This is a genomic window from Erythrobacter aureus, from assembly GCF_003355455.1.
In the GTDB taxonomy this organism is placed as follows: Bacteria; Pseudomonadota; Alphaproteobacteria; order Sphingomonadales; family Sphingomonadaceae; genus Qipengyuania; species Qipengyuania aurea.
In genome coordinates, this window is the sequence record NZ_CP031357.1 from 2,862,672 (window position 1) to 2,964,154 (window position 101,483).

The 101,483-nt window shown below is 61.4% G+C and carries 96 protein-coding genes, 4 tRNA genes and 2 pseudogenes (1 of these 102 only partly in view); 48 read left to right on the plus strand and 54 right to left on the minus strand.

All coding sequences use genetic code 11. From position 1 onward, the window contains the following. The 3 genes in view from DVR09_RS14080 to DVR09_RS14090 are tightly spaced (at most 41 nt apart) and all read left to right on the plus strand, a layout consistent with a single transcriptional unit that may run on beyond the window. Nucleotides 1-1,358: the 3' portion of a flavin monoamine oxidase family protein gene (locus DVR09_RS14080; RefSeq protein ID WP_115417602.1), read on the plus strand. 103 nt of this gene lie to the left of the window's left edge; 1,358 of the gene's 1,461 nt are visible here — the last part of the coding sequence; the start codon falls outside the window, past its left edge; its stop codon occupies nt 1,356-1,358. After that, entirely contained in the window at nt 1,355-1,990 is a 636-nt protein-coding gene (locus DVR09_RS14085) for a c-type cytochrome (RefSeq protein ID WP_115417604.1), read from the plus strand. The genes DVR09_RS14080 and DVR09_RS14085 overlap by 4 nt, the downstream gene beginning before the upstream one ends. A gap of 41 nt (nt 1,991-2,031) precedes the next feature. Beyond that, nucleotides 2,032-2,520 carry a cupin domain-containing protein gene (locus DVR09_RS14090; RefSeq protein ID WP_162814983.1) on the plus strand — a complete coding sequence of 163 codons (489 nt, stop codon included), beginning with the start codon at nt 2,032-2,034 and terminating at the stop codon, nt 2,518-2,520. Between the two features lie 153 nt (nt 2,521-2,673). On the opposite strand, the gene DVR09_RS18050 is transcribed toward DVR09_RS14090, so the two are convergent. Continuing rightward, a complete protein-coding gene (locus tag DVR09_RS18050) occupies nt 2,674-2,814 on the minus strand; it encodes a hypothetical protein (protein WP_435867798.1) in 141 nt (46 codons plus the stop codon). A gap of 606 nt (nt 2,815-3,420) precedes the next feature. Here DVR09_RS18050 and DVR09_RS14100 point away from each other — a divergent pair. Then, a complete protein-coding gene (locus DVR09_RS14100) occupies nt 3,421-4,647 on the plus strand; it encodes a tyrosine-type recombinase/integrase (RefSeq protein ID WP_435867819.1) in 1,227 nt (408 codons plus the stop codon). Between the two features lie 244 nt (nt 4,648-4,891). On the opposite strand, the gene DVR09_RS14110 is transcribed toward DVR09_RS14100, so the two are convergent. From DVR09_RS14110 to DVR09_RS14140, 7 genes are all read right to left on the minus strand, one after another. Then, nucleotides 4,892-5,890, minus strand: a complete 999-nt coding sequence (locus tag DVR09_RS14110) for a glucokinase (RefSeq protein ID WP_115417609.1) — start codon at nt 5,888-5,890, stop codon at nt 4,892-4,894. Nucleotides 5,891-5,892: 2 nt separating this feature from the next. Beyond that, the gene (gene nagA, locus DVR09_RS14115; protein ID WP_115417610.1) at nt 5,893-7,059 is read right to left on the minus strand and encodes an N-acetylglucosamine-6-phosphate deacetylase; all 1,167 of its coding nucleotides are present in this window, start codon (nt 7,057-7,059) and stop codon (nt 5,893-5,895) included. After that, complete coding sequence (locus DVR09_RS14120; RefSeq protein ID WP_115417611.1) at nt 7,059-8,084, minus strand: SIS domain-containing protein; 1,026 nt, start codon at nt 8,082-8,084, stop codon at nt 7,059-7,061. The genes nagA and DVR09_RS14120 overlap by 1 nt, the downstream gene beginning before the upstream one ends. Next, the gene (locus DVR09_RS14125) at nt 8,081-9,889 is read right to left on the minus strand and encodes a sodium:solute symporter family protein (protein ID WP_115417612.1); all 1,809 of its coding nucleotides are present in this window, start codon (nt 9,887-9,889) and stop codon (nt 8,081-8,083) included. The genes DVR09_RS14120 and DVR09_RS14125 overlap by 4 nt, the downstream gene beginning before the upstream one ends. Beyond that, nucleotides 9,886-11,028, minus strand: coding sequence for a glycerophosphodiester phosphodiesterase family protein (locus tag DVR09_RS14130; RefSeq protein ID WP_162814984.1), 1,143 nt, complete (start codon nt 11,026-11,028; stop codon nt 9,886-9,888). The genes DVR09_RS14125 and DVR09_RS14130 overlap by 4 nt, the downstream gene beginning before the upstream one ends. 60 nt (nt 11,029-11,088) lie before the next feature. After that, a complete protein-coding gene (locus tag DVR09_RS14135) occupies nt 11,089-13,812 on the minus strand; it encodes a TonB-dependent receptor (RefSeq protein ID WP_115417614.1) in 2,724 nt (907 codons plus the stop codon). Nucleotides 13,813-14,159: 347 nt separating this feature from the next. Then, complete coding sequence (locus DVR09_RS14140; protein ID WP_115417615.1) at nt 14,160-15,269, minus strand: ROK family transcriptional regulator; 1,110 nt, start codon at nt 15,267-15,269, stop codon at nt 14,160-14,162. 151 nt (nt 15,270-15,420) lie between these two features. On the opposite strand from DVR09_RS14140, the pseudogene DVR09_RS17970 reads away from it, so the two are divergent. From DVR09_RS17970 to DVR09_RS14150, 3 genes and pseudogenes are all read left to right on the plus strand, one after another. Continuing rightward, nucleotides 15,421-16,245: pseudogene (locus DVR09_RS17970) on the plus strand (MFS transporter); the annotation flags it as partial. A gap of 214 nt (nt 16,246-16,459) precedes the next feature. Continuing rightward, nucleotides 16,460-16,720: a hypothetical protein gene (locus DVR09_RS17695; RefSeq protein ID WP_234041477.1), complete on the plus strand. Its 261-nt coding sequence runs from the start codon at nt 16,460-16,462 to the stop codon at nt 16,718-16,720. Between the two features lie 147 nt (nt 16,721-16,867). After that, nucleotides 16,868-18,133: an MFS transporter gene (locus tag DVR09_RS14150; protein WP_115417617.1), complete on the plus strand. Its 1,266-nt coding sequence runs from the start codon at nt 16,868-16,870 to the stop codon at nt 18,131-18,133. On the opposite strand, the gene DVR09_RS14155 is transcribed toward DVR09_RS14150, so the two are convergent. Both DVR09_RS14155 and manD read right to left on the minus strand, forming a co-directional pair. Continuing rightward, nucleotides 18,124-19,038: a sugar kinase gene (locus tag DVR09_RS14155; protein ID WP_435867820.1), complete on the minus strand. Its 915-nt coding sequence runs from the start codon at nt 19,036-19,038 to the stop codon at nt 18,124-18,126. The genes DVR09_RS14150 and DVR09_RS14155 overlap by 10 nt on opposite strands. Continuing rightward, complete coding sequence (manD, locus tag DVR09_RS14160) at nt 19,032-20,240, minus strand: D-mannonate dehydratase ManD (protein WP_115417618.1); 1,209 nt, start codon at nt 20,238-20,240, stop codon at nt 19,032-19,034. The genes DVR09_RS14155 and manD overlap by 7 nt, the downstream gene beginning before the upstream one ends. A 115-nt stretch (nt 20,241-20,355) precedes the next feature. Here manD and DVR09_RS14165 point away from each other — a divergent pair, with 115 nt between their 5' ends. From DVR09_RS14165 to DVR09_RS14185, 5 genes are read left to right on the plus strand one after another with little or no spacing between them, the layout of a single operon-like run. After that, nucleotides 20,356-21,138, plus strand: coding sequence for a FadR/GntR family transcriptional regulator (locus DVR09_RS14165; RefSeq protein ID WP_115417619.1), 783 nt, complete (start codon nt 20,356-20,358; stop codon nt 21,136-21,138). 5 nt (nt 21,139-21,143) lie between these two features. Then, nucleotides 21,144-22,544, plus strand: coding sequence for a glucuronate isomerase (uxaC, locus tag DVR09_RS14170; protein ID WP_115417620.1), 1,401 nt, complete (start codon nt 21,144-21,146; stop codon nt 22,542-22,544). A gap of 26 nt (nt 22,545-22,570) precedes the next feature. Further along, on the plus strand, nt 22,571-23,917 hold the full coding sequence (locus DVR09_RS14175) for a mannitol dehydrogenase family protein (RefSeq protein WP_115417621.1): 1,347 nt from the start codon (nt 22,571-22,573) through the stop codon (nt 23,915-23,917). After that, the gene (locus tag DVR09_RS14180; RefSeq protein ID WP_115417622.1) at nt 23,914-25,356 is read left to right on the plus strand and encodes an alkaline phosphatase; all 1,443 of its coding nucleotides are present in this window, start codon (nt 23,914-23,916) and stop codon (nt 25,354-25,356) included. The genes DVR09_RS14175 and DVR09_RS14180 overlap by 4 nt, the downstream gene beginning before the upstream one ends. Before the next feature lie 7 nt (nt 25,357-25,363). After that, the gene (locus DVR09_RS14185) at nt 25,364-26,272 is read left to right on the plus strand and encodes a LysR family transcriptional regulator (protein WP_115417623.1); all 909 of its coding nucleotides are present in this window, start codon (nt 25,364-25,366) and stop codon (nt 26,270-26,272) included. Here the strand turns inward: DVR09_RS14185 and DVR09_RS14190 are convergent. The 4 genes and pseudogenes from DVR09_RS14190 to DVR09_RS14205 all read right to left on the minus strand — a co-directional run bounded on the left by DVR09_RS14190 (nt 26,248) and on the right by DVR09_RS14205 (nt 27,504). Further along, on the minus strand, nt 26,248-26,487 hold the full coding sequence (locus DVR09_RS14190) for a DUF2274 domain-containing protein (protein WP_115417624.1): 240 nt from the start codon (nt 26,485-26,487) through the stop codon (nt 26,248-26,250). The two genes, DVR09_RS14185 and DVR09_RS14190, sit on opposite strands and share 25 nt — an antisense overlap. Further along, nucleotides 26,484-26,786 (minus strand): annotated as a pseudogene (locus DVR09_RS14195) (TraB/TrbI/VirB10 family type IV secretion system protein); the annotation flags it as partial. The gene DVR09_RS14190 and the pseudogene DVR09_RS14195, both read right to left, overlap by 4 nt. A 534-nt stretch (nt 26,787-27,320) precedes the next feature. Further along, nucleotides 27,321-27,396: transfer RNA gene (locus DVR09_RS14200), tRNA-Thr, on the minus strand. A 34-nt stretch (nt 27,397-27,430) separates the two neighbouring features. Further along, nucleotides 27,431-27,504, minus strand: a tRNA-Cys gene (locus DVR09_RS14205). Between the two features lie 126 nt (nt 27,505-27,630). On the opposite strand from DVR09_RS14205, the gene DVR09_RS14210 reads away from it, so the two are divergent. Next, a complete protein-coding gene (locus DVR09_RS14210) occupies nt 27,631-28,410 on the plus strand; it encodes an acyl-CoA thioesterase (RefSeq protein WP_115417625.1) in 780 nt (259 codons plus the stop codon). A 37-nt stretch (nt 28,411-28,447) separates the two neighbouring features. On the opposite strand, the gene DVR09_RS14215 is transcribed toward DVR09_RS14210, so the two are convergent. Continuing rightward, nucleotides 28,448-28,675: a hypothetical protein gene (locus DVR09_RS14215; protein ID WP_234041478.1), complete on the minus strand. Its 228-nt coding sequence runs from the start codon at nt 28,673-28,675 to the stop codon at nt 28,448-28,450. Between the two features lie 336 nt (nt 28,676-29,011). Then, nucleotides 29,012-29,572 (minus strand): hypothetical protein, encoded by a 561-nt coding sequence (locus DVR09_RS14220; RefSeq protein ID WP_115417627.1) that lies wholly within the window; start codon nt 29,570-29,572, stop codon nt 29,012-29,014. A 405-nt stretch (nt 29,573-29,977) separates the two neighbouring features. Between DVR09_RS14220 and rsgA the strand changes: the two genes are divergently transcribed. Both rsgA and DVR09_RS14230 read left to right on the plus strand, forming a co-directional pair. Further along, complete coding sequence (gene rsgA / locus DVR09_RS14225; RefSeq protein ID WP_115417628.1) at nt 29,978-31,069, plus strand: ribosome small subunit-dependent GTPase A; 1,092 nt, start codon at nt 29,978-29,980, stop codon at nt 31,067-31,069. Further along, nucleotides 31,066-31,821 (plus strand): VOC family protein, encoded by a 756-nt coding sequence (locus DVR09_RS14230; protein ID WP_115417629.1) that lies wholly within the window; start codon nt 31,066-31,068, stop codon nt 31,819-31,821. Before rsgA ends, DVR09_RS14230 begins: the two co-directional genes overlap by 4 nt. A gap of 61 nt (nt 31,822-31,882) precedes the next feature. Here DVR09_RS14230 and DVR09_RS14235 read toward each other — a convergent pair whose 3' ends face one another. The 3 genes from DVR09_RS14235 to DVR09_RS14245 all read right to left on the minus strand — a co-directional run bounded on the left by DVR09_RS14235 (nt 31,883) and on the right by DVR09_RS14245 (nt 34,727). Continuing rightward, entirely contained in the window at nt 31,883-32,677 is a 795-nt protein-coding gene (locus DVR09_RS14235; protein WP_115417630.1) for a crotonase/enoyl-CoA hydratase family protein, read from the minus strand. A gap of 79 nt (nt 32,678-32,756) precedes the next feature. Then, the gene (locus tag DVR09_RS17700) at nt 32,757-33,437 is read right to left on the minus strand and encodes a winged helix-turn-helix domain-containing protein (RefSeq protein ID WP_234041479.1); all 681 of its coding nucleotides are present in this window, start codon (nt 33,435-33,437) and stop codon (nt 32,757-32,759) included. Between the two features lie 102 nt (nt 33,438-33,539). Continuing rightward, entirely contained in the window at nt 33,540-34,727 is a 1,188-nt protein-coding gene (locus DVR09_RS14245; RefSeq protein ID WP_115417631.1) for an LL-diaminopimelate aminotransferase, read from the minus strand. A 135-nt stretch (nt 34,728-34,862) separates the two neighbouring features. Here DVR09_RS14245 and DVR09_RS14250 point away from each other — a divergent pair, with 135 nt between their 5' ends. From DVR09_RS14250 to clpS, 3 genes are all read left to right on the plus strand, one after another. Beyond that, complete coding sequence (locus DVR09_RS14250; RefSeq protein WP_115417632.1) at nt 34,863-36,728, plus strand: PHA/PHB synthase family protein; 1,866 nt, start codon at nt 34,863-34,865, stop codon at nt 36,726-36,728. A gap of 107 nt (nt 36,729-36,835) precedes the next feature. Continuing rightward, nucleotides 36,836-37,642, plus strand: a complete 807-nt coding sequence (locus tag DVR09_RS14255) for a phasin family protein (protein ID WP_115417633.1) — start codon at nt 36,836-36,838, stop codon at nt 37,640-37,642. 208 nt (nt 37,643-37,850) lie between these two features. Further along, complete coding sequence (gene clpS / locus DVR09_RS14260) at nt 37,851-38,213, plus strand: ATP-dependent Clp protease adapter ClpS (protein WP_174223761.1); 363 nt, start codon at nt 37,851-37,853, stop codon at nt 38,211-38,213. 4 nt (nt 38,214-38,217) lie between these two features. Here clpS and DVR09_RS14265 read toward each other — a convergent pair whose 3' ends face one another. After that, entirely contained in the window at nt 38,218-39,489 is a 1,272-nt protein-coding gene (locus DVR09_RS14265) for a hypothetical protein (RefSeq protein ID WP_162814987.1), read from the minus strand. Between the two features lie 199 nt (nt 39,490-39,688). On the opposite strand from DVR09_RS14265, the gene DVR09_RS14270 reads away from it, so the two are divergent. The 4 genes from DVR09_RS14270 to DVR09_RS14285 are packed head-to-tail and all read left to right on the plus strand — an operon-like array spanning nt 39,689 to nt 42,791. Beyond that, nucleotides 39,689-40,855 (plus strand): LptF/LptG family permease, encoded by a 1,167-nt coding sequence (locus tag DVR09_RS14270; RefSeq protein WP_435867821.1) that lies wholly within the window; start codon nt 39,689-39,691, stop codon nt 40,853-40,855. Between the two features lie 8 nt (nt 40,856-40,863). Next, complete coding sequence (gene lptG, locus DVR09_RS14275) at nt 40,864-41,961, plus strand: LPS export ABC transporter permease LptG (RefSeq protein WP_115417635.1); 1,098 nt, start codon at nt 40,864-40,866, stop codon at nt 41,959-41,961. Next, the gene (locus DVR09_RS14280; RefSeq protein ID WP_115417636.1) at nt 41,958-42,476 is read left to right on the plus strand and encodes a GNAT family N-acetyltransferase; all 519 of its coding nucleotides are present in this window, start codon (nt 41,958-41,960) and stop codon (nt 42,474-42,476) included. The genes lptG and DVR09_RS14280 overlap by 4 nt, the downstream gene beginning before the upstream one ends. Before the next feature lie 60 nt (nt 42,477-42,536). Further along, entirely contained in the window at nt 42,537-42,791 is a 255-nt protein-coding gene (locus DVR09_RS14285; protein WP_115417637.1) for a hypothetical protein, read from the plus strand. A gap of 339 nt (nt 42,792-43,130) precedes the next feature. On the opposite strand, the gene DVR09_RS14290 is transcribed toward DVR09_RS14285, so the two are convergent. Then, nucleotides 43,131-44,219 carry a fatty acid desaturase family protein gene (locus DVR09_RS14290; protein ID WP_115417638.1) on the minus strand — a complete coding sequence of 363 codons (1,089 nt, stop codon included), beginning with the start codon at nt 44,217-44,219 and terminating at the stop codon, nt 43,131-43,133. Nucleotides 44,220-44,368: 149 nt separating this feature from the next. Here DVR09_RS14290 and DVR09_RS14295 point away from each other — a divergent pair, with 149 nt between their 5' ends. Further along, nucleotides 44,369-45,532, plus strand: a complete 1,164-nt coding sequence (locus DVR09_RS14295; protein WP_115417639.1) for an N-acetyltransferase — start codon at nt 44,369-44,371, stop codon at nt 45,530-45,532. Nucleotides 45,533-45,660: 128 nt separating this feature from the next. Beyond that, nucleotides 45,661-46,092: a response regulator gene (locus DVR09_RS14300; RefSeq protein WP_115417640.1), complete on the plus strand. Its 432-nt coding sequence runs from the start codon at nt 45,661-45,663 to the stop codon at nt 46,090-46,092. A gap of 269 nt (nt 46,093-46,361) precedes the next feature. On the opposite strand, the gene DVR09_RS14305 is transcribed toward DVR09_RS14300, so the two are convergent. After that, the gene (locus DVR09_RS14305; protein WP_162814988.1) at nt 46,362-47,108 is read right to left on the minus strand and encodes a Crp/Fnr family transcriptional regulator; all 747 of its coding nucleotides are present in this window, start codon (nt 47,106-47,108) and stop codon (nt 46,362-46,364) included. A 145-nt stretch (nt 47,109-47,253) separates the two neighbouring features. Here DVR09_RS14305 and DVR09_RS14310 point away from each other — a divergent pair, with 145 nt between their 5' ends. Then, complete coding sequence (locus DVR09_RS14310) at nt 47,254-48,045, plus strand: response regulator (RefSeq protein WP_115417642.1); 792 nt, start codon at nt 47,254-47,256, stop codon at nt 48,043-48,045. Nucleotides 48,046-48,089: 44 nt separating this feature from the next. On the opposite strand, the gene DVR09_RS14315 is transcribed toward DVR09_RS14310, so the two are convergent. Beyond that, nucleotides 48,090-49,748: a CHASE domain-containing protein gene (locus tag DVR09_RS14315; RefSeq protein ID WP_234041480.1), complete on the minus strand. Its 1,659-nt coding sequence runs from the start codon at nt 49,746-49,748 to the stop codon at nt 48,090-48,092. 242 nt (nt 49,749-49,990) lie between these two features. Here DVR09_RS14315 and DVR09_RS14320 point away from each other — a divergent pair, with 242 nt between their 5' ends. Genes DVR09_RS14320 through DVR09_RS14330 form a run of 3 tightly spaced genes read left to right on the plus strand, consistent with a single transcriptional unit; the run spans nt 49,991 to nt 52,024 of the window. Then, nucleotides 49,991-50,182 (plus strand): NepR family anti-sigma factor, encoded by a 192-nt coding sequence (locus tag DVR09_RS14320; RefSeq protein WP_115417643.1) that lies wholly within the window; start codon nt 49,991-49,993, stop codon nt 50,180-50,182. Next, nucleotides 50,182-50,787, plus strand: coding sequence for a sigma-70 family RNA polymerase sigma factor (locus DVR09_RS14325; RefSeq protein ID WP_115417644.1), 606 nt, complete (start codon nt 50,182-50,184; stop codon nt 50,785-50,787). Before DVR09_RS14320 ends, DVR09_RS14325 begins: the two co-directional genes overlap by 1 nt. 58 nt (nt 50,788-50,845) lie before the next feature. Then, a complete protein-coding gene (locus DVR09_RS14330; RefSeq protein ID WP_115417645.1) occupies nt 50,846-52,024 on the plus strand; it encodes an AI-2E family transporter in 1,179 nt (392 codons plus the stop codon). A gap of 55 nt (nt 52,025-52,079) precedes the next feature. Here the strand turns inward: DVR09_RS14330 and DVR09_RS14335 are convergent, their stop codons facing one another. Next, the gene (locus tag DVR09_RS14335) at nt 52,080-52,691 is read right to left on the minus strand and encodes a superoxide dismutase (protein WP_115417646.1); all 612 of its coding nucleotides are present in this window, start codon (nt 52,689-52,691) and stop codon (nt 52,080-52,082) included. 175 nt (nt 52,692-52,866) lie between these two features. On the opposite strand from DVR09_RS14335, the gene glmM reads away from it, so the two are divergent. The 3 genes from glmM to thiD are packed head-to-tail and all read left to right on the plus strand — an operon-like array spanning nt 52,867 to nt 55,231. Continuing rightward, nucleotides 52,867-54,204: a phosphoglucosamine mutase gene (gene glmM / locus DVR09_RS14340; RefSeq protein WP_115417647.1), complete on the plus strand. Its 1,338-nt coding sequence runs from the start codon at nt 52,867-52,869 to the stop codon at nt 54,202-54,204. Next, entirely contained in the window at nt 54,204-54,428 is a 225-nt protein-coding gene (locus DVR09_RS14345) for a DUF1272 domain-containing protein (RefSeq protein ID WP_115417648.1), read from the plus strand. Before glmM ends, DVR09_RS14345 begins: the two co-directional genes overlap by 1 nt. Continuing rightward, nucleotides 54,425-55,231 (plus strand): bifunctional hydroxymethylpyrimidine kinase/phosphomethylpyrimidine kinase, encoded by an 807-nt coding sequence (gene thiD, locus DVR09_RS14350; RefSeq protein WP_115417649.1) that lies wholly within the window; start codon nt 54,425-54,427, stop codon nt 55,229-55,231. Before DVR09_RS14345 ends, thiD begins: the two co-directional genes overlap by 4 nt. Nucleotides 55,232-55,235: 4 nt before the next feature. Here the strand turns inward: thiD and DVR09_RS14355 are convergent, their stop codons facing one another. Both DVR09_RS14355 and DVR09_RS14360 read right to left on the minus strand, forming a co-directional pair. Further along, entirely contained in the window at nt 55,236-56,126 is an 891-nt protein-coding gene (locus tag DVR09_RS14355; protein ID WP_115417650.1) for an LOG family protein, read from the minus strand. Nucleotides 56,127-56,175: 49 nt separating this feature from the next. Further along, nucleotides 56,176-56,251 (minus strand) — tRNA-Trp (locus tag DVR09_RS14360). An 85-nt stretch (nt 56,252-56,336) separates the two neighbouring features. Here DVR09_RS14360 and aat point away from each other — a divergent pair. Continuing rightward, nucleotides 56,337-57,020 carry a leucyl/phenylalanyl-tRNA--protein transferase gene (gene aat, locus DVR09_RS14365; RefSeq protein ID WP_115417651.1) on the plus strand — a complete coding sequence of 228 codons (684 nt, stop codon included), beginning with the start codon at nt 56,337-56,339 and terminating at the stop codon, nt 57,018-57,020. Here aat and DVR09_RS14370 read toward each other — a convergent pair. From DVR09_RS14370 to DVR09_RS14385, 4 genes are read right to left on the minus strand one after another with little or no spacing between them, the layout of a single operon-like run. Continuing rightward, a complete protein-coding gene (locus DVR09_RS14370; RefSeq protein WP_115417652.1) occupies nt 56,969-57,457 on the minus strand; it encodes a DUF2155 domain-containing protein in 489 nt (162 codons plus the stop codon). The two genes, aat and DVR09_RS14370, sit on opposite strands and share 52 nt — an antisense overlap. Before the next feature lie 2 nt (nt 57,458-57,459). Continuing rightward, nucleotides 57,460-57,858 carry an NADH:ubiquinone oxidoreductase subunit NDUFA12 gene (locus DVR09_RS14375; RefSeq protein WP_115417653.1) on the minus strand — a complete coding sequence of 133 codons (399 nt, stop codon included), beginning with the start codon at nt 57,856-57,858 and terminating at the stop codon, nt 57,460-57,462. A 49-nt stretch (nt 57,859-57,907) separates the two neighbouring features. After that, on the minus strand, nt 57,908-58,408 hold the full coding sequence (locus DVR09_RS14380; protein WP_234041481.1) for a DUF192 domain-containing protein: 501 nt from the start codon (nt 58,406-58,408) through the stop codon (nt 57,908-57,910). Beyond that, a complete protein-coding gene (locus tag DVR09_RS14385) occupies nt 58,405-58,989 on the minus strand; it encodes a regulatory protein RecX (RefSeq protein WP_115417655.1) in 585 nt (194 codons plus the stop codon). The genes DVR09_RS14380 and DVR09_RS14385 overlap by 4 nt, the downstream gene beginning before the upstream one ends. 132 nt (nt 58,990-59,121) lie before the next feature. On the opposite strand from DVR09_RS14385, the gene DVR09_RS14390 reads away from it, so the two are divergent. Then, nucleotides 59,122-60,855, plus strand: a complete 1,734-nt coding sequence (locus DVR09_RS14390; protein ID WP_115417656.1) for a fatty acyl-AMP ligase — start codon at nt 59,122-59,124, stop codon at nt 60,853-60,855. Between the two features lie 158 nt (nt 60,856-61,013). Next, nucleotides 61,014-61,391 (plus strand): response regulator, encoded by a 378-nt coding sequence (locus DVR09_RS14395; RefSeq protein WP_115417657.1) that lies wholly within the window; start codon nt 61,014-61,016, stop codon nt 61,389-61,391. Here the strand turns inward: DVR09_RS14395 and DVR09_RS14400 are convergent. Further along, complete coding sequence (locus DVR09_RS14400) at nt 61,388-62,404, minus strand: sensor histidine kinase (protein ID WP_115417658.1); 1,017 nt, start codon at nt 62,402-62,404, stop codon at nt 61,388-61,390. The two genes, DVR09_RS14395 and DVR09_RS14400, sit on opposite strands and share 4 nt — an antisense overlap. A 220-nt stretch (nt 62,405-62,624) precedes the next feature. On the opposite strand from DVR09_RS14400, the gene DVR09_RS14405 reads away from it, so the two are divergent. The 5 genes from DVR09_RS14405 (at nt 62,625) to DVR09_RS14425 (ending at nt 68,171) form a co-directional block, all read left to right on the plus strand. Continuing rightward, nucleotides 62,625-63,833 (plus strand): toxic anion resistance protein, encoded by a 1,209-nt coding sequence (locus DVR09_RS14405; protein WP_115417659.1) that lies wholly within the window; start codon nt 62,625-62,627, stop codon nt 63,831-63,833. A gap of 13 nt (nt 63,834-63,846) precedes the next feature. After that, complete coding sequence (locus DVR09_RS14410; RefSeq protein WP_115417660.1) at nt 63,847-64,605, plus strand: hypothetical protein; 759 nt, start codon at nt 63,847-63,849, stop codon at nt 64,603-64,605. Further along, a complete protein-coding gene (locus DVR09_RS14415; RefSeq protein WP_115417661.1) occupies nt 64,605-64,907 on the plus strand; it encodes a polyhydroxyalkanoic acid system family protein in 303 nt (100 codons plus the stop codon). Before DVR09_RS14410 ends, DVR09_RS14415 begins: the two co-directional genes overlap by 1 nt. A gap of 172 nt (nt 64,908-65,079) precedes the next feature. Further along, nucleotides 65,080-65,625, plus strand: a complete 546-nt coding sequence (locus tag DVR09_RS14420) for a biliverdin-producing heme oxygenase (protein WP_162814989.1) — start codon at nt 65,080-65,082, stop codon at nt 65,623-65,625. Continuing rightward, complete coding sequence (locus DVR09_RS14425; protein ID WP_115417663.1) at nt 65,622-68,171, plus strand: HWE histidine kinase domain-containing protein; 2,550 nt, start codon at nt 65,622-65,624, stop codon at nt 68,169-68,171. The genes DVR09_RS14420 and DVR09_RS14425 overlap by 4 nt, the downstream gene beginning before the upstream one ends. An 18-nt stretch (nt 68,172-68,189) precedes the next feature. Here the strand turns inward: DVR09_RS14425 and DVR09_RS14430 are convergent, their stop codons facing one another. From DVR09_RS14430 to DVR09_RS14445, 4 genes are all read right to left on the minus strand, one after another. Next, nucleotides 68,190-68,915, minus strand: coding sequence for a TonB family protein (locus tag DVR09_RS14430; protein ID WP_115417664.1), 726 nt, complete (start codon nt 68,913-68,915; stop codon nt 68,190-68,192). Nucleotides 68,916-69,043: 128 nt separating this feature from the next. Further along, the gene (locus DVR09_RS14435) at nt 69,044-71,620 is read right to left on the minus strand and encodes a TonB-dependent receptor (RefSeq protein WP_115417665.1); all 2,577 of its coding nucleotides are present in this window, start codon (nt 71,618-71,620) and stop codon (nt 69,044-69,046) included. 257 nt (nt 71,621-71,877) lie between these two features. After that, nucleotides 71,878-72,819, minus strand: a complete 942-nt coding sequence (locus tag DVR09_RS14440; protein ID WP_115417666.1) for an isopenicillin N synthase family dioxygenase — start codon at nt 72,817-72,819, stop codon at nt 71,878-71,880. A 14-nt stretch (nt 72,820-72,833) separates the two neighbouring features. Then, nucleotides 72,834-74,180 (minus strand): NupC/NupG family nucleoside CNT transporter, encoded by a 1,347-nt coding sequence (locus DVR09_RS14445; protein WP_115417995.1) that lies wholly within the window; start codon nt 74,178-74,180, stop codon nt 72,834-72,836. A 126-nt stretch (nt 74,181-74,306) separates the two neighbouring features. On the opposite strand from DVR09_RS14445, the gene DVR09_RS14450 reads away from it, so the two are divergent. Next, nucleotides 74,307-74,990, plus strand: a complete 684-nt coding sequence (locus DVR09_RS14450) for a queuosine precursor transporter (RefSeq protein ID WP_115417667.1) — start codon at nt 74,307-74,309, stop codon at nt 74,988-74,990. On the opposite strand, the gene DVR09_RS14455 is transcribed toward DVR09_RS14450, so the two are convergent. From DVR09_RS14455 to folK, 7 genes are all read right to left on the minus strand, one after another. Then, nucleotides 74,987-75,502, minus strand: coding sequence for a DUF421 domain-containing protein (locus tag DVR09_RS14455; RefSeq protein WP_115417668.1), 516 nt, complete (start codon nt 75,500-75,502; stop codon nt 74,987-74,989). The two genes, DVR09_RS14450 and DVR09_RS14455, sit on opposite strands and share 4 nt — an antisense overlap. Before the next feature lie 50 nt (nt 75,503-75,552). Beyond that, on the minus strand, nt 75,553-76,395 hold the full coding sequence (fghA, locus tag DVR09_RS14460) for an S-formylglutathione hydrolase (protein ID WP_115417669.1): 843 nt from the start codon (nt 76,393-76,395) through the stop codon (nt 75,553-75,555). 3 nt (nt 76,396-76,398) lie between these two features. After that, complete coding sequence (locus DVR09_RS14465) at nt 76,399-77,040, minus strand: CoA transferase subunit B (protein ID WP_115417670.1); 642 nt, start codon at nt 77,038-77,040, stop codon at nt 76,399-76,401. Then, nucleotides 77,040-77,750, minus strand: a complete 711-nt coding sequence (locus DVR09_RS14470) for a CoA transferase subunit A (protein ID WP_115417671.1) — start codon at nt 77,748-77,750, stop codon at nt 77,040-77,042. The genes DVR09_RS14465 and DVR09_RS14470 overlap by 1 nt, the downstream gene beginning before the upstream one ends. Beyond that, complete coding sequence (locus tag DVR09_RS14475; protein ID WP_115417672.1) at nt 77,750-78,862, minus strand: S-(hydroxymethyl)glutathione dehydrogenase/class III alcohol dehydrogenase; 1,113 nt, start codon at nt 78,860-78,862, stop codon at nt 77,750-77,752. Before DVR09_RS14475 ends, DVR09_RS14470 begins: the two co-directional genes overlap by 1 nt. Nucleotides 78,863-78,917: 55 nt before the next feature. Further along, a tRNA-Lys gene (locus tag DVR09_RS14480) sits at nt 78,918-78,993 on the minus strand. Between the two features lie 54 nt (nt 78,994-79,047). After that, on the minus strand, nt 79,048-79,551 hold the full coding sequence (gene folK, locus DVR09_RS14485; RefSeq protein WP_115417673.1) for a 2-amino-4-hydroxy-6-hydroxymethyldihydropteridine diphosphokinase: 504 nt from the start codon (nt 79,549-79,551) through the stop codon (nt 79,048-79,050). Between the two features lie 51 nt (nt 79,552-79,602). Here folK and DVR09_RS14490 point away from each other — a divergent pair, with 51 nt between their 5' ends. Further along, nucleotides 79,603-81,024 (plus strand): M20/M25/M40 family metallo-hydrolase, encoded by a 1,422-nt coding sequence (locus DVR09_RS14490; protein WP_115417674.1) that lies wholly within the window; start codon nt 79,603-79,605, stop codon nt 81,022-81,024. On the opposite strand, the gene DVR09_RS14495 is transcribed toward DVR09_RS14490, so the two are convergent. The 4 genes from DVR09_RS14495 to DVR09_RS14510 all read right to left on the minus strand — a co-directional run bounded on the left by DVR09_RS14495 (nt 81,021) and on the right by DVR09_RS14510 (nt 84,074). Further along, a complete protein-coding gene (locus tag DVR09_RS14495) occupies nt 81,021-81,440 on the minus strand; it encodes a hypothetical protein (RefSeq protein ID WP_115417675.1) in 420 nt (139 codons plus the stop codon). The two genes, DVR09_RS14490 and DVR09_RS14495, sit on opposite strands and share 4 nt — an antisense overlap. A gap of 2 nt (nt 81,441-81,442) precedes the next feature. Then, on the minus strand, nt 81,443-82,306 hold the full coding sequence (gene aguB, locus DVR09_RS14500; protein WP_115417676.1) for an N-carbamoylputrescine amidase: 864 nt from the start codon (nt 82,304-82,306) through the stop codon (nt 81,443-81,445). A gap of 10 nt (nt 82,307-82,316) precedes the next feature. Beyond that, nucleotides 82,317-83,078, minus strand: a complete 762-nt coding sequence (locus DVR09_RS14505; protein ID WP_115417677.1) for an SIMPL domain-containing protein — start codon at nt 83,076-83,078, stop codon at nt 82,317-82,319. Between the two features lie 72 nt (nt 83,079-83,150). After that, on the minus strand, nt 83,151-84,074 hold the full coding sequence (locus DVR09_RS14510; RefSeq protein WP_234041482.1) for a class I SAM-dependent methyltransferase: 924 nt from the start codon (nt 84,072-84,074) through the stop codon (nt 83,151-83,153). Between the two features lie 103 nt (nt 84,075-84,177). On the opposite strand from DVR09_RS14510, the gene msrA reads away from it, so the two are divergent. Beyond that, nucleotides 84,178-84,714, plus strand: coding sequence for a peptide-methionine (S)-S-oxide reductase MsrA (msrA, locus tag DVR09_RS14515; RefSeq protein ID WP_115417997.1), 537 nt, complete (start codon nt 84,178-84,180; stop codon nt 84,712-84,714). A gap of 5 nt (nt 84,715-84,719) precedes the next feature. On the opposite strand, the gene DVR09_RS14520 is transcribed toward msrA, so the two are convergent. Continuing rightward, nucleotides 84,720-85,364: a TetR/AcrR family transcriptional regulator gene (locus DVR09_RS14520; RefSeq protein WP_115417678.1), complete on the minus strand. Its 645-nt coding sequence runs from the start codon at nt 85,362-85,364 to the stop codon at nt 84,720-84,722. A 101-nt stretch (nt 85,365-85,465) separates the two neighbouring features. On the opposite strand from DVR09_RS14520, the gene DVR09_RS14525 reads away from it, so the two are divergent. Further along, complete coding sequence (locus DVR09_RS14525) at nt 85,466-86,779, plus strand: flavin monoamine oxidase family protein (RefSeq protein ID WP_162814990.1); 1,314 nt, start codon at nt 85,466-85,468, stop codon at nt 86,777-86,779. Between the two features lie 48 nt (nt 86,780-86,827). Here the strand turns inward: DVR09_RS14525 and DVR09_RS14530 are convergent, their stop codons facing one another. After that, nucleotides 86,828-88,069 (minus strand): RsmB/NOP family class I SAM-dependent RNA methyltransferase, encoded by a 1,242-nt coding sequence (locus DVR09_RS14530; protein WP_115417680.1) that lies wholly within the window; start codon nt 88,067-88,069, stop codon nt 86,828-86,830. 57 nt (nt 88,070-88,126) lie between these two features. Between DVR09_RS14530 and DVR09_RS14535 the strand changes: the two genes are divergently transcribed. Next, on the plus strand, nt 88,127-88,285 hold the full coding sequence (locus DVR09_RS14535) for a DUF1674 domain-containing protein (protein WP_115417681.1): 159 nt from the start codon (nt 88,127-88,129) through the stop codon (nt 88,283-88,285). A gap of 79 nt (nt 88,286-88,364) precedes the next feature. Here the strand turns inward: DVR09_RS14535 and DVR09_RS14540 are convergent, their stop codons facing one another. Genes DVR09_RS14540 through DVR09_RS14555 form a run of 4 tightly spaced genes read right to left on the minus strand, consistent with a single transcriptional unit; the run spans nt 88,365 to nt 94,079 of the window. Further along, a complete protein-coding gene (locus DVR09_RS14540) occupies nt 88,365-89,777 on the minus strand; it encodes a cytochrome P450 (RefSeq protein WP_115417682.1) in 1,413 nt (470 codons plus the stop codon). A 38-nt stretch (nt 89,778-89,815) separates the two neighbouring features. Then, a complete protein-coding gene (gene hemH, locus DVR09_RS14545; protein ID WP_115417683.1) occupies nt 89,816-90,844 on the minus strand; it encodes a ferrochelatase in 1,029 nt (342 codons plus the stop codon). Continuing rightward, nucleotides 90,841-93,138 (minus strand): xanthine dehydrogenase family protein molybdopterin-binding subunit, encoded by a 2,298-nt coding sequence (locus DVR09_RS14550; RefSeq protein ID WP_115417684.1) that lies wholly within the window; start codon nt 93,136-93,138, stop codon nt 90,841-90,843. Before DVR09_RS14550 ends, hemH begins: the two co-directional genes overlap by 4 nt. Then, on the minus strand, nt 93,117-94,079 hold the full coding sequence (locus tag DVR09_RS14555) for an Mrp/NBP35 family ATP-binding protein (protein WP_115417998.1): 963 nt from the start codon (nt 94,077-94,079) through the stop codon (nt 93,117-93,119). Before DVR09_RS14555 ends, DVR09_RS14550 begins: the two co-directional genes overlap by 22 nt. A 118-nt stretch (nt 94,080-94,197) precedes the next feature. On the opposite strand from DVR09_RS14555, the gene hflK reads away from it, so the two are divergent. From hflK to DVR09_RS14570, 3 genes are all read left to right on the plus strand, one after another. Continuing rightward, nucleotides 94,198-95,304, plus strand: coding sequence for a protease modulator HflK (gene hflK / locus DVR09_RS14560; protein WP_234041483.1), 1,107 nt, complete (start codon nt 94,198-94,200; stop codon nt 95,302-95,304). Nucleotide 95,305: 1 nt separating this feature from the next. Continuing rightward, complete coding sequence (gene hflC, locus DVR09_RS14565; protein ID WP_115417686.1) at nt 95,306-96,139, plus strand: protease modulator HflC; 834 nt, start codon at nt 95,306-95,308, stop codon at nt 96,137-96,139. A 111-nt stretch (nt 96,140-96,250) separates the two neighbouring features. After that, nucleotides 96,251-97,822 carry a Do family serine endopeptidase gene (locus tag DVR09_RS14570; protein WP_115417687.1) on the plus strand — a complete coding sequence of 524 codons (1,572 nt, stop codon included), beginning with the start codon at nt 96,251-96,253 and terminating at the stop codon, nt 97,820-97,822. 126 nt (nt 97,823-97,948) lie between these two features. Here DVR09_RS14570 and DVR09_RS14575 read toward each other — a convergent pair whose 3' ends face one another. After that, nucleotides 97,949-100,063, minus strand: coding sequence for a transglycosylase domain-containing protein (locus tag DVR09_RS14575; RefSeq protein ID WP_115417688.1), 2,115 nt, complete (start codon nt 100,061-100,063; stop codon nt 97,949-97,951). Between the two features lie 103 nt (nt 100,064-100,166). Beyond that, complete coding sequence (gene msrB, locus DVR09_RS14580; protein WP_115417689.1) at nt 100,167-100,568, minus strand: peptide-methionine (R)-S-oxide reductase MsrB; 402 nt, start codon at nt 100,566-100,568, stop codon at nt 100,167-100,169. A gap of 212 nt (nt 100,569-100,780) precedes the next feature. On the opposite strand from msrB, the gene rpsT reads away from it, so the two are divergent. Continuing rightward, nucleotides 100,781-101,041 carry a 30S ribosomal protein S20 gene (rpsT, locus tag DVR09_RS14585; protein ID WP_115417690.1) on the plus strand — a complete coding sequence of 87 codons (261 nt, stop codon included), beginning with the start codon at nt 100,781-100,783 and terminating at the stop codon, nt 101,039-101,041. The last annotated feature ends 442 nt before the right edge of the window (nt 101,042-101,483 follow it).

A 101,483-nucleotide genomic window follows, 5' to 3' on the forward strand; every position in this document is an offset into this window, starting at 1 on the left:
CGGTCGCCCAAGGTGACCCGGAAATTCTCGACGTGATCATCGTGGGTGCGGGGCTCGCAGGCCTGACCGCGGCCCGCGACCTCGACCGGGCAGGGAACAACTCCTTCGCGGTGCTCGAAGCACGGGACAGGGTGGGCGGCCGCGTCCTCAATCACAGGCTGGCCGGTGGGCATTTCAGCGAGGCCGGGGGGCAATGGATCGGCCCTGGCCAAACGGCCATTGCCGACCTGGCCCGCGAGCTGGAAGTCGAGACTTTCGACTCGATTTACGACGGGCGTATGGTCTTCCGCTGGGGCTCCGATCGCGTCGCTTTCGAATCCGACGGTTCGATTGAAATCGAAGCGGGCTTGATGAAGCGACTGGACGCTCTTGCGGCGCAAGTGCCGCATGACCGGCCGTGGACGGCGCCCAACGCGCGCGAACTGGACCGCATGAGTATTGCGCAGTGGCTCGCGCGCCAGAACGTCGGTGGTCTCGATCTGCTCACGATGAAAATCGCCTCCGTGCTGACGGTCGGCAGCGGCATCGGGAATTGCTCGATGCTCTATTATCTCTCGATGCTGAACTTTGCCGGGGGCTTCCAGCGCCTCGAAGCACAGAAGGGCGGTGCACAGCAGACACGGTTCGTCGGCGGTTCGCAGGTCCTGGCCGACAAGATGGCGGACGAACTCGGGGCCAAGGTGCAGCTCGGAACCGCGGTGAAAGCGATCAGGAACTGGGACCGGGACATCGTCGAATTGGAAACGACGAAGGGGCGGCTGCGCGCCCGCCGCATCATCATGGCGCTGTCCCCGCCACTCTGCCGCAAGATCGCATTCGCCCCTGCGCTGCCCGATGCGCGCCGGGCCTTGCAGGATCGCTGGCCGGCGCATGCGCCCATGTGCAAGTCCGCGATGGCGTACAAACGCCCGTTCTGGTTCGACGAAGGCTATAACGGCCAAATCCTCTCCGCCGATGGGCCGCTGATCTGGGCCTACGACAATTCGCCTCCGCAGCAGGAGATCGGAGTCATCAACGCCTTCCTTCGCGTCGGGGAGGTCAGTCCGGATCACGAGACCGCCAAGCGGCAACTGACTAGGCTCTTTGCGGAGTCGCTGGACGACGACAGGTTCCTCGTGCCGACGGAGTTCCACCTGCACGACTGGGGGCAGGAGGAATGGAGCGTGAGTTGTGTGTCGCCCATGCCCCCGGGACTTCTGACCAGCCCTCTCATGGCGGCGCTCGACGAGCCGTGCGGCCGGCTGTGCTGGTCGGGCACCGAGACCGGCGGCATCTGGAACGGCTATATGGACGGCGCCGTGCGGTCCGGCAGGAAAGCCGCGCTGGAAACGCTTCAGGCATTGAGGGCCGAGGCATGAAGCGCCGCACGGTCCTGATCGGAGCAGCCCTTGCCCTCGGTGTCGGCTATTTCGCCTATCCTCTGGTCGATACCTATCTCGCTGCCAATGCCATCGAACAGCGCATGGCAAGCGAGGCTCAAGCGATCGAGCGGCAGCCGATCCTGCAAGTCGCCGAAGGCTGCTTCGGCTGCCACGGCGATGGCGGGAAGAGTAAATCCGACATCTACCCCTCGATTGCCGGGCACCCGAAAAACTATGTCGCCGAACAACTGCGCGCCTACGCAGATGGCTCGAGAAGCTCCGCCATCATGCAGCCCCTGTCGCTTTCTTTGAGCGATGCGGAAATCGACAGCCTCTCTCGCTGGTTCGCCGCTCAAGACGGGCCTGCCACGAAACTACAGTCGGTCCCCCAAGCGCTGGCCACCTGCACGGCATGCCATGGCGCGGGACTCGAAGGCTCGGCCGATCCCGGCAATCCCGCACCGAGGCTCGCCGGCCAGGGCGCGGACTATGTCCGGGCGCAGCTTCTGCTTTTCAGAAGCGGTGAGCGCGCGGACCCCACAGGAGCAATGAATACCATCGCCGCGGTCATGGCCGAGAGCGACATAGACGAGGCGGCCAATGCTCTCGCGACCGCTAATCGGCGATGAAAACCGCCGAACCAGTCCCGTTTCAAGAAGAGGAGAATGCAATGAGCAGCAATGCAATCAAGGTGATCAGAAAAGCCGATGGCGACTGGCTCGACCTGACGGGCAAAGTCCCGGGCGCGGAAGGAGTCAGTATCCGGATGCACGATGTCGACCAGGATACCGGGCGAGTGGTCATGTCGGTTCGCTTCGAGCCCGACGCCAAGATGCCACGCCATTCGCATCACTGCACCGCCCTCGCCTACACCCTGTCCGGTCGCTGGGCCTATGACGATGGCAGCTATAGCGAGGGCGACCTCGTTCTCGAATCGGTGGGCAACAACCATCTGCCCTGGAGCGATATCGGAACCGAGATGCTGCTGGTCTTCGAATCGCCGAATGGGCAGTACCTGGACAACCAGCTGGAAGATGGCACGTGCTTCCATCTGGGAATGCCGTTTTTCAGCGCTGTCGCAGAGATGTCGGCCAGCGAGTGGGAGACGGCCGAAGTCCTCGGCCTGGTCGAAATGATCCCGGAAATGCGCGCGGCCTGAGCCAACATGCACCCTGGGCCTTCGTAGCAGCCATCAGTTCTTCGTATCTCGAAGGCCTCAAACCCGCGTCGGTCCAGGGTGCACAACTCAAGGCAAGCGCGCCGACAGCCGACGCGATCGCCAGAATACTCTTCGGAAGTCGCTTATCCGACTTCACTGCGAAGGTGCAGGTTCCGCAGGCGAGTCCCGGGATATGCGGCGGTACGGCAAAGCCGTCCCCGATCCCGCATTGACCGCACAACGAACATCATCATGCCGCTCCCGTGCGTCGGCGAGCCGTGCTTCTGGAAACAAACCGAGTGAAAGGCGCTTCTCGGAGCCGAGGAACCGATATTTGTAGTACCTGGACCTGGGTTCGAACCGCTCGGTCGGACTCCGCGGTGCATGCTTTGGCCGTCGGACTACCCATAGTGCCGCTGGGAGGGCTTGAACGCCGGTATCTTTGCGGCCTTCGGGGATATCGGGGCATCGCCTTCTTTCCGGTCGCTATGCGCCCAACCATTGCGCCCAAAGCCGCCAGATTTGGGGGCACTTCATGGAACAAGCGAGATACCGGCTTCGGCCAATATGGCTGGAAACCCGCAGAAAATCACCGATTTGAGACGTTTGAGAAAAGGCAGTGGTGCCGCTTACAGGACTCGAACCTGTGACCCCATCATTACGAATTTCGTCCAAAGGACTTTGCGGAAAACCGCCAATCTACGCTGCGGCACGATATCCACCTGATATTGCTATAGATAATTGAAACCTGCCTACGCAGGAATCTGCCTTTCCGACGCCAGAGTTTCTCTTCGTTTGCTTACAATGTGCTTACATTGCCAACCGGAATCGCTTGTGTAAGCAAATTGCCGAGAAAGGCAGGACAGCATGAGCAAACTCACCAAGCGCAGTGTCGACAGCATGGCCATTCCCGCGAAGGGGCAGATATTTCTGTGGGATGAAGAGCTTCGTGGGTTCGGTGTCAGGGCCATGCCCTCGGGCCTCAAGGTCTTCGTGCTCCAGTACCGCAATGAAGAAGGGCGCAGTCGGCGGATCGTGCTTGCTCGTTATGGCGTCCTGACGGTCGAGCAGGCACGCAAGCAAGCCATTATGAAACTGGGTTCAGTCGCCAGTGGTGCCGACCCGGCAGAAGAGCGTGCGCAGTCGCGGGCAGCGATTACCATTGGCGAGGTTTGCAATTGGTATCTCGAGAATGCCGAGTCAGGGAAACTGCTGGGCCGCAAGCACAGGCCGATCAAGGCTTCATCGCTGGCGATGGATCGCAGCTGCATCGAGACACATATCAAACCGTTGGTCGGTAACCGCCAAGTCCGCCATCTGCGCACTGCGGACATTGAGAAGATGCAATCAGATATTGCAGTTGGACGGACAGCCAAGCTGAGGCGTGCAAGAGGTCGCAGCGGCCGGACCACCGGAGGCCCTGGTGTTGCAGGTCGAGCCGTAGCCACCCTGCGAAGCATCCTTGCCCATGCCCTGCGCTATGACCTGGTCGAGAACAATCCGGCGGCAGGTGTTCGCAAGATCGCCGCAAAGCCGCGCACGCGGCGACTGAGCGCCGAAGAAATCCGGGAACTCGGCAAAGCCTTCCCGATAGCTGAGCGCAATGGCGAAAACCCGACCGGCCTTGCCGCGATACGAGTCCTGCTCCTGACAGGCTATCGGATCTCCGAAGTGATCGGCATGGAGCGCGGCTGGCTTCATGCCGATAAAGGTTTCGTGCACTTTCCCGATACCAAGACCGATGGCCAGATCAGACCGATCGGCGAGTCTGCGATCTCGGTCCTGACTTCGGTTCCACAAAAGCGTGGCCTGCCGCTTTTCTTTCCCTCCGATCTTGTCGACCGCCCCTTCTCCGCTGTTCCACAAGTTCTACGCACACTCTGTGCGATTGCAGGCATCGAAGGTGTTTCGCCACACATTTTACGCCATACTTTTGGCAGCGTGGCAGGGGACTTGGGCTTCTCGGAACTGACCATTGCCGGACTGCTCGGGCATGGTGCACGCGGTTCAACCCAGACCTACGTCCACCTTGATGAGGCCTTGCGCTTGGCTGCCAATCGCGTTTCGGAGAAGATCGCCAACTTGCTCGATGGACGCGACATCGCAATTCTCGATATCGCCGCTTAGCCGTTCAATGCTCAATCCCCGGTCGGCTGATAGGCCAAGGCTGGCTGAACATTTGTCAGCGCCGAACTGATCCGCCGAAGGCTGTTCTGGGCCGACTTGCCAAGCATAAGCCCATTCGATTTCTCCGCCGGATCTACATATCCAACAAACTCGAACCGGCTATCGTTGCGAACGAAGGTTCGCGCGACGTGGCTGATCCTTTCGCCAAAGCCGCAAATCCCTACCCTGATTTTCCCAAGTACTGTCATTCGGTGATCGCCCCTGTCGTTCGGAGCCGCATCCAATGTGCTGCTCCCAAGATTCCAATATCATCGCGGCGAACCATCATGATCGGAACATCACTGATCCGCCCCGCCATCGGCTCATTGGCATTAAGTCCTGCGTAAAAGGCCGGTGAGCGCAAAAAGCTCTCGATCCGCGGGGTTACGCCACCGGAGATGTAGATGCCTCCGCGCGGACTGAGCATGACCGCCAGATTGCCCAACAGATTGGCCAGAACGCTCACGACAAGCTGAACCGCGGCGTAAGCGCTTTCCTCGCCATCGACTGCCTGACTGACCACTTCAGAGGGAGCCAGTTCGTTGTCTTCGAGTCCGAGAACGCGCCTTACAGCTGAGTAGGTCGCGGCAATGCCAGGGCCTGAAAGAATGCGCTCGACCCGGACAAAGCCATTACTTTCAGCAAGCAGGCCAAGAACTTCAAACTCAAGACCTCGATGGGCGCCTAGGCGCGTCTGACCCAGTTCGGTTGGGAACACCTGCAGGGATGGCCCGAAACCGGATCTGATCGCGGCGCCCAGCCCTGTCCCAACCCCCATTGCAATTGCCAAACCATCTGTTTGCGGATCGCCTTCAGTGAGCTGCAGTACTTCGTTTGGCGAAAGGTGCTGCGTGCCAATTGCGACCGCATGGTAATCATTCAATGGGAATACTTCGATCCCGGGGAATCGATCGGGCAGTTGATCGAAACCGTAGTCCCACGGGACATTGGTCGCGAGCACCTTGCCCTCCGATACCGCCCCGGCTACCGCCGCGCTGAACCGTACCGGCGCGTCGCAACCGGTCTCGTTGCAATAGAGCTCCAAGATATCGGACAGGCCGGAAAATTCGGCGCAACGGTATTTGCGAAAGCCGGAAAGGACTGCAGCCCCACCTTCCCAATCGACATGTGCGATGCGAGCATGCGTCCCGCCAATGTCGGCAGCCAATTCAGGGCCTCGTACAACTTCCGGGGAGGCGCTCATGATCAGCCCCGCCCCTGATCGAACGAATGCGCTTGCAGGTCTCCTGCAACCATTGTGTGCGTGACCTGCAGTTGCTCATCGAAAACTGTGAGATCGGCGCGCCTGCCGACCTGAAGCGTACCAAGTGCACCCTCCAAGCCCAGAAGCTCAGCCGGACTTCGAGTTGCCATGGCAATCACTTCTTCGGGAAGGAGATCAAGCATCGAGACGGCATTACGAACCGCTTCGGCCATCGAAAGGGCTGAACCTGCGAGCGTGCCCTCGGCTGTTGCCAGGCGCCCGTCGGAATAGTGAACCTCGGTATTCCCCAACTTGAAGTCGCACAGGTCAGCGCCGACGTTGGACATGGCGTCGGTGACCAGAATGGTGCGAGGGACTCCGTTTGCCCGCACGGCGAAACGCATCGATGCAGGATCGACATGATGCCCATCCACTATCAGGCCGCAGTAGACATTCCGGTCCAGCGCTGCTGCGGCAACCGGGCCTGGTGCACGCCCGAGCATAGGTGGCATGGCATTGAATAGGTGGGTGGCGCAGGTCGCCCCGGCGGCAAACGCGGCCTGCGCCTGTTCAAATGTGCAATCCGTGTGCCCGATCGATACGATCACGCCGTGAGACACTAACTCGGAAATCATGTCCACACCGACCTGCTCGGGTGCCAGAGTAACGAGCGTTTTGCCTCCCTGTATCGAAGTGAGGATGTCGAACACCTCTTTCTCCGGGCGGAGGAAAAGCGTATGATCGTGTACGCCTTTACGAGCCGGGTTTAGCAACGGCCCCTCAAAATGAACGCCCAGAATACCGGGCATGTCCGATTGCAACGCTTCGTTCACAGCTTCGGCGGTTCGACGCATGATATCGAGATCCGACGTGATCAGCGTCGGCAACATCGCTGTTGTCCCATAGGGACGATGTGCGCGAACCATCTTTTCGAGTGTCGATAATTCTGGGGCGTCACACAGCATGACACCGCCACCGCCATTGACCTGAACGTCGATAAGGCCGGGAGTAATCAGCGCACCCGATAGATCGACCACCCTGTCGTCCGATTCCGCAAAGCTCTCGATCGGAGCAATCGCATCGATTGCTCCTCCAGCCACCCGCAGTGCCAATCCATCACGGATCCCCTCTGGCGTTGCGAGGCGCGCATTGGTGAGCAAGGCCGCCATCAATGCGTCTCGGTTACTTTTTTCAGGAGAGGTGGCTGATCCGGGTTATTTCCGCGCACGGCCGCGAGTTGTGCGGCCATGAGATAGAAGGTCTGGATCATCCCGATCGCGGACGAAATGTGCGATTGTCCTTCCACAATGGAGAGGTCAGGATCGAAACGGTCAGGCGCAGCCAGAAAGACTTTTGCACCTTCGTTTGCAAAGCGATGAGCAAGCGCGACCTGCTCTTCCTCAGTTCGATCCCCGTGCACCAGAAAAAGTACAGGAACGCCTTGCGCAAGGAGGGCCATTGGGCCGTGCTGGACCTCGGCGGCACTGATCGCTTCAGCATGAATGCCACAGGTCTCTTTGAGTTTGAGCGCCGCCTCCTGGGCGATCGCGAAACCAAGCCCTCGCCCGACAATGAAACAGCTCTTCTCCTCGGAAAGGAAACGAACCATCGCATCCGCATCAAGGGAAGTTGCACGTTCGAGCACTTCAGGCAGTTCTTTCAGTACGACATCGAGATCACGCGTAGGCGCAAGTGCCGAGGCTAGTTGCACAAGCGCAGCGAGGGTGCAGATGTAGCTCTTGGTTGCCGCCACACTTTTCTCGGTTCCTGCACCAAGCGGCACTGTCCAATCTGCCGACTCCGTCAACGGCGAGCCTGGAGTGTTGACGATTGCCAACGTGCGCGAACCAGCTGCGCGAGCCATTTCGGCGTAGGCAACAATATCGGGACTCTTGCCGGACTGCGAGATCGAGACAGTCAATGCACGCGAAAGCCGCTGGTCAGCATCATAGACTGACACAAGTGAAGGCGATGCCGACGTAACAGGCAGCCCCAGAAGTGGTTCGAGAAGGTACTTGCCGAAGAGTGCCGCGTGGTCGGAACTTCCCCTGGCGCAAGTTACTATGAGATCGAGATCCTGCGCCATTATCTCATCGGCGATCTCACCGACGACCCGTTCTACTTGAAATATCTGACGTCGCACGCAGTCAGCGCTTTCTCTCGCCTCTTGCTCCATCAAACTAGGCTTGGTCATCCCTTTTCCTTGCCAGAAAATTCATGGAGTAACGCTTCCGGTTCAAATAGACCCGGCCAGAGGCGCCAGATGACGAAGCCACCGATAGCGGCGACAGCAAAATAGATGAGAGCTGCGCCCACTTGCCCGAACAGCAGTGCGCCTATGCCGAACAGGCTGGCATAGATCAGCGCGAGGGCGGCAGGGACACAGGCGAGGCCGCGCGCAAGGAAGCGATTGGGAGAGGTAGGGAGATCGACCCCCTCACGCACGGCACTCTCACGGATCTTGCGCCAGCCAGGGCCGGGCGGATCGATGCGCTTGACAAAGTCGTAGAGCACTTGATTGTCCGTCGGCTTAGTCAGGAAAGTTACGGCCAGCCAGCCGACAGTGGTAATTGCAACCGAAGCGACAAGGCGGAAGCTATCCGACCAATCGTCCGGAGCCAGGAAGGCCATCATCACGGCAACGCCAAAGCTGATAATCATGGCCGCCAGTTCCGCTTGCGCGTTGATCCGCCACCAAAACCAACGCAGCAGGAACAGCAGGCCGGTGCCAGCACCGACCGCGAGTAGGATCTGAAATGCCTGAAGCGCATTCGACAGGAACAGCGCGAGCACTCCTGCCATGACCATCAGTGCGACGGTGGCGAAACGTCCGACGCGCACCTGTTCGGCATCCGAGGCTTCGGGATTGACGTGCCGCACCCAGAAGTCGTTGACGACATAGGATGCGCCCCAGTTCAGCTGGGTGGCGATGGTCGACATATAGGCAGCGGCGAGCGAAGCTACGACCAGCCCGAGAATACCGCTCGGCAAATGCGTAAGCATGGCGGAATAGGCGAGATCGTGCCCGATCACCGATGGTGCGACATCGGGGAACGCCCGCTCGATCGAGTCGAGGTCGGGATAGAGGATCAGCGAAGCCAAGGCGACGATGATCCACGGCCAGGGGCGCACTGCATAGTGAGCGAACTGGAAGAACAGCACCGCACCGACCGAATGCTTTTCGTCCTTCGCAGCCAGCATGCGTTGCGCGACATACCCTCCGCCGCCCGGTTCCGAACCGGGATACCAGACGCTCCACCACTGCACTGCCAGCGGCACGATGAAGATCGCCACGGCCACTTCCCAATCCGCAAAGTCAGGCAGGATCGAGAGGTTCGGGGCCACCGCCGGATGGCTGGCCAACCCCGCCAATCCGCCGATTTGCGGCATGTCGAGCACGAACCAGGCCGCAGCAATCGCGCCGCCCATGGCAACAACAAAGAGGACAAGGTCGGCAACAACTACACCAAGAAAGCCGCCTGCGGTGGAAAAAAGCATGGTCGCCACGCCCATGGTCAGGATCACCTGCCAAGGCTCAGCACCCACCATAACGGCACCGATCTTGATCGCCGCCAAAGTGACAGCAGCCATAGTCAATACGTTAAACAAAACCCCAAGATACAGCGCCCTGAACGTCCGCAATATACCCCCCATCTTAGGCGAGTAGCGTAAGGTATAGAACTCCAGATCAGTCAGGATCCGCGACCGTCGCCAAAGCTTGGCATAGACAAATGCGGTGAGGACACCGGAAGGCAGGAAAGCCCACCACAGCCAGTTCTTGGAAACACCTCCAGTTCGAACCATCTCAGTGACCAGGTTGGGTGTATCTGCGGCAAAGGTCGTTGCGACTAGTGAAGCTCCAAGCAACCACCACGGCATGTTACGGCCGGATAGGAAGTAACTCTCACTCGACTCTCCGGCTCGCTTGCTAACAAGCAGGCCAATTAGCAATGAGAGAGCGGGGAATAGGCAAACGAGCAGCCAATCAATCTGCTTCACTTCACGTCCCCCGGCATGATGGGAGAAGAGGAGCCGCAGACACCAATGCAGTTTTCGCTGATCCCCACTCCTGCGCCAGACCCAGTTGCAGCAAGAAAGCTAGGACAACCAGCTCGAAGACCAGTACGCCGATCATCGCCCTGCAAAACCCTCGGCGAGCGCGCACAGGCGAATTGTGTACCACTCAAGTGTTGCGGGCGTCCCGATATGGAAATCAGCCGATTTGAACTCAAGAATTCCAGCAAGACCCGAGGGTGGTCGGTCTGAATAATCGATGCGCCTAGCGTGATTAAGTGTCCCCAGTGCCCATCAGGATCTCTCAACGCGAGTGCATCAGTATGGCCAGCCGACTTCTCCGGCGATTCCGAAAGTGTATTGACCCAAATACGTGTGCCCATCTCAGCAAGATCAACCGCGCCCTCACGAATAAAGCTTTCCGACGAAAACTTGAGCTCAACCGCAACGGGCCGAAACCGCTCTATGGCCAACGCAAAATCGCTCAGGCTTTGATCACCTTCGGTGAACTTCGGCATGAAGATCACATCATCGAAGAGCCTCGATTCATAGAACGACGAGACGTTGCTGAGATCGACCTCGGCCTTCAAGATGGCATGATCCAATAGATCCAAAGATCGTAGCTCTCGAATGATATCGTCGTAGATCTCGGCCTTGGCATCAATATTGATGAGAACGCGCCCGCTCGCTCTGAGCAGGATCTCTTCGAGTTTGGGTACTCTTTGGTCGGTACTCGTGGATAGCGATCCGCCCGCCCCTTCCTTCAGGTGAAACAGCGCAATCTCACCGTAGCGAAGCTCCGAAACTCGGCCCGAGCCTGTTGTAGTGCGATCGATGCTTTCATCGTGCATTGCAACCAATACCCCGTCAGCGGTGCGCCGCACATCAACCTCTACAACGGGAACTCCCAGCTCGATGCAATCATCGAGCGCCTTGATCGAGTTCTCAGGAGCATTCTCCCAACAGCCTCTATGAGCCACAACAAGGACCTCGCCACGCGGATCAAAGAGCTTGTCCCTGAGGATTTGAACTTGCTGAATTTCTTCAGGTGGCGACGTCAAGGATGCGCAGCCGCCCAATGCGAACGCAAGCAAGGCCAAGCAAAATTTGCCGCGTGAAATCATGCGAACCTCTTTGTAATCGGCGGAGGACACGCTTGGTCTCCCCCCGCCGTTCTCAATGCTTCAGAAGTTCGCTCGAAGGCCGAAGAAGAACTGGCGACCTGCAGTGATGTACCGGTTGAACAATTCCGGACGACCGGTGAATGTATACTCGTTGGTGTTAAGCAGGTTGATGCCCTCGAACGTCACAGCAACATTGTCAGTAACATTCACCGAAGCAGACAAATCCAGGAAGCCCGCACCCTCTCTGGTCCGAAGTAGCCCAGTGCGATCACGAATAAAGGTCGATTCTACAAAATCGTCACGGTAGTTGTAGCTAACACGCAACGAGTAGGCGTCAGTCTCGTAATAACCAGTCAGGTTATAGCTATGCTTCGACAAACCCGGCAAAGTGGTGTTGATTGTCACCACCCCACTCAGCGCCTCAACCGATGAATCGACATAGGTGTAATTGGCGATGAACCCAAGTCCATCGAGCAGCTGATCGAGCGGCTGCTGATAGGCGATCTCGATCCCCTTCACCTCGGTTGGATCCGAGCTGTTCACTGGCCTCGAAATCGTAAAGAGAGTGTCCAAAGTCACACCCTCGAAACCCTGCGGGTCCAGTGAGCTTAGCGGAATACCCAGATCTCTGAGGCTCACTTCCTCCGCTTCATTGACGATGAATCCGTCAATTGACTTGTAAAAGCCCGCGATTGCAAGGACCGCCCCGCTATCGAAATAGTATTCGGCACCAAGATCGATTTGGCGGGAACGGAATGGCTGCAAGGTTGGGTTACCACCCGATCCCGTGTTCCCAATTCGCACGCTGGTATTCGGGCGTAGGGCCTGGAGGGAGGGGCGCGTCATACTTTGCCCGAACGCGGCCCGCAGCACCAAATTGTCAGTTACGTCGAGCTTGAGGTTCGCCGAGGGAAGTATGTCAAAGTAGCTATTGTCAATCGACACAGCCTCACCATTGGAGAAGCCATCAGAAGTCTGATCCGTTTGGACTACGCGGACGCCAACATTGACGCTCAAAGGCATTCCAGCCAGTTCGGTAACGGCATTCCCGGCGAGGTAGCCGCCATAGGTCTGCTCTTCGATTGCAAAAGTATCAGCCTCCCGGACCGGCGCCGCTGCATACAGGTCGGCCGTGGTCACCATGTCGCCTCCGGCATTGAACTGGACCGAGTTACCTAACGCAGGGTCTGCAATCAGGTATTGCGCGGGAAACTGGCCATTGTTGCCCAGGTCTCCGGCAAAGTTGTCAGCGGGTAGAAGTTGGGAAATCGTCGAATAACCGGGACCGGAAATCGCACGGTCATTCCTGATGAAAACCAACGATTTCTCATAAATGTTCAGGAAGCCGCCGAATTGCAGATTAGCGTCGTCATCTCCCCACTCAAGATCAAACTTGCTCGTAAAGACCTCGTCCTGCCCGTTGAGCCCTCTGATGCGAAGGGCTGCTGGCGAGTAATTTGCGGGATCGGTCAGATCGACATTCGATGTGATGCCAGGCAACCTCGGATCCTCGGTGAAATCGAGCATGACCTCGGAGTCGACGACCTGATAAAGCCATGTCGTGCGAACCGGATTGTCATACTCGGATTCAGAGTAGCCGACCAAGCCTGACAGAACCAAATTGTCCGCCAGCCTATGTTCGCCGCTTAAGGCAACCTGCCAGATGTCAGTGTCTTCGATTAGCTGCCTTGTTTCCGCTCGCCGCTCGACATTCCGGAATGTACCGGTTGCAATGGCTCCATCAGACACTGTCGCATCCACGACTTCGATGTCACCCTGACTCCTGAACACGGCGTCGAGATTGCTGCGCAATGTATTGCGGCTCAATGTCGCATACACAAGATCCAATGATAGCGACGTGTCGTCGGTCGGTCGGAATTCAAGCGCGCCCGCTAGCCCCAACCGCTCCCGTTCGGTCAACTGAAACTCGGTACGGGGAAGTCGCGGAAAGAGAGTATCCTGAAGCTCCGCCTGGAGTGCAGGCGCAACATTCGTATCCGCGGGAAAACTGATGTCAAAACTTCCACCAAGGTTTGGAGTAGTCCAGTCAACGGAGCTCGCGCCATCGACGCGAACAGTCCGTTCCGAATACGCCGCCTGAAGGGTTACACCCCAGCTGTCCCCGCGATGAGAGACCAAGACATGCCCCCGGGGGTCGAACTCGTCCGGCAAATCACTATAACCCAGCTGAGCAGAAGCCGTAACCGTTGTGCCGTAATCAAAGTCGAACGGTCGGGCCGTCCGCAAACTGATGTTTCCTGAGATGCCGCCTTCTTCGAGATCCGCAGTAGGCGATTTCGCTACATCGATCCGATTGAACAATTCCGAGGGAAAAAGATCAAAATCGAATTCGCGTCCAAGCGCATTCTGGTCGGTTCCCCCGATGCTGGCGGATGAAACTGACATTCCGTTTAATTGTACGCGAGTAAATTCCGGACCCAAACCGCGCAATGAAATTTGCTGACCTTCGCCATTGTCACGAGTGATCGTAATGCCAGTGGTCCGCTGAAGCGCTTCAGCGAGGTTCAGGTCTGGAAATTTACCAATATCTTCCGCAACGATAGCCTCTGATACAGCGACATTGTTGCGCTTGATCGCATTTGCGCTGTCAAGACTAGCCCGAAAGCCGGTTACGATAATAACATCCCCTTCAGCTTCGCTTGCCCCTTGAGCATCGGCCTCTTGAACATCGGTCTCTTGAGCATTCACCGGGCCAGAAATGGCTAGGGAAACTGCGGCGATCGCACATCCACAAGACAGCGTGCGCTTCAACTTGGTGCTCATATTTTCCTCCTCAAACGTCAGAACACCGCACGACAGCGGCAACTGCTGCGAATTGGTATGACCAGATGGCAGGAAGGTTGTCAAGTTAAAGTTACGCTGTCAGTTTAAGCTGGCTGATCGGGTGCGTTTGAGCTTGCGTGTATGAAATTAAGCACCGCAGCCATCTGGATCGGATGAGAGTATCCGGAGCCGGGATCAGCATCCGTAGACCTTCGACCTTCGTGGCACGAACCAGCGGTCGAACCTGCTGGTGGCTGCTGGCTGGTATAACGAGGGGTAAGTGGCCCGAGGCTCGATGGATTCGAATCGCCTCGCTCGGCTGGGTTCGCCAATGACCGCTTATGAAATCAAGCCACGGGAGATGGAGAACATTTGTGATGGATCGGCAGGAAGGCAGCGCCAACAGCTGCAACCCGCTGCCCCGCCCAGGCCGCGCGGATCGACAGCGGCGGCATGTCATCCTTGATACAACTAATCTTGTGAACCAGTTTCTCGGCAAATTTGGCGATGAACTGATCACCGAATGGTCCACCGACAACGAACTCGTCGGGTGCGAACCAGTATTTCGCTACTTTAGCCAGCTCGGCTACCTGGTCTGACGCTCTATCCATCCAATCCTGCGCTACTGGATTATTCAATTGCAGCAAGAAGTCGATTTCGGCGAGGGTTTCGTAGCCTTTGCCGCTTGTGTTTACCGTTTCAAGGAAATCGAGCGCGGAGGGCCGCGGTTCGCTCAATGGAAAGAACATCCCCACCTCACCGGCATTACCTCCGCACCCGCGATAGAGCCTTCCCCCAACGATCAATCCGGCCCCCACGCCATATCCGATATGCAGGAAGATAATGTTCCGAGGGCCTTGCGATGATTGACGATACAACTCGGCCAAGGCCCCGGCGGACGCAATGTTTTCGACCCAGACATCCAGACCTGTCGCCTGCGAAACAAGTTGCCGCATGTCAGAACCACGCCAGGACGCTAAGGCTTCGACTGTGTGCAGTCCTGATTTGTCGCTGGTGGGATATCCGGGAACCGCAATACCAAGACCAAAGCATCGCTCAGAATCGACGCTCGGACGACCAAGAAACTGTCTGACCGCATGGCCGATGAAATCAGCAGTCTGCGCTGGTGGCGCATCATCGAATGGATGAGTTACCTCACGCAAGACCTTGCCCGAAAAGTCGATCTTCACCAGATCCATCTGTCGAGGATAGAATGCCACTCCGACCGAGAAACCACCATCAGAACTAATCAAAAGCGGCTGCTTGGGTTGGCCGCGCCCGGTAGCGACAACCTCTCCAATCTCGATCAGTCCGCGATAAAGAAGTTCTCGCGTGAGCCGGACAAGCGCACCGCTCGTCAACCCGCTCAACCCGCATAGCTCAGCCCGCGAAACCGGCTGATGACGTCTGATTAACTCAAGCACGGAGCGCTGATTGAGGCTAAGATCCAGTTCCAATTATCCGCCTTTCAATGAAATCGAACTGCGCTATCAAGCTAACCATGCCCAAAAGATCAAGCTGTCAGCGAAAGTTTAACTCGGCCACGAGTGTGATCACGGTGAAAATGTTCGAAACGGCAACTCTCGCAAAATAGGGGCAAGGCGAAAAGTGGCAGAAACGCGCAAGAACGGCACAACAGCCCTGACGGTAACCTATGGGCTTGCGCATTTCGGGAAAAGCCTCCTGTGGGTCACAAGTTCCTTGGCGTTCGCCTTTTTCCTGACCGAGATTGTCGGCGTTGCGCCAAGTCAGATGGGCTGGGCAATCGGCCTATCACTGCTAGTCAACGCAGCGCTGGACTTGATGATTGGTAGAGGCCTGCAATCTCGCGTCCGCTCCATCTACGCAGCCAGCGTCTCTCAGCTAGTAGGATCCTGGTGCGCGGCAGTAGCTTTTGTCGCATTCGCATGTTCTGGGCTCATGCCCGACGCAGCGAAATTGCCATATTCGATCGTCACACTACTGCTCTTTCGAATCGGCTACTCGCTTTACGATGTGCCACAAAATGCATTTATGGCATTTGCCGCGAAGACTGACGCGGTGCGAACACGCCTCGCGGCGACTAGATATGTGGTGGCCGGCGCCGCAGCGCTAGTTGTCGCTGGAGCGATAACTCCCATAATTCGCGCCGGCAACGCACCCGCATCTGCGCTGAGTTTCGCTATGCTATGCGCTGCCGTTTCGGGGGTTTCGATATTATGTGCAGGCAGTCTTTACGGATTTGTCCGCTTCACCGGTACTATGCGACAGACACGTCCGGAAGGTTCATTTTCCGTATCGGAGCCGATCCCACAGCAATCGCGCGAACCAAAGACCATGACCTTCCTATTTTTCGCGGCCCTTGCGTCCATATTCCTGCTCAATCTGACGTCAGCAATCTTCGCCAATCTCGAATCATTTTTCGTCGCTTACATTCTACGCGAAAAGGCGGTGGCGGCTTATTTCTTGCTAGCCATATCCCTCGGCCAAATCTTGTTCCAACCTGCTTGGGGTGGCTCGGGGCGCGTATTGAAATGGTGCGGATCCTGTTGGTGTCATCAGTGGTTTACGGATTATCGGGATTTGCTTTTTGGAACTTCGGGCACCTCGGTGGCGTTCCGACCTTGGTCGCGGCATTCTGTTACGGGGCGGATTTGGCGGAGTCGCGATGACCATCTGGAGTATGCTGGCCAAGGCGAACGCCAACGCGCCCGAAAGCACTACCAGCAGATATGGCCTGTTTACATGTGTCTCCAAGATTTCTCAGGCCATCGCTGTGGTCATCGTTGGACTTGCGCTGAATTCAATCAGCTATCGCGATGGCGGGATCGGTTCAGTGCAACTGCGCGCATTCATGAGCCTTGCGCCCATCGTTGGGTCAATTACCTTGATATTCCTTGTCAGCAGGGTCTGGAAGCACCCGCAATAGATAGCGCAAATCCGCGCCTCGATTGTCCATTACCTCCCCCTGACACATCTCCCGAACCGGCCTCGATACAAGAGAGGTAAGAACACCTACGCTTGACTGGCCAGTCCAATATCAATATTGGACTGGCCAACATGAGAGGTAGTACGTATGCGGCTCAGACTCAAAGGCAACATCCGGTGGTGGATCATCGGGCTGGTTACGCTTGGCACTGTCCTCAACTATCTCGCTCGCGCGACGCTTTCGGTTGCGGCACCGACGCTCACCGAAGAATTTGACCTCTCTACCGAACAGTACAGTTACATCGTCATGGCCTTTCAGGCCGCCTATACGATCATGCAGACCGTGGCTGGCGCGGTACTCGATGCGTTGGGCACGCGCCTTGGTTTCTTCATCTTCGCAGTGGGTTGGGCGCTAGCGAACATGGCGCACGGTTTGGCAACCGGGTGGCAGGGGCTGGCCTTCTTTCGCGGTCTGCTTGGTGCCACGGAAGCGGCAGCGATACCGGCGGGCACAAAGACCGTCGCGACCTGGTTTCCGCCCCGTGAGCGCCCCTTGGCCACCAGCGCCTTCCAGATCGGCACCAGCTTCGGATCGATCCTGGCACCTCCAATCGTGGTTTTCTGCATCTGGACGTGGGGCTGGCAGTCCGCATTTCTCGTAACAGGCGCATTGAGTCTTGTTTGGGCCGTCATGTGGTGGATCGGCTACCGCGATCCGCAGGATCACGCCAGGCTGACGGATGCCGAACGCGCGCATATCGAAGGTGGACGCGATGTGGAGGACGGGCAATCCAAGCCCGCTACCCGTAGCGAAGTCATCAAATCGCGCGGCTTCTGGGCTATCGCGATTCCGCGCTTCCTGGCCGAGCCGGCATGGCAGACCTTCAACTTCTTCATACCGCTATATCTTGTCGCGGTCTGGGATGTGGATCTCGCCGGGATCGCAGCCATGGCTTGGCTGCCCTTCGTCGCGGCCGACCTCGGATCTTTGGCGGCAGGTGTCTTGCCTCCCGTGCTAATGAAACGCGGTACGTCCCTTATCGCTTCGCGGAAAATCACGATGACCATTGGAGCGCTGTGCATGGGCGCGTTGGCCTTTATCGGACTGGCCGGTTCCCCTGAAGTTGCGATCGCTTTATTCTGCCTTGGCGGTTTTGCCCACCAGATGCTCAATGGCGCATTGCTGACATTGTGCTCCGACGTGTTCGACGCGCGAGCTGTGGGCACGGCGAGCGGTATGGCTGGCACCTTCGCATGGATTGGCGGCCTCGGCTTTACCTTCCTCATCGGGCAAAGCGCGGATTCCTATGGATATGATCCGTTGTTCGTGGCGCTCGCCGCGCTCGACCTCGCCGGTGCTATAGTGTTATGGAGTCTGCTGTGGAGCAAACGTGGTGAGCGTTCTCAGGCGTAAGGCGCATGGGCATCACGGGGCGGGATGGCGCCACGGCGCATGATGGTCCAGCCGGCCAGAGCATGACCCTGTTGCGCCGCATCGACACCAGAGCAGCCGCGAAGTCGCGCCGCGAGATAGCCAGCGTTAAACGCATCGCCTGCCCCGCTCGTATCGACCGGATCGAGAGCGATCCCCGGGGTGACAATTGAACCATCGGGCATACGGCATCCCGCCTTACCCAGCTTGACGATCACTTCCCTGCAACCAAGGGCAAGCCAATGGCTTGCTACGCTCTCTGCGGTAACGCCAGACGAGAGTGCGATTTCATCTTCGAGCGTCGGCAGCCCGATGGTTGCAGTCGCAATGGCCGCATCGCGCACGGACAAGGCTTCCGTAGGGGATTGCCACAAGCGAGGGCGATAGTTGCCATCGAAAGCAACCATTCCGCCGAGCTCACGTACCTCGTGAGCCAAGGCGATCAAGGCATCCCGTCCCCGACGCGGCAGGATTGCCAGCGATATAAGCGAGAAGACGAGTAAATCGGATTGCACCGCGCACTCGATGATCTTCCGGGAATCCGGGAGGGCGAACATTTGCCGTGCAGCACTGTTGCTCCGCCAGTAGGTAAAGCTGCGTTCGCCCGCCTCGTCGACGGAAATGGCATAAAGTCCGGTGCTACGCGATGGATCGCAAAGCACCATTGACAGGTCCAACCCCTCCTCCGTCCACGCTTTCCGCAGCCCGTCGCTGAAAGCGTCTCCACCCAACGCACTGGCAAAAGCGACGTTGAGGCCCATCCGCGCCATATGCAGCGCGGTGTTGAGCGTATCGCCGCCATGCCCCAACTCCCATCCGCCGGCCGGGCGCACGGCAAGCTCGAACATGCCCTCGCCGATGAAGGTGACCCGTTTCCCGCTCACCAGTTCCACATCGTACCATCTTCGAGGCGGGCGACCGGAAGACATGCCTGGCTATAGGGATACTTCGCTGCCAACTTCTCATCGATGTCCACGCCGTGGCCAGGTGTTTCACCACACATCAAATGGCCTTCCTCGAAGCTGTAATCATGCGGGAAGATCTCGTCGGTTTCCGGCGTATGGCGCATATATTCCTGTATCCCGAAGTTGGGGACCCAGGTATCGAAATGTAGCGCCGTACCCATTGTGACCGGCGAAAGATCGGTCGCCCCGTGGCAGCCGGTGCGGACTTGGTAAAGGCTCGCGAAGTCGGCGATCCGGCGCAGATGTGTCACACCGCCAGCGCCGACGATAGTGGCGCGGATGTAATCGATAAGCTGGTTCTGGATCAGATCCTTGCAGTCCCAGATCGTGTTGAAAATCTCACCTACGGCCAACGGCGTGGTAGTATGCTGGCGCACCAGTTTGAATGCTTCCTGATTCTCGGCCGGGGTACAGTCCTCGAGCCAAAACAGTTGGTAGGGCTCAAGCATCTTACCAAGATTGGCTGCTTCCTGTGGCGTGTAGCGGTGATGCCCATCGTGCAGCAGGTGATAGTCGAAGCCAAAGGTTTCGCGCAGCTTCTCGAACATCTTGGGCACATAATTCAGCGCCTTGCGCGTATCCCACCCAGTTACGCTGGGCAGCCGCGCATCGGCTGGCTCATAATAGAGATCGCCGCGGCCAACACCATATGCATCCTTGATGCCCGGAACGCCGGTCTGTACACGAATGGCCTTATAACCAAGATCGACATAACGACCCACTGCATCGACCGTCTCGGCGAACTCCCTGCCATTGGCATGGCCGTAGACCATCACGCGATCCCGGCTTCGCCCGCCAAGCAATTGGTAAAGTGGCATGCCCGCCATTTTCGCCTTAATATCCCATAGCGCGACATCCACCGCAGCAATCGCACGCATCGTCACCGGCCCGCGTCGCCAATAGGCTCCGCGATAGAGATACTGCCAGATATCCTCTATCCGTTGCGGGTCCATCCCCAGGATGCAGGGGATCACATGGTCTTCCAAATAGGACACGACTGACAGCTCACGCCCATTCAACGTAGCGTCGCCAATTCCGTAAACGCCCTGATCTGTCTGAATCTTGAGCGTGACGAAATTACGCCCGGGAGATGTGACAATGATCTTCGCGGAAGTGATCTTCATGAACGGTATTCCGGGCTGATGGTATTGATCATGCTTGACTCCTGCTTTTGGCCTGCCATTTTGATTATATTGGTTAGACCAAAATGCAAGGTATCAATCGCTATGGAGTGCGATCATGGACAATCAAGGCACATCTCCTGCAGCCGAAATTGGGCAACCGGGTAGCAAGCGGCTCTATCAGAGCCTGGCGCGCAGGTTGATGGGTGACCTAGAGGCAGGACGGTATACGCTGGGCGAAAGGCTGCCCGCCGAACGCGATCTTGCGCAAACTTACGATGTCAGCCGCCCAACTGTCCGGGAAGCGATCATCGCGCTCGAAGTCCAGGGCTTGGTCGAGGTGCGGGTTGGCTCAGGTGCGTATGTGGTTAAGCTGCCTGGAGACAAAGACAATATCGCCTTCGGCATCAGCGCGTTCGAATTGACTGAGGCGCGTTTGCTTATCGAAGGTGAGGCCGCCGCGCTCGCTGCCACACAAATCAGCCCCGCAGAACTCGATGAGCTTCGCCAACTGGTTGCACAGATCGACGCAGAAAACGCTCAAACCGGAGGCAAAGAGGACGCGGATCGAAAATTCCATCTCGCGATTGCGGCCGCAACTCGCAACACGGCTGTCATCGATGCTGTTGCTCGCCTTTGGGCTATGCGCGAAACGTCGAAGGAAAGTGCTCTGCTGCACGCCAAAGCCAGGGTCGCCAATGTCAAACCCGTGGTTGACGAGCACAGCGCCATCCTTGCCGCCTTGGAGGCGAACGATCCGAAAGCCGCGCGCGCGGCGATGCGCGCACATCTCAGCGCCGTCCTCGACAGCCTGTTGTTCGCGACAGAAGAGCAGGCTGTCGCCCAAGCGCGCCAGGATATGGAGCAAAAACGCCAGCGCTATCAGCGAGCGATTGGATAGAGACTATGGTGAACCCGCTCGTGCTTCATCCCGATCGCCTTTTCCCGGTAGATCCGACAATTCGCAACATTGCACGCTCGCTCTATGCAAACGTGATCGATCTTCCGATCGTTAGCCCCCACGGTCATACCGATCCTGAATGGTGGGCGACGGACAATAGTTTCGGGAATGCGACCGAACTGCTGCTGCATCCCGATCACTACGTATTCCGCATGCTCTATTCGCAGGGAGTTGAACTTGAGGATCTGGGTATCGGAAATCCTGATGCCGACCCACGCAAAAGTTGGCGCCTTTTTGCTGAACGCTACCATCTGTTCCGCGGTACGCCGTCGCGGATTTGGCTCGATTGGGTTTTTGCCGAGAGCTTCGGGATCGATGTGCAACTCGGCGCGGATACGGCCGACTTCTATTACGAAACCATCACCAATGCGCTGGCAACCGATGCATTTAGACCGCGCGCCCTGTTCGAACGATACAATATCGAAGTTATCGCGACTACCGAAAGCCCTCTGGACGATCTTCGCCACCATCGAGCAATACGAGAGAGTGGCTGGGGTGGGCGCGTCATAACCGCCTATCGCCCCGATCCGGTGATCGACCCCGAATTCGAAGGCTTTCGCGACAACCTCGGGGTACTTGGCGACCTGACGGGCGAGGATTGCTTCAGCTGGCAGGGATATCTCGCTGCGCACCGCAAACGTCGAGCTTTCTTCGCGGAGATGGGTGCGACCTCGACCGATCACGGGCATCCGACCGCGCGGACTGCGGATCTCCCGACTGCGGAAGCCGAGGCGCTATTTGCCCGTGTGACAGGCGAGAACGTTCGAGCGGAAGATGCCGAGCTTTTTCGAGCCCAGATGTTGACCGAGATGGCCGGCATGAGCGTTGAGGACGGCCTCGTGATGCAGTTGCATCCGGGTGTCTATCGCAATCACAACCGCAAGCTCTTTGAACGCTTCGGACGGGACAAGGGTGCGGATATTCCGCTGCCTTGCGAATATGTCCACGCTTTGCGTCCCCTGCTAGACAGGTTCGGCAACGACACTGACTTCACCTTCATCCTCTTCACTTTGGATGAAACAACATATTCCCGGGAGCTAGCGCCCTTGGCTGGTCACTATCCGGCGCTGAAGCTGGGACCGGCCTGGTGGTTCAACGACAGTCCGGAGGGCATGCGTCGCTTTCGCGAAATGACCACCGAAACCGCCGGGTTCTACAACACTGTCGGCTTCAACGACGATACGCGCGCATTCCTCTCAATCCCTGCCCGTCATGATGTCGCGCGGCGTATGGATTGCGGTTTTCTGGCAAGGCTTGTGGCCGAGCACCGGCTTGACGAGTATGAGGCGGCAGAATTAGCCGTGGATCTCGCTTATAATCTGGCTAAGCAGGCTTACAAGTTGTGAGGCTGTCGACAGCCACTGCCGCAGGCATGCCCGAAACTGTCAGTCGTCCGGGCTATGACCGCAAGCAACAGACACGTGGAATCGTTCATTTCGGTTTGGGGGCATTCACACGCGCCCATCAGGCGGCCTATACCGATGAGGCGATGAACGCTGGCGATGCTGGCTGGATGATCACCGGCGTGTCTCTGCGTTCACCTACGGTAGCTCAGCAGATGAATCCACAGGATGGGCTCTATCTAATAGCGGAGCGATCAGGGAACGGAACACACTATCGCCTGGGCAAAGCCATTCGCGATGTACTGGTCGCATCAGAAAGCCCCGAAGCGGTGATCGAAGCGCTTGCTGATCCTGAGACACGGATTGTCAGCTTCACCGTAACCGAGAAAGGTTATTGTCGCGCGCCGGATGGCTCGCTCGATTTGGAACTAGCGCGACAGCGCAGCTTCTATCCCTTGCTTGCAAATGCCTTGCGCCTTCGGAAAGAAACCAGCGCAGGCGGCGTGACGCTGCTCAGCTGTGACAATCTGGCAGGCAACGGTGCGGTGCTGGGGCGTCTGATGGGGCAGTACCTAGAAACCGAGGCCGCCGATCTGGTCGACTGGTTCGCCGCGCACTGCACCTGTCCTTCGACCATGGTCGACCGCATCGTGCCGGCGACGACAGACCAAGACCGGAATTCAGCTCAGCAGGACGCTGGGCTGCGAGACGAAGCGCTGGTTGTAACAGAACCTTTCCGACAATGGGTCATCGAAGATCGCTTCGCCGCCGGTCGGCCCAAGTGGGAAGATACCGGCGCACAACTTGTCTCTAATGTCGCGCCCTATGAAACCGCCAAATTGCGGATGCTAAACGGGGCACATTCCCTGCTGGCTTATTGCGGTCTCCAAAAGGGCTATACCTTCGTTCATGAGGCGATCGTCGATCACGCTTTGCGCGCTGCGGTTGAAGCTCTCATGGCGGAAGCTATCCCCACGATCGAGGCTGGACCGGATCAAGATCTGCAGGCTTACGCCGCCGCGCTCATCGAGCGTTTCGCCAATCCCGCGCTCAATCATCGCCTGGCCCAGATTGCCATGGATGGAAGTCAGAAAATCCCGCAGCGCTGGCTGGAGACACTTGAAGCTTCGCGGAAGATCGGTCGCAGCTGTCCGTCAATAATTTTAGGTCTCTCGGCCTGGGTTTTCCATCTGCGTGAAGCAACCCATGTTTCCGATCCGGCTTCAGAGGAACTAATCCGAGTTGCCTATGAGACCGATATGAACGCTATTTTCGACGCGCTTTTCGGTCCCGACGGATACTTCTCGGCGACGTGGTATCCTTGCGAGAGAGATCGGCAATCGTTCACGCGGATGTTGATGGAAAGCAGCGAATGAATCGGACCAAAGTGCTTATTGCGTTTCAGCTCTTAGTGGCTCTTGCGCTCAGTGGTTGCGTCGGAAATTCGTCCAGTCCTTCCCCCCCGGCCGGGCTTGGTCAGGTGCGGCCAGCCAAAAACGTTATTCTATTCATCGGTGACGGGATGGGCGTCTCAACCGTCACCGCGGCGCGGATCTATGACGGCCAGCAGCGCGGCGAGACAGGTGAAGAAAATCTGCTGAGTTTCGAGCGCTTCCCCGATATCGCACTGGTCAAGACCTATAATACCAACCAGCAGGTGCCTGACAGCGCCGGCACGGCTTCTGCCATGATGACAGGCGTAAAAACGCGCGCCGGGATGATTGGCGTGGGGCCGACAGCTCATCGCGGCGATTGCAGTGAAGCACAAGACAACATTCTTCCCAACGTTGCCGAACAATTGGCAGCAGGCGGCAAAGCCATCGGGATCGTCTCGACCGCACGGCTGACCCACGCCACCCCGGCGGCAGTCTACGGCCATGTCCCGGAAAGGGACTGGGAAGCGGACAGCAACATTCCGGCTGAGGAGCGCGCGCACGGCTGTCGCGATCTGGCAACGCAGCTGATGGAATTTTCTTTCGATGTCGCGCTGGGCGGTGGCAGGAGCAATTTCTTCGGTGAGGAGGCGGGCGGCAACCGGCTGAATGCAACATCCGACCTGCAAGATGACTGGGCCGCAAACACCGGCGGACACTACGTCACCAACGCTTCCGCGATGCACACCGTACCGCAGGATGGAAGGCCGTTACTAGGCCTCTTTTCCAGCAGCCACATGACTTACATGCTGGATCGCCAAGCGGACAGTAGCGAACCGACGCTGAGCGAGATGACCGCAACAGCCATCGACCGGCTCAGCCAAGATAGTGATGGCTATTTCCTAATGGTCGAAGGTGGCAGGATCGATCACGGGCATCACGAGGGTAGAGCAGCCTACGCGCTGGAGGAAGCGGTCGAGTTTTCCCGCGCCGTGCAGGTGGCGCTCGACATGGTCGATTTGTCGGACACCCTGATTTTGGTCACCGCCGATCACAGCCATGTCTTTACCATCGCGGGGTACCCAACTCGTGGGAACCCAATTCTCGGCCTTGCCATCGGCAATGACGAACGCGGTGAACCGACCGGCGAACCGATCCTCGCGACCGACGGCCATCCATACACCACGCTCGGCTACCAGAACGGCCCCGGCGCGACGCCGGGCCAGGCGCGTGGGGAACCGTCTGCCGATCTTAACGGTACGCAACAGGCTTTGGTCCCGACCGGCAGCGCTTTCGATAACACGCACCGTCTCTCTGAAACGCATGGCGGCGAGGATGTTGCTCTCTATGCAACCGGTCCGGGTTCCGAAGAGGCACGCGGCGTGATCGAGCAGAACCGCGTCTTTGACATCATCATGCGAGCACTCGGTTTCCAACACTGAATTCTCGATGACTCTCGACCTTCGCCAGCTTCGCTTTGCGGTGACGGCCGCTGACACATCCAGCTTCCTACGCGCGTCCAAGCAACTCAATGTAAAGCAATCAACGCTAAGCAAGAAAGTCGCAGCGCTTGAACATCGCCTCGGCATAACGTTGTTCGAGCGTTCGACACGTGGAGTGGTGCCGACTGATGCGGGGCGAGCCTTTCTTGAGGTGGCGCGCCGGATTGTAACCGACGCCGACAACTTGCTCACGACCGCCAAAGCGGTGACCTATGGCGAAGTGGGGCGCCTAATGGTTGGCTTCTCCAACTCGCTTAGCGCTGGCAATCTGAGACTTCTGCTCGGGGATGTCCTCGAACGATTTCCCGATGTCCAACTCGATGCAATAGAAACGGGCCCGGATCGAATGCTGTCAGGGTTGCAATCGCGGATCATCGATGTCGCGGTACACGCAAGCCAGTTGGAAGAGGCAGGAATTACAAAGCGTTGGCTCTGGTCGGAACGGCTGATGCTCGCATTACCAAGTGAAAACAAGCTGAGCGAACAGGACACGATATTCTGGACCGATCTGCGCGCCTGTGTCTTTGTTCTTCCCACATCCTGTGCTGGGCCACGTATTGTCGAGGTTATTCGCCAGCGTTTGGGTGCGCACGGACTTTCGGCAAGTATCATCAGTCAAGAAACTAGCTTCGAAACGATCGTATCAATGGTGCCTTTTGGGAAGTTCATCACCATCGTTCCAGAAAGCGCGACGGGTGCCAAGCGACCTGATATCGCATTCCGTGAGATCGCCGAACCAACAGGCGCCGCGCATCTCAATTTCGCCGCCTGGTGGCGCGAGGACAATGACAATCCCGCCCTCGCGCGCTTCTTCAAATTGGTTGATGAGCGCTACCCGCTTGCAATCAGCGCGTGACGGGCTCGTCGTGCTTTCGCGAACTCCCGGTCCGTAGCAATGAACCGCGCCAGCATGGGGGCTACCAGTTGCTCTGGCGCAGGCGCGCCCTGCTCTGCGCCACCATTCAATACCACAGCATAGTCGACCAGCTCGCTATGCAGCTTTGCCGGAATCTCGATGGTGAGCTTGACCGGCTTTTCATCGGTGATGTCGGAGAGCTTGAGCCGGGTCACGCACCACTCTCCAGCACAATGTCGCGCGTTACCAGAACCTTCACCGGAAAGCCGGGGCGGATCGTCAGCGTCGGACGGATATTCAGTTCGCGCGCGACAATCTGCTCGCCGGCACGGCCCGCGCTGTCCTGACTACCAAGGCGCAAGGCCCGCACCAGATCGCCGTCGCTACCTGTTCCAAGCTCACTCCCGATACCGAGCAAAGTCGAAACCAGCGCGGCCTTCATCACGCCGCCCCAATGGTAATCGACTCCGTCTTCGAGTCCTGCATAGCCGGAAGGATCAGCAGCAGGCTGGCGCTAGCAACCTGCTCATGCCCTCAATGATGCCGAGCGACCAGCGAATTGCCAGGAACAGGAAATCTCGCACCCTGAATAGAGGTGTGTTCGGCAGATGCAGGGATCATCCGCCCCGGCGGGGCCTGTCGTCCCGAAGGATGATCCCGACAATCATGCAAGCCGCAATCAGAGTGCGCGCGGGGCCAAAAAACAGAAACGCCGCGCCCTTAGGAGCAGGCCGCAAGGCCGGCGGGACAGAGCGCGTCAACAGCCCCGTTCCGCTTTACGGGGCGTTGCGGGGTGTCCCCGCCGAAGGGGTAGCCGGAGACAGCGAAGCGGCTCCGGCTCAGGGGAAGGCTTTCCCCAAAAGACCCAAAATTTGATGACAAAAGAGACGGACCCGAGAATGCGTGATGCCGAAGAAAGGAACTTACCGCAAAAAACCGTCAGGTCACCTTGCTTACATTATGCTTACACCAACCAAATTGAACGCTCGTGTAAGCAGATTTGCAACGCCAGAGATTCTCTTAAGCCTTTAATATAATGTGAGAAAAATGGTGCCGCTTACAGGACTCGAACCTGTGACCCCATCATTACGAATGATGTGCTCTACCAACTGAGCTAAAGCGGCACTTCCTCCCCGCGCTCCGCTGCACCGGGAAAAGTGGAGGCCCGAGCCGGAATCGAACCGGCGTGCAAGGATTTGCAGTCCTCTGCGTAACCACTCCGCCATCGGGCCTCGCCCTTGCCTCTCGGCACGGGAAGCGGCGCACTAGCGATTCTCTGCCCTAAAGGCAATCGCGCTTTCACGCCTTACGTAACGTCAGTCTGGACGCGCGGCGCGATAGTGGCAATGACCTTGTGCATGAGCATTGCCAACCTCCTCGATCCGATCACCGCAAACGGCGGAGAAACCCGCTTTTCCGGCCTCGACCACTGGATGCAGGGAAGGACGCTCTATGGCGGGGCCTCAGCGCTGATCGCCTATACCGCGGCGACCCGCGCCTTTCCCGACCTGCCTCCCTTGCGCGCAGCGCAGGTGGCCTTCGTCGCGCCGACCGGCCCCGAGGTCGAGCTGCGGCGCGAGGTCGTGCGGCAGGGGCGCAATGTCGCGCAGGTGAAGAGCGAAATCTGGTGCGAAGGGCAATGCACGCTCACCGCTTTCTGGCTGTTCGGCACCGAGCGCGAGGCGAATGCGGTGCATGATGCCGCCCCGGTTGCCGACTGGCCCGGTGCGCCCGAAGATGCCGAACCCGCGATGCACGGCAAGGGTCCGGCCTTCATCCAGAACAACTTCGAAATCCTGCGCGCGCAGGAAATGCAGGGGCCGGGCGAACCGGTGGTGCGCCGCTGGGCGCGGTTGACGGACCGCGAGGGGCTCGACCCGATAAGCGAGTTGATCCTGCTGGGCGATGTCCTTCCGCCGGGAGCGATGCGCGCGATGCAGCGGCAAGGCCCCATCAGTTCGATCAACTGGAGCTTCAACCTGCTCGAGCCCGAGCCGGAAACTCGCGATGGTTGGTGGATGAGCGAGAATGCCAGCCAGCACGCCGCGCATGGCTATTCCAGCGAAAGACTGCGGCTGTGGAATGCCGATGGTAAGCAGATGCTCGATGGCATGCAGTGCGTGGCGGTGTTCGGGTAAGGGGGTGGAAGGGGCAGGCAGGGCCTGCCCCAAGGTTTCACGGCGCGTCGCAATTACCGTAGGTTACGCGATAATTGGACGACGACGTCACGCCTTCCGAAACTTCCCAACCATTGCAATAGACCGTGAAGGTCCCGATCACTGCACCGCTATTGTCCAGATATGTGTAGCGGATGTGAAAGTCGTGGTTCGGATATGCCGCGGCAGGTGCGGAAGCTGCCGCCAGAGCTGCGGCTACTACGCCCATAACACTCTTTTTCATCATCACTCTCCTAACAGCCAGACTATTGCTGGCGATTTATACTTTATCATCCAGATGGATTCGGCACAAACCCCTTTCATATATTTTCTCTTATAGTTAATTCTATCGTCATACTTATTGGGATGCATTTTCCCAATCACGTCATTTCGCATGGGCTCTAGATTGCCGATGGCCGGAAGGGCGACATGCAGTCCTATTCCTGGCGTTTCGCGGCTGACACGACATCGCGGTGACAAAGGCGACAGTGCGTCACCCGTCATTTTCGGCCTGCAAACTTCTGAAATTTCGAGATTACCGTGCATTTTCGCGAGGGTGACAGATGGTATGACGCCCCGCCCCCTACCCATCCCCCTCATAGCGCGCGTCGAGTTCCTCGTTACTGTCGTCGAGCCAGTGTTCCGGCCCCCGCTCGACCCGGTCGGCAAGCGCAGCGAGATCGCCGGTTTCGAAGGCAGAGGCAGGATTCCCATCGTCGATCGGGGGCCTGACGAAATGTCCGCGCATGGCGATCAGCGCCAGCGTCAGCCGCTCGTCATAGCGGCGCGAGGTGCCGACCAGCTCGCCATTGTAGTAATGGGGGACCTCGACCCCGTTGAGCGCCCGGTCGAGCGCGGCCTCGGCGAGCACGTCGAAGCGCGAGACGAAGGCAGCCTCCCACCCCTTGTCGAACGGCGTGCCACGCAACCGCGCGCGCAGGCGATAGGCCGATTGCCGACTCATGCCGACAGCGCGCGCCGCAGCCGAGACATTATGGGTCGCCCCCAGCTCTCGCAGGAAGGCTGACTGTTTCGCGGGCGTCCAGCCATCGTGGCGGGCGGTGCGGGAGGTTGCGGGGAGAAGCGCCGAAGCAGCATCGTCACTGCCCTGCGCAAACGAAACGGGGTGCGGTTGGTCTGTCATCCGCAAGGTTAAGGCAAATTCGGCGCGAGTAGGAAAGGGGGTTTCGGTGGACGAGGGAAGCGGCGCACCGGGCTACAACTCTGGATGGCGTCTATGCGTGGGAAACGGACCGTCTGGTTTTGGTCCGGCAACACGGCAAATCGGTGCGTGCCGATGTTGCTGCTCACTACATACCACCCGACCCCTGAGCCTTGAATTCCGGCGGAGAGAGGACTAAGTTCGAAACAGGAAAAGTGGAGCTTTGATGTCCCGGTGAAGTGGGGAGGAAAACCATTCCTCCCGGTGCAAATCTAACGAAGCGTGAACGTTGCCAAGTCCGTCTTGGCGACCGCTGATTTGCGACCTCAGAACCTTCTGACACTTTACGCCCGAGCAGTGCTTGCGGCGACATGAAAGCTATTCACAATGACCAAGGATTACTCTGTCTTTCTTCCGCCCAGGAATGCGGGCGCCCCCATCCAGCGACAACCGACAGTACTGGAAACACTGGGCTGGCAACCCTTCTTCTCTCAACAGGTCAGCGCAGACGAGCTGTCTCGAACTCCGCCCGTCCGCATCGTCGAAATTCACCGCAGCGCGCTGCATGTGGTTGGTGATAATGTCGACCGGACAATCGTGCCGATAGAAGGCGCTGCTGTCGGCGATTGGATAATGCTGAATCCCGAGCGACCGGGCGCGAGCCGCATCCTCGCCAGAAAGAGCCTGATCAAGCGGCGTGCACCGGGAACCGACCGGCGACTGCAGCTCATCGCTGCCAATATCGAAACGATTTTCGTCGTCTCGTCGTGCAACCAGGATTTCAACATCGCACGCTTGGAGCGCTACATCGCCATTGCTTTCGAAGCAGACATCGCGCCGGTCATCGTCTTGACGAAATCCGATCTGGTTGACGAGACCGACAACTATCTGGCCAAGGCTCAGGCGATCTCCGATCTGGTCCCGGTCGTTGCCCTCGATGCACGCGGCGACGAGCCGAAAACGAAGCTCGGCCCTTGGTGCAAACCGGGCCAGACTGTCGCGTTTCTCGGCTCGTCGGGTGTCGGCAAATCGACCCTCACGAATGCTCTGGCCGGAAGCGATGCAATCGCCACTCAACCGATACGAGAAGACGATGCAAAGGGTCGCCACACAACCACGCGCCGCCAGTTGCACCTGATCCCCGGCGGCTGTGTCGTTCTCGATACGCCGGGAATGCGAGAGCTTCAGTTGACCGACGCAGCCCTCGGCATCGACACTGTATTTGCCGATCTCCACGCGCTTGCATCCCACTGTCGATTCAAGGATTGCCAGCATGTTTCCGAGCCGGGATGCGCAGTCCTGGAGGCCATTGAGCTCGGCGACATCGAAGAGGCCCGGCTGACCCGCTGGCGCAAGCTCAAGGCGGAAGAGGCCTTCAACAATACCAGCCTCGCGGAACGCAGGTCAAAAGACAAAGAGTTCGGGAAGATGGTCCGGCGGATCAAGAAAGCCAAATTCGACCAAGGAGATGCATCATGAACGCGGACAAGATCGGTCGGATCATCTGGCATGACCTGTTCTCGGGTGACCGCCAGCGCTCGATGGAGTTTTATCGGCGCGTGGCTGGTTGGCAGTATAAGACCGAGCATGCCACCGACTTCGCGTGGGGCGGCGGCGAGAAGGAGTTTATCCTCGCGCTACTGGATGACGAAGCAGGTGCCGGCATTGCACAGACACCTGAAGCATTTCCGAATAGCTGGATCGCCTATGTGGAAGTCGCGGACGTCGACGCGGCGTGCGCTCAGGCCGAGAAACTCGGCGGAACCATCCTGCGCGAACCCTTCGAGGTTCCGGGAGTGGGTCGCAACGCGTTGCTGCGGGACCCTGCTGGCGCGCTCATTGGCTTGGCGCTCTCCCGCCATGACTACCCAGCTCCGGCGCGGCAGTTTGGACCGGAAGTCTATCTGGCGGGGCAGTCCGAATTCCCAACTGCGTTCTACTCGAAACTGTTCGACTGGACTCTTTCAACCGAACCGAACGGGGCTGATGGAGATCGCCGCATCGTCGGATCCTCCCCAACCGAGATCGCACGCTATGTGATTGGCGGCATCAAGGATGCAGAGTCAGCCTGGCTCCCTGGCGTGCGTGTCGCCGACGCTCGATCCGCCGCGCGGGAAGCCACGTTGCTAGGAGCCCAACTGCTTGAAGGCGAGCCATCCAGAGACCGGGCGAGTAGTCTTTTGCTCATGCGTGATCCGGACGGTGCGTCGATATCCTTGATGGAGATCTAGTGTAGGGCACGATCCATTGCGGTCTCGAATGTCCGCAATGGATCGTCAGCCGGCTCCCCACTCACCCGAACTTCGGCGCGCGTTTCTGCATTTCCGCCATCACCGCCTCCACCTGGTTGGGTGTCCGGATGATGTCGCCCTGCTCGACGCTTTCGGCCATCAGGATCGCATCCTCGCCCTCTTCCTGCATCACCTTGAACAGGCGCTTGGCACCGCGAATGGCGTCGGGGTTCTTGTTCGCGATGGTTTCGGCGATGGCGGTGGCGCGGGCGAGCGGATCGTCCTCGACCATGGTGGCAAAGCCGAGGCCGAGCGCATCGGCACCGGAGAATTCGCGGTTGGTATAGGTCAGCTCGCGCAGCACATCGTCGCGCACCAGGCCGCGCCACAGGGCATAGCCGCCCATGTCGGGCACGAGGCCCCATTTCATTTCCATCACCGCCATGCGGGTTTCGGGATGGACCACGCGGATGTCCGCGCCGCTGGCGATCTGCAGCCCGCCGCCGAAGCACACACCGTGCACCGCGGCGATCACCGGCACGGGGCACTTGCGCCAGGTCATGGCGACTTCCTGCCACATATTGGCATTGCCATAGGTCCGTTCGGTGATCGGCTTGCGATCGGGATCGGGCGCGGCGGTGAAGTTCGACAAGTCGAGCCCGGCGCAAAAGGCGCGCCCTTCGCCCGACAGGACTACCACGCGCAGCCCCGCCATCTCGCGCAAGGCATTGCCCGCATCGATAATCGCGCCGAACTGGGCGGGGTCGAGCGCATTCATCTTGTCGCCGCGGGTGAAGCGCACCTGCGCCACGCCATTGTCGGCCAGATCGATGGAAACGCGGTCGTTGAAATTCATGGCTCTGCCTCTCGTCGGAATTGTCGCTTGCCGCCTTGGTACCTTACGTAAGCGTAAAGTCCAGCAGCGACGGGGCAGATCAGGCGCAATGCACGCGGATTTTCTCCGCCGCGGCTTCCGCCGCCGGGGAGGTGGCAAGGCAATAGCCGCCTTCAGGATGCGTCCGTACCAGCCAGTCGCAGCGCGCGACCGCCAGCTTTGCGCGCAGGCGCGATACATGGACCGCGAGCGAATTGGTTTCGGGCAGATGCTCCAGCCGCCAGACCTCGCGCATCAGACGCCCGTTCGACACTGGAATGCCGGGCGTTTCAGCCAACCTCCAGAACAGCTTGAACTCGCGTGGGTGCAGCCCCAGCCAACGTCCTTCGACCTTGCCGTCGCGGTGAAACAGGTCGAGCGTGACCGGACCTGCCGCCAGCCGCCGCGGCATGGCGCCTTCCGCGCCTTTGAGCCTCAGGAGCCGCGTGCCCAGTTCGACGAAGGCGATGCGGCTGCCCAACGCGTCGCCGAAGCCCCTGGCGAGCAGCCCGGCGCGTTCCGCCGGATCGTCGACGCCGATCGCGACGATACATGCCGGCCCTGCCAGATCGCGCCAATGTGGCAGCCTGCTGTCCAGCCGCCAATCGAGAACGCCGAGCCGGCGCATACAATCCCGCGCGCGGTGGGTTGCATGGTCCATCGACCAGTTCACGAGCCGCAAGTCCCAGCGTGCCGGGACCGAAGGACCGCGAGAAAGCCACTGGAGTTCTGGAAAAGTCATGTATCGTCCCTTCCCTCGGATAAATCCGAGAGTGAAGACAACGCATGTATTTGGGAACGGGGTTAGCGTAGAACTACTACCGTTCCGGATGTTTTTTCGGCGCTATCCGCGCGCGTGTTCGGCGAGGAAACGCTTTATATTGCGCGCGGCCTGGCGGATGCGCTGCTCGTTCTCGACCATGGCGATACGGACGTACCCCTCGCCTTCCTCGCCGAACCCGACCCCGGCCGCAACGGCAACCTCCGCATGCTGGAGCAGCTGTTTGGAAAATTCGAGGCTGCCCATGTCTTCGAAACCGGACGGAAGCTTCGCCCAGGTGAACATGCTGGCAGGCGGCGAAGGAATTTCCCAGCCCGCGCGCGCGAAGCTTTCGACCATCACGTCGCGCCGCTGCTGGTAACGCAGGCGGTTCTGTTCGACCACGTCCTGCGGCCCGTTCAAAGCGGCGCAGGCGGCGGCCTGGATCGGCGTGAAAGCGCCGTAATCGAGATAGCTCTTAACCCGCGTCAGCGCAGCGACCAGCTTCGTGTTGCCGACGCAGAAACCCATCCGCCAACCGGCCATGGAATAGGTTTTCGACATGGAAGTGAATTCGACCGCCACATCCTTTGCGCCGGGCACTTCGAGAATCGAGCGCGTGGGCTTGCCGTCATAATAAAGCTCGGAATAGGCGAGGTCGGAAAGCACCCAGACCCGGTTCTCTCGCGCCCATTCGACCAGTCGCTCGTAAAAGGCGAGGTCGACCGTCTCCGCCGTGGGATTGCTGGGATAGTTGACCACCAGCACGGTGGGGCGCGGCACGGTATAGGCCATCGCATTGTCGAGCGCCTTCCAGTAATATTCGTCGGGCGTCGTCGGCACGCTGCGAATGGTGGCGCCGGCTATGATGAAGCCATAGGTGTGGATCGGATAGGCCGGACTGGGCGCGAGGATGACGTCGCCCGGCGCGCTGATCGCGGTGGCCATGGACGACAGGCCCTCTTTCGAGCCCATGGTGACGACCACCTCGGTTTCGGGATCCAGCTCGACCCCGAAACGGCGCTGGTAATAATTCGCCTGCGCGCGTCTGAGGCCGGGGATTCCCTTGGATTGGGAATAGCCATGCGCGCTCGGTTTGGCGGCAACTTCGCACAATTTGTCGATGACATGCTGGGGCGGCGGCTGGTCCGGATTGCCCATGCCAAGGTCGATAATGTCGCGCCCGGCCTGCCGCGCGGCATGCCGCATCGCGTTGACTTCGGCGATGACATAGGGGGGCATGCGTTTGATACGATAGAATTCGTCGGACATTCAGGCCTCGTGGCGCGTTGAGTGAGTCACACTGATTACCTATTCACGGTGCAGGTGCAATCGGCCTAGATGCATGAAGGCGTGCAATATCCTATGGCCCGCACAACAGACGCTTGGCACCAGGCAGGAGCGAGAATGACCGAAGACGGCCCCGATCCCTTCACCAATATGTTCGAAGCCCCGGCAAAATTCGCGCGCGCCTTGTTCGCGCCGATGAGCGCGGCGAACGCGAATGCACCGCTGAGGCCCGAGGATATGCAGCACTGGGCCGAGGTCGGGACCAAGCTGCAATCCATGTGGATGGAATATCAGGCCGAACAGATGGCCAATCCGCAGGCGCTGGCCCCCTATTTCGATCCGTCGCGCTGGATGCGCATGGCAGAAGACTGGTATCGCCAGATGCCGATCGCCGACCCGGCGCAGCAGCAGGCGCTGATGCAGGAAGGCATGGCCCTGTGGCAGCAGGTGCTGGGGCAATACGGCCTGGGCGCGGACGGGCAGCCGGTGGCCGAAGGCGAGCCCGACCTACCGCGCAAGGACCGCCGTTTCGCCGACCCGCGCTGGCGCGCCCATCCCGCCTATGCGCTGATTCATCAGACCTATCTCTTCCTCGCCGAACGCGTCGCCGAGATGGTCGACCGGATGGAAGGCCTGTCCGACGACAAGCGCGAGCAATTACGCTTCACCACCCGCGCGATCACCGAAGCGGCAAGCCCGTCGAATTTTCCGCTGCTCAATCCGGTGGTGATGGAGCGCACACTCGAGACGCGGGGCGACAATCTGGTCAAGGGCATGGAGCACCTGCTGGCGGACCTGCGCCGCGGGCAGCTCTCGCACACCGATGCCAGCGCCTTCACCCTGGGCGAGAATATCGCCGTAACGCCGGGCAAGGTGGTCCACGAAACGCCGCTCTATCAGCTGATCCAGTATTCGCCGGCCACCGAGGAGGCAATGGCAACGCCGCTGGTGATCTTCCCGCCATGGATCAACCGCTTCTACATCCTCGATCTGAACGCCAAGAAGAGCTTCGTGCGCTGGGCGGTCGACCAGGGCGTGACCGTCTTCATGGTGAGCTGGAAATCGGCCGATGCCAGCATGAAGGACGTGATCTGGGACGATTACGTGCGCGGCCAGATCGATGCGATCGACCATATCCGCGAGCGGCTCGACGTGAAGAGCGTCCACACGATCGGCTATTGCGTTGCCGGCACTACGCTGGCGGCCACGCTTGCCCTGCTCCACCGCCGCGGCGAGCAGGACAAGGTCAAGAGCGCAACCTTCTTCACTGCGCAGGTCGATTTCGAAAAGGCGGGCGAGCTGCTCAATTTCGTCGACGACAACCAGCTCGGCATGGTCAAGGCGATGAGCGCCGACGGCTATCTCGACGGGCGCTACATGGCGGCGACCTTCAACCTGCTGCGCGGCACCGATCTGATCTGGAACTACGTCGTCAACAATTACCTGCTGGGAGAGGATTACCCGGCCTTCGACCTGCTCCACTGGAACGGCGATGTCACCAATCTGCCCGCCAAGTGGCACCAGCAATATCTGCGCGATCTCTACCGCGACAACAAGCTGGTCGAGGCCGATGCGCTGAGCGTGGACAACACGCCGATCGATCTCGGGATCGTCGAGACTCCGACCTATGTGCAGGCGGGGAAGGAAGATCACATCGCCCCTGCCGAAAGCGTCTGGAAAATCACCGAGCACTTCAAGGGGCCGCTCAAATTCGTCCTTGCCGGCTCGGGACATATTGCGGGCGTGGTCAATCCGCCGGAGGCAGGCAAATACCAGTACTGGACCAATGACGGCGCGCCCCGCAGCCTCGCCGAATTCCGCGAGGGGGCGGAAGAGCATCCGGGAAGCTGGTGGCCCGACTGGGTCGATTGGCTGCGCGCGCAGGACGGCGAAACCGTGCCCGCCAAGGGCAAGCGCAAGCCGGGCGGCAGAGGCGACAAAGTAATCGAAGATGCGCCGGGACGCTACGTCGCCACGCGCTAACGCGCTGAAAACACGGCCTGTCGCGAGTTATTGTGCGCTGCACAAAAATCGCTTGACTTCGCAGGTGCAATGCCTATTTTGTGCAGTGCAACAAAGCGAGGTTTCCCATGGCCGAGAGCCAGAGCAAGATCGATGCCGCTGCCGATAAGGCCTTTGCCGAGGCTGCGGAAAAGAAAACCGCCGATGCGGTGAATGCGAAAGCGGTCGAAAAGGCCGTGGAAGCGGACACCACGGCGCCGGTAAAGGCCGACGCCGTTGCCAAGGCCGTGGCGGCCGAGCCGAAGAAGGCCGCGCCGAACGCGCCGAAGAAGAAGGCTGCGCCGAAAAAGGTCGCCGCCAAGAAGGCCGCCCCGGCCAAGAAGCCGGTCGCAGCCAAAAAGATCAAGGCCGCCCCCAAGAAGGCAGCCACCGCCAAGGCGAAAGCCGCGAAGACCACCCCGATTTCCCATTTGAAGGACACCATCATGGCCACTGCGAAGAAAACCGCCGAAACCGAATACGCCGCCAAGGCACAGGAACTGGCTGCCGATGTGCAGACCCGCGCCAAGGCCGCCTATGACAAGGGCACCGAACTGACCAAGGACGCCGTCGAATTCCAGAAGGGCAATCTCGAAGCCATCGTCGAAAGCGGCAAGATCCTCGCCAGCGGTATGCAGGACATGGGCCGCACCTATGTCGAGGAAGCCAAGTCGGCTGCCGAAACCGTTCAGGAAGACGTCAAGAAGTTTGCCGCCGTCAAGTCGCCGACCGAGCTGTTCCAGCTCCAGGGCGAAATCGCCCGTCGCAACTTCGACGCGCTGGTTTCGACCACCTCGAAGAACACCGAAGCCATGCTGAAGCTCGCCAACGAAGCTTTCGCTCCGGTTTCGAACCGCATGAGCCTGGCTGCCGAAAAGGTCCGCAAGGCCGCGTAAGCGAACCACACAAGCTTCAATCCGCCGGACACTCTCTCCTCTCTCCCTCGTTCGGCGAATTGGACACCGCGGGCCGGATGGTTTCGAACCATCCGGCCCCTTTTTTGTCCGGTTCCTCAATGGAAAGGGCGCTTTCGCACCGATGCGCGCACTTGACCGTCGCTCACGCCTTGCGATTTGCAGGCGCGTTACGATAATGGCCCCAGCAATGATCCACGCCCTGCCCCCCTTCCCGATCCGCGCCGCCGACGGCGATGACGACTCCCATGAAGGCGACGGCCAGGTCGGCATTGCCACCAAGACCCGCGCCAAACCCAAAAAGCCGAGTCAGTACAAGGTGCTGCTGCTGAATGACGATTACACGCCGATGGAATTCGTCGTGATCGTGCTCAAGCGTTTCTTCCGCATGGATATGGAAGAAGCGACAAGGGTGATGCTCCACGTTCACCAGAAGGGCGTCGGCGTGTGCGGCATCTTCCCTTACGAGGTGGCCGAAACCAAAGTGAACCAGGTGATGGATTTCGCCCGCCAGAACCAGCACCCGCTGCAATGCACGCTGGAAAAGGCGTGATCCGCTACTGGCCGGGCGGCGGGGGCAGCTCCTCCCCGCGATAATCCCAGCCATTATACTGCTGAACGCAGCGATCGCGCGCATCCATCGGTTCGCGCCCGCGTTCGATCTGCCGTTCCATGCAGGAAATCACCCGCGCCCAGGCGCGTTCATAGGTGATGTCCTTTGTATAGGCATAGTCGAGCACCCAGGACGGGTCGGGCGTGGCGAACAGCACGGAGCTTTGCGGCGCGGCGATATTGACGATTTCGTCGTTCCCGCAGGCCTTGCGCAGGGCGCGCACATCCTCGCTGTCCTCGTCGTAGCCGTTCGGCCCGCCCCAGCTGCCCGGCTCGCCGATGCGGTAGACGCGATCCTCGTTACCGGTCCGCACGACGAGATAGCCTTGCTCGTCGAGGCCGAGCTGGGAATCGCGGGCGAACATCACCAGCGATTCGCCCGGCCGCCCACGCGCGTCGGCTATGCGGAAGCAGCCGTCTTCCAAGACCACGCGGCCCCGCCCCAAGGCGGTGAGGCGGATGGCGGCTTCGTTGTTCTCGCGCGGGAAGAGCCGCACTAGCGATTCCAGCGCGGGGGCGAGGAAAGGCTGGGGGCGCGGACCGGGGAAGCGGAAATCGAGCCGCGGGTCGGAGATATCCCAGCCCTTTTCGCGCGCTAGCTGGCGGAATTCGGCTTCCTCGATCCCGACCGCCAGTTCCAGCCGCCCTTCACCATCGCTGCCCATCATCGAAATAGTCGAGGCTTCCTCCTCCATACGCCTTGACCAGAGCTGCTGCAGCTCGGCGAGGTCGACCGGATCGACACCCGTGGTGACCGCGCGGAAACGCGGATCGCTGGTGTATTTCGCCAGCGTTGCGGGGCCATCGCGGTAGAACACGAATTCGCCCATGACGCCCGGATCGCGCACTAGCCGAACGGTGGAGAAATTGCCGGCTTCCGCGCTTTCGATCTCGGCGCGCAGGCGCTGGAATTCGCGCTGGAATTCAGCCGTGCCGTTGGCGCGCTCCCACGCCGCTGCCTGTTCCTCGGGTGTCCCCATCGAGGTTTGCCGGGCCAGCGTGTCGAGCGAGGTAGGCATGGGTGGCGGGATCTTCGGAAGCGCGCTGGGTGGCACGGCGCCGATGGTTGCAAAGCCACTTGCGCCGCGTTTCGCCCCTTTCGGAAGCGGCATGGTTGCCTGTAGTGCCGAAACCTCGTTCCGGCCCGTAATATCCGCTCCCCCTGAAACCGTGGTGCACGCGCCTGAAAGCAGGCACAGAATCAGCGCTGAACGCATTGCGATCTCTCTTTCACCACGCCTAACGCACAAAACCCGCCGCAGGGTCCGGATGGTCCGACCGAAAGCGCGACACAAGGGGCATGACCTCGCCGCAAAACCGCGCTAGAGCCAGGTGCAAAGGCAACTGACCGGCGAAACCTTGTTCAAATTCCTCCCCGCCATCGATCGCTATATCTTCCGGCTCGTCATAGTGCCGATGATGGGCGTGTTCGTGGTCGCGGCCTCGCTGCTGATCCTCGACAAGATGCTGCGCCTCTTCGATTTCGTGGCGGTCGAAGGCGGGCCGGTGGGCGTCGTCTTCAAGATGCTGATGGCGCTGATCCCGGAATATGCCAGCCTCGCCATTCCGCTCGGCCTGCTGCTGGGCATCCTGCTGGCTTTTCGCAAGCTGGCGACGTCGAGCGAACTCGATGTGTTTCGGGCGGTAGGTCTGGGCTATGGGCGGCTGCTGCGTGTGCCCTATCTGATCACCGCCATCCTGATGGCGCTGAACGTGGCGCTGGTGTTCTTCATCCAGCCGGTCAGCCGCTATTATTACGAACAGATGGAATATGAATTGCGATCGGGCGCGCTCGGTGCCTCGATCAAGGTCGGCGAATTCACGACCCTGGCCGATCGCATGGCGCTGCGGATCGAGGCGAGCGAGGATGACGGGCGCCGCCTGATGGGCATTTTCGCGCGCGTGGCCAACGATAAGGATCAGGTCCTGTCGATCTCGGCCAAGGAAGGGGCCTTCCTGGCCACGACCGACAATCCCGACACCATCATCCTGCGGCTGACCGACGGAACCATCGTCCAGGATACCGGCAGCAAGACCCCGCGCGTCCTCACCTTCACGCGCCACGATCTGCCGATCGATCTGCCTGCGATCGAGAAATTCCGCGCGCGCGGCGATGCCGAACGCGAATATATCCTGCCCGAACTGCTGCGTATCGGCTGGAGCGAGGGAGAACCGGAAGACAAGCGCGATGCAAGCCAGGCGAGCTTCAATTTCCGCCTGGTCGAGGTAGTGATGATGGCCCTGATGCCCTTGCTGGCCGTAGCCCTGGGCATACCGCCGAAACGATCGACCAGCGCGCTCGGCGTGTTCCTGTCGATCATCATGGTCGTCGCCTATCACAAGGTGAACCAATACGGGGAGGATATCGCCGCGCTCGGCCGGATCGATCCGATCCTGGCGCTATGGGGGCCGTTCTTCCTGTTCGCCGCCCTGATTGTATGGATGTATTGGCGCGTCGCCCATGTGCCGGGCGGCCAGGCCATCGGCGCGCTCGAAACCTGGTTCGGCAAGCTGACCAAGCGCCTCGGCAAACTGTTCAGGCGCCGCCGACACCTGCAGATCGACCTTTCGGCAGCCGAGTAGCCAACCTCATGCAGTTCGACTTCTTTCCCTCGCGCACGCTGACGCTCTACCTGGCGAAGATGTTCGCCGCACGCATCGTGGCGATGCTGTTCGTCCTGGTGCTGGTGCTGATGATGCTCGACCTGCTGTCGAACAGCGGCAAGATCCTCGCTGTAGCGGGCAATGGCCAGGGCGAATTGCTGACCTATGCGGGTCTCAGGATACCGCAGCTCATATCGCGCTTCCTGCCCTATTCGGTCCTGCTGGCGACGCTGATAACGCTGGTCACGCTGAACCAGAACAGCGAGGTGATCGCGATGAAGGCGGCCGGGCTTTCCGCGCATCAGGTGCTTGCGCCGCTATTGCTGACCGCGGGGCTCGTCTCGCTGTTCACCTTCGCCTTCAACGAACGCGTGGTCACCCGCGCGACCGAAACGCTGAAAGCGTGGGAGGCGGTCGATTACGGCCCGATCCCGACCGAAAGCGGCGTGCGGGCGAATGTCTATCTCAACGATAACGGCAATATCCTGACGGCGGCCTATCTCGCCGGGACGGGCGAGGCGATCGCAATGCGCAAGGTCACCTGGTACGAACGCAATGCCGAAGGGATGATCGTCGAGCAGATAGACGCCGATCGTGCGGTCTATGCCAATCCCGGCTGGCGACTCGAGGGCGTCACCCGGTTCCGCGTGCAGAGCGCGCTTACCGACACGCCGCAAGCCATGGTGGTGGGCGAAGGGCTCACTCCCGACCAGATCGACCTCGCCAAGATCGATTCCGATGCCGAGCCCTTCTGGGAGCTCACCCGGTCGATTGCCGAATTCGAAAGCGCCGGGCGGCGGACCGACGAATTGCGCGCGAAATGGTGGCACAAGATTTCCGGGCCACTATCCGCTTTCCTGATGCCTCTGCTGGGTGCCGTCGCGGCTTTCGGTCTGGCGCGTTCAGGGCAGCTTTTCGTGCGCGCGATTATCGGCATGGCGCTGGGCTTTGCCTATTTCGTGGTCGACAATGCCGCTCTCGCCATGGGCAGTTTTGGCGGCTATCCGCCTTTTCTCGCGGCCTGGGCGCCGTTCCTGCTGTTCCTGCTAATCGGTGAGACGGTCCTCGTGCGGACCGAGGAGTGAGCGATTTCTCCATTCGGTTGGCGCGGCTTGCCGACGCGGAGGCCCTGCCGGCGATCGAACGCGCGGCAGGCGAGCTGTTCCAAACCGTCGAAGGGCTGGCAGGCGTGGCCGGGATGCACGCCATTCCGGCCGAGGAGCAGCGGCGAATGATCCGCAAGGGCCATTCGCTGATCGCAGAGAGCGAGGGCGGGATCGTCGGCTTTCTGTCCACCGAACCTTTCGACCGCGAACTGCATATTCGCGAATTTTCGGTCCATCCGGAGCACCAGGGGCGCGGCATCGGAAGCGTGTTGCTGCGCGCCGTGGCGATCGATGCCCACAATAGCGGATTCCGCGCCATCACGCTGACGACATTCGGCGATGTGCCCTGGAACGGGCCGTTCTACGCCCGGCATGGCTTCGAGACGATTTCGGACCTCGACGCGCACCCCCGGCTCGCGGCGGACATCGAAACCGAGGTGGAGCATGGCTTGCCGCGGGACCGACGCATCGCGATGATAAAATTCTTGGTCTGACGGGAACCGCCTCAATTGCGGCGCATTGATGCCACAATATTGCCACAAAGGAGATTTGGCATGAATAAGTTTGCAGTTCCCGCGCTCGCCGCCGCTTTTGCGCTTGCCGCTTGCGGCGATGCCGATGCCCCCGCGACCGACGAGGCCACGACCACCGAGATCACCGAAACCACCGTGGTCGAGCCGGTTGCGACCGAAACCGTCGTCGCCGAACCCGTCGAGGGCGAAGAAGGCTCGAGCCTGACCATCGATGGCGGCGATGTCGATGCCACCGTGGGCGAAGACGGCGTTAAGGCGAAGATCAAAATCGACTGACACAGCCAAGTTTACCCGGCCCATTGCCGGGTGAAATGCGAAGGCCGCTCCCACCCACCGAGGGGAGCGGCCTTTTTCGTTGGGTGCGCTATCGACCTCCGTCGAAGGCTTGCGGCACCAGTCCGAGTCTTTGCGGGGTGCGCCTTCGACCTCCGTCGAAGGCTTGCGGCACCAGTCCGAGTCTTTGCGGGGTGCGCCTTCGACCTCCGTCGAAGGCTTGCGGCACCAGCCCACTCCCCACCCGGCCACCCACGGCACGATACTGATTGGGTGGCCGGGTGGGGAGTGGGCTGGCGCCGCCGCAAGGTCGGGACGGATGTCCCGACCGCACGCAACGAACTATCGCATCGTGTTCCGCGCGATACGCGCGACCAGCACGCCCATCCCGGCATGGTTGGCGCCGTGATAGCTCGAATCCGCCTCAAGCTCCGCCACCAGACGCCGGTGCGCTTCCGGCAGCGAGTGATAGGGCATCGAGGGCATCAGGTGGTGCAGCGCGTGGTATCGCAGCCCCACCGGCGCCCACAGTTCGGCGATCATGCCGGGCGGCGGGACATTGACGCTATCGAGGAACTGCGCGGTAACGGTCATCGCCTCGCCCTCGTTCTCCCACAGGTGAGCGACCAGCGTGCGTAGCTGGTTGAGCAGCGCAACCACCGAAGCCACGGCGAAGGCCACCAGCAGCGGCTTCCAGCCAAAGGCGAAAACGCTGCCGATCAGCGCCCAGCTCCACAGCATGCCGCCGACTTCCTGAAATACCACGCGCGGGCGCAGATCGCCTTCGGGCGGGCGGCGGCGGAAATCGGGATTGATCGCCAGCGCGCTGAGGCGTTGCCAGGTAAGCCGACGGATGGGCGGGATGATCGCCCCCAGCGGCACCAGCACCGCAAAGCGGAACAACAGGGCAGCCGGGGCCAGCAGCGCGATCAGCACGAAGGCGGGCAGGCTCCACGGCTTCATCAGCGCGAGAGGCAGATATTCCGGATCCTCGATCGTGCCGTATTGCGTGCGCTTGTGATGCAGCGTGTGCACCTGTTCGTACATGAAGGACGGAGTCAGCATGGGAATCCCGACCAGCAGGTTCCACGCCGCGCTGAAGCCGGGCAGCGCGCCGTTCCGGAAATGCGATATTTCGTGGATGAACAGCAGCGCGCGGTAGAGCGCGAGGACCGATAGAACGCCGAGCGCGAGCGCCACCGGCACGCTTTCGACAAGAATGGCGCCTGCCAGTGAGGCATAGCCGACCAAGGCCGAACCGATCATGTCCGGCCAATATATTCCCGCGCGGTGTGCGGCGATGTCCTTGGTCAGATCGCGCGCCGCGCGCAGCATCGCCTTGTCGTCGGGTATCTGGGCATGCCAACCCGAGCCCGCCTCGCGTCGCGAGGCGATATCGGCAGCCGAAATCCGTGTTTGTTGCACATTCATGGTCGAAATTCCCGGGGCGTCTCTATCCGAAAACACACACGCGATACAGCGCACGGTGTCGATCATAGTAATCGTGGCGGCGCGTTTCCTTGACAAAGATCAGCTAGCGCACACAGGGCTAATCCAGGCTGAACGAAGGTAACGCGCGAATGTCCGATGCGAATGTGGTGATAGAGGCAGTGGAAGGCAAGAAGGGCCGCGCCGAGTTTGTCGATATCGGTCGGGCGCTGGCCGCACGCGAACCGCATTCCGTGCCGCAACTGCGTTCGGAACAATTGGAATTGGTCGATCCGGGTAAGAACCCCTTTTTCGGCCATGCCTCCCACCAGCTCTTCATCGCCCGCCGGAAAGGCAGGCCGGTGGGCCGCATTTCCGCCCATATCGATCATCTTGCCCTCGAATTGCCGCGCGAACAGGGTTTCGGTCCAGGCGCGGGCATGTTCGGCTATTTCGATGCCGAGGACGAAGGCGCGGCGCATGCGCTTCTCGCGGCGGCCGAGCGCTGGTTGCGCGCCCAGGGCATGACCCGCGCGATCGGCCCGATCTCGATGTCGATCTGGGAAGAGCCCGGCCTGCTCGTGAAAGGCCAGGATCACGCGCCGCTGATCATGATGGGCCACCACCCGGCTATATACCGGCAATGGATCGAGAGCGCGGGCTATGCGCGCGCCAAGACGTTGCTGACATACGATCTGGACGTATCGGGGGATTTCCCCCCGCTGGTGCGCCGCATCGTGCAATCGGGTCAGCGCAACAAACGCATCACCGTCCGCCCGGTCGACACAAAACGCTGGGACGAGGAAGTCGAGGTAATCCTTTCGATCCTCAACGATGCCTGGTCGAACAATTGGGGGTTCGTTCCGTTCACCAGTGAAGAAATCGCCTATGCCGGCAAGAAACTGAAGCCGATCATTCACGAGGAGATCAATCTGGTGGCGGAACTGGACGGGCGGCCAGTCGCCTTCATGCTGACCTTCCCCGACGTCAACCGCGTACTGCGCAAGGTGAATGGCAAGCTGTTTCCCTTCGGATGGTTCCACCTGCTGCGCTGGATGCGCAAACCCATCGGCGCCGATATGCGCGTGCCCCTGATGGGTGTGCTCAAGGAACTGCACAATTCGCGTCTCGCCAGCCAGCTTGCCTTCATGATGATCAGCCAGATCCGCGACACCGCCACCCGGCTCTATGGCACGCAGCGCGCCGAGATCGGCTGGATTCTCGACGACAATAAGGGGATGATGGCAATTGCCGATGCCATCGAAAGCAGCGTCAATCGCGAATATGCGATTTATGAAAGGCCGATCGCCGATTGAACCGGGCCGGCTGTCGCAATTTGGCCACGGTCCGCAGTCAAGCGACAGGCGGCGGGAACTGCATCGGCGCGCCCACCGTTGGCGGAACACACGCGCGATACCGATATCGCCACCCCTTACGAGAACCGATGACGCAGCACCCCAAGACCCGCGCTCGTGAAAAGCTACCGGCCCATGTGCTCGTGGTGGAAGATGATGCCGTGCTCGGCCTCACGATCGAACAGGCGCTGCTCGATGCCGGCGTGGCCAAGGTGGCGCTGTCCGCCTCGACCGAGGAAGCCCTGCGCCATTTGCGCGACGATCAGCCCCAGGTAATCGTGCTCGACGTGCACCTTGCCGACCGCGACGATGGCTGGGCCATTGCCGAACTGGTCCGCACGCTTGGCCCGGACAGCCCGCGTATCATTTTTTCGACCGGCGCCCCGCAGGACATTCCCGCGGACATTGCCGCGCTCGGCTGTATTCTCGAAAAACCCTATGACGCGGACATCCTGGTGGATCTGCTGCGCCAACCCCGGCGACAGGGCATCATCTCGCGCCTGCGCGGCGCCCTGCGCTGATACCTTCGCGGGGCGCTTTGCCCGCCCCTGCCTTCGCATGTCCTCGCCGCAAAATCCCGAGCGCGGACCGTCGCATGGAAAAAGACCGTCGCATGGAAAAAAGGCCTCCGCTGCTTATGCAACGGAGGCCTTTCGGGATCGTATCACCGGCCGCTTGGACGGGAGGGGGGGTCTCGGCGGTGACATAAAGGATACGCGCCGCCAAAAACTGGGTTCCCGCCTATCGTCATTTTTTTTGAATTGCGCGAAATTCCGGTCAGATAATCCGGTCAGATAAAGGGTCGGCAATTGTCCTTGCTGCGATCGAACTGGGCGAATTCGGCCGCTTTGGCGAGGTCCGGTACGTGGATTTCGCGCGATTTCCATTCCACCAGGCCTTCGCGCTGGAGTTGGCGCAGGGTTCGGTTGGTGTGGACCAGCGACAGGCCCAGCATATCGGCGATTTGCGCCTGGGTGATCGGCAGAGAAACAATGTTCTGTTCGTCGGCCAGGCAGGTCGATTGCGCCCGGTCGAGCAACCACACCGCCAGATAGGTTACCCGTTCGCGGGCATTGCGCTGCCCCAGCGACACGATGTGCCCTTCGAGAGCCGTTTCTTCCTTGGCGGCGAGCCAAGTGATATCGTAACCGAGGGTCGGATGCTTCGCCACCAGTTCGAAGAAAGCGTCTTTCCTGAATCGGCACAGGCGCGCCTCCACCAGCGCTTCGATCGTATGGCTCGACGGTTCGTCGAACGCCCCCTGGAGACCGATGAGATCGCCGGGAAACATGAAGTTGACGATCTGCCGCCGACCATCGTCGAGCGATCGCGAGCGAATCAAAACGCCGTCGAGAACGGTATAAAGGCGTTCGTGACACTCCCCCTCCTCGATCAGCGCATCGCCCCGGTCCAGCGCGACTTCGCCGTCCTTGAATTCCTCCATATAGACGAGCTGTTGCTCGCCGAGCTCTCTCAGGCCGGGGCAGGCCTGAAGCGGACACTGCGGACAGGCAATGGGATCGGCAATCTCGTGCAACGCTCTGGGCTCCCGGCGAGGTAATGTCGCCTGGACGGATTCGCCCGAACCGGCCTATTTGTCAAACGACACCTTGCGGCTGCAAGCGCAGGAACCTAACCCGGCCCAACACGTTAGAAGCGCGCACCTTAAGGAAGGGGTCTAAATGTCGCTTGGTGATCAGATTGCTCGTAACCTGCCGTATTTGCGCCGCTATGCGCGCGCACTGACCGGTTCGCAGGCTACGGGAGACGCATTCGTCCGCGCTACGCTTGAGGCCGCCCTGGCCGATAGCGAACTCAAACAATCGCTCGAGGGTGGCCGCGTCCCGCTCTACCGCGCGTTCAACAAGGTCTGGTCGAGCGCCTACATGGACGTTCCCGAAACCGTTGGCAGCGATGAACACGAAGGCGCCGCGCAGGATCGCCTCAAATCCGTGACTCCGCTGAACCGCCAGGCGCTGCTGCTGACCACGCTGGAGGATTTTTCGCCCGAGCAAGCCGCCGAGATCATGGACATTTCGGCCGAGGATATCGAACGGCTGGCCCAGGAAGCGGTTTCCGAGATCGATCGCGAATCGGCGACCAGCGTTCTGATCATCGAGGACGAGCCGCTGATTTCCATGCAGCTCGAAGATCTCGTGACCTCGCTCGGCCACGATGTTTGCGGCACTGCCGCCACGCGGACGCAGGCGCAGGAAGTCGTCGCCGAGAAGACGCCGGGCCTCGTGCTTGCCGATATCCAGCTCGCCGATGGGTCCTCGGGCCTCGATGCCGTGGACGACATTCTCGCGATCAGCAGCGTCCCGGTGATCTTCATCACCGCCTATCCCGAGCGCCTGCTGACCGGCGACAGGCCCGAACCGACCTATCTGGTCACCAAGCCGTTTCAGGAACAGACTGTCCGCGCGGCGATCAGCCAGGCGCTGTTCTTCGGGTCGAGTCGCCCGCTGGGCTAACACTTTCACCGCATTCAACGATAAAACGGGAAACCCGGGCCGCTCTACGGTCCGGGTTTTTCTTCGTCTGCGTCCAGTTCGCGCGCGCCCGGCCCCTTGCTTCGCAATTCGAATTCGCTCCGCTCGCGAACCGGCACCAGAAGGCTGCAGCGAACACCCTCCGGCCGGAAATCGAGTTCGACCGGATGGCGCAGTTCATGCGCCACGATCTTCTCGATCAGATCGGTGCCGAACCCGCGACGTTGCGGCTGCGATACGGGTGGCCCATCGCTTTCGATCCATTCAATTTTCGCCAGCGTGTCGTTGATCTGGCTCCACCGAACGGTAACCTTGCCGCCCGGAACGCTGAGCGATCCGTATTTGGCCGCATTGGTAGCCAACTCGTGAATCGCGAGGCCCAGCGATAAGGCATCGTTCGGCGCCAGCTCGGTATGCGGACCGACCAGATCGAGCTGGTGGTCCTCGTCGCGCGCATAGGGCGCCAGCTCGACCTCCACCACCGCGCGGATCGGCGTGGTCCCCCAGTCTGACTGGGTCAGCAGATCGTGGGTGGCCGACAGCGCGCGAATACGCCCGTCGAGCCCCTCGGCGAATTCGTCGAGATCCATCGCCCTGCGGCGAGTCAGCGACACAATCGACAGCACATTGGCAAGCGTGTTCTTGACCCGGTGATTGAGCTCACGCGTCAGCGAATTGCGGATCGAGTTCTGTTCCTCGAACCAGCTTATCGCACGGCGATCCTCCAGCGTCTGCTGGGTCAGCAGGCGCGCCACCAGCATCAGCAGGCTGGCGACGGCAAGGCCGAACAGCAGCGTGATCATCGACATCGAAGACAGCCCCTCTTCACGCGTGGACTGCACTTCGAGCATCATTGTGCGATTGGCGAGGTTGACTTCCCTGACCACGGCCGACCGGCCATCGAGCCAGGCATCGCTCCGCGCCATCGGCACCGGGTCGGCGGTCTCTCCGTCGAGCAGCCGGGCGCCGATATCGTCATAGCTGACCAGATCGGACGCGGAGGCGAGAAACTGCGAGGCATTGAACGGGCTGTAAATAAAGCCCTTGAGCTCGCGCGAGCTGCTCAGCCCCTCGAAGACCGGCATCATAATAAGGAAGCCGACGGCATCCCCGCCGCCTTCCTGTACCAGCACGACCGGCCCGCTGGCGGTGGGGCGATCATTGGCCGCGGCCAAATCCATCGCCGCACGACGTGTCGGTTCGGAATACATGTCGTAGCCCAGCGCGCGGCGGTTGCGCACGGTGTCGGGCTGCAGGAACAGGATCGGCGTCAGCAGGTCGCGCGGCTGTTCCTCGATCGTGGGAGTGACATGCTGTTCGTCCCTCCGGCTCATACCGAGCCGCGCTTCGAACGCGGCAAGTTCCGCCGCCTCGACGACGGGTGCCCAGCCGATCCCTTCCGCGCCCCGATAATTGGCATCCAGGCGCAGTTCGGAAACAAACCGCCGGAACAGTTCGGGCGTGACTTCATCCTGCGTCGACAGCAATGCGGCCCCCGCACGCAGATAGGCCGAGCTGGTATAGGCCCGCCGTTCGATGGCCGAAGTCATCGCCTGCGCCTTGCGCGCGACATCGGCGGCATCGCGTTCCTGCTCGCCCCGCTCGATCGCAAAGACACTGAGCACGGTGATACCGGTGACGAGAACGAAAATCAGCACCGGGATTCCGCGGGGATAATCGATCAACCAACGCCTCCGGCGTCCTTTGCGTTGGAGTTTCTCGGTGACCAGCGTTCTGCCCCTGACAATTCATCCGGTGTTGTCGTATATTGCGATTCACTATGCCGGGGAGCGCGTTTAGTTCCAAGATGGGGTTGGCGGGAACCTGTGTGTTGTCCATACGTTGTGCGAAGCACATCCGGGATCGACACTTCCGCCCGTGCACGCTGCCCGGGCGAGAAATCTAAAAAGGTAGTACCTTTCGCGCCATGAGTTCCAAGACGCCCAAGACACCGCAGCGGGTCCCCGCTGGCGGACCGCTTCCCACTCCCGCCAAAAGCGGCAAGGACACGCACCCGGACTGGGCGACCGGCCTGAGGAAGCTTTACGATTCGGTCGTGGAGGAACCGCTGCCCGACACGTTCCAGGATCTTCTCGACAAGCTGGATGCGAAAGACTGATGGCGAAGGAGGAACGGACGGCCTCCGAAAAGGCTGATTTCAAACGCGAGCTCACCGAAGTCGTGCCTCATCTGCGCGCCTTTGCGCGCGGGCTGTGCGGCAGGGCCGACATGGCCGACGATCTCGTGCAGGAAACGCTGCTCAAGGCCTGGGCCGCGCAAGAGCGCTTCCAACCCGGCACGAGCATGCGCGCCTGGACCTTCGTGATTCTGCGCAACGCCTATCTGACCGACATGCGTCGCAATCGCTTTCGCGGCGAATATGACGAGACGGTGGCCGAACGCGTATTGACCGCACCCGCCGGTCAGGAGGAACCGATTCACCTGTCCGATATGCACCGCGCCTTGCTGACATTGCCGCCCGAACGGCGCGAAGCGCTGCTGCTGGTGGGCGCGGGCGGCTTCTCCTACGAGGAAGCCGCGACCATCTGCGGATGCGCCGTGGGCACGATCAAGAGCAGGGTCGGGCGTGCCCGCGCCGCGCTCAACGCAATGCTGGCCGATGGCAACATTCCCAAGCGCTCTATCGACGACAATGCCGCGCACCGTGCCATCCTCGAGGAACTCGACGATGTCGCCGCGGGCCAGGGTGCCAGCCGCAACTAGAAAATCTTTGTTCGCGCGGCGCTTGTCACGATTCGCCGTGAAGGGCAGATAGAGGCTGATGAGCGAGACCCAGCCTCCCGAGCCGAACGCACCGCGAGCGGACACGCGCCGTTCGCGTCGGCTGGCTTTCGCGGAACAGGAATTGCGGCTGATTTCCTCGCTCGTTCTGCTGATCGGGCTGGGTCTCTTCTTCGCCCTGCCCTTCGTCCTTTCGATCGGTTCGGTGGTGTTCCTGCCTGTCGTTACGGCCCTGGTGCTGACCGTGATCCTCTCGCCGCTGGCCGATAAGCTCAATGGCTGGGGCCTGCCCAATGCGCTGGCGTCGATCACCGCGCTCCTGATTTTCTTCACCATCCTGCTGCTGGCCCTCGCCCTGATCCTGCAGCCCGCCATCGCCCTGTTCGACGATGTTCCCGACATGGTCAGGCGCGTGATGTCGCGTTTCAGCGAGCTGCGCGAACGGTTTGCTTGGATTGCCACGATCAATGCCCAGCTAGCGGCGCTGATGAACGATGACGGGACACGCGAAGTTGTGCTGGCCGCACCCAGCCTGCTCGAACAGGTCGCCTTCGCCACCCCCAGCCTGATCATCGAAACGATCCTGACGCTGCTGATGGCCTATTTCATGATCGAGGCGCGTGTGCGCCTGCGCCAGCGCCTGCTGTTCGGCCGCGCGAGTTTCGGCACCAGTATCAAGGCCGCCCGCGTTCTCCGCGAGGTGCAGGACCGGGTCGCCGCCTATATTCTGACCGTCGGGTGGATCAATGCACTGGTCGGCGTGGTGGTGGCGCTGGGGGCCTGGGCGCTAGGCGTGGATGCGCCGATCATGTGGGGCGGGCTGGCGGCGCTGCTCAATTTCCTACCCTATGTCGGGCCGATCGTGATGATTGCCCTGCTCGGCCTGTTCGGGATCGGAACCGCCGACACGATCGTGCTCGGCCTGATACCGGCGGCGGCCTATCTCGCGCTGCACACGGTGGAGGCCAACATGGTCACCCCATCCATTCTGGGCGCGCGTTTCACCATGAATCCCGTCCTGATCCTGATCGCCCTGTCCTATTTCACCTGGATATGGGGCTTTTTCGGCGCGCTTCTGTCTGTACCGATCCTGTTGATGCTGACGGCATTGTTCGACCATATCGGTAGGCCGAACCTGATCGGTTTCATCTTCGGCGAACCGCTCTTCGCCACCAGCCTGTTCGACGAGCCCGCTGCGAGCGAAGCACCGCCGAAATAGAAAGCCCGCCGCCATCGCTGGCGACGGGCCTTCCCACAATAGCTTTGACAGCTTCTTAGTTCGGATACTGCCACGTCGTCCCGCGGGCGAGGTTTTCGCTCGCAAAGCTCCAGTTCAGCTTGCTGCTCACCGCTTCGAGATAGGCGGGGCGCGCATTCTGGTGGTCGAGATAATAGGCGTGCTCCCAGAGATCGATCACGAGCAGCGGATTGACGTCGGCCTGATCGGCCAGCGTATCGCCGTCATGGGTTTCCTCGATGGTCAGCTTGCCATCCTTGACCGCCAGCCAGACCCAGCCGCTGGCGAAATGCCCCGCGCCGCGCTCTGCCAGTTTTTCCTTGAGCCCGTCGATCGAGCCGAAAGCCTCGTCGATCATGCTTTTCAGTTCGCCCGAAGCGTTGGTTTCCTCGGGCGCCATGGAGTGCCAGTAAAAACCGTGGTTCCAGCTCTGGGCCGAATTGTTGAACAGCCCGGCATTGCTGCCCCGTGCCGCCGCGACGACCTCTTCCAGGCTCTTGTCGGCCAGCTCGCCGCCCTCGATCGCGGCATTGGTTTTGTCGATATAAGCCTTGTGGTGCTTGCCGTGGTGAAACGACAGCGTCTTTGCCGACACGGCCGGTTCCAGCGCGGTGTCGTCGTAAGGCAGGTCGATCAGCGCAAAAGCCATGAAATGTCCCCTCTTGGGTTGGAGTGAAAGAAATTCGTGTTCGCGTTCCTAACGCGTCGATGCGCGCGTGGTTGCACATAGCGGCGATATTGTGCGCGAAAAGGGGGGCAGACGGTCTTTTATTCGCAGCCCAACCGCGCCATGGGGGGCCTTAGCAAAAGGAGACGCCCGGCAGATGGCTCGTAATTTCTTCGGCACCGACGGTATTCGTGGACGCACGAACGAAGGGGTGATGACCGCCGCCACCGCGATGCGGGTCGGGCAGGCGGCCGGCACGCATTTCCTGCGCGGCGACCACCGGCACCGCGTGGTGATCGGCAAGGATACACGCCTGTCGGGCTATATGATGGAAAGCGCGCTGGTTGCGGGTTTTACCTCGGTCGGGATGGACGTGATCATGACCGGGCCGCTGCCGACGCCCGCCATCGCCCTGCTCACGCGCGAAATGCGCGCCGATCTGGGTGTGATGATTTCTGCCAGTCACAATCCTTTCGAAGACAATGGCATCAAGCTGTTCGGCCCCGATGGCTACAAACTGTCGGACAAGGCCGAAGCAGCGATAGAGCGGTTGCTCGAACAGGAGCCATTGCTGGTCGAACCGGAGCGCATCGGGCGGGCGCGGCGGATCGAGGATGCACGCGGGCGCTACATCCATGCGGTCAAGCAATCGGTGGCCTCCGATGTCCGCTTCGACGGGCTTAAAGTGGTGGTCGACTGTGCCAACGGCGCCGCCTACCAGGTCGCTCCCAGTGCGATCTGGGAACTGGGCGCGGACATCATCCCAATGGGTGTCGAACCCAACGGAACCAATATCAATGACGGCGTCGGCTCGACCGCGCTCGATGCCATCAAGGCCCGCGTGATCGACGAAGGCGCCGACATCGGCATTGCCCTGGATGGCGATGCCGACCGGCTGATCGTCATCGACGAGAAAGGCAAGACGGTCGATGGCGACCAGATCATGGCGCTGATCGCCAGCCGGTTGAAGGCGCTGGGCGACCTGACGGGCGATGGCGTGGTGGCCACCGTGATGTCCAATCTCGGGCTGGAGCGCTATCTGGAAGGGATCGGCCTCGGCCTCGAGCGTACGAAGGTCGGCGATCGCTACGTGCTCGAACGGATGAAGGAAGGGGGCTTCAATGTCGGCGGCGAGCAATCGGGGCACATGATCCTGCTCGATCACGGCACCACGGGTGACGGCACCATTGCAGCGCTTCGCATCCTTGCGAGCCTGGTGCGTTCGGGCAAGCCTGCAAGTGAGTTGCTGCACGTCTTCGACCCGGTTCCGCAACTGCTCAAGAATGTACGCTATTCGGGCGGCAAGCCGCTGGAAAACACAACTGTTCGGCAGGTGATTGCCGAGGCGGAACAGGAACTGGCGGGCAAAGGCCGCCTGGTGATCCGCCCGTCCGGCACAGAACCCGTCATCCGAGTGATGGCCGAAGGCGACGATGCCGCGCAGGTCGAAACGGTGGTCGACCGAATTTGCGCCGCCGTCGAGAGCGCGGCCTGATGCTCGAAATGCGGCCCGATTGCGAACGCTGCGGAACCGATCTTCCGGCACAGAATTCCGGCGCCTTCATCTGCAGTTTCGAGTGCACCTTCTGCACCGAATGCGCCGACGATCTCGATGACGTCTGCCCCAATTGCGGGGGAGAGCTGATGGACCGGCCCACCCGCGCGAAGAAACTGCACGAGAAATTCCCGCCAAGCACCGAGCGGAAATTCAAAGGATGAGCCACCCCGGCCCGCCCCGTATCCTGTCCATCGCCGGCTCCGACAGTTCCGGCGGTGCGGGTATCCAGGCCGATATCAAGACAATCACCATGCTGGGCGGTTACGCGATGACCGCGATCACGGCAGTCACGGCGCAGAACACGCGCGGAGTTCGCGGCGTGGAAACGCTTCCGCCGCACTTCGTGCTGGAGCAGGTGGAAAGCTGCCTGTCCGATATCGGGGCAGATGCAATCAAGATCGGCATGCTCGGTTCGCCGGAAACCGCGCGGCTGCTCGCCGATGGGCTGGACAGCTTCGCCGGGCCGATCGTGTTCGATCCGGTCATGGTCGCGACCAGCGGGTCCGTGCTCGCGGACGAGGATACGATCGCCGGTTTCGCCGCACTGATGGAAATCGCCACCATCGTCACACCGAACCTGCCCGAACTTGAAATTCTGACCGGGCGCGAGACCATCGCCGACGAGGATGTGTTCGATGCTGCCAAGACGCTGGCCGACCGCCACGGCGTGCAGGTTCTGGCCAAGGGCGGCCATGCGGGGGACACGTCGCAGGTGGTCGACCGGATCGTTTCGCCCACGGGCAAGCTGGCGAGCTTCGCCCATGCACGGATCGACACGCGCCATACGCACGGTACGGGGTGCACACTCTCGGCCGCGCTGGCGACCCTCCTGGGCTACCGGCAACCGCTGACCAATGCGATCCGCATCGCCCGCGCCTTTACCTATTCGGCGATCGAGAATGCCCCCGGCTTCGGCGAAGGCAGCGGCCCGCTCGGGCACCAGGCGGTACGCAAGCGGGACTGAACGATCAGCAGCCCAGCTCGTAGAATTCGCACAGATAGGCCCATGCTTCTTCCGCGGTCTCGCACCAGCGGAACAGGTCGAGATCCTTCTTCGAAATCGTGCCTTCCTCGGCGATCGCCTCGAAATTGACCACGCGCGTCCAGAATTCCTTGCCGAACAACAGGATGGGGATCGGCTTCATCTTGCCGGTCTGGATCAGCGTCAGCAGTTCGAACAACTCGTCGAATGTGCCGAAACCGCCCGGGAACACAGCCACCGCCCGCGCGCGCAGCAGGAAGTGCATCTTGCGCAGGGCGAAATAGTGGAAGTTCAGCGAAAGATAGGGCGTCACATACTGATTGGGCGCCTGTTCGTGGGGCAGGATGATGTTGAGCCCGATCGATTCCCCGCCAGCCTCGCTCGCGCCGCGATTGGCCGCTTCCATGATCGATGGACCGCCGCCCGAGCAGACGACGAACTGGCGCTTGCCATTTTCGATGATCGACTTTTCCGTGGCCAGCGTGGCCAGCTTGCACGCTTCGTCATAATATTTGGACTTGGCCACGAGGCTCTCGACGACCTTGCGCTCATCATCGGGCAGATCCTTGGCCCCCTCCAGCGCGGTTTCGGCCGCTTCGGGCGGGGGAATGCGCGCGCTGCCATACATCACCAGCGTCGAACCGACACCGGCCTCGTCGAGGACCATTTCAGGCTTGAGCAGCTCGAGCTGGAAGCGGACTGGTCGCAATTCCTCGCGCAGGAGGAAGTCGGTATCCTGGAAAGCCAGCTTGTAGCTTGGATGCTCGGTCTGCGGCGTCTGGACCTCGAGGCCCTTCTGCTCGAACTTGGCTTCCTGCTCGGCCGCGTAGAATTTACGCTCGGCGATACAGTGTTCGCGTTTTTCTTCTTCTGTCATGAGCCGCGCGATAGTGCGCCGGGCGGAGCCATACAAGTCGAAGAGAAAATGGCAGGGGTGACAGGATTCGAACCCGTGGCCCTCGGTTTTGGAGACCGATGCTCTACCAGCTGAGCTACACCCCTGCAGGAAGGGCGCGCATTAGTATGGCCGCTCGCACTTGGCAAGGCGGATATCGCGGAACCTGCCGAAGTGTTATGGGATCGCGCGATGCATGCCCCGAAGACTTCTCGAATTCCCGTCGACCTCCTGCTGCGCGCCTATCGCGGCGGTGTGTTCCCCATGGCCGACCACCGCAGGGATACCGAGGTCTATTGGGTCGAACCGCGCGAGCGGGCGATACTCCCGCTCGATGGCTTCCGCCTGTCGAAAAGCTTGAAGAAGACGCTGCGGCAGAACCGGTTTCGGGTGACCTGCAATGCCGATTTCGCGGCGGTCATCGCGGCCTGCGCCGCCCCGCGCGAAGAGCATGCCGAAAGCTGGATCAGCCATCGAGTCGAATCCAGCTACAACGCTCTGCACCTTGCCGGGCATGCCCATTCGATCGAATGCTGGCGGGGGCGCGAGCTGGTCGGTGGGCTCTACGGCGTGGCCTTCGACCGCGTCTTTTGCGGCGAGAGCATGTTCAGCCGGGAAACCGATGCAAGCAAGGTGGCGCTCGCCTGGCTGGTCGCCGGTATGCGGGCGGCGGGCTACGCCCTGCTCGACTGCCAGTTCATGACCGATCATCTGGCGCGGCTGGGCGCAAAGGCGATCCCGCAGTCGCGTTATATGGCTCTGCTGGCGGGCGCGGGCGGGTTCCCCGACGTGACACTGCCCGATGCGATCGAGTGGTTCGGCGCCTATTCCTCGCCCGGAAAGGCCATCGCGCAATCCTTGACCCAGACATCGTAGATCGGATGTTCGACCACGTTCAGGCTGGGCGAATTGGCGAACAACCAGCCGGAAAAGACCTTGCGGAAATCGTCCTCGGTCCCGCGCTGCTTGACCAGAAGCTGGACGAAGGCTCCCGTTTCCTTGGGCATTTCCCAAGGCGCGGTTCGTTCGCATGCCTGCAAGCGGACGATGACATCGCCGATACGCTGCTGTTCGCCGGGACGCATTTCGAGATCGCGGCTGACATTATTGCGCTTGTTGAGCAGGCCGAGCGTGGCGACACGTTCTTCCATCGGCGTACCGATCCCTGCTTCGGCGGCGGGCTGCGCGGGCAATTCGCCCTGTTGCAGGTTTTCGGGAATGGCCGTGGGCGCCGCGCCTGCGGGCTCGTCCGCCTCCTGCCCGCAAGACGCGAGCAGCGCCGCCGGGACGAAGAGGGCAAGCGCCCCGCGCATCGTCACGCCTCGGGCGACCAGGCTTCGTAATCGCCCGTTGCGGGGGCACGCTTGCCGCCACGCTCCAGCGCGCCGGCCGGACGATAGGCCGCAGCCGTACCCGTTGCATTGGGCGTGTAGTCTGCTTCCCATATGCGGGCCGGGGGCAGGTGGCTTTCCGGCACGTCGTCGAAGGCACCGTGCAGCCAGCCATGCCACTCTGCGGGCACGCGGCTCGCATCGTTTACGCCCTCGTAGATTACCCAGCGCCTCTCGCGACCGTCCCCGGTCTTCTTTTTCGAGCGGTAGTATTTGTTGCCCTGCGCGTCGGTGCCGACGTGTTCGCCATTGCGCGAGGACCACAGGAGGGTGCCGATCGTGGCACCATCCCACCAGGTGAATATCTTGCCGAGGATGCTCATGGCCGCGCGGTTAGCGGATTCGCGCGCGCGGGCCAAGCCAGTTCGACGATCACCATTCCACCAGATCGCCCGGTTCGATGCCGAGTTCGCCCGCGCGCCCACCGCGCAGCTCCAGCACACCCAGGACAGGCCCCACCGAATAGACCGATTCGAGCGAATAGGGTTCGGTCATCGCGGCGATATTGCTGATCCGCCGGTCCGGACCGATAAAGATGATGTCGAGCGGGATCGGCGTGTTCTTCATCCAGAAACCTTGCGCCCTGGTCCCGTCATAGGGGAAAATCATCCCTTCGAAATCGCCCAGCTCGGTGCGGAACATGAGGCCGCGAGCTTGCGCTTCGCGTGTATCGGCTACCTCGACCCGGAAGCCGATTCGTTCCCCGTCGCTCGTCACCGAAAGGGGGATGATTGCCAAGCCTGAAACCGGATGCACATTCGGTGCGGCGGTTTCGGCAATCGTACTCGCCTGATCGCCGCGCGGTTCCGCCTGTGTTTGCGGCGAACAGGCCACCAGCAGCGCAAGCGCCGCGCAGGTACCTAACGCTCTCACTCCTCTTCGTCCCGTGCTTGCGCGACCCATTCCTCCAGCTCCTCCATGGTGCGCGCTTCGATGACGCGCCTGGCATGTTCGAAATCATGGCCCGCGCGCAGCATTGCCGCAAGCCGCTTTTCCTTCAATTTATGGCGTTCGTCCGGGCCGAGATCACGCGGCCTGGCGAAAGGGCCGAAGCCGCGCTTGCGCGCAAGCACCAGCGCGGCCTGGCGTTTTTCCGCCTCTCCCGGTGCCAGTGAACCGCGCACGTCATCGGCGATTCCGGCCGCCCGCAGATTCGCCTCCACCCTCCGCGCGCCATAGCCTCGCGCGGTCAGATCGGCTGCCTTGGCGCGGCCATAGGCCTCATCGTCGACATAGCCCCTGGCGACGAACCTTTCGATCAGACCGTCCACATCGGGGTCCTCCCCCTGGGCGAATCCGCGCTCTCGCAGCTTGCGGTTGAGATAGGTCTTCAGCTTGCCCGCACTGGTTGCGAAACGCGCGACATACGCGACCGCCAGCTCCTCCAGCCGCGTACGATCAAGCGGTTTTGCAGGGCGACGTGTGCGGGAGAATGTTGCGCCTTCATCATCCATCGGCCATATTCCTGCCACACTCCTTTCAGATTGGGAAATGCGGGAGAGCGTGCAACCATGTGGATTGCGCGCGAGATCAAGTAATGAGGGAGGCCGCAAGGCCCCAGCTATTCACGGGTATCGCCGATAATTATGACCGACGCCGTACTGACGCCGACGCCGAACGACTGCAAGCTGCCGCGCCGCCGTTCGGACTTCGCGACCTTCAACGATGCCATCGACTATGCAGCGCGTAGTGCGAAAGGCCTCAATTTCCACGACATGCGCGGGACGCTCCATCGGGCTTATCGCTATGCACAGATGCGCGAGGATGCGCTCGATGCGGCCTATCGGCTCGTGGCCATGGGCATCGAGAAGGAAGACCGCGTTGCGCTGGTAGCCGAAACCAGCCCTGAATTTGCCGCGCTTTTCTGCGCCTGCACGCTAATGGGTGCCTGGCCCGTGCCGCTGCCCCTGCCGACCACCTTCGGCGGCAAGGAGAGCTATATCGACCAGCTTTCGGTGCAATTGCAGAGTTCGGATCCGAAAATTCTCATCTATCCCGGCGAGATCGCCGAAATGGCCAAGGCCGCCGCCGACAAACAGGGCTGCGCCGGGGAAAGTTGGGACGATTTTGCCAGGCGCCCCGCCCCCCCGGTCGACCTTCCCGAGGCCCGGCCCGAGGATATCTGCTATCTGCAATATTCGTCGGGTTCGACTCGTTTCCCGACCGGCGTCGCGGTGACGCACGAAGCCTTGCTGCACAATCTGCGCGGCCATGCCGAATCGATGAACATCGGCACGAATGATCGCGTGGTGAGCTGGCTGCCCTGGTATCACGACATGGGCCTGGTCGGCTGTTTTCTGTCGCTGATCGCCAATCAGGTTTCGGTAGATCTGATCAAGACCGAACATTTCGCGCGCCGCCCGCTCGCCTGGCTCGATCTCATCAGCCGCAACACAGGCACGACGCTCAGCTATTCGCCGACCTTCGGCTACGACATCTGTGCGCGGCGCATTTCCAGCCAGAGCCACGTCGCCGATCGCTTCGACCTCTCGCGCTGGCGCGTGGCCGGTAACGGCGCGGACATGATCCGCCCCGACGTGATGCAGAGCTTCGTCAACGCCTTTGCCGATGCCGGGTTCAAGGCGAACAGCTTCAACCCGAGCTACGGCCTCGCCGAAGCGACGCTGGCGGTCACCGTCATGCCTCCGGGCGAAGGGATCCGCGTCGAGCTGGTCGAGGAGGAACGCCTGTCGGGCCGCCCGCGCGACCTGTCGAAGCCTGCGCGCTACCGGGCGATCGTGAATTGCGGCAAGCCGATCCCCGGGATGGAGGTCGAAATCCGCGGCGAGAATGGCGAGGCCAGGGGCGATCACCAGATCGGCAAGGTCTGGTGCCGCGGCAAGAGCGTGATGCATTCCTATTTCCGCAACGAAGAAGCAACGAAGGACTGCCTCGTCGACGGGTGGCTCGATACGGGCGACATGGGCTATATGGCCGATGGCTATCTGTTCATTGTCGGCCGCGCCAAGGACATGATCATCATCAACGGCAAAAACCTGTGGCCGCAGGATATCGAATGGGCGGTCGAGCAACTGCCCGGCTTCAACCATGGCGACATCGCGGCATTCTCGGTCGATACCGAAAATGGGGAGGAAGCACCCGCAGTGCTGGTCCACTGCCGTGTATCCGACCCCGAGGAACGGATCAAACTGCGCGATCAGATCGCCGACAAGGTCCGCGGCGTTACCGGCATGAGCTGCGTGGTCGAACTGGTTCCCCCGCGCACGCTGCCGCGCACCAGTTCGGGCAAATTGAGCCGAGCCAAAGCGAAAAAACTGTACCTCGCCGGCGAGATCCAACCGCTCGACCTCGCTGCGTGAGGCTTTTCCGACACCGTAACATTTAACAAAATCAAGCGCTTCGCAGGTCGTCGCGCGAGGCTCGCAATTCGTCGCTTTTCGGCGGAACTCCGTGCTTCTTACACGGTTCTTAACCGTACCAGCCGGGTCGCATCCGCTGAAGAACGCATATTGCCGTGATGAAAAACAAACTGCCGGGTAAACGCATTCTCATTGTCGAGGATAATCCAATCCTCGCCTATGACATCAGCGATCTGATGGACGAGGTCGGGGCCGAGCCCGTCGGCCCCGCGCTCGATGTCGGAACCGGTATGCAACTGGTCCGCGAGAACGATCTCGACGCCGCCTTGCTGGATGTGGACATCGGCGGTGAATATGTATGGCCGATCGCCGAAGAGCTCGAGCGTCATAGCGTGCCCTACGCCTTCGTCAGCGCGCAGTGCCGAACCGATCTCTTGCCCGAACCCTTCAAGGGGCGGCGTTGTATCGAAAAACCGGCCGCCCACGAAGAGATCGTGGAAGCCCTGATCGCTTTCACTGGCGAGCCGAACGCCTAGTCGAGCGCGCGGACGTAGAAATCGATCTTGGGGCCGCGCGTATGCCACTGCACCCGGGCACGCGACCCAGCGGTGGACCCAAGGCGCTGAAGCAGTTTGAAACCCGACCCTTCCACCTCCGGCGGATCGATCTTCCGGCCGGTATCCTCATACCAGTGTATCGCCAGTTCGGCATCGCTGCGCGTTCCCGTGAGGGTAATCTGACCGCTATCGAAGAATAGCGCGCCATATTTAAGCGAGTTGGTCTGCAATTCGCCCAGGACCAGGGCCAGTTGCTGGATGGCGTCGTCGCCCAGCTTGCCTGCCGGCATGGTGCCGACCTCGATCCGCTCGCCCGCTCCGCTCGCTTCGAGTATCTGTGAAATCGCCACGCAGATGTCGGGCGGTTCATCGCGATCGATGGTAAGCAGGTCCTGCGCGCGCGCCAGGGCTTGCAGTTTTACCGTCAGCTGCTCGGTAAGGTCGGCCGGACTATCCGAATAGCGCGACAGCAGCATGGCCACCGACGCGACTACGGCCAACTGGTTCTTGAGCCGATGCCGCATTTCGCGCGCCACGCTGTCGGACCGCTTGGCAAAACGCTCCGCTTCCTCGCGCTTCATGCGCTCCCCAAGCCGTTCCTGTACGCCCATCGTCACGTCGCGCATGGTGGAGAGAATGTGCGTGACCGCGCCATCCTTCCCGACGATCGGAGATACGCTGACATCCCACCAATGAGGCGCCTGATGGCGATCGGGCGAATAGCCTTCGAACCGGTCCTGCTGGCCGCGACGAGCTCGGTCGAAGGCATCCAGGGCTTGCACTCGGCGTTCGACAGGCCAGAAATCGATCCATCGCCGGTCACCGATATCGGCAAGATCGTCGAAACCCAGAACACTCAGTCCGTTGGGATTGATGTATTCCAGCTCACCCTCGAGATTGACCAGCATGATACACTCGACGGTCTGGTCGAGGATCCCTCTCAGGATGTCGTTCGCCTGATCGGCGAATTCGGTCATGAACAGATCGGTCACAGCCCGGCCCCTACGAGTCGCAAGATATTATCATAATTGGACAAAATCCCCGTGTCTTCCCCTCAAACAGGGATTTCGGAATCGACGAGATTTGGCTTGCCCAACCGGCTGGGCAAGCGGCATGATCGCGTATCGCGGCGAAACCGCGCTTGAAGATCGTGTATTGCAACCCTAATACAGGATTGACGGCCACCGCGAGCCAACCGGAGACGACCGCCAGATGAGCGAGACAAAAACGCAGACTGCTACCGAAACCGCTTTCGACCTGACCCCGCCCGACCCGGTGCCCGAGGTCAAACCGGAAAAGGCCGCCGGTCTCGTCCCGGTTTCGGAAGAGGTCAAAAGCAAGCTCGAAACGAAGGTCGACGGCTTCGTTGCCGACCTGATCGCCGAAGATGCCAATTCGCCCGAATTCGGCAAGAAGGTCGATCAGCTCACCAATATGGGGCGCAAGGAAATCATGGCGGCGGCCGGCATGTCCAACCGCTTTCTCGACCGCCCTGTGCGAGCCATGGACAAGGACGAAGGCGTCGGTGCCAATCTGGCCGAATTGCGCCGGGTGGTCGAGGATCTCGATCCCGGCAAGCGCGGCAAGCTGTCGGGCACGCGCAAAATCCTCGGCATTATTCCCTTCGGCAACAAGCTGACGAATTACTTCCGCAGCTACCAAAGCGCGCAGACACATATCCAATCGATCCTCAACAACCTGGCCAGCGGCAAGGACGAGCTGATCATGGACAATGCCGCGATCGACGTGGAGCGGCAGAAGCTGTGGGAGGCGATGGGCAATCTGGAGCAGATGATCCACATCTCCAACTCGCTCGATGCGAAGCTGGAGGAAAAGGCCGCCGAACTCGACGCGACCGATCCGGCCAAGGCCAAGGCGGTGCGCGAAACCGCGCTGTTCTATGTCCGCCAGCGCACACAGGACCTGCTGACACAGATGGCGGTCAGCGTGCAGGGCTATCTCGCGCTCGATCTGGTCAAGAAGAACAATGTCGAACTGGTGAAAGGCGTGGACCGCGCCAGCACCACCACCGTGGGCGCGCTGCGCACCGCCGTGACCGTGGCCGAGGCGATGACCAATCAGCGCCTTGTGCTGGGCCAGATCACCGCGCTCAACGACACGACCGCGGGGATCATCGATTCGACCAGCACGCTGCTGCGCGATCAGACCGGCAAGATCCACGAACAGGCCGCCGCCAGCACGATCCCGCTGGAAACGCTGCAGCGTGCCTTCCAGAATATCTACGACACGATGGACGAGGTCGACAGCTTCAAGCTGCGCGCGCTGGATAGCATGAAGCAGACCGTCAATCTGCTGACCGACGAAGTCGAGAAGTCGAAAGGCTATATCGCCCGGGCCGAAGGTCAGGCGCAGGCGCAGAAGCAGGTTGCCGAGAGCAATCTGTTGAGCATCGAAGACTGAGGGACGCCCGAGCGTGAACGACCTCACCCGCGATAGTGAACGCATCCTGTCGGAAGGTAAGGCGCTGGTACGCGACAACCGCGAAGGCGGCCGTCATCGCCGCGCGCCCTCGATCGGCCAGGCTTCGGCGAAGGTGAAGCGCGACCATCTTCTCAAGAAGGTCCGCAACATCGCCATCGCGCTTTTCGCACTGTGGGTCGGAATGGGCGTGCTGGGCGTGATCGTCGACGGCATCGGCTTCATCGGCGTGATGGCGCTGGTCATCGCCAGTGTCGTGGCCGTGGGCGTGCTCGGCAATTATCCCAAGATGAAGACGCCCAAACGCGCCGACATCAACAAGGGAAATGTCCAGCAGATGGTCGGCCGCACCGAGCTGTGGCTGGAGGCGCAGCGCCCCGCCCTGCCCCCGCCAGCGGCGCGGATCATCGGCGACATGGGCGTGCAACTCGATGCGCTGGGCCTCCAGCTCGAAGGACTCGACCAGAACCATCCCAAGGCCCGCGAAGTGCGCAGCCTGGTGGGCGAGCAATTGCCCGAGATGATCGATAGCTATCGCCGCATCCCCGCACATCTGCGGACCGAGGAGCGTGCCGGCTCGTCACCCGACCAGCAATTGACCGACAGCCTCGGAAAAATCAGCGGCGAAATCGATTCGATAACCCGCCAACTTGCCGAAGGATCGCTCGACGATCTGGCGATCAAGCACCGCTATCTCGACTACAAATTCGGCGAAGGGGGGCAAACCAGCCCGCTGCTGGAGGACAAAAGCTGATGCGCGTTCCCATATCCCATTCGATCGGCAAGGACGAAGTCCGCCGCCGCCTGCAATCGCGCAGTCATGAAATCGGGAAGTATGTGCCCGGCGGCATGGCCGATGTCACCACCAGTTGGCCCCACGAAGATCGTATGGATCTGCAGGTGAAAGCCATGGGTCAGGGCATCGACGGATGCGTCATCATCGAGGAAGACCAGCTGATCTTCGAGGTCAATTTGCCGCCGGCGCTGTCGTTCTTCGAACCCATGGTTGCCAGCGCGATCCGGCAGCAGGGCCAGAAATTGATCGAGGCCAAATAACGCCCGATCCGAGAACCATTGAAAAGTCTGCCACAGACCGGAACCGATCCGTTCGCCGAACGCTTTATAGCGATGCAGGATTCGCGCCCGGCGAAAGGGCTGGCTCGCTTCTTTGCTGAAATGGGCATACCGCAGCGAAAGTGAGGCAGAGGGGATGCGGGAAAAGAGCGGGGTGGGTCGCACCACCAGAGATTACCTCAGGGTCGGGACCGCGGAAGCACATGACACGCTCGACGTGCGCCTCGGCGCGCTCGTTGAAGGGGATGAGCGCGATTATGCGCGATTTCTCGACATCCAGTACCGTGCGCGCGTGAATATCGAAAGCTGGCTGAGTGAGCGATGCGCCGACACGGCACCCCCGCGCCAGACCGATGTAATCGCCCGAGACCTTGCCGAGCTGGGCGTATCGATTCCTTCCCATTCGCCTGCCTTCGATGTATCGGCGGATTCCGATCCGCTGGGCACATGCTGGGTGCTGGCGGGGTCGTCGCTGGGTAACCGGGCCATCCTCGCGCGGCTTGTGAAAGCCGAAATGCAATGGCCGGTCGCTTTCCTGTCCGACCGGCGCGTGGTCGAATACTGGCAGCGCCTGCTCCCGTTCATAGAAAGACCGCATTCACCCGTTGACGATCCGCCGGTGCTCGCCGCGGCCCAGGCAAGTTTCGCCCATTTCAACGCCGTGGCAAGCCAAGTCGGGGCACCGGAGACCACTATATGAATGCGCAGGATGTGAACCTGTCAAACTGCGACCGCGAGCCTATTCACCAGCTAGGCCGTATCCAGGCGTTCGGGGCGCTGATCGCAGTAAATGCCGACTGGTTCGCCGCGCATCTTTCGACCAATCTCGAAGATATCTTCGGTGCCGGGCGGACGCTGGAGATCGGCGACCGTCTCAGCTCACTGTTCGCCCGTCCTGCGCTGGAGGAGCTTCGCAGTTCCGCTGCCGCGCTGTCGGGCAAGGATCAGGTCGAACGCCTGTTCGGCATCGACCTGTTCGATGACGGAACCCTGTATGACTGCGCACTGCACAGTTCGGGGGCCAATACGGTCATCGAAGTGGAGCGGCACGCGAAAGACGATCTCAATCGCCAACTCGCCCTGCTCCGCCCGATCATGGCGCGGCTGGAAAAATACACCGATGTGCAGGATCTTGCCGACGAAGCGGCCCGGCAGTTGCGACATTCCCTGCAGATCGACCGGGTCATGGTGTACCGTTTTCGCGAGGATCTGTCCGGCGAAGTCATCGCCGAGGCGGCGCGCGAGGATCTCGAGAAATTCCACGGCCTGCGCTACCCCAAATCGGACATCCCCAATCAGGCGCGCGCGCTCTATCTGCGCAATCGCTTTCGCATCATCGCCGATGTCGATGCCGAACCCGTGGCGATCGACCCCGGCGTGTCCTTCGACGGTGAGCCGCTCGATCTCAGCATGAGTACGTTGCGGGCCGTATCGCCGATCCACATCGAGTATCTCAAAAATATGGGCGTGGGCGCCTCGCTGTCGATCTCGATCATCATCGGCGGGAAGCTTTGGGGTCTGTTCGCCTGCCATCACTACGGCCCCAAGCTGCTGCCTTATTCGCAGCGCACTGCCGCAGAGCTGTTTTCCGAGCTGTTTTCGCTGATGCTGGACCGCACATTGTCGCGGCAAATTGCGGAGCGGCGCGAAATGGGGCGCGAAGTCCATTCGCGGCTGATGCGCGACATCGCGGCGGGCACCCCCCTGTCCGCAAGCCTGCCCATGATCGAACCGGTGATCCAGCAGGTCATCCCGCATGACGGGGTCAGCATCTTCGTGGAGGACATTTACGATTCGCGCGGATCGGCGCCGAACGAGGAAGAGTTCCGCGCGATCGTCGCCAGCCTGAATGGCGCTGCCACCAGTCGATTGCTGTCGAGCGACGCGATCGCCGAGCGGCTGCCGCGGGCCGCACGGTTCGCCGAACGCGCGGCCGGGGCTCTGGTCATCCCGGTATCGCGCACGCCGCGCGACTATCTCATCTTGTGGCGCAAACCGTTGACGCAAACGGTGACCTGGGCCGGAAATCCGGAAAAGCCCGTGGAATCCGGCCCGCATGGCGATCGTCTGACTCCGCGAAAGAGTTTCGAAGCCTGGCAGGAAACGGTCGAAGGTCGCGCGGAGAAATGGTCGCAGGCCGAACTCGAGATAGCCGAAGGTCTGCGGGTGACGCTGCTCGAAGTCATCCTGCGGCTGACCGACGAGGCGGTCGCCGAACGGGCAAAAGCACAGGAACAGCAGGAATTGCTGATCGCGGAACTCAACCACCGCGTTCGCAATATCCTCAACCTCATTCGCGGCCTGATCAACCAGTCGAAAAACGATGCGCAGGATATTCGGACCTTCGTGGATATCGTCGGCGGGCGGGTCAGTTCGCTGGCCTCCGCGCATGACAACATCACCAAGGGCAACTGGTCTCACGCACCATTTTCGGAACTGATCGAAACCGAGGCCAATGCCTATCTTTCGGGCAAGAAAGACCGGCTCGATCTCAAAGGCCCCGAAGCGATGATCGCGCCGGAAGCCTATACAGTGATGGCACTGGTCATCCATGAAATGATTACCAACTCGGCCAAATATGGCTCGCTCAGCGACCAGTCCGGCAAGCTCGAGGTCGAGGTCAGCCGCGATGCGGAAGACAATTTCTGCCTCGACTGGCGCGAAAGCGGCGGGCCGCCGGTCAAGCCGCCCAAACGCCGGGGCTTCGGCAGTACGATCATCGAACGTTCGCTCCCCTACGAACTCGAAGGGACTGCGGAAATTCACTACCGTCTGGAAGGCGTAGAAGCGCGTTTCTGCATCCCCGCGCGCTTTGTCCAGTGGCGTGCGCGCGCCGAAGGCGAAGGGCGTAGCTCGCAAGCGAAGAAGACCATGGACGACAAGCTGGAAAATGTGCCCGACAGCGTATTGCTGGTGGAAGACAGCATGATTATCGCGCTCGATGCGGAAGACTGCCTCAAGGAACTTGGGGTGGAGAAGGTGCGGGTCGAAAGCACGGTCGCGGCAGCTCTCGATGCGCTGGCCAAATCGCCGCCGGCCCTGGCGATTCTCGATTATAATCTCGGCAAGGAAAACAGCGAGCCGGTCGCGGAAAAGCTCAGAGAAATCGGTGTCCCCTTCTGGCTGGCGACAGGATATGGCGAGATGGAAAACCGGCTCGCCGAATTGGGTGCGTCCGGCCTGCTGACCAAGCCCTATGGCAAGGACGAGCTGGTCGAAGTGCTCACCCAGGCCGGGCAGGACTGACCCGCCTGCCGCGCTAGCTCAATTGAAAAAACGCTGCTGGTAATGGAAGGTCGCGGCAACCGGATTGCCGCGTGCGTCGCGCGCCGGTTCGAAACGTAGCTGCTCGAGCGCAAGGCGGCAGACGGCGGCATCGGTTTCCGGAAACGGGCTTGGGCGATAGATGCTGCACCGCGTGGCGCGCCCCTGAGCCGAGACGGTCAGCCTGACGATCACCGATTTGCCGATGCGCGCCTCGCGCCCGCCCGGCGGTACGGGGAACGCGCTCGCATCGGTTATCGCACGTGTCAGGACAGGCTTGGTTGCCGCGCCCGCGCCCTGCCCGCTGCCGCCCTCGCCGCTCCCAGTGCCCTGCCCCTCGCCAGCACGACCGGTTCCCTCGCCATCGTCGGTGGCACCCGAGGTTTGGGCGGTCCCGGTCGAGGCTGCTCGCGGGGCCGGTGGATCGTCGCGTAGCGGACGCTGCGGCTCGGGCGCGGTTACGGGTGCAGGCACCGCCTCGCGCCCCGGATCGCCTTGCGCTCCCTCGGGCTCGGGCGCGGGATCCTCCTCCATCTCCGGCGGCGGCGCGGTAACCGTGACGGTGAAGGCGGAAACCACGGACTGCTCGACACGGTCGACCGCAGCCGGGGCGAGCGCGCGCACGAGCAGATAGAACAGCCCGACATGCAGCAGGGCAATGAGCAAGATCACCCAAGGATTGAGGCGCTTGCGGGTCTGCGCATAGCGGGTCGGCTGAGAGTCCATTGGATCAAAACGGCGGTCGGGGCCTGCATGTTCCGACAAGCTCCGATCCACGTAAAAAGGGCGGCCCTCCGTGAAGAGGACCGCCCAGGAGTTTGCGTGCGGGGCACCGCGCCCCGCAGCCATTATATTTAGTAGCCGAGGATCAGAGAGATCGTCGCAGCACGTGGCGCGCCAATCTGAACAAACTGACCAAAGGTCCAAATGTTGTCGAGCGTTCCGTCGGCTGCACCGACGAACAGTTCATCGAACGCATTGGTGACATTGAGCTGGATTGCGGCGTCGGTACCATTGAACATTTCGCCGATGCGGTACCGAACGTCGAAATCGACGAGCGTGTAGCTCGAGAACGTCGCACCATATCCTTCATTGCCGAACGCGATGAGCGGCAGGTTGACATCGTTCAGGTACCGCTTGCCGGTGTGCTTGACCTGCGCACCGATTTCCAGATCACCGAAGGTAGCCTGCGCACGGCCGCCAACGGTGAAGGTCGGTGCACCGCTTTCACGCTTGCCGGCGGTCAGCAGGAACTTGTCTTCGCCAACGGCACCGCAGGTGTTGCCGGGTACGCCTACATCCGACGCGCCGCAAATGCCGCCATCGACATTGTCCTTGATCTCCGAGTCATTGATCGAACCGAAGACGTAAAGCATCAGGTTGCTGGTCGGCTGCCATGCGATCGAGCCATCGAGGCCCCATTTATCGACCCGACCGAGGTTGGTGGTGACCGACTCACCCAGCAGGTCGTTGAAGGAAGTCCGCAGGCGATTGTCGTACTGCGTGTACCAAGCGGCGAGCTGTGCAGTGATCTGGCCGTTCTGGTAGCGCAGGCCGAGGTCGAAACTGTCGGTGGTTTCGGGTACGGGCCGCGCCGCATCGCTGTTCACGAAGAACAGCGAGTCATACAGCACGTCAGTGCCCGGAACCGAAATTCCCTTGGCGTAGTTCGCGAAGATCGACGCATCGCCAAAATCATACGTGAAGCCGACGTTCGGCAGCAGCTCATCGTATTTGTAGGTCCGAGCCAGCGGAGCCACCGCATCGGGATTGAGGGCGATGAATTCGCTGGGATCCTGGTTTTCGAAGCACGCCAGATCGCCATCAGCATCGAGCGTATAGCACTTCTGTTCCAGCTCGCGGGTGAAGAACGGCGCACGCAGCCCGATATTCGCCGTCAGATTGCCGAAACGGCCGCGATACTCACCGGAGACCTGGTGCAGGATCGCGTAGGATTGGCGGTTACGCTTGTTGAGCGCGAAGCCATCGGCAGTCAGAAGGGGATCGTTGATCGGAAATATATCGGCGATCTCGCCATTCGCCAAAGCGACCGAAGTCTGACCGGTCTGGCGGTGGTTGGCGCGGTCCCAAGTGTACGCCAATCGAACAGCGTGGTCCGCGTTGATCTCGTAATTGAGGTTCGCGATCACGCCGAAACGATGCGTGCGGGTCTGGCTCGGGTCGTTGCCGCTGACTTCGTCCAGCATATCGCCGTCGCCATTGAGATCGCGACCGAAGAAGTACTGACGGCGGTTGTTGGTGTTGTTGAAGTACCCGGTATAGCCCGTGGTGCCGTTCGGCGTCGTGTTGCAGTCGCCATCGGCCTCGAGATAGCAACGTTGCTCGAGCAGCTCTTCGTCGCCGCCGCCATTGGCTTTGACGTATTGGTAGCTGGGATCGACCGTGAGAACGAGACCATCGGCCAGGGTGAAACGCGAGGCACCGCGAATGTTGCCTGTGTTCGACGGGTTGTAGCGGCGGTCGAATTCGGCACCGCAATTGTTGTCCGTGTCACGCACGCCCGGGGTCGGAAGATCGACCGTGCAGGGATAGTTGATCTCGTAAAAGCGGTCTTCCCGCGTTTCGGGAAAGTCATAGGGCGCGAACGAACCGAAGAAGTTGTTGCGGTTCTCATTATAATGACCAGCCACGGCGACGAAATCGCCATTGTCGCCGACGTCCTGCCAGATACGGCCATTATATTGCTGCTTTTCGACAACGCCGTAGTTGTTGAAGGGGTTGTTATAGCGCGAGAAGCTGGCAGATGCGAAAGCCTTGGTGCCGAGACCCGTGATATCTCCGGTATCGATCATCACGAAGCCGCGTCCGAACAGGCGATCGCGTTCGTAGTTCGCATTGTTGCCCTTGGCGAAGATGTCGCCGACGGTCAGCGTCATGGTGACACCGAATTCGTCGTCAGGTTCTTTCGTGCGCAGGTTGATGGTGCCGCCGACGGCCGAAGCAGTCGGGCTGTCAACATCGGTGACGCCGAGGTTGACGTTGACGTTGTCGAGGATTTCGGGGTCCACCTGCTGGTTGGTGTAGAGCGCGTAATTGCCCGAATCGTTCAACGGCAGACCGTCGAGGGTCTGCGATATGCGGCTGTCGTCAAAGCCGCGAATGGTGAATTTGCCGCCCGACGAGCCCCAAGGATCGTTGTTCTGGAAGCTGACGCCGGGAACCAGATTGACGATGTCGTTGACGGTCTGGCCGGGGCGCTGGCGACGGATGATTTCCTCGCTCAGGACCTGCTTCGCCTTGGGGGAATCGGGAATATCGACGCCGCCGACGCCCGTTTCGCGGGCGCCGGATACGATGATCACATTGTCGTCGAAGTCGACCGAACCGGTCGATTGTGCGGCGGCCGGGGCGGCGACCATGGCACTGGCTGTGCTGACCACCGAAGCGGCCAAGAGATACTTGAACTTCATCAGGAAAGACCCCTTAGTCTCTATGATGCTGGAGGGAGTTGGGTGTGGCAGAACCCCGCTAGGCGGGATGCGTTGCCGCCAAGCTACGGAAATGTGACAGAGTCAAGACGGGCGTGGCAGATATGTTAAACGCACACCCACACAGGCATATTATACCCAATAAATCAATGTTTTAGGTAAGTTGCATTTTTGCAACTTGTGAGCTTTTTTGCCGAATCTGCGAAATCATCCGGCCAAAATTGCTGCAATGCAGCAAGTCACGCCAGATTGATCTCGCGCAAACGCTGCAACAGGAATTCGTGACTCGAAATCGGTGCGGGATGATCGTCGGGCGCCTGCGGATCGATGCAGGACGGCAGCGTTTCGATCATGTAATCGGGTCGGAAGTGCAGGAAGAACGGCATCGAATAGCGCGCGCGATAGGCCGCTTGCCCACGCGGATTGACAACGCGGTGCGTGGTCGAGCGCAGCTTGCCGTTGGTCAGCCGGTCGAGCATGTCGCCGACATTGATGACCAGCGCCCCTTCGGGCACGTCGACGGCTTTCCAGTCGCCCTGCCTGGTCAGCAGTTCGAGCCCCGCTTCCTCGGCACCGAGCAGCAGGGTGATGGTGTTGATGTCCCCATGCGCTGCGGCACGAATCGCCCCCTCGGCCTCTTCCCCCTCAAGCGGGGGGTAGCGCAGCAGGCGCATGACCGAATTGCCGTCTTCGACCGTGGGCGCAAAGAAGGTGCGGTCGAGTCCGAGATGCAGGGCGATGCCTTCGAGCACGCGCCCTCCAGCTTCCTCGAAAGCAGAATAGAGTTTGGTGAAGGTTTCACGGAACCCCTCGACCTCGCTCGGCCAGACATTGTCCGCCATATATTCGGACAGCTCGTGACCCTCCGGCAGCTCGCGCCCGACATGCCAGAATTCCTTGAGATCATGGACCTTTGCGTCCTTGGCCTTTTCGGTCCCGAAGGGCGTATAGCCGCGCGCGCCGCCGCCGCCTGGGATGTGGTAGGCTTTCTTCACCTCGGCGGGCAAAGCGAAGAATTCCTTCGACAAGGCTTCGGCCCGGTCGATCAGGTCCTGCGGAATGCCATGGTCGCGGATCACGGCGAAGCCGTATTCCCGGAAGCTGCGGCCCAGCTCGTCGGCAATGCTGTCGAGCGGCTGTGCCAGCGACACAACCGCGATATCGGTGTTCGAATCGGTCATAATGGGTGCGCCCTTTAGTATGGTAGGAAGAGACCCGCCAGCGCCGCGCTCATCAGATTGGCGAGGCTGCCGGCGGCGAGCGCGCGGATACCCAGCTTGGCGATGACCGGTCTTTGATTTGGCGCAAGCCCGCCGGTGACCGCCATCTGGATGGCGATGGAGCTGAAATTCGCAAAGCCGCACAGCGCGAAGGTGACGATTGCCCTGCTGCGATCCGGCAGGACCGAAGCGTCCATCGCACCCAGATCGATGAAGGCGACGAATTCGTTGAGCACGATTTTGGTGCCGAACAGCCCGCCAGCCGTGCCCGCCTGTTCCCATGGAATGCCGATCAGGAACATGACCGGCGCGAAGACGAAGCCGAGCAATTGCTGGAAACTGACATCGGGATAGCCGAACCACGCGCCGATTCCCCCGAGGATGCCGTTGGCAAGCGCGACCAGGGCAACGAAGACCATAACCATTGCGCCCACGGCCACCGCGAGCTTCACACCGGTTTGCGTGCCCTGCGCCGCGGCCTCGATGATATTGGCCGGCCGGTGGCCTTCCTCGAAGGTTTCCGCGACTTCGACCTCGTGCGGCTTGCCGCTTTCTGTGAGGGCAGCGGGTCCTTCCGCGCTGATCCGCGCATCGGGCAAGACGATCTCGGCCTCGGGGTCCACGCCGGACATTTCCGCCGCATCGCGCGCCAGGTCGCTTTCATCGTCGGGCATGATGATCTTCGCCATCAGGATCCCGCCCGGCGCCGACATGAAGGCCGCCGCCAGAAGGAAGGGCACCGCTTCCGCGCCGATGAAACTGGCATAGGCGGCCAGGATCGTGCCCGCGACACCTGCCATGCCCACGCTCATCAGCGTGAATAGGCGGCTCGGCGTGAGCGCTGCCAGATAGGGGCGCACCACCAGCGGGCTTTCGGACTGGCCGACGAAGATATTGGCCGCGCTGCCTAGCGCTTCGACCTTGCTGATACCGGTGATCCAGCCGATCGCCCCACCGACCCAGCGCACCAGCCGCTGCATGATGCCCCAGTGATAGAGGATCGAAACGATCGCGGCGAAGAACACGATTACCGGCAGCGCGGCGATGACGAATGTATTGGTGAAGGGATTGGCGGCCATCGGGCCGAACACCGCCTCGATCCCCACCTTCGAGAAATCGAGCAGCGCGATCACCCCGTTCGACATCGCCTGGATCAGCTGGACGCCCCACGGCGTGCGCAGCACCAGCAGCGCCATCAGCGCCTGCAGGGCGAAGGCCGCGCCCACCACGCGCAGCTTGATGCGCCGTTTGCCCGTCGACAGCAGGAAGGCAATCAGCAAGATCGCCGCGATACCGACGAGATTGATCAGGATGGGGGACATCGGGTTCCCTTTGGGACAGACAAGTTGCGGATGAAATCGGATGCTGTCTTGCTTGCGGCGCTCCATTAGTCAATTTTCGCAACTCGCCGACGGCCTCGCCGTCCACCAAATCGACAAGGCCCTTCCATGACCGAACCCGCCAACGAGACCAGGCTCGCAGCCGCTGCCATGCCGCTGGGCCTGTTCGTCTATACGCTGCTTTATGGCGGAATGACCGTGCTCGCAGGGGTTCTGGCGTTCAAGCAGGTGCAGTTATGGCCGACCGACCTTGCGGTCGAATCGGGCATTTTCGCCTTCCTGCTGCTGGTGGTGATCTCCAGCACGATTGCCCAGCTTTACGGCGAAAAACTGGCGAACCGGATCGTATGGTGGGGCTTCGTACCCTTGCTGGTGGCGTCCGTGCTGATGCAGCTCGTGCTCAACCTGCCCGCCTCGACCGAAATGGTCGAATTCCGGTCGGAGGATCTCGCCGCCTTCGAGCGCGTCCATGCGACCTTGTGGCGCGTGTGGATGGCCGGACCGGCCGCCTATATCGTTTCGCTGCTGCTCAATGTCTGGATTTTCTCGCGGCTGCGCGGATCATCCGAGGGCGCATCCACCGTATCGCTGATGGCACGCGGCGCGATTGCATCGGCACTCAGCCAGGCGATCGATTCGGTGATCTTCATCACGCTGGCCTTCTACGGCCAGTTCGCGATCACCAATCTGTTGATCGGCCAAATCATCGCCAAGGTCGCATTGAGCCTGGCGCTGGTGCCCTTCCTCATCACCGGCGGCGTTGCCTTCGCCCGCTGGCTGGACCGGCGCTAGATCCGTTTCACATTCTCGACGAGGATTTCGTCGAGCACATCGCCATGCAGGACCGAAACGTCGCCGGTCGTCTCGAGCACGACCGCGCGGACCTGCTTTAGGTCGAGCACATTCGCTTCGCGCAGCTTGGCGACAAGATCGCTCCTGGCCACCCGGGTCGCGCGCAGCGCGTCTTCGAGGAACTGGCCGTCGCGCATCAGGAAGACGGGCGCATTCTGCATTGCGGCTTCAACCGTGTCGGAAGCCTTGCGGAGCCGTGCGGTGCCATATTGCACGATAAACAGGCCCAGCATAGCGACCATCGCCTGTCCGAAGCCCTGCCAGTCACTTGCCTGCGCCGCACCCGCAAGCAGACTGCCCAGCGCAATCGTCATGACGAAATCGAAATTGGTCATCTTGGACAGCGAGCGCAGCCCGTTGATGCGGATCAGCATGACTATCCAGATGGTCGCTGCGGCGGAGAGGATCACGCCGCGTAACGCGATGTCGAGCCAAGTGTTGTCGATGAACATGTCACCCCAACGCCCGAAGAGAGGCGAACTATCCCGTCAGTGTCGTAGAATTATCGCGCCAGCCGCTCCGCATGCCAGCTCACATGTTCGGCCATGAAGGTCGAGATGAAGTAATAGGAATGGTCGTAGCCATCCTGCATGCGGATATCCGCCGCGATACCGGCTTTCTCGCATGCCTCGATGAGAAGCCCGGTCTTGAGCTGGGTTTCGAGAAAATCGTCGCCGGTCCCCTGATCGACCAGAAGGTGATCGATCCGCGCGCCATCATCGATCAGCGCGCAGGCATCGTATGCGCGCCAGGCTTCGCGGTCCGGGCTGAGGTAGCCGCCGAGCGCCTTTTCGCCCCAGGGGCAGTTCAGCGGGCTGACGATCGGTGAAAAGGCGCTTACCGAACGGAAGCGAGCCGGGTTGCGCAGAGCGATGGTGAGCGCACCGTGCCCGCCCATCGAATGGCCGGTGATGCCCTGCCGGTCGAGATCGACCGGGAAGTGTTTTCCTACCAGCGCCGGAAGCTCCCGTTCGATATAGCTGCGCATGGCGAAGTGCCGCGCCCACGGTTCCTGCGTCGCATCGACATAAAACCCAGCGCCCTTGCCGAAATCATAGGCTTCGTCGTCGGGCACATCTTCGCCGCGCGGCGAGGTGTCGGGCGCGACGAATATCACGCCATGCTCGGCACATGCGGCGCGATATTCGCCTTTCTCGGTGACGTTCGCATGGGTGCAGGTCAGCCCCGAAAGGAACCACAGCACCGGCAGCTTCGCGCCCTCCGCATGGTCGGGCACGAAGACCGAGAAGGTCATCTCGGTGCCGGTGCTGGCGGAGCTGTGGCGGTAGACGCCCTGCACGCCGGAATGGCTGCGATGCTCCTCGACCGTCTCCAGCGCCGACATAGCCTAGAGGGCAACCTCGTATGCGGCAGTGGTCTTCTCGGCCACTTCCTCGGCCGTGACGCCCGGTGCCAGCTCGATCAGGCGGAACGGGCTGCCGTGATCCACGCGGTGGAAGACGGCGAGATTGGTGATGATCATGTCGACCACGTTCTGCCCGGTCAGCGGCAGCGTGCACTCGGGAATGAACTTGGGGCTGCCGTCCTTGGCGTTGTGATCCATCACCACGATGATCTTTTTCACCCCGGCGACGAGGTCCATCGCCCCGCCCATGCCCTTGATCATCTTGCCGGGAATCATCCAGTTGGCGATGTCGCCGTTCTGCGCGACCTCCATCGCGCCAAGAACGGTAAGGTCGATATGCCCGCCGCGGATCATGGCAAAGCTCGCCGCGCTGTCGAAATAGGCGCTGTGCGGCAGTTCGCTGATGGTCTGTTTGCCCGCATTGATCAGGTCCGCATCGACCTCGTCCGGATAGGGGAACGGCCCGATGCCAAGCATGCCGTTTTCGCTCTGCAGCGTGACATGCATGCCTTCGGGAATGTGGTTGGCGACCAGCGTCGGGATGCCGATGCCGAGGTTGACGTAATAGCCGTCTTCCAGTTCCTGCGCCGCACGGGCGGCCATCTGGTTGCGATCCCAGGTCATCAGGCGCTCTCCCTTTCGCGGGTCGTCTCGAATTCGATCTTCTTGTCGTAGGGTGCGCCCACGATCATGCGCTGGACGTAGACGCCCGGCAGGTGAATGCAGTCGGGATCGAGGCCGCCTGTGGGCACCACTTCCTCCACCTCGACCACGCAGACCTTGCCGCAGGTCGCGGCCGGAAGGTTGAAATTGCGCGCGGTCTTGCGGAAGACGAGGTTGCCGGTCTCGTCGGCCTTCCACGCCTTCACGATGGCGAGGTCGGCGAAGATCCCGCGTTCGAGAATATAGGTCTCGCCGTCGAAATCCTTATGCTCCTTGCCCTCGGCCACCTGCGTGCCCACGCCGGTCTTGGTGTAGAAGCCGGGGATGCCCGCCCCGCCTGCGCGCATGCGTTCGGCGAGCGTGCCCTGCGGGCAGAACTCGACCTCGAGTTCGCCGGACAGGAATTGCCGCTCGAATTCCTTGTTCTCGCCAACATAGGACGAGATCATCTTCTTCACCTGCTGGGTGCGCAGCAGCATGCCGATGCCTTCATTATCGATCCCCGCATTGTTGCTGGCGAAGGTGAGGCCCTTCACACCGCTGTCGCGGATCGCGGTGAGCAGACGCTCGGGGATTCCGCAGAGGCCGAAGCCGCCGCTCGCGATGAGCATGTCGTCACGCAGCACGCCTTCGAGTGCGGCGGCGGCATCGGGATAGATCTTGCCCGCCATCAGAACACCACCACGCTACGGATGCTTTCGCCAGAATGCATAAGGTCGAACCCCTTGTTGATTTCTTCCAGAGTAAGGACATGGGTGATCATCGGGTCGATCTCGATCTTGCCGTCCATGTACCAGTCGACGATCTTGGGCACGTCGGTGCGGCCCTTGGCGCCGCCGAAAGCCGTGCCGCGCCAGTTGCGGCCCGTTACCAGCTGGAACGGCCGCGTCGCAATTTCCTTGCCCGCTTCGGCCACGCCGATGATGATCGAGGTGCCCCAGCCGCGGTGGCAGGCCTCCAGTGCCGTGCGCATGACATCGGTGTTGCCGGTGCAGTCGAAGGTGTAGTCCGCCCCGCCATCGGTCATCTCGACGATTCTAGCGACCACCTCGTCATTGCTCATACCCTTCGTGTTGAGGAAATGGGTCATACCGAACTTGCGGCCCCATTCCTCGCGATCGGGATTGATGTCGATGCCGACGATCATGTTCGCGCCCGCAAGCCGCGCGCCCTGGATGACATTGAGGCCGATCCCGCCAAGGCCGAAGACCACGACATTGTCGCCGACCTGCACCTTGGCTGTCTTGGTCACCGCGCCGACACCGGTCGTAACTCCGCAGCCGATGTAACAACTCGTCTTGAACGGCGCGTCCTCGCGGATTTTGGCGACCGCGATTTCTGGAAGGACGGTGAAGTTCGAGAAGGTCGAGCAGCCCATATAGTGGAAGATCGGCTCGCCCTTATAGGAAAAGCGCGTGGTGCCGTCGGGCATCAGCCCCTTGCCCTGCGTTGCGCGGATGGCCGTACACAGATTCGTCTTGCCGGAGAGGCACGATTTACACTGTCGGCATTCCGGCGTGTAGAGCGGGATCACATGATCGCCCGGCCTCACGCTGGTCACGCCCGCGCCCACCTCACGCACGATTCCCGCGCCTTCATGGCCGAGTACACTGGGAAAGATTCCCTCCGAATCGAACCCGTCGAGCGTGTAGGCGTCGGTATGGCAAATACCCGTGGCCATAATCTCGACCAGCACTTCGCCCGCTCTGGGCCCTTCCAGATCCAGCTCGACGATTTCGAGGGGCTGCTTGGGGGCGAAGGCGACGGCAGCGCGAGTCTTCACAGGCAAATGCTCCGGACGGTGGATGCCGGCGCTCCGGCCTCGGGGCGAATTGTGGTGGTGAGCCGTGCTGGGTTCGAACCAGCGACCTACTGATTAAAAGTCAGTTGCTCTACCGACTGAGCTAACGGCCCGACCACGGCGTGCCACCTAGGGACGCTGTTGCGGGTGGTCAAGCGGGTCATGCGTCATTCTGTGCGCAGTGGCCGGGAAAGGCGCGCGGCAAGCTGGCGGATGGTGAGGCCGGTGACCGGATCGCGCCAATGCGGAGCAATCTGCGCAGCGGGGTGCAGAACGAAATCGCGTTCGCGAAACAGCGGATGCGGCACCGAAAGGCCGGGCGCTTGCCACATTCCGCCATTCCACAGCACGATATCCAGATCCAGCGTGCGCGAGCGCCACCGCTGTCCGCGCCGCTCCCGGCCGAAAGCCCGTTCGATATCCTGCAGGCTTTTCAACGCTTCGGGCGGGCAAAAATCCCCAACGATCACCGCGGCCGCATTGGCGTATCGCCGCAAGGACGGGCCGACCGGCGCGCTGTCAGCGAGACGCGAGAAGGCATCGACCCGCCACCCCGCATCCGTCAGCGCCCCGGCAGCCGAAGCCAGCACCGCGCGCGGCGCGCCGATGCCCGGCACCCGGCAGTTGGACCCAAGAGCGATCAGGTAGCGATGCTTGCTTGCGTCCCTCATATCCCCGCCCTAGCGTCGCAACCGACAAGAGCCAATCGGGGAGGGTGGACGATGACAATGAAGGCGTTTCTGCTGGCAGGTGCCTTGACGATTTCGGGGCAGGCCGCGGCAAGCGAGGCATCGCCGCGCGACCTGACCGAACACGAGCAGCGCGTGCATGACATCTATCGCGATATCATCGCCTTCCGAACCGCAGCCGGACACGGGCAGATGGATGAAATGGTCACCTATCTGACCGATCGCCTGGCCGAAGCCGGATTTCCCGATCGGGATCTGATGGTCACCGATTACGATAGCGATGGCGATGCAACCCAGGGCCTGATCGTGCGCTATCGCGGCGATGGCTCTTCGGGCGCGAAACCCATCGTAATGCTGGCGCATATGGATGTGGTCGACGCCCTGCCCGAGGATTGGGAACGCGATCCCTTCACTCTGGTGGAAGAAGACGGGTATTTCTTCGGACGCGGGACGCAGGACAACAAATATGGCGTCGCCAATCTCACCGGGACGTTCATCCGGCTGAAAAAGGAAGGCTGGACGCCCAGGCGCGATCTCTATCTGGTTTTCTCGGGCGACGAGGAAACCGGGATGGTCTCCACCCGCGCACAGGCGAAATGGGTCGCCGACAATGTCGATCCGGCCTATGTTCTCAATTCCGACGCGGGCGGGATCGGTCTGGCCGACGACTATTCCCCGCTCGCCCAGCAGGTCCAGCTCGCGGAGAAGACCTATGTCACATTCGACATCGCCGCGACCAATCCGGGCGGCCATTCATCCCGCCCGCGCAACGACAATGCGATCTACGATCTGGCCGCGGCGCTGACCCGGATTTCGCAGCATCGGTTCCCGGTGCGCGAGAGCGCCCTGACACGCAGCTATTTCGCCGCCATGGGCCAGAGCATTCCCGGAGAACTCGGCGCTGCCATGCGCGCTTTCGCCGCCGATCCGAGCGATGCCGACGCCATCGACACGATCAGCGCCAATCCCGGCTTCGTCGGCACGCTGCGCACCACCTGCGTCGCGACCATGCTGAAGGCCGGCCATGCGGAGAACGCATTGCCGCAATCGGCCAGCGCGGCGGTCAATTGCCGCGTCTTCCCGGGTGAAGGCGTGGAATCGGTCAAGGAGACGCTCGAGACGGTCATCGGCAACGAGGCGATCGCCGTCAGCCAGCGCAGCGAAGCGACGGAGAGCCCGATGAGCTCGCTTCCCGACGAGGTGGAAGCAGCGTTGGCCAAATCGCTGACAGCGCGCTTCGGCAAGCCCATCCCGATGATACCGACGATGTCTTCGGGCGGCACGGACGGCATGCATTATCGCGCGCTCGGCTACGAGACGGTGGCCATCGGGGCAGGTGCCAGCCGCCCGCAGGATATTTACGCACACGGGCTGAACGAAAGGATGCGGGTCGATGCCTTCTATGACGGGCTAGACCATTGGAGCATCGTTTTGAAAGAACTCGCCGGGCGCTAGAATATCTCGTTCTCGGCTGCGCTCAGCGTGAACTCGCCCAGCGTAAGCCTGCGTTTTCTCTTGAGCAGGCCACCCCGCGCGATGGCGAAAGGAACCTGGACATCGCCGGCATAATCGGTGGCCCGCAGCCGCACTTCCATCATGTCCCGGTTTGCATGATGCAGGACGATGGCCGCAGCCCGGATCGTGCCCTCCCGCGCGCGCGGTTTCAGCAATTCGGCGAAGCGGTCGAGCACGGTCTGCGCGCCGTCGATGGCCCCGGTTTCGAGCACGGCGACATTCTGTATTGCGCCATTTGCACGCAATTCGAACAAAAGCGGGAAGAAGGTGCCGTCTTTTTCGATCCGGGCGATACCGGCCTCGAGAGCGGCGGTGAACAACGCGTCGAGCTGCGCCTGGTCGATGCCAGGCGGCACGATCAGATATCCTCGCAAATCCGGCCATAGAGCTGCGGGCGGCGATCCCGAAAGAAGCCCATGCCCGCGCGATGTTTCGCCGCCCGTTCGAGGTCGATCGTCGCGACCAGCGCCCCGCTATCCGAAGCACCGAATTCCTCGACCAGATCGCCCCATTCGTCGGAAATGAAGCTGTGGCCGTAAAAGCTCTGCTGGCGATCGGCCGGGCCTTCGTGGCCGATGCGGTTGGCGGCGCATACCGGCATGCAATTGGACACCGCATGGCCGATCATCGCGCGGCGCCACATGCGGCTGGTATCGAGATCGGCGTCATAGGGTTCCGATCCGATGGCCGTGGGATAAAGCAGCACTTCGGCGCCTTTCAGCGCCATGACCCGCGCGCATTCGGGGTACCACTGATCCCAGCATATCCCCACGCCGATGCGCGCGCCGAAAACGTCCCACACCTTGAAACCGTCATTCCCGGGGCGAAAATAGTATTTTTCCTCGTAGCCCGGCCCGTCGGGGATGTGGCTCTTGCGATAGGTCCCGGCGATCTCACCGTCGGGGCCGATCATCGCCAACGTGTTGTAATAGTGATGGCCATCGCGCTCGAAGAAGCTGGTGGGGATGGCGACGCCCAGCTTCGCGGCGAGGCCCTGCATCGCTTGCACGCTTGGGCTCTCCGCCGTCGGGCGCGCCAGAGCGAAGAGTTCCTCTTCCTCCTCGCGGCAGAAATATTCGCCGGCGAACAGTTCGGGCGGAAGGATCACCTGCGCACCCTTGCCTGCCGCCTCCTCGACCAGCGCGGATACGGCGGCAATGTTCTCTGCCTCCCCCGCGCGAGCGAGGGCAAGCTGCAGGACGGCGACAGTCAGTTCTCTCATCGGATCAGCGTTATTTCTCCCGCAGGGCGAAGTCCACCTGGATATAGACGTTCGAGCGCGTCATGCCGACCATCATCCCGTCACCGCTTTCCGGGCGCGGCGCCATTGAAACCGGCGGCGGCGGGGCGGATACCGTCCGCTGAACCACGGCTTCGTTCATTGCCTCGGCACCGCGGAGCCAGGTCTGGCCCTGCGTCCCGCCCGCGTCGCGGATATAGAGCACCCGGCTGACCTCCATTCCGGCTGCCTCGGCATAGGCTTCGGCCCGCTTTCGCGCTGCCTTGTAGGCATCGGCATAGGCAAGATTGGCGGTTGCTTCGGGATCGGTCATCGAGAGGTTCGGACCGGAGACGATGTTCGCCCCCGCTTCGGTCACCGCAGCCACGGCATCGCCGGCCCTGTCCGGATCGCGCATCGTCACCTCGACCACATTACTCGCCTGGAACTGGCCTTTGCGATCGCCCCAATCGATCCGGCGGACATGGACCGCGCGGGTCTGGATGTCTTTCTCTTCCACACCGATCTCGCGCAAGGCCGTCACGATCTCGGCGATCTTTTCCTTGTTCTCCTCGCTCGCCGTCTTCGCACTGCGTGACCAGGTTTCGATACCGGCCTGGAACTGCGCCCGATCGGGACGGCTCTCGGCCTGCCCGCCAGCACTGACCGAGAGCAGCGTTTCGCCATGATCGACGCCCCGCGCCTCATCGACGCGATCGGTACAGGCGGCCAGAACAAGCGGACTTGCGAGCGGGAGAATCCAATTGCGAAACATAAAATACGGCCCTCGATGTAATGGTGTTACATCGAGGGCCTGCCTCCATTCATATGAACCGCGGCTGACGGATCAGCGTTTGCGGAAGAGCAATGTCATCCGGTCGCTTTCCCCGATCTCGCGCAATTCCTCGCGCTTCGTACCGAGTGTCGGGGGCAGTTCCCACACACCCTTCGGGTGATTTGCGGAGTCGCGGTAATTGGCATTGATCGCACTGCTGTCGACCAGTTCGAAACCGTGGACGCGCATCAGGCCAACCACATCGCTTTCGCGCAGATAACCGTTCGCGCCCAGAGTATAGTCGGCGGGCGCGTTTTCCTTGGCCCGGTGCTGAACGATACCGACCATGCCGTCGGGCTTGAGCAAGCCCCGGATACGGGTGAGTTCGGTATACATCGCCCCCGAACGCAACAGATTGTGCATTTCGCGGAAAATCAGCACACGGTCGACCTGGCCGTTCAGTTCTTCGGGCAGATCCTGCGATCCATAAACCGCCATCGGCGCGCCGGTCAGCGACCAGCCAGGTGCCGCCTCGCGGAAGCGGCCCGGCAGTTGAGAGACATAGTTTTCGAACCGCTCGCTATCCGCTGCGGCGGGATCGGGCGTCAGTCCGATATAGAGCCCCTCCGATCCGAGATAGGGTACCAGCACGCGGGTATACCAGCCGCCTGCCGGCATATAATCGACGACCGTCTGTCCCGGTTCGACGCGAAAGAATGACAGCGTCTGCGCCGGGTGGCGGAACTGATCGCGCGCGCGATCTTCGTCGCGGCGCGGATCGGCGAGAACCTGATCCATGGTGAGCGGAGCGACAGTCGGCCGTTCGGCATCGGTCCCGTCTTTCCGGTCCTGCTCGCCTGGGCCAAGGATGACATCGAGAATCCGGCCCAGAACCTGACGGGTCTGGTTGCTTTCTTCCTGCTGCTGCGCGGCAACGGGCGCGGCGAGAGTGGCCAGGGCGGCGCCCGCAAGCATCGCGGCAATCGGTCTACGCATGAAATTCTCCCCTGTTTGTACCGGCACGGCATTCTTTGTGCGGGTCTGCATGACAATGACGTTGTGGCACCCTATCTGTTCCTCGCAAAGGAGAATGACGTATATGGCACAACGGCAGGCGATCGTCGCGGGTGGATGTTTCTGGTGCACCGAAGCGGTGATGAAGGACGTGATCGGCGTCAGCGAAGTCGAAAGCGGCTATATCGGCGGCGACAAGCCTGATCCCACCTATAAGGAAGTCTGTACCGGCAACACCGGCCATGCCGAGGGCGTGCGCGTGACCTTCGACGATACGCAGATCACTCTCGCCCAGCTCTACGACGTCTTCATGGGCACGCACGACCCGACCCAGCTCAACCGGCAGGGTAACGACGTCGGCACCCAGTACCGCAGCGCGATCTTCCCGCTCGAAGGGCAGGAGGACGAAGCCAAGGCCGCCATCGCGCGCTGGGACGACGACCATCCGGGCCAGCAGGCCGTAACCACCATCGAAAGCGGCGAATGGTATCCGGCGGAGGACTATCATCAGGAATATTGGGACGGCGAAGGCCAGCGCAATCCCTATTGCCTCGCGGTCATCCCACCCAAGCTGATGAAGCTGCGCAAGAGCTTCCAGAAGTATCTCAAGGAAGAGGCCTGAAAATGTCAGCTTGTCGTGCCACCGGTTCGCGATGGTTCACAGCTGACATTAGAGACGAGGTCCTCGAGGTATAATTCCAGAACACGGCGGCCCTCGCGCTGAACCTCAGGCCTTTCCTCGATGATGATAGTGGAATCAGTGAGTGACAGTAGAAGCGTGGCTGCAAGAACGCGCCTGCTCTCTTCTAGCCCTGGGACTAGTGTCCTCAGTGCCCGTGCAAGTTCATCGACTACACGGGCATCCAATTCCGCTTCCGAAGAAGCCGCCTGCCATGCACCCGGCATGCCGACTCTGAGCAGGCGGTAGGACCGGTTGCGAGCAAGGAAGTCGCGTAGTGGATCGAGAAAGACATCGAGAAACTCCGCTGGAGTTGGCGCGGCTTGCTTGAGACCAAGCTTCTGACTTGCTTGGACGACAGCAGCCTCTAGCTGCGAAAGCTGCCTCTCATGCAGGGCTGCGAGGAGGGCTTCACGCGAAGCGAAGTAGCGGTAGAGTGATCCGTGGGCGGCCCCTGCGCGCCGTGCCACCTCCGACATTGCAAAGCCTTCGACACCAAGCTCTTCAACCAATTCTTCGGCGGCATCGAGCAGGGTGGTCACGCGCATCCGCGAGCGCTCTTGCTTCGGCTTGATGACAACCCTGTTCGCCATGTTGGTGGCCTACCTCGCGCCATCGCAAGCTGGCAATTGAAAAGGTGACGATATTGTCATATAGAAAAATGACAATATCGTCACTTTTGGAGAATTGCGTCGTGCTTGCCCGTCGAAAGGTAGTTGCCGGGATCGCGAGCCTGTTGGCCGCCCCTGCCTGTGTACGCTTACCAGTTCCGACCGATTTCGACGCGATCATCATCGGCGCCGGAGTCGCGGGCCTAAGTGCGGCCCATGCTCTCGCAACCAAAGGTCGGAGAATTCTCGTTCTCGAGGCTCGAAGCCGCATAGGGGGACGTGCCTGGACCGACGCGAACAGCCTCGGTGTCCCGTTCGACCAAGGGGCACACTGGCTTCATAACGCCGAGCACAACAGCTTCACGCAGCTGGCCAGAGACAAAGGGCTCGCGCTGAAGGTTGCGGACACCTCCGACCGCCAGCTCTACTGTGCCGGAAAGGCGCTCTCGGACGAGAACGCCACATTGCGGATGAACAAGGCAACGAGCGATCTTGAACGCCGAATGTTCATTCCTTCCATTCTCCCCCGAGACAGCTCGCTTGCACCTTTTCTGTCGGGCGACGAGTGGCGCGATGCAATGATCGGAATCGCCGCCTTCTCGCTTGGCGCCCAACCCGATCGAATCTCGTTTGAGGATTTCCTGTCGTTGGAAGACGGCGAGGAGCGGACTGTGTCAGGGGGTTATGGCGCCCTCGTCGCGGCAGTCTTCAAAAGCGTGCCCGTACGCCTGGATCATCGGGTGGCATTGGTCGACTGGCACCATGGGAATCGGATCGCCGTATCTGGTCAATGGGGCAGCGCGACCGCCAGGCATGTCATCATCGCCGTACCTCCGACGGTTCTTGCGTCCGGCGGGATCAGGTTTAGCCCCGACCTGCCCCAAGCCAAAGCTGAGGCTTTGGGCAAGTTCACAGTCGGGCAATTCCTCAAGGTCGGCTTTCGTTTCGAAGGAATGGGGAACCGGCTTCCAGAATATCATGCCGACATCTGCAGACTGGCGTCCGGGAATCTCGAAATGCTCGTCGCGGATCAGTTCGACCCGGTCCTGACCTTGATCGCATCGGGAGATCTGGCTTCAGAGCTCGCGCGGCAGGATATTGCGGGGCGCCGCGCTTACGCGATCGAGCGAATAACGCAAACGTTGGGAAAGAACGCGGCGGGGCGCCTGGGAGCCGTAATATCATACGACTGGGCGGCCGACCCGCTTTCCCTCGGCAGCTTCAGCGCGGTCAGACCAGGCGCCGGGAATGCTCGCCGCAAATTTGCACAGCCACTGCAAGGCCGTGTCCATTTCGCGGGCGACGCAGCGCCAGGGCCCTTTGCTACCACTGTCTACGGTGCGCATCTTTCGGGTCTCAGGGCTGCTCGACAAACCGAACGAGAGCTCGCACGCTAACGCACCCGCGAACTTCGGCGAGCTGGTTGCGAGCCCGGACTCGGGTGGTCAGCCCAAGGCCTTAGCCCAGCGCGCGACGAAGAAGCCGTCGAGGCCGCCGTCCTCGGCAAGCAGGCCCGGATCGGTGCGCAGCCAACCTTCGGCGGCAGGCGCCAGGCCTTCAGGTAGCTCGTCCGAGGCGATCGGCGATGGTGTCAGTCTCACGTCTCGCGCCCGCTCCTCGCCCTCCTCGCCCTCCAGCGAGCAGGTGGCGTAGACCAGTGTGCCGCCGGGCTTGAGCCAGCCCTGCGCGCATTCCAGCAGAGCGGCTTGCAAGTCCGCCATCTCCTCGATCTGCCGCTGACCGATGCGATGCAGGACATCGGGGTGACGGCGTGCCGTGCCTGTGGCGGTACAGGGCGCATCGAGCAGGATCGCGTCGAAATGATGCTTCGGCTCCCACTTCAGGGCATCGGCGCGCACGGTGCTGGCCTTCAGGCCCGTTCGCTTGAGATTGGCCTTGAGCAGATCGAGCCGACGCTTGGAGATATCGAGCGCGGTGACGTGCCATCCCTGTGCCGCCAGTTGCAGCGATTTGCCGCCCGGTGCCGCGCACAGATCGAGCACGTGGCGCCCCTCACCCTGCCCAAGCAAGCGCGCCGGCAGGGAAGCGGCAAGGTCCTGGACCCACCATGCCCCGTCCGCGAAACCGGGCAGGTTCTCGACATTCTCGCCCCGCGGCAGGCGCAGATGGCCGGGCATCAGGCTGTCGGCGGAAAGCTGGACCTTCCAGTGCTCGGTTTCGGCCGGATCGCGCAGCGTCAGATCGAGTGGCGGCGGGTCCGCGAGACCGGCGGCGATGGCTTGGGCTCGCTCGCCCCAGCGCAGGGCGGCCTCTTCCGGCAGAGTCGGCACATCGGGCAGCGACGCCGCATTCCTCGTTAGCGTCGAAAAAACACCATGCGCCAGGCGACGCGGGCCGCCAGCCAAGAGGTCAAGCCCGGTCGCCACCACCGCATGCGGCGGGGTGCCCAGCCGCAACCACTGGGCCAGCATCATGCGCAGGACCATGCGGGCCTTGGCATCGTGCGGCAGCGGCTTTTTCGTCGCGGAATCGATCAGCGCATCGATATCGACCATCCAGCGCAGCACTTCGCTGGCGATGGCGCGGGCAAGCGCCTTGTCCTCGAACTTGCGCACATCCTTGGTCGCGCCACCAAAGGCAATATCGAGCGTCTCGCCGCGGCGCAGGACCGCATCGAGCAGACGGAGCGCCGCGCGGCGGGCGTGAATACCTTGGGGTTGGGCCATGGGCGGTGCGCCTTACGCGCACTTGCGCAAAGCCGCCAGCGCCATCATCTTGCAGATATGACCGAGCGCGCAACGAAACGGCCCGACGGGTTCGAGAAACCCGCCCATTGGACCAACGATCCCCCGCCCCAACCGAAGAAGAGCGAGGACGAGGAGGAATTGAGCCCGACCCGGTATGGCGACTGGGTGAAGGACGGCATAGCGATCGATTTCTAGAGACGATCCCCCGCCAAGGCGGGGGTCTTAGGCCCAAAGCGCGGACCTGGCCGACAGAGACCCCCGCCTTCGCGGGGATTCACAGCGCCCGCAATGCGATTTTCAGCCCGTCCTTCGGCTTGGGGATCGGCCAGGCCTGCCATTCCGGGTCGCCGCCGACGAGCTCCACACGGTAACGCGGCAGGAGCTGCGCCATCAGGATTTTCACCTGCATGTAGGCGAAGTGGAGGCCCAGACACATATGGGCGCCGCCGCCGAAGGGAACCCAGGCGTATTTGTGGCGCGCCTTCACCTTTTCGGGCGTGAAGCGCATCGGATCGAACTTTTCCGGTTCGTCCCAGTAATCCTCGCTGTGATGCGTCCAGTGGATGTTGATGCCGACCGGAGTGCCCGCAGGAATTCTGTAACCGCCATATTCGAAATCGCGCAGCGCGCGACGCGGCATGGAGGGCACAGGCGGAATGAAGCGCAGCGCTTCCTTAAACGCCATTTCGGTAAGCTCGAGCTTCCCGAGATCCTCGTAAGCCAGATCGCGCACACGGCCATCGGCATCGACGCCCCCGGTTACGCTCTCCACCTCTGCCCGCAACTTGTCCTGCCATTCGGGATGCTTGGCAAGCAGCCACAGCAGCGAGGTCGCGCTGGAGGTGATCGTGTCATGCGCGGCCATCATGAGGAAGTTCATATGGTCGACAACCTCGTCGACCGGCATCAGGCTGCCATCCTCGTACTCGGCCGTGGCAAACTGGCTGAACATGTCCTGCCCGCCGCCCTCGGCGCGGCGGCGACGCGTTTCCTTGGTGAAATAGTCGACCAGAAAGGCGCGCCCGTCGACGCCCTTCTTCATCTGGGTGAAGGGCAACGGCCTACGCACGGGGGCCACGCTGGCCTGAACCATATCGATGAAGGCACGATTGATCCGGTCCGCTTCAGGTCCCCAAGGGATGCCGATGAAACTGTCCGCCGCGAGATCGAGCGTGAGTTCCTTGATCGCGGGGTAGAACCGCATCCCGCCTCTGGAGCCATTGGCACCCCATTCCGTCACGCGCTTGGCGATTCCCCGGTTGAGCGCGCCCGAATAATGCCGCATCGGCCCCGGCTTGAATGCAATCGACAGCGCCCGGCGATCGGCCCGATGATGGTCGAAATCCATCAGCATCAACCCGCGCGGAAACAGCTTGTCGAGGATGGGCCCCCAGCCCTGCTCGGATGAAAACAGCTTGTCCCGGTCGAACAGCACAAGTTCATTGGCATCCGCACCGATCAACGCGATGTTCCATCCGCCGAACGCCTTGTTCTTGTACACTCTGCCGTATTTGTCGACCATCGACTTGGCCATGCCGTGCGGATCGGCGAGCATCCGGAAAGTGTTGCCGATGATCGGCCAGCCCGCCTCTCCCGGAATGTGGGCGAGTTCGTCGTCGCTGGGATTGCCTTCGGTCCAGTGCGTTGGCGCAAGGTCGGCGGGTTGGTGCGAGGCAAGCGTGGCCATAGGTAGCTCCTGACAACTTACCGCAGTGTAAGTAATTTCTAGGCGTTAATCCACCCCGACAATTCGCGCCGCAGCAAGGTTTCGAGCATGGTGAGCCCCGCATCGGAGGTGTTGAGGCAGGACAGCGCGGCGAAATGATCCCCGCCCGCTTCGGTGAACTGTTCGCGCCCCTGGATGGCGAGTTCCTCCAGCGTTTCGAGGCAATCCGCGGAAAAACCCGGCGCCGCGATGGCCAGACGCTTCGTGCCCGCTTTTGCCTCTTCCTCGAGCACGACATCGGTCGCCGGTTCGAGCCATTTGGCTCGCCCGAAGCGCGACTGGAACGTGGTGCGGAAGCGCAGGCCCGGGCGGGCCAGTTTCTCCTGCAGCAATCGCGAGGTCTTCTGGCAGTGGCAGTGATACGGATCGCCCAGATCGAGCGTGCGCTGCGGCATGCCGTGGAAACTCAGCAGAAGCACTTCGGGCTCGAACTCCAAGGCACCTAACTGACGCGACAAATCGCTCGCCAGCGCGTCGATATAGGTCGGATCGTCGTGATAGGGCGGCAAGGTACGTAGGCTGGCCTGCCAGCGCATGGCCTTGAGCTTGTCGGCCGCCTTGTCGACCACCGTCGCCGTCGTCGCTCCGCTATATTGCGGATAGAGGGGGGCTAGCAGGATGCGCTCACACCCGGCATCCATCAGCGTCTGCAAACGGTCCGGGATCGACGGCGTACCATAACGCATTGCCCAGTCGACCGTCACCTGCTCGCCCAGTCGCAGCTGCATCGCATCGGCCTGCCTGCGGGTGATGACCGCAAGGGGCGATCCCTCTTCGGTCCAGACCTGGCGATAGGCATGGGCGCTCTTTTTCGGGCGGGTGTTGAGGATGATCCCGCGCAGGATCGGCTGCCAGGCGATCGGCGGGATTTCGACCACGCGGCGGTCCGACAGGAATTCCGCCAGATAGCGCTTCACCGGCCCGGCTTCCGGCGCGTCGGGCGTGCCAAGATTGACGATCAACACCCCGACCCTGCCCGATTTCACCGGGGGATGATCGAGGGGAAGTTTCTGCGTCTGCCAGGTCATAGGCCCTCCGATAGCAATGGCAGGCGGCGAAAGCGCACTCCGGTCGCGGAGTAAAGGGCATTCGCAATCGCGGGAGGCGCCACGGCCACGCCGAGTTCGCCCGGATCGAAGGCCGGCGCATCGCTGGCCAGCAATTCCACGACGATTTCGGGACTGTCGGCCAGTGTCGGCAAAGCGAGCCCGGCTAGGCGACCGGGTACCGGCTTGCCGTCTTCATAGGCCACGCTCGATCCGGTTGCGAGCGAGAGTCCGAGAATCAGCCCGCCTTCGATCTGCTGGCGCGCGATATCGTGATTGACCACGCGCCCGATATCGACCGCTGCATGCAGACGCCTGACACGCACCCCGCCTTCACCCAACGCCGCCTGCGCAACGCAGGCGATGCAGCCGCCGCTTTCCGGCGATCCGAAGCGGGCCAACGCCAGCCCCTGCCCCGTGCCGCGGCGTCCACCATCCCATCCGGCAAGCCGAGTCGCGCGGCGCAGCGTGTCGGCCATGCGCGGCAGACCGGACAGCATTTCCATGCGGTAGAGGAAAGGGTCGCGCCCGGCGCGTTCGGCCAGCTCGTCGACGAAACTTTCCGAGAAAAAAGCGTTGTAGGCCTGCGCATTCCCCCGCATTTGCCCGGTCGGAAACGGCAGGGTTACGGGCAGGTGATCGACTGCCACATGGTCTATTCTGTAGGGCGGCACGGCGCCTTCGCAGGCGAGCGCATCGGCCTCCCCCGCCGCGTGCTCCATGGCCGCCTGCGGGGTCTTGTTGTCGAACAGCCGCCGCCCGAATTCATGGACGGTCGCAGGCATCGCCAGACGCGAGCGCCACGCCGCAATCCGTCCGCCGGATGCGGGGAGGAATGCGGCTTCAAGGCGCGCGCTTACCGGCGTGCGCACAGGCACCGACTGCAATTCCTGCACTCGCGGCCAGGTCAGATTGACGGGGCGGCCGATCTGCTTCGCGATCTGCGCCACCTCGATCGCATGACGACGTTCGAGCCGTGCATCGAAGCTTCCCCCGGCGGCTGTGGGATAGAGGACCACATCCTGCGGCGAAATGCCGATCGCCCTGGCGGCCGCCCGGCGCGTGAGCTCGGGCGCCTGCGCCGCGATCCATAATTCCAGCGTATCGCCATCGAACCGCGCGGTCGCGCTTGCGGTCTCTATCGTCGCGTGAACGCCCGGTGCCACCGAATAGCTTTGCGTATAATCGGGCCGCACGAGAAGATCGTCGGGGCTGCCGACTTCCCGTATGCGCTCGGGATCGACCTCGTCATGCGCGGCCTCCAGCGCCTCCAGCGCGGCGGCGCTCTCGACGGCGGGTGGCCCGGCAAACACCGGGCGCATTTTCTTCAGCGCCTGTTCGGCGATCCACCAGCTTTCCGCCACCGCGGCGAGGTAGCGTTTCGACTTGACCACGCCGACCAGGCCCCTGAGACCCTCGACAGCCCCCGCCTCGAAGGCGGACAGGTCCGGCTTGCCCAGCGGGCCGTGCCGGATGGAGGCATAGACGAGCCCCGGCAGGCGAATGTCGCCCGCGAAAAGGAAACTGCCATCGACCTTGGCGGGCAGGTCGAGGCGCGGGAAGACGGGATCGAGCTCGGCCTCTGCCGGAGAGGGGTCCTCGCTCGCAGGCTGAACTCGCAAGGGCGCAGGGTCGGGCGGGTCGAATTCGGCAGCCTCGGCCACGAGCGCGCCGAAATCGAGCTGTCGCTCGCCATGTCGCACGAGCCCGCCTTCGACCTCGCATTCCTCCCAATCGACCTCCCAGCGTTCGGCAGCCGCCATGGCCAGCATGGCGCGCGCACTCGCCGCCGCCTCGCGCATCGGCTGTTCATAGGCGATGAGCGAGCAGCCCCGTGCCGTCGCCGCGAAGGCGTTTGCGCGCGCGAAGTTTTCCGCCAGCAGGCTGTCAGCATCACCCGCCAGGCTGGGTAGGTTGGACCACAACGGAGCCCATTTCGCCGCGAGCGGGACATTGGCGTAAAGGCCCGAAGGCGGAACCGGTTCCACCGCTATCTGACGCCAGTCTGCACCCAGTTCGACCGCCACGACCTGCGCGAGCAGCGTGGTAACCCCCTGGCCCATTTCGAGCTGCGGCACAGCCACGGTCACCACACCATCGCTGCCGATCGTCATCCAGCCGCCGAAATCGCGTTCGTCGGGGCGGGGAGCGAGCGGGCTGGAATAGCGGCGCGGCCACAGCCACCAGGCGACCGCCAGCCCGCCGCCCACTGCAGCGCCCGCGATCAACTGGCGCCGCGTGACCGGAAGTTCGTCTAGCTTTGCGCGCCAATCCATGAGTGGATCTTGGCGGCGATGTCATGGAAGGGCTGGGCCAGCAGATCATCGCCTGCGGCCGGAAGCGTTCCTTTATCGCTGCCCTCACGAATGGCGAGATCGAGCGGGATGCGCCCCAGGAAGGGGAGGTCGAGCCGCTGTGCCGCCGTCTCGACCCCGCCCTTGCCAAAGGGATCGGACATTTCGCCGCAATGCGGGCAGGCATAGCCCGCCATGTTTTCGACCAGGCCGATGATCGGCACACCCGCCTGGTCGAACAATTGGCCCGCCCGCGCGGCATCGATCAATGCCAAGTCCTGCGGCGTAGAGACCAGCACCGCGCCCATTGGTTTGAACCGTTGGAGCATGGTCAACTGCACGTCCCCCGTGCCCGGCGGAAGATCCACAAGCAAAGTATCGACATCGTCCCAATGCGCATCGATCAGTTGCGACAGGGCATTGCCCGCCATCGGCCCGCGCCAGGCAAGCGCGCGGCCCGGTTCGACCAAATGGCCCATCGACAGAACGGGGATACCGATATCGCTATCGACCGGAACGAGTTTCTCGTCGCGCGCGACCGGCTTCTGCCCTTGATTGCCAAAGATGACCGGCTGCGATGGGCCGTAGACATCGGCATCGACGAGCCCGACCTTGTGCCCCAATTTGGCCAGCGCCACTGCGAGGTTGGCGGTCAGCGTCGATTTGCCGACCCCGCCCTTGCCGCTGCCGACAGCGATCAGGCGGCGCTGCTTGCGCTCGGCGGTCAAGACCACGCGGGTTTCGGAAACATCCTCGCGCTGGCCGAGCGTATCGGAAATCGCGCGCTCGATATCGCCGCGATCCTTGGCGCCCAACCCGGCGGCATCCACGACGGCTATCGCCCTCCCGTTCTTGATGGTGAGCGCGCTCACGCGCGCGGCAAGGCTGGGGGGCAGTAGCGTTTTTGGATCGGTGGAACTCATGAGGGCGGCTGCTGTAGCATCGAAAAGCGCGCTGCAACCCCTGTTTTTCCCGCGAAGCACACCTATAACAAGGACCATGAGAGTTTTGGACGGGTTCGGACAGAGGATTTCCCTCGCGATGACAGGTAAGAAAAACCCTTGGGGCGGTGATTCCGGCAAGGGTGGCGATGGCGACAAGCCGACGGGTGCACAGGATGGCGACAAGCCGAAGGGGCCGCGCAATCCCTGGCTGCCACCGGGCGGCAATGACGGTCGCCGGGCGCCGAATATCGAGGATATCTTCAAGAGCCGCGGCCCCGAAGGGCCGCGCCGCAGCGGTGGCGGAGGCCCCGGCGGACCCAATTTCCGCTTTCCCCAGCGCCCCGGCGGTAAGAGCTGGTTCCCGATCGCGGTCATCGCCGTGATCGGCATCGGTGTGCTGGCAACGAGCGTCCACCTGGTCGGCCCGCAACAGCAGGGGGTCGTGAAAACGCTCGGCAACTACACGCGCCCGCTCGAACCGGGGCTCAACTTCACTGCCCCGTTCCCCATCGAGACAGTCGATATCGAGGACGTCGAAGGTGTCCGGTCGGTCAGGATCCCCGGCAATAACAATCAGGCCAAACTGATTTTGACCGGCGACCAGAACCTGGTCGACCTGTCCTATATCGTGCGGTGGAACATCAAGAACCTCGAGGGCTTCAAATTCCGCGTGGTCGATCCGGTCGAGACCGTGAACGAGGCAGCCGAGGCAGCGATGCGTGCCTCGGTGGCCGAGACCGAACTCGACGAGACTTTCTCCGGCCAGGGCCGTGCGGCGATCGAACAGGACGTGCGCGAACGCATGCAGGCGACGCTCGACAGCTATGGCGCGGGCATTCGCGTGCTGGGTGTCGAAATCGAGAAGGCCGACCCGCCCGCTCAGGTGGTCGATGCCTTCCGCGACGTGCAGGTGGCCGAGCAGAACGCCGATGCGGCGCGCAACCAGGCGCGCGGCTATGCCCAGCAGGTGCTCGCACAGGCGGAAGGTGAGGCCGAAGCCTTTGACAAGGTATACGAGCAGTACCGCCTCGCGCCGCAGGTGACGCGCCAGCGCCTCTATTACGAGACCATGGAGCGCGTGCTGAGCCAGACCGACAAAACCATCGTCGAGACAGGCAACGTGACTCCCTATCTCCCCTTGCCGGAAATTCGGCGCCGGGCGCAGCAACCCACGACCACCGTGACGGCACCGGAGGGGCAGTAACATGACCAATTTCCTGCAAAACCATCGCACCGCAGTAATCGCGCTGGGCGTATTGCTGGTCGCCTTCATGATGAGCGCCTATGTCGTTCCCGAAGAGGAACAGGCCGTCATAATCCGGACGGGTGAACCGGTCGGCGTGGTCAACACGCCCGGCGGCGTAACGGATGCCGGTCTCTACCTGCGCATTCCCTTCATCGATTCGGTCCGCCGGATCGAAAAGCGCCTGCTCGATCTCGAAATGAACGACGAGGAAGTGCTTTCGGCCGACCAGCAGCGTCTGCTGGTCAATGCCTATGCGCGGTTCCGCATTACCGACCCGGTTCGCATGGTCGAACGCGCAGGCACCACCGAAGGCGTGCGCAACGCGCTCGAGCCGATCCTCAACTCGGTATTGCGTCAGGAACTCGGCCGCCGGACCTTCCAGTCGATGCTGACCGCCGAAAGGGGCAGCGCGCTGGCCAATGTCCGCGCCAATCTCGATCGGCAGGCACGCCAATATGGCGCCGAAGTGGTCGACGTGAAGATCATGCGCACCGACTTGCCCGAAGCCCCGCTGCAATCGGCCTTCCGCCGGATGGAATCGGATCGCGAGCGCGAGGCGCGCACTATCCGTGCGGGCGGCAGCCGCGATGCGCGTATCATTCGCGCCGAAGCTGACGCCGAAGCGGCGCGTATCTATGCCGACGCGTTCGGCAAGGATGCCGAATTCTATGATTTCTACCGCGCCATGCAGAGCTACGACGCCACGTTTTCCAATGGCGAAAACCCATCGGAAAGCAGCATCATCCTGTCGCCGGACAATGAATATCTGCGACAGTTCCGCGGGCGGCGTTGATCGTTCGTCGAGTGGTGTGGGCGTCGTTCAAACGGCGTTAAGCGGCGGGCGCGACAGTCGCCAGCCGAAACGCAGGGCAAGCAGAGCGGTAACAATAACTGACTGCAAGCCATGCAAGCTAAAGAAGAGGACGAAAAGGACGTGAAGCCCGTGCGATATGCATATTCCGTGACGAGTGCGCTGCTGGTGGGCGGCGCCGCAATCTCGCTCGCGACCGGCTATCCGGCCGGCGCCCAGGTCGCTCAGAACGACGACAGCCACATGGCCCGCGTCGTACCGCGTGCCGGTGCTCCCGAGAGTTTCGCCGATCTGACAGCACAGCTCCAACCGGCGGTGGTCAACATTTCCACCCGCCAGCGGATCGAAGTAGCGACCAATAACGGCAACCCCTTCGCGGGCACGCCGTTCGAAGGCCTGTTCAACCGCCGCCGTGGCCAGCAGCAGGAACCGCAATTCCGCGAAGGCCAGTCGCTCGGTTCGGGATTCATCATCTCGGCGGACGGTTATGTCGTGACCAACAACCATGTCGTCAGCCCCAGCGGACGCGGCACGGTGGAAGAAATCACCGTGACCATGCCCGATGGCACCGAATACGAAGCCGATTTGGTCGGCACCGACGCGCAGAGCGACCTCGCCGTGCTCAAGATCGCACGCCGCGAAGCCTTTCCCTTCGTCGAATTCGGCGACAGTTCGCAGGCTCGCCCGGGCGATTGGGTGGTTGCCATCGGCAACCCCTTCGGCCTCGGCGGCACGGTGACTTCGGGCATCGTTTCCGCAGTCTATCGCAACACCGGCCAGGGCGGCGCCTATGACCGCTACATCCAGACCGATGCCGCGATCAATCGCGGCAATTCGGGCGGCCCTCTGTTCGACATGCAGGGCAATGTCATCGGCATCAACAATGCGATCTTCTCGCCTTCGGGCGGCAGCGTGGGCATTGGCTTCGCCATCCCCGCCGAAATCGCCGCGCCGATCGTCAGCCAGTTGCGCGACGGGGTCGAAATCGAACGTGGGTATCTCGGCGTGCAAATCCAGCCGGTGACCGACGATGTCGCCGATTCGCTCGGCATTGCACGAAACCGGGGCGAGTTTATTCAGTCGGTCCAGCCCGGAGAACCTGCCGAAGAGGCCGGTATCCGGCCTGGCGACATCGTGACCAAGGTCAATGGCCAGGATGTGACGCCCGACCAGACGCTCTCTTTCCTCGTCGCCAATATCCGTCCCGGTACCAAGATTCCGGTCGAACTGATCCGCGACGGCGAAACCCGCCGCGTCAATGTGACCGTGGGCAAGCGGCCGAGCGAAGAGGAACTGCGCCAGCAGCAGCTCTTCAATCCCGATGCCGAGGAAGAGGAGACGATGGAGCCGGGCGACAATGCAGTGATCGAGGAGAAACTCGGCCTGCAAGCGCTCCCGCTTACCCCGCAGATCGCGCGCCAGCTCGGCGTCAGCGCCGATACAAGGGGCCTGGTCGTGGCAGGCGTGGACCAGAATTCGGACGCCGCGCGCAAGGGTCTGCGCCGGGGTGACATCATTCTCACGGCCAATTATCGTCCGGTGACAAGTCTCGAGGATCTGGAGAACACCATTCGCGAGGCACAGCGGGACAAGCGCGAGGCGGTTTTGCTTCGCGCTCAACGCCGTGGCGGTCCGGCACAGTATATTGCGGTAAGGCTGCGCTAAGGCGCCAATCGCACAAATAAGGGCGGCTCCTCCTATATGGGGGCGCCGCCCTTTTTCTTGTTCGGCCGACTAGTTGTTCGGACGCGGGCGGGCTGCTGGCGTTGCTGGCGCTGCGCTCCCGTCGCTTCATCGAGAAAATCGTCGCCCACCGCCTGCGGAGCGCCATCGGCCCCACGTGATGGTTGCTGCGGCGGGCGGGGTGCGGGACGACCGGGGGGCACGCTGGCGATCGGGATCGAGCGTGCGATCGAATTCTTCCGCGAAAGGATCTTCGCGCGGGCTGTCGGACGTGCCCGGTTCGATCAGATTGCCCTGCTCGTCGATGAAATAATAATCCTCCGGATCGCCGAGCATGTATTCATCGTCGGGCTCGAGCTGCCATTCGGGCAGTTGCAGGTCGGTATCGAATTCCTCGACCGGGCGATCTTTCACCGCATAGCGCATATAGGCGGCAAAGGCGCGCGCCGGCGCGGTACCGCCCTGCAACCCGCCTACCCGCTTATTGTCGTCTCGGCCCATCCACACACCGGTGGTGATGCCCGACGAAAAGCCGACGAAATAGCCGTCCTTGTTCGAACTGGTTGTGCCGGTCTTGCCCGCCACCGGACGCCCGATCTGCGCCGCGCGTCCCGTGCCGGTGGCAACGGCGGTCTGCAACAGATCGGTGATTCCGGCCGCGACATAATCGGGCACGAGCTGCGTGCTGCGCGCCTGCTCGTGCTGATACAGCAATTCCCCCTCGCCGGTTTCGACCTTGAGGATGCCATAGGGTTCGACCGAATTACCCTTGGCCGAAACGCCCGCGAAGGCCCGCGTCATATCGATCAGGCGAACTTCGTTGGTGCCCAGGACCATTGCCGGATAGGTATTGATCTCGCTGCTTATGCCGAAACGCCGCGCCATAGAGGCGACCGTGCCGAAGCCGACCTCGTTGCCAAGCTGCGCCGCGACCGTATTGATCGAATAAGCGAAGGCGGTGCGCAGGTCGATTTCGCCAACATTGCGCCCACTTGAATTGCGCGGGCTCCAGTCGTTGATCCTAACCGGCGTATCGATCACTCGGTCGTCCGGCGTGTATCCCGCCTCGAGCGCCGCGAGGTAGACGAACAGCTTCCAGGCGGAGCCGGGCTGGCGCATCGCATCCGTGGCGCGGTTGTAATTGGTTTCGACATAGTCGGTGCCGCCGACCAATGCGAGAACCGCTCCATCGCGGTCCATACTGACGAGGGCGCCCTGCGCACTGTCCGGCGTGTTCGACTGGACGGCCGCAGTCGCCGCGCGCTGCATTCCGACATCGAGCGTGGTCCACACCTCGATCGGCTCGAAAGTTTCCGGCAGCAGCAGATCGAGCTGCGGCAACACCCAATCGGTGAAGTAGCGGACCGAATTCTGCCCGGCTTCCTCTTTCAGATTAACTGCGGAGGGATCGACCGTGACATCGGGCGCGATACGCCCCTGTTCCTTCATCAGACGCAGCACCACGCTCGCACGGGCAACTGCGGCATCGATATCGGCGGTCGGGGAATAGCGGCTGGGCGCCTTGACCAGGCCAGCGATGATCGCCGCTTCGGCAACCGACAGTTCGGTAGCGGGATGGCTGAAGAACTTCCGGCTGGCGCTGTCGATGCCATAAGCTCCGCCGCCGAAATAGACCTTGTTGAGATAGAGCTCGAGGATCTGTTCCTTTGAAAACTTCGCTTCCAGCGCCATGGCCAGAACGGCCTCGCGCAGCTTGCGATCGAGCGTGCGGTTGGTGTTGAGAAAGACATTGCGGGCGAGCTGCTGGGAAATCGTCGATGTCCCGCCCACGCGCGAGCGCGACCCGGTAATGCCCTCCACGATCGCGCCGCCCGTGCGCCAGAAGTCGATCCCGAAGTGGGAATAATAGCGCCGATCCTCGACCGAGATCATCGCATCCTTCATGACCTGCGGAATTTCGTCCGCTGTAAGCCATTTGCCGAAGCTCGGCCCAAGCTCGACAATTTCCGTGCCATCGCGCGCGCGGACCACGATGGTCTGCGCGGTTTGCGTCGCTTTGAGCTGATAGTAGCTGGGCATGGAGCGTGCCGCGAAGGCCACGGCGAGTCCGACGAACAAGGCGGCCAGTAACGCCAGCGCGCCGCCCCAGATCGCCACGCGGCGCGCCCAGAACCTGACGCGGCTGTGCGGCTTGTCGGCGGACGCCCGTCCAGCGCGTTTCGTGCGCGCCGCGCTCTTGCGGCGGCTCCCTCTTTTATCCATCGGCTATACAGGCACCCTTGTTGTTCGCGGCCCTATAAGTGTCACAAACTCGCATGGCGAGGTCTAACACCGCGTGAACGGCCAAAGCGCATAATCCGGCCAATCAATCCCCGGGTTCGAAATCGAGCGCTGCGGAATTGATGCAATAGCGCAAGCCACCGCGATCGCGAGGTCCGTCCGGAAACACATGCCCCAGATGGCCGCCGCAATTGGCACAGGTAACCTCGGTGCGGATCATCCCGTGCGAGGTGTCGCGATGCTCATCCACGGCCTCTCCCCCGGCGGGTTCGGTAAAGGCCGGCCAGCCACACCCGCTATTATACTTATCGTCGCTTTCGAACAGCTTCTGGCCACAGCCTGCGCAGTAATATTCGCCGGCATCGTAATGCTTGTCGTACTTTCCGGTGAATGCGCGTTCGGTCCCTGCCTCGCGCAGGATGTGGTATTGTTCGGGCGTCAGCTTCTCACGCCATTCGGCATCGCTCAATTCGGGCTTGTCGCGCACGCCTTGTCCTTTCCTGTGGAACACCTCATATAGGGCCAACCGGAGCCAGTGCACACGGTTCCGGAAATGGTCGACGAATTGCTTGACGATTCGGGGGGGCAGCGCTAAGTGCGCCGCTTTCCGGCGGCCCGTGCCGCCTTTTCGCACGCATCGTATAATATTACCCGCCGCGCATCTCGTGCGGCCTGACGAGGACAGACCCGAGAACCTTTATGGCCAACACGCCGCAAGCCAAGAAGCGCATCCGTCGCAACGCCCGCCGGGCCGAAATCAACGGTGCCCGCATGAGCCGTATCCGCAACTTCCTCAAGAAGGTGGAGGTCGCGATCGAAGGGGGCGACAAGGATGGCGCACAATCCGCGCTCAAGACCGCCCAGCCCGAACTCGCCCGCGGTGTCGCGCGCGGCGTATTGCACAAGAACACCGCGGCCCGGAAGATGAGCCGTCTGACGAAGCGCGTCGCCGCGCTCTGATTCGCTTTTCCGGCTCGTCCGGACGCGAAAACGAAAGGGGTCGCCGGGTTGCCGGCGGCCCCTTTGTCGTATTCCGGTTTCATTCCGATACGGACCTGTCACGGCATAGTAATCGAACCCACGCAAATCCCGCGATTCGTAGCGTCAAATCGGACCTTTCCCAATAAAACCATAGGGTTGAACGAAGGTCTGCGGCTTAGGCACGAGTCAACAAGTATATTTCAGATTTTTTGCAGTTATCCCCCTTGCGACTCATCCGGCGTGAGACCTACACAATGGTTCTCAGCCCGGGGCGGGACAGCCCGGGCCCTTTAAAAACCGAATATGCCAAGGGGACTTCCGGAAACGCCTTTTCCGGACGAGGCCGTGCTGTGCCTGCCCTTGTGGCTATCGGGCGAACGAAACAGGCGTCGCGAGACGCCGATCGGGGGATGGTAAGAGA

Coding starts and splice junctions, on each gene's coding strand:
- DVR09_RS14085 (WP_115417604.1), top strand. CDS start 1,355: ATGAAGCGCCGCACGGTCCTGATCGGAGCAGCCCTTGCCCTCGGTGTC.
- DVR09_RS14090 (WP_162814983.1), top strand. CDS start 2,032: ATGAGCAGCAATGCAATCAAGGTGATCAGAAAAGCCGATGGCGACTGG.
- DVR09_RS14100 (WP_435867819.1), top strand. CDS start 3,421: ATGGCCATTCCCGCGAAGGGGCAGATATTTCTGTGGGATGAAGAGCTT.
- DVR09_RS14110 (WP_115417609.1), bottom strand. CDS start 5,890: ATGAGCGCCTCCCCGGAAGTTGTACGAGGCCCTGAATTGGCTGCCGAC.
- nagA (WP_115417610.1), bottom strand. CDS start 7,059: ATGGCGGCCTTGCTCACCAATGCGCGCCTCGCAACGCCAGAGGGGATC.
- DVR09_RS14120 (WP_115417611.1), bottom strand. CDS start 8,084: ATGACCAAGCCTAGTTTGATGGAGCAAGAGGCGAGAGAAAGCGCTGAC.
- DVR09_RS14130 (WP_162814984.1), bottom strand. CDS start 11,028: ATGATTTCACGCGGCAAATTTTGCTTGGCCTTGCTTGCGTTCGCATTG.
- DVR09_RS14135 (WP_115417614.1), bottom strand. CDS start 13,812: ATGAGCACCAAGTTGAAGCGCACGCTGTCTTGTGGATGTGCGATCGCC.
- DVR09_RS17695 (WP_234041477.1), top strand. CDS start 16,460: ATGACCATCTGGAGTATGCTGGCCAAGGCGAACGCCAACGCGCCCGAA.
- DVR09_RS14150 (WP_115417617.1), top strand. CDS start 16,868: ATGCGGCTCAGACTCAAAGGCAACATCCGGTGGTGGATCATCGGGCTG.
- manD (WP_115417618.1), bottom strand. CDS start 20,240: ATGAAGATCACTTCCGCGAAGATCATTGTCACATCTCCCGGGCGTAAT.
- DVR09_RS14165 (WP_115417619.1), top strand. CDS start 20,356: ATGGACAATCAAGGCACATCTCCTGCAGCCGAAATTGGGCAACCGGGT.
- uxaC (WP_115417620.1), top strand. CDS start 21,144: ATGGTGAACCCGCTCGTGCTTCATCCCGATCGCCTTTTCCCGGTAGAT.
- DVR09_RS14175 (WP_115417621.1), top strand. CDS start 22,571: ATGCCCGAAACTGTCAGTCGTCCGGGCTATGACCGCAAGCAACAGACA.
- DVR09_RS14180 (WP_115417622.1), top strand. CDS start 23,914: ATGAATCGGACCAAAGTGCTTATTGCGTTTCAGCTCTTAGTGGCTCTT.
- DVR09_RS14185 (WP_115417623.1), top strand. CDS start 25,364: ATGACTCTCGACCTTCGCCAGCTTCGCTTTGCGGTGACGGCCGCTGAC.
- DVR09_RS14210 (WP_115417625.1), top strand. CDS start 27,631: ATGAGCATTGCCAACCTCCTCGATCCGATCACCGCAAACGGCGGAGAA.
- DVR09_RS14215 (WP_234041478.1), bottom strand. CDS start 28,675: ATGATGAAAAAGAGTGTTATGGGCGTAGTAGCCGCAGCTCTGGCGGCA.
- DVR09_RS14220 (WP_115417627.1), bottom strand. CDS start 29,572: ATGACAGACCAACCGCACCCCGTTTCGTTTGCGCAGGGCAGTGACGAT.
- rsgA (WP_115417628.1), top strand. CDS start 29,978: ATGACCAAGGATTACTCTGTCTTTCTTCCGCCCAGGAATGCGGGCGCC.
- DVR09_RS14230 (WP_115417629.1), top strand. CDS start 31,066: ATGAACGCGGACAAGATCGGTCGGATCATCTGGCATGACCTGTTCTCG.
- DVR09_RS14235 (WP_115417630.1), bottom strand. CDS start 32,677: ATGAATTTCAACGACCGCGTTTCCATCGATCTGGCCGACAATGGCGTG.
- DVR09_RS17700 (WP_234041479.1), bottom strand. CDS start 33,437: ATGACTTTTCCAGAACTCCAGTGGCTTTCTCGCGGTCCTTCGGTCCCG.
- DVR09_RS14245 (WP_115417631.1), bottom strand. CDS start 34,727: ATGTCCGACGAATTCTATCGTATCAAACGCATGCCCCCCTATGTCATC.
- DVR09_RS14250 (WP_115417632.1), top strand. CDS start 34,863: ATGACCGAAGACGGCCCCGATCCCTTCACCAATATGTTCGAAGCCCCG.
- DVR09_RS14255 (WP_115417633.1), top strand. CDS start 36,836: ATGGCCGAGAGCCAGAGCAAGATCGATGCCGCTGCCGATAAGGCCTTT.
- clpS (WP_174223761.1), top strand. CDS start 37,851: ATGATCCACGCCCTGCCCCCCTTCCCGATCCGCGCCGCCGACGGCGAT.
- DVR09_RS14265 (WP_162814987.1), bottom strand. CDS start 39,489: ATGCGTTCAGCGCTGATTCTGTGCCTGCTTTCAGGCGCGTGCACCACG.
- DVR09_RS14270 (WP_435867821.1), top strand. CDS start 39,689: ATGATGGGCGTGTTCGTGGTCGCGGCCTCGCTGCTGATCCTCGACAAG.
- lptG (WP_115417635.1), top strand. CDS start 40,864: ATGCAGTTCGACTTCTTTCCCTCGCGCACGCTGACGCTCTACCTGGCG.
- DVR09_RS14285 (WP_115417637.1), top strand. CDS start 42,537: ATGAATAAGTTTGCAGTTCCCGCGCTCGCCGCCGCTTTTGCGCTTGCC.
- DVR09_RS14290 (WP_115417638.1), bottom strand. CDS start 44,219: ATGAATGTGCAACAAACACGGATTTCGGCTGCCGATATCGCCTCGCGA.
- DVR09_RS14295 (WP_115417639.1), top strand. CDS start 44,369: ATGTCCGATGCGAATGTGGTGATAGAGGCAGTGGAAGGCAAGAAGGGC.
- DVR09_RS14300 (WP_115417640.1), top strand. CDS start 45,661: ATGACGCAGCACCCCAAGACCCGCGCTCGTGAAAAGCTACCGGCCCAT.
- DVR09_RS14310 (WP_115417642.1), top strand. CDS start 47,254: ATGTCGCTTGGTGATCAGATTGCTCGTAACCTGCCGTATTTGCGCCGC.
- DVR09_RS14320 (WP_115417643.1), top strand. CDS start 49,991: ATGAGTTCCAAGACGCCCAAGACACCGCAGCGGGTCCCCGCTGGCGGA.
- DVR09_RS14325 (WP_115417644.1), top strand. CDS start 50,182: ATGGCGAAGGAGGAACGGACGGCCTCCGAAAAGGCTGATTTCAAACGC.
- DVR09_RS14330 (WP_115417645.1), top strand. CDS start 50,846: ATGAGCGAGACCCAGCCTCCCGAGCCGAACGCACCGCGAGCGGACACG.
- DVR09_RS14335 (WP_115417646.1), bottom strand. CDS start 52,691: ATGGCTTTTGCGCTGATCGACCTGCCTTACGACGACACCGCGCTGGAA.
- glmM (WP_115417647.1), top strand. CDS start 52,867: ATGGCTCGTAATTTCTTCGGCACCGACGGTATTCGTGGACGCACGAAC.
- DVR09_RS14345 (WP_115417648.1), top strand. CDS start 54,204: ATGCTCGAAATGCGGCCCGATTGCGAACGCTGCGGAACCGATCTTCCG.
- thiD (WP_115417649.1), top strand. CDS start 54,425: ATGAGCCACCCCGGCCCGCCCCGTATCCTGTCCATCGCCGGCTCCGAC.
- DVR09_RS14355 (WP_115417650.1), bottom strand. CDS start 56,126: ATGACAGAAGAAGAAAAACGCGAACACTGTATCGCCGAGCGTAAATTC.
- aat (WP_115417651.1), top strand. CDS start 56,337: ATGCATGCCCCGAAGACTTCTCGAATTCCCGTCGACCTCCTGCTGCGC.
- DVR09_RS14370 (WP_115417652.1), bottom strand. CDS start 57,457: ATGCGCGGGGCGCTTGCCCTCTTCGTCCCGGCGGCGCTGCTCGCGTCT.
- DVR09_RS14375 (WP_115417653.1), bottom strand. CDS start 57,858: ATGAGCATCCTCGGCAAGATATTCACCTGGTGGGATGGTGCCACGATC.
- DVR09_RS14385 (WP_115417655.1), bottom strand. CDS start 58,989: ATGGATGATGAAGGCGCAACATTCTCCCGCACACGTCGCCCTGCAAAA.
- DVR09_RS14390 (WP_115417656.1), top strand. CDS start 59,122: ATGACCGACGCCGTACTGACGCCGACGCCGAACGACTGCAAGCTGCCG.
- DVR09_RS14395 (WP_115417657.1), top strand. CDS start 61,014: ATGAAAAACAAACTGCCGGGTAAACGCATTCTCATTGTCGAGGATAAT.
- DVR09_RS14405 (WP_115417659.1), top strand. CDS start 62,625: ATGAGCGAGACAAAAACGCAGACTGCTACCGAAACCGCTTTCGACCTG.
- DVR09_RS14415 (WP_115417661.1), top strand. CDS start 64,605: ATGCGCGTTCCCATATCCCATTCGATCGGCAAGGACGAAGTCCGCCGC.
- DVR09_RS14425 (WP_115417663.1), top strand. CDS start 65,622: ATGAATGCGCAGGATGTGAACCTGTCAAACTGCGACCGCGAGCCTATT.
- DVR09_RS14430 (WP_115417664.1), bottom strand. CDS start 68,915: ATGGACTCTCAGCCGACCCGCTATGCGCAGACCCGCAAGCGCCTCAAT.
- DVR09_RS14435 (WP_115417665.1), bottom strand. CDS start 71,620: ATGAAGTTCAAGTATCTCTTGGCCGCTTCGGTGGTCAGCACAGCCAGT.
- DVR09_RS14440 (WP_115417666.1), bottom strand. CDS start 72,819: ATGACCGATTCGAACACCGATATCGCGGTTGTGTCGCTGGCACAGCCG.
- DVR09_RS14445 (WP_115417995.1), bottom strand. CDS start 74,180: ATGTCCCCCATCCTGATCAATCTCGTCGGTATCGCGGCGATCTTGCTG.
- DVR09_RS14450 (WP_115417667.1), top strand. CDS start 74,307: ATGACCGAACCCGCCAACGAGACCAGGCTCGCAGCCGCTGCCATGCCG.
- DVR09_RS14455 (WP_115417668.1), bottom strand. CDS start 75,502: ATGTTCATCGACAACACTTGGCTCGACATCGCGTTACGCGGCGTGATC.
- fghA (WP_115417669.1), bottom strand. CDS start 76,395: ATGTCGGCGCTGGAGACGGTCGAGGAGCATCGCAGCCATTCCGGCGTG.
- DVR09_RS14465 (WP_115417670.1), bottom strand. CDS start 77,040: ATGACCTGGGATCGCAACCAGATGGCCGCCCGTGCGGCGCAGGAACTG.
- DVR09_RS14470 (WP_115417671.1), bottom strand. CDS start 77,750: ATGGCGGGCAAGATCTATCCCGATGCCGCCGCCGCACTCGAAGGCGTG.
- folK (WP_115417673.1), bottom strand. CDS start 79,551: ATGAGGGACGCAAGCAAGCATCGCTACCTGATCGCTCTTGGGTCCAAC.
- DVR09_RS14490 (WP_115417674.1), top strand. CDS start 79,603: ATGACAATGAAGGCGTTTCTGCTGGCAGGTGCCTTGACGATTTCGGGG.
- aguB (WP_115417676.1), bottom strand. CDS start 82,306: ATGAGAGAACTGACTGTCGCCGTCCTGCAGCTTGCCCTCGCTCGCGCG.
- DVR09_RS14505 (WP_115417677.1), bottom strand. CDS start 83,078: ATGTTTCGCAATTGGATTCTCCCGCTCGCAAGTCCGCTTGTTCTGGCC.
- DVR09_RS14510 (WP_234041482.1), bottom strand. CDS start 84,074: ATGCGTAGACCGATTGCCGCGATGCTTGCGGGCGCCGCCCTGGCCACT.
- msrA (WP_115417997.1), top strand. CDS start 84,178: ATGGCACAACGGCAGGCGATCGTCGCGGGTGGATGTTTCTGGTGCACC.
- DVR09_RS14520 (WP_115417678.1), bottom strand. CDS start 85,364: ATGGCGAACAGGGTTGTCATCAAGCCGAAGCAAGAGCGCTCGCGGATG.
- DVR09_RS14530 (WP_115417680.1), bottom strand. CDS start 88,069: ATGGCCCAACCCCAAGGTATTCACGCCCGCCGCGCGGCGCTCCGTCTG.
- DVR09_RS14535 (WP_115417681.1), top strand. CDS start 88,127: ATGACCGAGCGCGCAACGAAACGGCCCGACGGGTTCGAGAAACCCGCC.
- DVR09_RS14540 (WP_115417682.1), bottom strand. CDS start 89,777: ATGGCCACGCTTGCCTCGCACCAACCCGCCGACCTTGCGCCAACGCAC.
- hemH (WP_115417683.1), bottom strand. CDS start 90,844: ATGACCTGGCAGACGCAGAAACTTCCCCTCGATCATCCCCCGGTGAAA.
- DVR09_RS14550 (WP_115417684.1), bottom strand. CDS start 93,138: ATGGATTGGCGCGCAAAGCTAGACGAACTTCCGGTCACGCGGCGCCAG.
- DVR09_RS14555 (WP_115417998.1), bottom strand. CDS start 94,079: ATGAGTTCCACCGATCCAAAAACGCTACTGCCCCCCAGCCTTGCCGCG.
- hflK (WP_234041483.1), top strand. CDS start 94,198: ATGACAGGTAAGAAAAACCCTTGGGGCGGTGATTCCGGCAAGGGTGGC.
- hflC (WP_115417686.1), top strand. CDS start 95,306: ATGACCAATTTCCTGCAAAACCATCGCACCGCAGTAATCGCGCTGGGC.
- DVR09_RS14570 (WP_115417687.1), top strand. CDS start 96,251: ATGCAAGCTAAAGAAGAGGACGAAAAGGACGTGAAGCCCGTGCGATAT.
- DVR09_RS14575 (WP_115417688.1), bottom strand. CDS start 100,063: ATGGATAAAAGAGGGAGCCGCCGCAAGAGCGCGGCGCGCACGAAACGC.
- rpsT (WP_115417690.1), top strand. CDS start 100,781: ATGGCCAACACGCCGCAAGCCAAGAAGCGCATCCGTCGCAACGCCCGC.